This window comes from Sandarakinorhabdus sp., from assembly GCF_987265915.1.
In genome coordinates this window covers 1139800-1249924 of the sequence record NZ_OZ503948.1, presented here as the reverse complement: position 1 = coordinate 1249924, position 110125 = coordinate 1139800, and the positions used below count along the sequence as shown (strand labels likewise).

Annotated in this window: 123 protein-coding genes, 1 tRNA gene, 1 pseudogene and 2 riboswitches (2 of these 127 running past the window's edge); of the genes and pseudogenes, 78 read left to right on the top strand and 47 right to left on the bottom strand. The window is 65.4% G+C overall.

Going from position 1 to position 110125, the window contains the following annotated elements; all coding sequences use genetic code 11:
• The 4 genes from AC6UUM_RS06090 to AC6UUM_RS06075 all read right to left on the bottom strand — a co-directional run.
• Positions 1-203 carry the 5' end (the start) of a Bax inhibitor-1/YccA family protein gene (locus AC6UUM_RS06090; protein WP_500804442.1) on the bottom strand. The gene continues 535 nt to the left of window position 1, outside the view, so only the first 203 of its 738 coding nucleotides appear in the window; the start codon lies at positions 201-203; the stop codon falls past the left edge of the window.
• Between the two features lie 97 nt (positions 204-300).
• Positions 301-2814, bottom strand: coding sequence for an ABC transporter permease (locus tag AC6UUM_RS06085; protein WP_500804441.1), 2514 nt, complete (start codon positions 2812-2814; stop codon positions 301-303).
• Positions 2775-3476, bottom strand: a complete 702-nt coding sequence (locus AC6UUM_RS06080) for a dienelactone hydrolase family protein (protein ID WP_500804440.1) — start codon at positions 3474-3476, stop codon at positions 2775-2777. Before AC6UUM_RS06080 ends, AC6UUM_RS06085 begins: the two co-directional genes overlap by 40 nt.
• Positions 3477-3489: 13 nt before the next feature.
• On the bottom strand, positions 3490-4194 hold the full coding sequence (locus AC6UUM_RS06075) for an ABC transporter ATP-binding protein (protein ID WP_500804439.1): 705 nt from the start codon (positions 4192-4194) through the stop codon (positions 3490-3492).
• A 65-nt stretch (positions 4195-4259) separates the two neighbouring features.
• On the opposite strand from AC6UUM_RS06075, the gene AC6UUM_RS06070 reads away from it, so the two are divergent.
• The 4 genes from AC6UUM_RS06070 to AC6UUM_RS06055 all read left to right on the top strand — a co-directional run bounded on the left by AC6UUM_RS06070 (position 4260) and on the right by AC6UUM_RS06055 (position 7535).
• Positions 4260-4889 carry an arylesterase gene (locus AC6UUM_RS06070; RefSeq protein ID WP_500804438.1) on the top strand — a complete coding sequence of 210 codons (630 nt, stop codon included), beginning with the start codon at positions 4260-4262 and terminating at the stop codon, positions 4887-4889.
• On the top strand, positions 4886-5404 hold the full coding sequence (thpR, locus tag AC6UUM_RS06065) for an RNA 2',3'-cyclic phosphodiesterase (RefSeq protein ID WP_500804437.1): 519 nt from the start codon (positions 4886-4888) through the stop codon (positions 5402-5404). Before AC6UUM_RS06070 ends, thpR begins: the two co-directional genes overlap by 4 nt.
• A gap of 178 nt (positions 5405-5582) precedes the next feature.
• Positions 5583-6368, top strand: a complete 786-nt coding sequence (locus tag AC6UUM_RS06060; protein WP_500804436.1) for an Npun_F0296 family exosortase-dependent surface protein — start codon at positions 5583-5585, stop codon at positions 6366-6368.
• 378 nt (positions 6369-6746) lie between these two features.
• Positions 6747-7535 (top strand): Npun_F0296 family exosortase-dependent surface protein, encoded by a 789-nt coding sequence (locus AC6UUM_RS06055; protein ID WP_500804435.1) that lies wholly within the window; start codon positions 6747-6749, stop codon positions 7533-7535.
• A gap of 135 nt (positions 7536-7670) precedes the next feature.
• On the opposite strand, the gene gcvPB is transcribed toward AC6UUM_RS06055, so the two are convergent.
• From gcvPB to gcvT, 5 genes are read right to left on the bottom strand one after another with little or no spacing between them, the layout of a single operon-like run.
• Positions 7671-9230 carry an aminomethyl-transferring glycine dehydrogenase subunit GcvPB gene (gene gcvPB, locus AC6UUM_RS06050; protein WP_500804434.1) on the bottom strand — a complete coding sequence of 520 codons (1560 nt, stop codon included), beginning with the start codon at positions 9228-9230 and terminating at the stop codon, positions 7671-7673.
• 20 nt (positions 9231-9250) lie between these two features.
• Positions 9251-10618, bottom strand: a complete 1368-nt coding sequence (gene gcvPA, locus AC6UUM_RS06045; RefSeq protein WP_500804918.1) for an aminomethyl-transferring glycine dehydrogenase subunit GcvPA — start codon at positions 10616-10618, stop codon at positions 9251-9253.
• A gap of 5 nt (positions 10619-10623) precedes the next feature.
• Positions 10624-11394: a class I SAM-dependent methyltransferase gene (locus AC6UUM_RS06040; RefSeq protein WP_500804433.1), complete on the bottom strand. Its 771-nt coding sequence runs from the start codon at positions 11392-11394 to the stop codon at positions 10624-10626.
• Positions 11395-11766: a glycine cleavage system protein GcvH gene (gcvH, locus tag AC6UUM_RS06035; RefSeq protein ID WP_500804432.1), complete on the bottom strand. Its 372-nt coding sequence runs from the start codon at positions 11764-11766 to the stop codon at positions 11395-11397.
• Positions 11763-12899, bottom strand: coding sequence for a glycine cleavage system aminomethyltransferase GcvT (gcvT, locus tag AC6UUM_RS06030; protein ID WP_500804431.1), 1137 nt, complete (start codon positions 12897-12899; stop codon positions 11763-11765). Before gcvT ends, gcvH begins: the two co-directional genes overlap by 4 nt.
• Before the next feature lie 46 nt (positions 12900-12945).
• Positions 12946-13061: riboswitch (glycine riboswitch) on the bottom strand.
• 1 nt (position 13062) lies between these two features.
• Positions 13063-13167, bottom strand: a riboswitch (glycine riboswitch).
• Positions 13168-13284: 117 nt separating this feature from the next.
• Here gcvT and AC6UUM_RS06025 point away from each other — a divergent pair.
• Complete coding sequence (locus AC6UUM_RS06025; protein WP_500804430.1) at positions 13285-13485, top strand: hypothetical protein; 201 nt, start codon at positions 13285-13287, stop codon at positions 13483-13485.
• A gap of 132 nt (positions 13486-13617) precedes the next feature.
• Here the strand turns inward: AC6UUM_RS06025 and AC6UUM_RS06020 are convergent, their stop codons facing one another.
• Entirely contained in the window at positions 13618-14262 is a 645-nt protein-coding gene (locus AC6UUM_RS06020) for a hypothetical protein (protein WP_500804429.1), read from the bottom strand.
• 86 nt (positions 14263-14348) lie between these two features.
• On the opposite strand from AC6UUM_RS06020, the gene ispH reads away from it, so the two are divergent.
• The 6 genes from ispH (at position 14349) to AC6UUM_RS05990 (ending at position 20613) form a co-directional block, all read left to right on the top strand.
• Positions 14349-15329: a 4-hydroxy-3-methylbut-2-enyl diphosphate reductase gene (ispH, locus tag AC6UUM_RS06015; protein ID WP_500804428.1), complete on the top strand. Its 981-nt coding sequence runs from the start codon at positions 14349-14351 to the stop codon at positions 15327-15329.
• 13 nt (positions 15330-15342) lie between these two features.
• Positions 15343-16299 carry a homoserine kinase gene (thrB, locus tag AC6UUM_RS06010; RefSeq protein ID WP_500804427.1) on the top strand — a complete coding sequence of 319 codons (957 nt, stop codon included), beginning with the start codon at positions 15343-15345 and terminating at the stop codon, positions 16297-16299.
• On the top strand, positions 16292-16747 hold the full coding sequence (gene rnhA / locus AC6UUM_RS06005; RefSeq protein WP_500804426.1) for a ribonuclease HI: 456 nt from the start codon (positions 16292-16294) through the stop codon (positions 16745-16747). The genes thrB and rnhA overlap by 8 nt, the downstream gene beginning before the upstream one ends.
• Positions 16748-16830: 83 nt before the next feature.
• Entirely contained in the window at positions 16831-18090 is a 1260-nt protein-coding gene (kbl, locus tag AC6UUM_RS06000) for a glycine C-acetyltransferase (protein ID WP_500804425.1), read from the top strand.
• Positions 18087-19136, top strand: coding sequence for an L-threonine 3-dehydrogenase (tdh, locus tag AC6UUM_RS05995; RefSeq protein ID WP_500804424.1), 1050 nt, complete (start codon positions 18087-18089; stop codon positions 19134-19136). The genes kbl and tdh overlap by 4 nt, the downstream gene beginning before the upstream one ends.
• Positions 19137-19200: 64 nt before the next feature.
• A complete protein-coding gene (locus AC6UUM_RS05990; RefSeq protein ID WP_500804423.1) occupies positions 19201-20613 on the top strand; it encodes a BCD family MFS transporter in 1413 nt (470 codons plus the stop codon).
• 121 nt (positions 20614-20734) lie between these two features.
• Here the strand turns inward: AC6UUM_RS05990 and AC6UUM_RS05985 are convergent, their stop codons facing one another.
• Together AC6UUM_RS05985 and AC6UUM_RS05980 are read right to left on the bottom strand one after the other, a co-directional pair.
• Positions 20735-20989: a light-harvesting protein gene (locus AC6UUM_RS05985; RefSeq protein WP_500804422.1), complete on the bottom strand. Its 255-nt coding sequence runs from the start codon at positions 20987-20989 to the stop codon at positions 20735-20737.
• Between the two features lie 14 nt (positions 20990-21003).
• Positions 21004-21156, bottom strand: coding sequence for a light-harvesting protein (locus AC6UUM_RS05980; RefSeq protein ID WP_500804421.1), 153 nt, complete (start codon positions 21154-21156; stop codon positions 21004-21006).
• A 412-nt stretch (positions 21157-21568) separates the two neighbouring features.
• Here AC6UUM_RS05980 and AC6UUM_RS05975 point away from each other — a divergent pair, with 412 nt between their 5' ends.
• The 5 genes from AC6UUM_RS05975 to AC6UUM_RS05955 all read left to right on the top strand — a co-directional run bounded on the left by AC6UUM_RS05975 (position 21569) and on the right by AC6UUM_RS05955 (position 26818).
• Positions 21569-23086, top strand: a complete 1518-nt coding sequence (locus tag AC6UUM_RS05975) for a M20/M25/M40 family metallo-hydrolase (RefSeq protein ID WP_500804420.1) — start codon at positions 21569-21571, stop codon at positions 23084-23086.
• 112 nt (positions 23087-23198) lie between these two features.
• Positions 23199-23711 (top strand): response regulator, encoded by a 513-nt coding sequence (locus AC6UUM_RS05970; protein ID WP_500804419.1) that lies wholly within the window; start codon positions 23199-23201, stop codon positions 23709-23711.
• Positions 23712-23752: 41 nt separating this feature from the next.
• Positions 23753-25726 (top strand): hybrid sensor histidine kinase/response regulator, encoded by a 1974-nt coding sequence (locus AC6UUM_RS05965; protein ID WP_500804418.1) that lies wholly within the window; start codon positions 23753-23755, stop codon positions 25724-25726.
• A 61-nt stretch (positions 25727-25787) separates the two neighbouring features.
• Positions 25788-26060, top strand: coding sequence for a CopG family ribbon-helix-helix protein (locus tag AC6UUM_RS05960; protein WP_500804417.1), 273 nt, complete (start codon positions 25788-25790; stop codon positions 26058-26060).
• A 140-nt stretch (positions 26061-26200) separates the two neighbouring features.
• Complete coding sequence (locus tag AC6UUM_RS05955; RefSeq protein WP_500804416.1) at positions 26201-26818, top strand: PEPxxWA-CTERM sorting domain-containing protein; 618 nt, start codon at positions 26201-26203, stop codon at positions 26816-26818.
• Between the two features lie 42 nt (positions 26819-26860).
• On the opposite strand, the gene AC6UUM_RS05950 is transcribed toward AC6UUM_RS05955, so the two are convergent.
• Positions 26861-27952 carry an MBL fold metallo-hydrolase gene (locus AC6UUM_RS05950; RefSeq protein WP_500804415.1) on the bottom strand — a complete coding sequence of 364 codons (1092 nt, stop codon included), beginning with the start codon at positions 27950-27952 and terminating at the stop codon, positions 26861-26863.
• A gap of 52 nt (positions 27953-28004) precedes the next feature.
• On the opposite strand from AC6UUM_RS05950, the gene AC6UUM_RS05945 reads away from it, so the two are divergent.
• The 5 genes from AC6UUM_RS05945 to AC6UUM_RS05925 are packed head-to-tail and all read left to right on the top strand — an operon-like array spanning position 28005 to position 30417.
• Entirely contained in the window at positions 28005-28625 is a 621-nt protein-coding gene (locus AC6UUM_RS05945; protein WP_500804414.1) for an FMN-binding negative transcriptional regulator, read from the top strand.
• Complete coding sequence (locus tag AC6UUM_RS05940; RefSeq protein ID WP_500804413.1) at positions 28622-29275, top strand: HAD-IA family hydrolase; 654 nt, start codon at positions 28622-28624, stop codon at positions 29273-29275. Before AC6UUM_RS05945 ends, AC6UUM_RS05940 begins: the two co-directional genes overlap by 4 nt.
• Positions 29268-29525: a hypothetical protein gene (locus AC6UUM_RS05935; protein ID WP_500804412.1), complete on the top strand. Its 258-nt coding sequence runs from the start codon at positions 29268-29270 to the stop codon at positions 29523-29525. The genes AC6UUM_RS05940 and AC6UUM_RS05935 overlap by 8 nt, the downstream gene beginning before the upstream one ends.
• Positions 29522-29731, top strand: a complete 210-nt coding sequence (locus AC6UUM_RS05930; RefSeq protein WP_500804411.1) for a hypothetical protein — start codon at positions 29522-29524, stop codon at positions 29729-29731. The genes AC6UUM_RS05935 and AC6UUM_RS05930 overlap by 4 nt, the downstream gene beginning before the upstream one ends.
• A complete protein-coding gene (locus AC6UUM_RS05925) occupies positions 29728-30417 on the top strand; it encodes an ATP12 family chaperone protein (protein ID WP_500804410.1) in 690 nt (229 codons plus the stop codon). The genes AC6UUM_RS05930 and AC6UUM_RS05925 overlap by 4 nt, the downstream gene beginning before the upstream one ends.
• Here AC6UUM_RS05925 and AC6UUM_RS05920 read toward each other — a convergent pair.
• A complete protein-coding gene (locus AC6UUM_RS05920) occupies positions 30414-31202 on the bottom strand; it encodes a PEPxxWA-CTERM sorting domain-containing protein (protein ID WP_500804409.1) in 789 nt (262 codons plus the stop codon). The genes AC6UUM_RS05925 and AC6UUM_RS05920 overlap by 4 nt on opposite strands.
• Positions 31203-31204: 2 nt before the next feature.
• On the opposite strand from AC6UUM_RS05920, the gene AC6UUM_RS05915 reads away from it, so the two are divergent.
• The 4 genes from AC6UUM_RS05915 (at position 31205) to AC6UUM_RS05900 (ending at position 33860) form a co-directional block, all read left to right on the top strand.
• Positions 31205-31423: a hypothetical protein gene (locus AC6UUM_RS05915; RefSeq protein ID WP_500804408.1), complete on the top strand. Its 219-nt coding sequence runs from the start codon at positions 31205-31207 to the stop codon at positions 31421-31423.
• Positions 31424-31425: 2 nt separating this feature from the next.
• Entirely contained in the window at positions 31426-32958 is a 1533-nt protein-coding gene (locus AC6UUM_RS05910; protein WP_500804917.1) for an acyl-CoA carboxylase subunit beta, read from the top strand.
• Positions 32959-32961: 3 nt separating this feature from the next.
• Positions 32962-33432, top strand: a complete 471-nt coding sequence (locus AC6UUM_RS05905) for a DUF2269 family protein (protein ID WP_500804407.1) — start codon at positions 32962-32964, stop codon at positions 33430-33432.
• Positions 33433-33551: 119 nt separating this feature from the next.
• The gene (locus AC6UUM_RS05900) at positions 33552-33860 is read left to right on the top strand and encodes a UrcA family protein (protein WP_500804406.1); all 309 of its coding nucleotides are present in this window, start codon (positions 33552-33554) and stop codon (positions 33858-33860) included.
• A gap of 381 nt (positions 33861-34241) precedes the next feature.
• Here AC6UUM_RS05900 and AC6UUM_RS05895 read toward each other — a convergent pair whose 3' ends face one another.
• Both AC6UUM_RS05895 and AC6UUM_RS05890 read right to left on the bottom strand, forming a co-directional pair.
• Positions 34242-34382, bottom strand: coding sequence for a hypothetical protein (locus AC6UUM_RS05895; protein WP_500804405.1), 141 nt, complete (start codon positions 34380-34382; stop codon positions 34242-34244).
• Between the two features lie 97 nt (positions 34383-34479).
• On the bottom strand, positions 34480-35247 hold the full coding sequence (locus AC6UUM_RS05890) for a PEPxxWA-CTERM sorting domain-containing protein (RefSeq protein ID WP_500804404.1): 768 nt from the start codon (positions 35245-35247) through the stop codon (positions 34480-34482).
• Between the two features lie 532 nt (positions 35248-35779).
• Here AC6UUM_RS05890 and AC6UUM_RS05885 point away from each other — a divergent pair.
• Positions 35780-37786: an acetyl-CoA carboxylase biotin carboxylase subunit gene (locus AC6UUM_RS05885; RefSeq protein ID WP_500804403.1), complete on the top strand. Its 2007-nt coding sequence runs from the start codon at positions 35780-35782 to the stop codon at positions 37784-37786.
• A 283-nt stretch (positions 37787-38069) separates the two neighbouring features.
• Complete coding sequence (locus tag AC6UUM_RS05880; RefSeq protein ID WP_500804402.1) at positions 38070-38702, top strand: PEPxxWA-CTERM sorting domain-containing protein; 633 nt, start codon at positions 38070-38072, stop codon at positions 38700-38702.
• Between the two features lie 145 nt (positions 38703-38847).
• On the opposite strand, the gene AC6UUM_RS05875 is transcribed toward AC6UUM_RS05880, so the two are convergent.
• From AC6UUM_RS05875 to AC6UUM_RS05860, 4 genes are all read right to left on the bottom strand, one after another.
• Complete coding sequence (locus AC6UUM_RS05875) at positions 38848-39474, bottom strand: hypothetical protein (protein ID WP_500804401.1); 627 nt, start codon at positions 39472-39474, stop codon at positions 38848-38850.
• A 169-nt stretch (positions 39475-39643) separates the two neighbouring features.
• Entirely contained in the window at positions 39644-39949 is a 306-nt protein-coding gene (locus AC6UUM_RS05870) for a hypothetical protein (protein ID WP_500804400.1), read from the bottom strand.
• Between the two features lie 366 nt (positions 39950-40315).
• A complete protein-coding gene (locus tag AC6UUM_RS05865) occupies positions 40316-40894 on the bottom strand; it encodes a methylated-DNA--[protein]-cysteine S-methyltransferase (RefSeq protein WP_500804399.1) in 579 nt (192 codons plus the stop codon).
• Between the two features lie 103 nt (positions 40895-40997).
• Positions 40998-42467 (bottom strand): Do family serine endopeptidase, encoded by a 1470-nt coding sequence (locus tag AC6UUM_RS05860; protein ID WP_500804398.1) that lies wholly within the window; start codon positions 42465-42467, stop codon positions 40998-41000.
• Positions 42468-42565: 98 nt separating this feature from the next.
• Here AC6UUM_RS05860 and AC6UUM_RS05855 point away from each other — a divergent pair, with 98 nt between their 5' ends.
• On the top strand, positions 42566-43177 hold the full coding sequence (locus AC6UUM_RS05855) for a glutathione S-transferase family protein (protein WP_500804397.1): 612 nt from the start codon (positions 42566-42568) through the stop codon (positions 43175-43177).
• Between the two features lie 116 nt (positions 43178-43293).
• On the opposite strand, the gene AC6UUM_RS05850 is transcribed toward AC6UUM_RS05855, so the two are convergent.
• Genes AC6UUM_RS05850 through AC6UUM_RS05830 form a run of 5 tightly spaced genes read right to left on the bottom strand, consistent with a single transcriptional unit; the run spans position 43294 to position 46496 of the window.
• A complete protein-coding gene (locus tag AC6UUM_RS05850) occupies positions 43294-43593 on the bottom strand; it encodes a DUF952 domain-containing protein (RefSeq protein WP_500804396.1) in 300 nt (99 codons plus the stop codon).
• Positions 43590-44501 (bottom strand): peptidylprolyl isomerase, encoded by a 912-nt coding sequence (locus tag AC6UUM_RS05845; RefSeq protein WP_500804395.1) that lies wholly within the window; start codon positions 44499-44501, stop codon positions 43590-43592. The genes AC6UUM_RS05850 and AC6UUM_RS05845 overlap by 4 nt, the downstream gene beginning before the upstream one ends.
• Positions 44498-44860: a peptide-methionine (R)-S-oxide reductase MsrB gene (msrB, locus tag AC6UUM_RS05840; RefSeq protein WP_500804394.1), complete on the bottom strand. Its 363-nt coding sequence runs from the start codon at positions 44858-44860 to the stop codon at positions 44498-44500. The genes AC6UUM_RS05845 and msrB overlap by 4 nt, the downstream gene beginning before the upstream one ends.
• Positions 44857-45372 carry a Holliday junction resolvase RuvX gene (gene ruvX / locus AC6UUM_RS05835; RefSeq protein ID WP_500804916.1) on the bottom strand — a complete coding sequence of 172 codons (516 nt, stop codon included), beginning with the start codon at positions 45370-45372 and terminating at the stop codon, positions 44857-44859. Before ruvX ends, msrB begins: the two co-directional genes overlap by 4 nt.
• Positions 45369-46496 carry a DUF3089 domain-containing protein gene (locus AC6UUM_RS05830; RefSeq protein WP_500804393.1) on the bottom strand — a complete coding sequence of 376 codons (1128 nt, stop codon included), beginning with the start codon at positions 46494-46496 and terminating at the stop codon, positions 45369-45371. Before AC6UUM_RS05830 ends, ruvX begins: the two co-directional genes overlap by 4 nt.
• 101 nt (positions 46497-46597) lie before the next feature.
• Between AC6UUM_RS05830 and AC6UUM_RS05825 the strand changes: the two genes are divergently transcribed.
• Both AC6UUM_RS05825 and AC6UUM_RS05820 read left to right on the top strand, forming a co-directional pair.
• A complete protein-coding gene (locus AC6UUM_RS05825) occupies positions 46598-47293 on the top strand; it encodes a response regulator transcription factor (protein ID WP_500804392.1) in 696 nt (231 codons plus the stop codon).
• Positions 47294-47306: 13 nt separating this feature from the next.
• Positions 47307-48743 (top strand): sensor histidine kinase, encoded by a 1437-nt coding sequence (locus AC6UUM_RS05820; RefSeq protein ID WP_500804391.1) that lies wholly within the window; start codon positions 47307-47309, stop codon positions 48741-48743.
• Here the strand turns inward: AC6UUM_RS05820 and tyrS are convergent.
• From tyrS to relB, 4 genes are all read right to left on the bottom strand, one after another.
• On the bottom strand, positions 48733-49947 hold the full coding sequence (gene tyrS, locus AC6UUM_RS05815; RefSeq protein WP_500804390.1) for a tyrosine--tRNA ligase: 1215 nt from the start codon (positions 49945-49947) through the stop codon (positions 48733-48735). The genes AC6UUM_RS05820 and tyrS overlap by 11 nt on opposite strands.
• A 419-nt stretch (positions 49948-50366) precedes the next feature.
• Complete coding sequence (locus AC6UUM_RS05810; RefSeq protein ID WP_500804389.1) at positions 50367-51428, bottom strand: hypothetical protein; 1062 nt, start codon at positions 51426-51428, stop codon at positions 50367-50369.
• 272 nt (positions 51429-51700) lie between these two features.
• Complete coding sequence (locus AC6UUM_RS05805) at positions 51701-51973, bottom strand: type II toxin-antitoxin system RelE family toxin (RefSeq protein ID WP_500804388.1); 273 nt, start codon at positions 51971-51973, stop codon at positions 51701-51703.
• Positions 51957-52184 (bottom strand): type II toxin-antitoxin system RelB family antitoxin, encoded by a 228-nt coding sequence (gene relB, locus AC6UUM_RS05800; protein WP_500804387.1) that lies wholly within the window; start codon positions 52182-52184, stop codon positions 51957-51959. Before relB ends, AC6UUM_RS05805 begins: the two co-directional genes overlap by 17 nt.
• Before the next feature lie 107 nt (positions 52185-52291).
• Here relB and AC6UUM_RS05795 point away from each other — a divergent pair, with 107 nt between their 5' ends.
• On the top strand, positions 52292-53062 hold the full coding sequence (locus AC6UUM_RS05795) for a cytochrome b (protein ID WP_500804386.1): 771 nt from the start codon (positions 52292-52294) through the stop codon (positions 53060-53062).
• 33 nt (positions 53063-53095) lie between these two features.
• Positions 53096-55300 (top strand): excinuclease ABC subunit UvrB, encoded by a 2205-nt coding sequence (uvrB, locus tag AC6UUM_RS05790; RefSeq protein WP_500804385.1) that lies wholly within the window; start codon positions 53096-53098, stop codon positions 55298-55300.
• Between the two features lie 448 nt (positions 55301-55748).
• On the opposite strand, the gene AC6UUM_RS05785 is transcribed toward uvrB, so the two are convergent.
• On the bottom strand, positions 55749-56624 hold the full coding sequence (locus AC6UUM_RS05785; protein ID WP_500804384.1) for a lysophospholipid acyltransferase family protein: 876 nt from the start codon (positions 56622-56624) through the stop codon (positions 55749-55751).
• A 48-nt stretch (positions 56625-56672) separates the two neighbouring features.
• Here AC6UUM_RS05785 and murI point away from each other — a divergent pair, with 48 nt between their 5' ends.
• Genes murI through AC6UUM_RS05770 form a run of 3 tightly spaced genes read left to right on the top strand, consistent with a single transcriptional unit; the run spans position 56673 to position 58957 of the window.
• Complete coding sequence (gene murI, locus AC6UUM_RS05780; RefSeq protein WP_500804383.1) at positions 56673-57464, top strand: glutamate racemase; 792 nt, start codon at positions 56673-56675, stop codon at positions 57462-57464.
• 9 nt (positions 57465-57473) lie between these two features.
• Positions 57474-57926 (top strand): PaaI family thioesterase, encoded by a 453-nt coding sequence (locus AC6UUM_RS05775; protein WP_500804382.1) that lies wholly within the window; start codon positions 57474-57476, stop codon positions 57924-57926.
• Positions 57923-58957: an enoyl-CoA hydratase/isomerase family protein gene (locus AC6UUM_RS05770; RefSeq protein WP_500804381.1), complete on the top strand. Its 1035-nt coding sequence runs from the start codon at positions 57923-57925 to the stop codon at positions 58955-58957. The genes AC6UUM_RS05775 and AC6UUM_RS05770 overlap by 4 nt, the downstream gene beginning before the upstream one ends.
• 3 nt (positions 58958-58960) lie before the next feature.
• Here AC6UUM_RS05770 and AC6UUM_RS05765 read toward each other — a convergent pair whose 3' ends face one another.
• Together AC6UUM_RS05765 and AC6UUM_RS05760 are read right to left on the bottom strand one after the other, a co-directional pair.
• Positions 58961-59326: a nuclear transport factor 2 family protein gene (locus AC6UUM_RS05765; RefSeq protein WP_500804380.1), complete on the bottom strand. Its 366-nt coding sequence runs from the start codon at positions 59324-59326 to the stop codon at positions 58961-58963.
• Positions 59327-59430: 104 nt separating this feature from the next.
• Complete coding sequence (locus AC6UUM_RS05760; protein ID WP_500804379.1) at positions 59431-59994, bottom strand: PEPxxWA-CTERM sorting domain-containing protein; 564 nt, start codon at positions 59992-59994, stop codon at positions 59431-59433.
• Positions 59995-60341: 347 nt separating this feature from the next.
• On the opposite strand from AC6UUM_RS05760, the gene AC6UUM_RS05755 reads away from it, so the two are divergent.
• The 8 genes from AC6UUM_RS05755 (at position 60342) to AC6UUM_RS05720 (ending at position 66001) form a co-directional block, all read left to right on the top strand.
• A complete protein-coding gene (locus tag AC6UUM_RS05755; RefSeq protein WP_500804378.1) occupies positions 60342-61106 on the top strand; it encodes a hypothetical protein in 765 nt (254 codons plus the stop codon).
• A complete protein-coding gene (locus tag AC6UUM_RS05750; protein WP_500804377.1) occupies positions 61106-61768 on the top strand; it encodes an RES family NAD+ phosphorylase in 663 nt (220 codons plus the stop codon). Before AC6UUM_RS05755 ends, AC6UUM_RS05750 begins: the two co-directional genes overlap by 1 nt.
• 82 nt (positions 61769-61850) lie before the next feature.
• Positions 61851-62543, top strand: a complete 693-nt coding sequence (locus AC6UUM_RS05745; protein ID WP_500804376.1) for a VIT1/CCC1 transporter family protein — start codon at positions 61851-61853, stop codon at positions 62541-62543.
• A 40-nt stretch (positions 62544-62583) separates the two neighbouring features.
• Positions 62584-63012: a ribose 5-phosphate isomerase B gene (rpiB, locus tag AC6UUM_RS05740; protein WP_500804375.1), complete on the top strand. Its 429-nt coding sequence runs from the start codon at positions 62584-62586 to the stop codon at positions 63010-63012.
• 23 nt (positions 63013-63035) lie between these two features.
• A complete protein-coding gene (gene glyA, locus AC6UUM_RS05735) occupies positions 63036-64346 on the top strand; it encodes a serine hydroxymethyltransferase (protein WP_500804374.1) in 1311 nt (436 codons plus the stop codon).
• 21 nt (positions 64347-64367) lie between these two features.
• Positions 64368-64772: a hypothetical protein gene (locus tag AC6UUM_RS05730; protein ID WP_500804373.1), complete on the top strand. Its 405-nt coding sequence runs from the start codon at positions 64368-64370 to the stop codon at positions 64770-64772.
• Complete coding sequence (nrdR, locus tag AC6UUM_RS05725; protein ID WP_500804372.1) at positions 64772-65251, top strand: transcriptional regulator NrdR; 480 nt, start codon at positions 64772-64774, stop codon at positions 65249-65251. The genes AC6UUM_RS05730 and nrdR overlap by 1 nt, the downstream gene beginning before the upstream one ends.
• Positions 65252-66001: an RNA methyltransferase gene (locus AC6UUM_RS05720; RefSeq protein WP_500804371.1), complete on the top strand. Its 750-nt coding sequence runs from the start codon at positions 65252-65254 to the stop codon at positions 65999-66001.
• Between the two features lie 69 nt (positions 66002-66070).
• Here the strand turns inward: AC6UUM_RS05720 and AC6UUM_RS05715 are convergent, their stop codons facing one another.
• Positions 66071-66775 (bottom strand): response regulator transcription factor, encoded by a 705-nt coding sequence (locus tag AC6UUM_RS05715; RefSeq protein WP_500804370.1) that lies wholly within the window; start codon positions 66773-66775, stop codon positions 66071-66073.
• A gap of 135 nt (positions 66776-66910) precedes the next feature.
• A complete protein-coding gene (locus AC6UUM_RS05710) occupies positions 66911-67195 on the bottom strand; it encodes a DUF1153 domain-containing protein (RefSeq protein WP_500804369.1) in 285 nt (94 codons plus the stop codon).
• A gap of 163 nt (positions 67196-67358) precedes the next feature.
• On the opposite strand from AC6UUM_RS05710, the gene mnmA reads away from it, so the two are divergent.
• The 18 genes from mnmA to fliD all read left to right on the top strand — a co-directional run bounded on the left by mnmA (position 67359) and on the right by fliD (position 82880).
• Positions 67359-68465 (top strand): tRNA 2-thiouridine(34) synthase MnmA, encoded by a 1107-nt coding sequence (mnmA, locus tag AC6UUM_RS05705; RefSeq protein ID WP_500804915.1) that lies wholly within the window; start codon positions 67359-67361, stop codon positions 68463-68465.
• A 145-nt stretch (positions 68466-68610) separates the two neighbouring features.
• Entirely contained in the window at positions 68611-69834 is a 1224-nt protein-coding gene (locus tag AC6UUM_RS05700; RefSeq protein WP_500804368.1) for a sigma-54 interaction domain-containing protein, read from the top strand.
• Positions 69831-70202 carry a flagellar hook-basal body complex protein FliE gene (gene fliE / locus AC6UUM_RS05695; protein ID WP_500804367.1) on the top strand — a complete coding sequence of 124 codons (372 nt, stop codon included), beginning with the start codon at positions 69831-69833 and terminating at the stop codon, positions 70200-70202. The genes AC6UUM_RS05700 and fliE overlap by 4 nt, the downstream gene beginning before the upstream one ends.
• Positions 70203-70222: 20 nt before the next feature.
• Positions 70223-71989: a flagellar basal-body MS-ring/collar protein FliF gene (gene fliF, locus AC6UUM_RS05690; RefSeq protein ID WP_500804366.1), complete on the top strand. Its 1767-nt coding sequence runs from the start codon at positions 70223-70225 to the stop codon at positions 71987-71989.
• Positions 71986-73008, top strand: coding sequence for a flagellar motor switch protein FliG (locus AC6UUM_RS05685; RefSeq protein ID WP_500804365.1), 1023 nt, complete (start codon positions 71986-71988; stop codon positions 73006-73008). The genes fliF and AC6UUM_RS05685 overlap by 4 nt, the downstream gene beginning before the upstream one ends.
• The gene (locus AC6UUM_RS05680; RefSeq protein ID WP_500804364.1) at positions 73005-73625 is read left to right on the top strand and encodes a FliH/SctL family protein; all 621 of its coding nucleotides are present in this window, start codon (positions 73005-73007) and stop codon (positions 73623-73625) included. The genes AC6UUM_RS05685 and AC6UUM_RS05680 overlap by 4 nt, the downstream gene beginning before the upstream one ends.
• Positions 73622-74986 (top strand): FliI/YscN family ATPase, encoded by a 1365-nt coding sequence (locus tag AC6UUM_RS05675; RefSeq protein ID WP_500804363.1) that lies wholly within the window; start codon positions 73622-73624, stop codon positions 74984-74986. The genes AC6UUM_RS05680 and AC6UUM_RS05675 overlap by 4 nt, the downstream gene beginning before the upstream one ends.
• Positions 74983-75321, top strand: a complete 339-nt coding sequence (locus AC6UUM_RS05670; RefSeq protein ID WP_500804362.1) for a hypothetical protein — start codon at positions 74983-74985, stop codon at positions 75319-75321. Before AC6UUM_RS05675 ends, AC6UUM_RS05670 begins: the two co-directional genes overlap by 4 nt.
• A complete protein-coding gene (gene fliK / locus AC6UUM_RS05665) occupies positions 75315-76916 on the top strand; it encodes a flagellar hook-length control protein FliK (protein WP_500804361.1) in 1602 nt (533 codons plus the stop codon). Before AC6UUM_RS05670 ends, fliK begins: the two co-directional genes overlap by 7 nt.
• Before the next feature lie 12 nt (positions 76917-76928).
• Entirely contained in the window at positions 76929-77441 is a 513-nt protein-coding gene (locus tag AC6UUM_RS05660; protein ID WP_500804360.1) for a flagellar basal body-associated FliL family protein, read from the top strand.
• Entirely contained in the window at positions 77438-78169 is a 732-nt protein-coding gene (locus AC6UUM_RS05655; protein WP_500804359.1) for a hypothetical protein, read from the top strand. Before AC6UUM_RS05660 ends, AC6UUM_RS05655 begins: the two co-directional genes overlap by 4 nt.
• Positions 78166-78465, top strand: coding sequence for a FliM/FliN family flagellar motor switch protein (locus tag AC6UUM_RS05650; protein WP_500804358.1), 300 nt, complete (start codon positions 78166-78168; stop codon positions 78463-78465). The genes AC6UUM_RS05655 and AC6UUM_RS05650 overlap by 4 nt, the downstream gene beginning before the upstream one ends.
• A complete protein-coding gene (locus tag AC6UUM_RS05645; protein WP_500804357.1) occupies positions 78462-78677 on the top strand; it encodes a flagellar biosynthetic protein FliO in 216 nt (71 codons plus the stop codon). Before AC6UUM_RS05650 ends, AC6UUM_RS05645 begins: the two co-directional genes overlap by 4 nt.
• Positions 78674-79327: a flagellar type III secretion system pore protein FliP gene (gene fliP / locus AC6UUM_RS05640; RefSeq protein ID WP_500804356.1), complete on the top strand. Its 654-nt coding sequence runs from the start codon at positions 78674-78676 to the stop codon at positions 79325-79327. The genes AC6UUM_RS05645 and fliP overlap by 4 nt, the downstream gene beginning before the upstream one ends.
• A 13-nt stretch (positions 79328-79340) precedes the next feature.
• Positions 79341-79628, top strand: coding sequence for a flagellar biosynthetic protein FliQ (locus tag AC6UUM_RS05635; protein WP_500804355.1), 288 nt, complete (start codon positions 79341-79343; stop codon positions 79626-79628).
• Positions 79625-80341 (top strand): flagellar biosynthetic protein FliR, encoded by a 717-nt coding sequence (locus AC6UUM_RS05630; RefSeq protein WP_500804354.1) that lies wholly within the window; start codon positions 79625-79627, stop codon positions 80339-80341. Before AC6UUM_RS05635 ends, AC6UUM_RS05630 begins: the two co-directional genes overlap by 4 nt.
• Positions 80341-81456 carry an EscU/YscU/HrcU family type III secretion system export apparatus switch protein gene (locus tag AC6UUM_RS05625; RefSeq protein WP_500804353.1) on the top strand — a complete coding sequence of 372 codons (1116 nt, stop codon included), beginning with the start codon at positions 80341-80343 and terminating at the stop codon, positions 81454-81456. Before AC6UUM_RS05630 ends, AC6UUM_RS05625 begins: the two co-directional genes overlap by 1 nt.
• Positions 81457-81461: 5 nt before the next feature.
• Positions 81462-82880: a flagellar filament capping protein FliD gene (gene fliD, locus AC6UUM_RS05620; RefSeq protein ID WP_500804352.1), complete on the top strand. Its 1419-nt coding sequence runs from the start codon at positions 81462-81464 to the stop codon at positions 82878-82880.
• A 6-nt stretch (positions 82881-82886) separates the two neighbouring features.
• Here fliD and AC6UUM_RS05615 read toward each other — a convergent pair whose 3' ends face one another.
• The gene (locus AC6UUM_RS05615) at positions 82887-83900 is read right to left on the bottom strand and encodes a sigma-54 interaction domain-containing protein (RefSeq protein WP_500804351.1); all 1014 of its coding nucleotides are present in this window, start codon (positions 83898-83900) and stop codon (positions 82887-82889) included.
• Positions 83901-84170: 270 nt separating this feature from the next.
• On the opposite strand from AC6UUM_RS05615, the gene AC6UUM_RS05610 reads away from it, so the two are divergent.
• Complete coding sequence (locus AC6UUM_RS05610) at positions 84171-84935, top strand: hypothetical protein (RefSeq protein ID WP_500804350.1); 765 nt, start codon at positions 84171-84173, stop codon at positions 84933-84935.
• 200 nt (positions 84936-85135) lie between these two features.
• Here AC6UUM_RS05610 and AC6UUM_RS05605 read toward each other — a convergent pair whose 3' ends face one another.
• Positions 85136-86161, bottom strand: a complete 1026-nt coding sequence (locus tag AC6UUM_RS05605; protein WP_500804349.1) for an alpha/beta fold hydrolase — start codon at positions 86159-86161, stop codon at positions 85136-85138.
• Positions 86161-87552 (bottom strand): cytochrome P450, encoded by a 1392-nt coding sequence (locus AC6UUM_RS05600; RefSeq protein WP_500804348.1) that lies wholly within the window; start codon positions 87550-87552, stop codon positions 86161-86163. The genes AC6UUM_RS05605 and AC6UUM_RS05600 overlap by 1 nt, the downstream gene beginning before the upstream one ends.
• Before the next feature lie 210 nt (positions 87553-87762).
• Here AC6UUM_RS05600 and crtY point away from each other — a divergent pair, with 210 nt between their 5' ends.
• The 4 genes and pseudogenes from crtY (at position 87763) to AC6UUM_RS05580 (ending at position 91947) form a co-directional block, all read left to right on the top strand.
• Positions 87763-88929 (top strand): lycopene beta-cyclase CrtY, encoded by a 1167-nt coding sequence (gene crtY, locus AC6UUM_RS05595; RefSeq protein WP_500804347.1) that lies wholly within the window; start codon positions 87763-87765, stop codon positions 88927-88929.
• Positions 88926-90418: pseudogene (locus tag AC6UUM_RS05590) on the top strand (phytoene desaturase). The gene crtY and the pseudogene AC6UUM_RS05590 overlap by 4 nt, the downstream one beginning before the upstream one ends.
• Before the next feature lie 219 nt (positions 90419-90637).
• Positions 90638-91570 carry a phytoene/squalene synthase family protein gene (locus AC6UUM_RS05585; RefSeq protein ID WP_500804346.1) on the top strand — a complete coding sequence of 311 codons (933 nt, stop codon included), beginning with the start codon at positions 90638-90640 and terminating at the stop codon, positions 91568-91570.
• Entirely contained in the window at positions 91567-91947 is a 381-nt protein-coding gene (locus AC6UUM_RS05580; RefSeq protein ID WP_500804345.1) for an ASCH domain-containing protein, read from the top strand. The genes AC6UUM_RS05585 and AC6UUM_RS05580 overlap by 4 nt, the downstream gene beginning before the upstream one ends.
• 6 nt (positions 91948-91953) lie before the next feature.
• Here AC6UUM_RS05580 and AC6UUM_RS05575 read toward each other — a convergent pair whose 3' ends face one another.
• A complete protein-coding gene (locus AC6UUM_RS05575) occupies positions 91954-92547 on the bottom strand; it encodes a sterol desaturase family protein (protein WP_500804344.1) in 594 nt (197 codons plus the stop codon).
• A 77-nt stretch (positions 92548-92624) separates the two neighbouring features.
• Here AC6UUM_RS05575 and AC6UUM_RS05570 point away from each other — a divergent pair, with 77 nt between their 5' ends.
• The 3 genes from AC6UUM_RS05570 (at position 92625) to AC6UUM_RS05560 (ending at position 94264) form a co-directional block, all read left to right on the top strand.
• Entirely contained in the window at positions 92625-92927 is a 303-nt protein-coding gene (locus tag AC6UUM_RS05570) for a hypothetical protein (RefSeq protein ID WP_500804343.1), read from the top strand.
• The gene (locus AC6UUM_RS05565) at positions 92917-93279 is read left to right on the top strand and encodes an excalibur calcium-binding domain-containing protein (protein ID WP_500804342.1); all 363 of its coding nucleotides are present in this window, start codon (positions 92917-92919) and stop codon (positions 93277-93279) included. The genes AC6UUM_RS05570 and AC6UUM_RS05565 overlap by 11 nt, the downstream gene beginning before the upstream one ends.
• 163 nt (positions 93280-93442) lie before the next feature.
• The gene (locus tag AC6UUM_RS05560; protein ID WP_500804341.1) at positions 93443-94264 is read left to right on the top strand and encodes a PEPxxWA-CTERM sorting domain-containing protein; all 822 of its coding nucleotides are present in this window, start codon (positions 93443-93445) and stop codon (positions 94262-94264) included.
• Here the strand turns inward: AC6UUM_RS05560 and AC6UUM_RS05555 are convergent.
• From AC6UUM_RS05555 to AC6UUM_RS05545, 3 genes are all read right to left on the bottom strand, one after another.
• Complete coding sequence (locus tag AC6UUM_RS05555; protein ID WP_500804340.1) at positions 94248-94373, bottom strand: hypothetical protein; 126 nt, start codon at positions 94371-94373, stop codon at positions 94248-94250. The two genes, AC6UUM_RS05560 and AC6UUM_RS05555, sit on opposite strands and share 17 nt — an antisense overlap.
• Before the next feature lie 606 nt (positions 94374-94979).
• Positions 94980-95903: a 5'-methylthioadenosine/S-adenosylhomocysteine nucleosidase gene (locus AC6UUM_RS05550; RefSeq protein ID WP_500804339.1), complete on the bottom strand. Its 924-nt coding sequence runs from the start codon at positions 95901-95903 to the stop codon at positions 94980-94982.
• On the bottom strand, positions 95900-97237 hold the full coding sequence (locus AC6UUM_RS05545; RefSeq protein ID WP_500804338.1) for an NCS2 family permease: 1338 nt from the start codon (positions 97235-97237) through the stop codon (positions 95900-95902). The genes AC6UUM_RS05550 and AC6UUM_RS05545 overlap by 4 nt, the downstream gene beginning before the upstream one ends.
• A 123-nt stretch (positions 97238-97360) precedes the next feature.
• On the opposite strand from AC6UUM_RS05545, the gene hemB reads away from it, so the two are divergent.
• Genes hemB through AC6UUM_RS05520 form a run of 5 tightly spaced genes read left to right on the top strand, consistent with a single transcriptional unit; the run spans position 97361 to position 101293 of the window.
• Positions 97361-98350, top strand: coding sequence for a porphobilinogen synthase (hemB, locus tag AC6UUM_RS05540; RefSeq protein ID WP_500804337.1), 990 nt, complete (start codon positions 97361-97363; stop codon positions 98348-98350).
• A gap of 41 nt (positions 98351-98391) precedes the next feature.
• Complete coding sequence (locus AC6UUM_RS05535) at positions 98392-99150, top strand: hypothetical protein (protein ID WP_500804336.1); 759 nt, start codon at positions 98392-98394, stop codon at positions 99148-99150.
• 57 nt (positions 99151-99207) lie between these two features.
• The gene (gene argC, locus AC6UUM_RS05530) at positions 99208-100245 is read left to right on the top strand and encodes an N-acetyl-gamma-glutamyl-phosphate reductase (protein WP_500804335.1); all 1038 of its coding nucleotides are present in this window, start codon (positions 99208-99210) and stop codon (positions 100243-100245) included.
• A complete protein-coding gene (locus AC6UUM_RS05525; RefSeq protein WP_500804334.1) occupies positions 100242-100784 on the top strand; it encodes a GNAT family N-acetyltransferase in 543 nt (180 codons plus the stop codon). Before argC ends, AC6UUM_RS05525 begins: the two co-directional genes overlap by 4 nt.
• Complete coding sequence (locus AC6UUM_RS05520) at positions 100781-101293, top strand: gamma carbonic anhydrase family protein (protein WP_500804333.1); 513 nt, start codon at positions 100781-100783, stop codon at positions 101291-101293. The genes AC6UUM_RS05525 and AC6UUM_RS05520 overlap by 4 nt, the downstream gene beginning before the upstream one ends.
• Positions 101294-101444: 151 nt before the next feature.
• Here AC6UUM_RS05520 and AC6UUM_RS05515 read toward each other — a convergent pair whose 3' ends face one another.
• The 4 genes from AC6UUM_RS05515 to prsK form a co-directional block, all read right to left on the bottom strand.
• Positions 101445-101858, bottom strand: coding sequence for a holin family protein (locus tag AC6UUM_RS05515; RefSeq protein WP_353199651.1), 414 nt, complete (start codon positions 101856-101858; stop codon positions 101445-101447).
• Between the two features lie 175 nt (positions 101859-102033).
• Positions 102034-102110, bottom strand: a tRNA-Pro gene (locus tag AC6UUM_RS05510).
• Between the two features lie 60 nt (positions 102111-102170).
• A complete protein-coding gene (prsR, locus tag AC6UUM_RS05505) occupies positions 102171-103526 on the bottom strand; it encodes a PEP-CTERM-box response regulator transcription factor (protein ID WP_500804914.1) in 1356 nt (451 codons plus the stop codon).
• A 14-nt stretch (positions 103527-103540) separates the two neighbouring features.
• The gene (gene prsK / locus AC6UUM_RS05500; protein ID WP_500804332.1) at positions 103541-105682 is read right to left on the bottom strand and encodes an XrtA/PEP-CTERM system histidine kinase PrsK; all 2142 of its coding nucleotides are present in this window, start codon (positions 105680-105682) and stop codon (positions 103541-103543) included.
• Positions 105683-105893: 211 nt separating this feature from the next.
• Here prsK and AC6UUM_RS05495 point away from each other — a divergent pair, with 211 nt between their 5' ends.
• Genes AC6UUM_RS05495 through AC6UUM_RS05485 form a run of 3 tightly spaced genes read left to right on the top strand, consistent with a single transcriptional unit; the run spans position 105894 to position 108996 of the window.
• The gene (locus AC6UUM_RS05495) at positions 105894-106397 is read left to right on the top strand and encodes a MarR family winged helix-turn-helix transcriptional regulator (RefSeq protein ID WP_500804331.1); all 504 of its coding nucleotides are present in this window, start codon (positions 105894-105896) and stop codon (positions 106395-106397) included.
• 8 nt (positions 106398-106405) lie between these two features.
• Positions 106406-107449 (top strand): HlyD family secretion protein, encoded by a 1044-nt coding sequence (locus tag AC6UUM_RS05490; protein WP_500804330.1) that lies wholly within the window; start codon positions 106406-106408, stop codon positions 107447-107449.
• Positions 107446-108996 carry an MDR family MFS transporter gene (locus AC6UUM_RS05485; RefSeq protein ID WP_500804329.1) on the top strand — a complete coding sequence of 517 codons (1551 nt, stop codon included), beginning with the start codon at positions 107446-107448 and terminating at the stop codon, positions 108994-108996. Before AC6UUM_RS05490 ends, AC6UUM_RS05485 begins: the two co-directional genes overlap by 4 nt.
• A 3-nt stretch (positions 108997-108999) precedes the next feature.
• Here AC6UUM_RS05485 and AC6UUM_RS05480 read toward each other — a convergent pair whose 3' ends face one another.
• Positions 109000-109365: a hypothetical protein gene (locus AC6UUM_RS05480; protein ID WP_500804328.1), complete on the bottom strand. Its 366-nt coding sequence runs from the start codon at positions 109363-109365 to the stop codon at positions 109000-109002.
• Between the two features lie 77 nt (positions 109366-109442).
• Here AC6UUM_RS05480 and mce point away from each other — a divergent pair, with 77 nt between their 5' ends.
• Complete coding sequence (gene mce, locus AC6UUM_RS05475) at positions 109443-109886, top strand: methylmalonyl-CoA epimerase (RefSeq protein WP_500804327.1); 444 nt, start codon at positions 109443-109445, stop codon at positions 109884-109886.
• A gap of 44 nt (positions 109887-109930) precedes the next feature.
• Here mce and AC6UUM_RS05470 read toward each other — a convergent pair whose 3' ends face one another.
• On the bottom strand, positions 109931-110125 hold the 3' portion of the coding sequence (locus tag AC6UUM_RS05470) for an ElaB/YgaM/YqjD family protein (protein ID WP_500804326.1). It continues 192 nt past the right edge of the window; only the last 195 of its 387 coding nucleotides appear in the window; its start codon lies beyond the right edge, outside the window; its stop codon occupies positions 109931-109933.

The following is a 110125-nucleotide window of genomic DNA, read 5'->3' as shown; positions in this document are numbered from 1 at the left end:
GGGCGACCAATTTCGTTGAAGAACACCGCGAACAGCGCCGGGGTGGAATATACCAGCAGGGCGACGATGCCGGTCAGCAGCACGCCCGATGCCATGTAGTTGTAGATGCTGAGCATGTAGCTGCGCAGGCCGGCGTCATAGCCGGCACCTGCACTGGCCTGGGCCCGCATGGCTGCGAGCCGTGGGTCCATCTGATTGGCCATTGGTCTTTCCTCCAAGATGCCGGCAACGGGCCGGCGACCCGATCAATATCGGGCATATCGCGGCGTTTTTCAATGGCCGCGCATTACCGCCAAGTCATCAGAGTTGTCGCAGCACTGCTGATGGCCGTGCTGAGAGCGCCTGCCAGTTGCCGAGCAGCCCCAATACCACCGTCACCACCGCGCCGACCGCGACCGTGGCGATCACGCCGCCCCAATCCGGCGTCCATTCCAGGCTGAACACCTGGGTGACGACGAACCAGCCGGCCGCGCTGCCCAGCAGCAGCGCCAGCCCCGACACGATCAGTGCCAGCAGGCCATATTCGGCCAGTGTCGCCGCCGCCACCTGCCCGCGCGTCGCGCCGAGCAGTTTCAGCAGCACCGCATCATAGGTGCGCGCCCGCGCGCCGGCCGCCAGCGCGCCGACCAGCACGGCGATGCCGGCGGCGACGGTAACGCTGGCGGCGGCGCGGATCGCCGCCGAAAGTTGCCCCAGCAGCGCCTGCACCTGGCCGATCACATCTTTCACCCGAATGATCGAGGCCGTGGGGAAGGCGCCGGCAACGCTGCGCGACACACCGGTTTCCTGATCCGGCTTCACCTGCACCGTCGCCATCCAGCCGTGCGGCGCCGCCTCCAGCGTTCCGGGCGAGAATAATATCGCGAAGTTGAAGCCCATCGACTGCCAATTGATCTTGCGCGTGCTGGCGATGGTCGCGGTCACTTCGACGCCCAGCACCGATACGGTCATCGTGTCGCCGATCTTCAGGCCGAGCGCCCGCGCTGCATCGTCATCGATGGAGATCAACGGCGGGCCGGCATAATCGCGCGGCCACCATTTGCCCTGCACCAGCGTGTTGCCCGGTGGAAAATCGGCGGCGTACGACAAGCCGCGATCGCCGCGCAGGATCCAGGCTTCGGGCGCAACGATCTTTTCCGACGGCACATTGTTCACCGCCGTGATCGGCCCGCGCATGCTGGGCACGGTGACGATGTTGGCACCCGGTGCCGCCTTGTTAACGCTGGCCAGAAAGGCGGCGCGGTCTTCACCCGGGATATCGAGCACGAAAAAGCTGGGCGCGCGCGCCGGGATGCTGCGGTTGATCTGGCCGGCCAGATTGCCTTCGATGGTGGCGAGCGTGGCGAACAGCGTCAAACCCAGCCCCAATGCCACCACCAGATTGCGTGTCGGCGCGCCGGGCGCATGCAGATTGGCCAGCGCCAGCCGGGCCAACGTGCTGCGCGGGCGCGGCACCCGCGCGGCGCCCCAGGTGATGGCGCCGGCCAGCAACCAGAGCAGCAAGAGCAACCCGAGCGCGCCGCCGAGAAAGCCAATGACGAAAATGCGCTGTTCCGCCAACAGCACCAGCAGGCCGAGCACGGCCACGGCGCTGCCGGCGATGAAGGCAATGGTGGTGGCATCGGGCCGGGCGCGGGCCTCGGTCAGGCTGCGCAGCAGGCGTGCGGCCGGCATGCGCGCGCCCTGCGCCAGGGGCCACAAGGCAAAGGCCAGTGCGATGGCGAGACCATAAAAAGCCGCCTGCGCCAGTGCCGCCCATTGCAGGCCGGTGGCTGGCGGCACCGGCAGGCTGGCCGCGGCCAAGCCGGCGACAACGGCGGGCGTGGCGGCACCGATGGCCAGGCCCAGCAGCACGGCAGCGACCGCGACGATCGACAATTGCCACAGATAGATGGCGCGCACGGTGGCGCTGTCAGCGCCCAGGGTTTTCAGCGTGGCAATGGTGCGGGTGCGCGCCGCCAGATAGGCCGATACGCCGCCAGCCACGCCGACCCCGGCCACCACCAGCGCGGTCAGGCCGACCAAAGTGAGGAATTGGCCCAACTGGCTGACGAAATTGCGGGTGCCGGGCGCGCCGTTGCTGCGATCGCGGATGCGGGCGCCGGCCGCGACAGCCTCAAGCTGTGTCTTGGCAGATTCAAGGCTGATTCCGGGCTTCAGCCGGATGCGCAATTCGCTGGTGTAGAGGCTGCCGATGGTGATCAGCCCGGCCTTGGCCAGATCATCGCCATGGACGACCAGGCCGGGGCCAAAGCCGAAGCCATCGCCAGCACGGTCTGGTTCCTCAAGCAAGGTGCCGGCATAGATCAGGCTGGTCTGGCCGAGCGTGAGCTGGTCACCGGGCTGCAGGCCCAGTTTGTCGGCCAGCGCCGGCTGCGCGGCGGCATAGCCGGGGCGGACGCGGCCACCGCCGGCCAGCACGGTGCGGCCATAGAGCGGCCAGTTGCCATCGACCGCCTTGATCTCGGCCAGCACCGCATCCGTCCCCGGCTTGGCGCCCGAAACCATGCCGCGCAGCTTGGTAACGACGCCGACGGTGCCGAGATCGGCCGCAGCCTGGCGCTGCGCCGCGCCCGGCATCGCGCCCGACAGGCGCAGCGCCACATCGCCGCCGAGCAGCAGCTGGCCGCGTTCGGACAAGCCGGCGTTGATGGCGCTGGCGAGGCTGCCGACACCAGCCAGCGCCGCGACGCCGAGCACCAGGCACACGGCCAGGATGCGCAGGCCGGCCAGCCCGCCGCGCAGTTCCCGCAGCGCCAGGCGAAATGCGAGACTCAGAGGATTTCGGCCAGGAAGTTGGTCAACGCCTGCCACGAGCGGCGATCGGCGTCGGCGCTGTATTGAATGCCGCCGGCCGGGTTGGCGGCTTGCGGCGCCGTGAAGGCGTGCATGGTGTGGCCATAGGCATGCAACTGCCAATCAGCGCCCTTGGCATTCAGCTCATGGCCCAGCGCCACCGTGGCATCGGGCGGGGTGAGCGGATCATTCCAGCCGTGCAGCACCAGCACCTTGGCGCTGATCGGCTGATCGGGCAGGCCATTGGGCGCATAGACGCCATGGAAACTGACCGCGCCCTTGACGCGGGCATCGCCGGAACGTGCCACATCGAGCGCGCACAGCCCGCCAAAGCAATAACCGATGATGGCGATGCGATCCGAATCGATCGCCGGATTGGCAACTGCCGCATCGACCGCTGCCAGCAACCGGCGCTGCAGACCGGCGCGATCCCCCATCCACGGGTTCATCAGATGGCCATTGTCGCCGGCCGGGTCACCGCGCACGCCCTTGCCATAGACATCGATGGCAAAGCCGGCATAGCCCATGGCAGCCAGCTTGCGCGCCACGCCATTGTCCGCCTCTGACTGGCCGGCCCAATTGTGCACGATCAGCACGCACGGATGCGGGCCGGGGCCGTCGGGCAGGGCCACAAAGCCTTCCAGTTCGTCGGTATCGTCGAAATAGCTGAACAAAGTCACGCGTCTTGCCTCCTCATGCGGCCGCCTCGGCCCCAGATCTTGTGTCGTCAACGATGCGGCCATCGCGCATGGTGATGATGCGATCGCAGCGCGCCGCCAAATCGGCATCATGGGTGATCAGCACCAAGGTGGCGCCGGTTTCGGCCAATCGGCCATAGAGCAGCTCGACGATGGTCTCGCCGGTGGTGGCATCGAGATTGCCGGTTGGTTCATCGGCGAAGATCAGCGCCGGGCGGCCGACCAGGGCGCGGGCGATGGCGACGCGCTGCTGTTCGCCGCCCGACAATTGCGTGGGATAATGGCTGAGGCGGTGGCCAAGGCCGACCGATTCGAGTTCAGCCTTGGCGCGCGCTGCGGCATCAGCTTCGCCGGCCAGTTCCAGCGGCACGGCAACATTTTCCAGTGCGGTCATGGTCGGGATCAGGTGGAAGGCCTGCAGCACGATGCCGATGCGGCCGCGGCGTGCCCGGGCCAGCGCATCCTCGTTCATGGCGGTGAAATCGGCGCCGGCGATTAGCACCCGGCCAGACGTGGCCTGCTCCATGCCCGACAACACCGCCATGGCGGAGGATTTGCCGGAGCCGGAGGGGCCCAGGATGGCGAGACGCTGCCCCGCCGGTACGGCCAGGGTAAGGCCGCGCAGCACATCGACTGCGGCATCGCCGCTGCCGAGCCGGAGGGTGACATCGCGGGCGTCAATGACGATATGGGTATTCATCAGTTCCCGCTGGATCGGAAGAGGATCGGATTTTGCAGTTAGGGCTTCGTCGCGCGCTTTACCAGATGATGCTGGGAATCGGCGCGCTGTTCATGTCGCAGGCAGCGGTGGCGGCAAAGCCCGCCATCGTGCTGGCCTATGGCGATTCGCTGATGGCCGGATACCAGCTGCCGCCCGGGACCGGCTTTGCCCCGCAACTGGAAAAGGCGCTGAAGGGAAGCCGCAGCCTTGGGGGCCGCGCCGTCACCGTGGTGGGCGCCGGCGTGTCGGGCGACACCAGCACGCAGGGGCGCGCACGGCTGAACTGGGTGCTGGCCGGGATGAAGCACAAGCCCGATCTGGTGATCCTGGAGCTGGGCGCCAACGACATGCTGCGCGGCCAATCGCCGGCGACGGCCCGCGCCAACATCGATGCGATGGTCAAGGCGTTCAAGGCCAAAGGCGTGCGAGTGATGCTTGCCGGCATGCGCGCCAGCCCCAATCTGGGCGCGACCTACGTACGGGAATTCGAAGCGCTGTATCCGGCCGTGGCCAAGGCCAATGGCGTCGCGCTCTATCCCTTCTTTCTGGATGGCGTGGCGGCACAGCCCAAATTGCAACTGGCCGATGGCATGCACCCCAATCCCAAGGGCGTCGGCGTGATGGTGCAACGCATCCTGCCGGCGGTGGAGCGGGAGCTGAACGCGATTCGATGATCAGACTTTTTGTCGCGCTGGAATTGCCGGCCGATGTGAAGGCCGCGCTGATCGCCAGCATGGGCGGAGTGGCCGGCGCACGCTGGCAACGTGACGAGCAACTGCACCTGACGTTGCGCTATATCGGCGACGTCGATCGCCACGCCGCGCAGGACATCACCGCGGCGCTGGGCCGGGTGAATGTGAAGCCGTTCATGGCGGAACTGGGCGAACCCGGCCTGTTCGACCATCGCGGCCGGGTGGACAGCCTGTGGGTGGGCGTTCGCCCGGCCGATCGGCTTGCGGCGTTGGCCAAGGCGGTGAATGCCGCGCTGGCCGGGGTGGGCATTCCGCCCGAATCACGGGCATTCGTGCCGCACATCACCGTGGCGCGCGGCCGCACCATGCTGGGTGTGGGCGGCTGGCCGCAGGCGCCGATCCCGCGCCTTGCATGGCCGGTCAGCGGTTTCGCGCTGTGGGACAGCCAACTCGGCCCCGACGGCAGCGATTATACCGTGCTGGCGCACTGGCCCTGACCTGCCGGCGGTGACGCTGGGCGCGCCCCCCGCATGATCAAAAGTATAGTCAATGATCTTAAGGATAACGGGCCCACGCCGCGCATTGCCAACGCAGCACGACCAACCTACCTGCATCGCTGCCTGAAAGCAGTAACGCTTTCGAAATAAATATGAACCGCAAGCGAGATGTAGGAACATGATCAAGTTTTCAACCAGTGCGGCAATTGCCGCTCTGCTGATGGCCGGCAGCGCCAAGGCCATAATCCCGTTCACGGTCAGCCTGGAATCAGAAAAGGCCGGCATCCAGAAAAGCACGTCGGGCTTCGACGCGGTGGGTGTCGAAACGTTCGACGCCATCGCCACTGGCACCGGCAAGGCCTTCACCAGCGATTTCGGCGGCTCGATCTTCACTGGGCGCTACACTGGCGTACAGGTGAACAAGGCTGATCAATATGGCGGCGCCGGTGGCAACGGCCGCTATGCCGTCACCTTCACCAATGCAGGCTACAGCGTGGATCTGTCGTCCTCCGAACCGGGCGGCGTCACCTATTTCGGTTTCTGGCTGTCGGCGCTGGATGCCGGCAACAATGTCAGCTTCTATCAGGGCAGCAAATTGCTGTTCACCTTCAGTGCGCAGGCCGCCCGCACGTTCATCAACGCGCTGCCGGGTTCAAAAAGCTATTATGGCAATCCCAACGCCGCCTTTGCTGGCCGGAACAGCGGCGAGCCGTACAGTTTCCTGAACTTCTATGCGCGCGGCGGCACCAGCTTCGATCGGATCGTCTTTTCTGAAAAGCCGACCGGTGGCGGCTATGAAAGCGACAACCACACGGTCGGCCGCTGGAACCGTGTTTCGGGCACCATCGTGCCAGTGACGGGCGCGATCAACGCCGTGCCGGAACCGGCAACATGGCTGATGCTGGTGTTCGGCTTTTTCCTGGTCGGCGTCGGCACGCGAACGCGCGCGGTGGTTGCGGCCTGAACATTGCGCGCCGTGTGAATAGACGCCCGGCCGTCGAAAGGCTGCCGGGCGCATCTTCAGCGCCTTTCCACTGGCGTGCGTGAGCGAGGTCCGGCGCTACGGGCCAGGGCTGAAGGGTTGATTTGGGGCTGGTCGCGCTTGTGCCGCGCCCGCTTGGAACGGTTTTTCATTTTAATACAGATACTTGAGCTACGATGGCAGCGCGGGCACGAAACGGGCACGCTGGCTCCGATCTGCATTTTTTCTGTTCATAAATATTATCAAAAAATAAACTTGCGTCCCGAAACGGGTCGCTTTAAAGGCCTGTTTCAACGGGGTTGTAAATCCTTCGTTAATTCACATGAACCGTTTTAGCCAAAATCAGCCAAGGGGTACGAGATGAAAATCGTTTACGCATTCGGCGTTGCCGCCGGCCTGATGGCCGCGAGCAGCGCCCAAGCGCTGGTTCCATTCACGGTCACTCTGGAATCCGAAATGCCGGGTGCGCAGAGCAGCACGTCCGGTTTTGACACCGTTGGCGTAGAGACCTTTGACGGGCAGGGATTTGGAACTGGCATCAACTTCACCAGCAACTTCGGTGGCTTGGACTTCACTGGCCAGTATTCCAACGTTGAAATCCGCAATGCCGACCAATATGGCGGCGCTGGCGGGACCGGCCCTTATGCCGTCAACTTCAGCAAGAATGGCAGCTACAGCGTTGATCTTGCGACGACCGTGCCGGGCGGGGTGACGTATTTCGGTTTCTGGCTGTCTGCGCTGGATGGCGGCAACAATGTCAGCTTCTATAGCGGCGGAAACCTGTTGTTCATGTTCTCTGCACAAAATGCTGCCGATTTCATCGGTGGCTTGCAGAACAGTCCGGCCTACAAGGGCAATCCCACCACCAACTTCAAGAACCAGAACGGCAGCGAGCCCTACTCGTTCCTGAACTTCTATGCCCGCGGTGGTACGACCTTTGATCGGGTGGTGTTCTCCCAGGTCGGCGGCGGCGGCTATGAAAGCGACAACCACACGGTCGGTCGCTGGAACCGCATTTCGGGCACGGTCGTTCCGGTGACGGGTGCCATCAACGCCGTGCCGGAACCGGCAACCTGGCTTATGTTGGTGACCGGCTTTGGCCTGGTGGGTGCCGGCATGCGCCGCCGCGCCCAGGTTGTGGCTTCCTGAATACCGGTGCCTGCTGAAGGGTGAGGGGTGCAGGAATGGCCGCGGTTGGCCACCCTCCACCCCACTCGGTTTCGCCGGGTCACCCTCTCCCCCAAGTTCACCCCTGAACAGACTTGGAGAGAGAAGGAAACGCGGTCACGCTGCCTCATCCTTCCAGTTCAGCACCGGTCGCCGCGCCGCCAGAGTCTCATCGAGACGGCGGCGCGGCGCGAAATGCGGGGCGCTGCGCCATGCATCGGGATCGGCCAGCATCTGCGTGGCCACATGGCGCATCGCCCCGATGAGTTGATCAAGATTGGCCTTGCTTTCGGTTTCGGTCGGCTCCACCAGCATGGCACCGTGGACGACCAGCGGGAAATACATGGTCATCGGATGAAAGCCTTCATCAATCAGCGCCTTGGCCAGATCGAGCGTGGTCAGGCCCGTCCCGTCGAGGAAATCATCGGAAAACAGTGCTTCGTGCATGCACGGGCCACCATCCGCAAACGGCGCGGTATAGATGTCCTTCAGGCTGGCCAGCAGATAATTGGCATTGAGCACGGCATCTTCCGACACTTGGCGCAAGCCATCGGCACCGTGGCTCATCATGTACGACAGCGCACGCACGAACATGCCCATCTGGCCATGGAAGGCGACCATGCGCCCGAAACTGTCGGGCGCATGGGTGTTGGCGGTGTCTTCCTCCACCAGTTCCAGGCCCGTCGCCGTGCGGCGCACGAATGGGATTGGCGCGAACGGTGCCAGCGCAGCGGACAGTACCACCGGGCCTGAACCCGGCCCGCCGCCACCGTGGGGCGTGCTGAACGTCTTGTGCAGATTGATGTGCATGGCATCCACACCCAGATCGCCGGGGCGCACGCGGCCGACGATGGCGTTGAAATTGGCACCGTCGCAATAGACATAGCCGCCGGCCGCATGGACGGCATCGGCAATGGTCTTCAGATCGGGTTCGAATAGCCCGCAGGTGTTGGGATTGGTGATCATCACCGCCGCCACATCCGGGCCGAGCCGGGCCAGCATGGCATCGAGATCAACCCGGCCGCGCGCATTGGCCGGGATATTCTCCACGGTGAAGCCGCAGAAGGCTGCCGTGGCCGGATTGGTGCCGTGTGCCGATTCGGGCACCAGCACGACGCGGCGCGGATCATTCTTGGCATCCAGCGCGGCGCGGATCGCCAGCATGCCGCACAATTCACCATGCGCACCGGCCTTGGGGCTCATGGCGACCGCCGGCATGCCGGTCAGCTTCATCAGCCAATCGGCGAGCACGTCGATCAGTTCGAGCGCGCCTTGCACGCTGGCCTGCGGCTGCAACGGATGGATATCGGCAAAGCCGGGCAGCCGCGCCATTTTCTCGTTGAGGCGCGGGTTATGCTTCATCGTGCAGCTGCCCAACGGGAAAATGCCGAGATCGATGGCATAATTCTGCCGCGACAGGCGGGTGTAGTGGCGCACGGCCTCCGGCTCCGAAAAGCCCGGCAGGCCGATCGGCGCGCTGCGGGCAAGGCCGCCCAGCCGATCCGGCACGGGCGGCACCGGCGCGAAATCGACCCCCGAACCATCGGCAGCGCCGCGTTCGAACAGCAACGGTTCTTCCAGCATCAGCGCGCGATTGCCCGTGAAGGTTTCCACAACCGCGCCGGTGCCAGCCACCAGCCCCAGATCGAGTCGGCTGGGGCGGCCCACGTTGTTCATCCCAGAGCTATGGTCGGTCATTATGCCAGCACCTCATCCAGCGCGTCTTCGAACGCGTCAAAATCCTCATCCGTGGCGGTTTCGGTGACCGCGACGATCATCGCATTGTGCAGCGACGCCTCGCCCGGCCACAGCCGGCCCAGCGACACGCCGCCCAGCACGCCCTTGTCAGCGAGTTTACGCACGACAGGACGCGCTTCGCGGCCGACATCCAGGGTGAATTCGTTGAAGAACGGCCCGTTCAGCAACGTGACGCCCGGCACCCGGCCCAGCCGATCCGCCAATTGCACGGCGCGGGCGTGGTTCAATGCCGCCAGGTGGCGCAGACCCTTTTCGCCGAGCAGCGTCAGATGCACGCTGAACGCCAGCGCGATCAAGCCGCTGTTGGTGCAGATGTTGCTGGTCGCCTTCTCGCGGCGGATATGCTGCTCGCGGGTGGACAGCGTCAGCACGAAGCCGCGCTTGCCGGCGGCATCCACCGTTTCCCCGCACAGGCGCCCCGGCATCTGGCGCACATGCTTTTCGCGGCAGGCAAACAGGCCGAGGTAAGGCCCGCCAAACAGCAGGCCCGCGCCCAGCGACTGGCCTTCACCGACCACGATATCGGCGCCCATTTCGCCCGGCGATTTGATCGCGCCCAGCGAGACGACTTCGGTCACAACGACAATCAGCAGCGCGCCAGCGGCATGGCACGCATCGGCCAGCGGGGTCAGATCAGCGATATGGCCGAACAGATTGGGATTCTGCACGATGACGCAGCTGGTATCCTTGTCGATCTGCGCCACCAGGCTGGCCAGATCATCGCCCGGCGCACCAACGCTGAGGCTGGGCGTGCCCGCCACCACGACATCACCGGTGAAGCGGGTGAGCGTGTTGAGCACCGAGGTATAATGCGGGTGGACGCCGGCCGACACCAGGCACTTGGCCCGCCGCGTGATGCGCCGTGCCATGAACACCGCTTCGGTCATTGCGGTCGAGCCATCATACATCGAGGCATTGGCCACCTCCATACCGGTCAGCCGCGCCACCTGGCTCTGGAATTCGAACAACACTTGCAGCGTGCCCTGGGCGATTTCCGGCTGGTAAGGCGTGTAGGCGGTGAGGAACTCGCCGCGCTGGATCACCATGTCCACAGTGGCTGGCACATGATGCTTGTAGGCGCCGCAGCCCACGAAGAAGGGCGCGGTGCTGGCGGTGGTGTTCTTCGCCGCCATCTTCATCAGCGCGCGTTCTACCGCCATTTCGCTGGCATGGTTCGGCAGGCCGGCGATCGGGCCATCCAGCCGGGCATCCAGCGGCACATCGCTGAACAGCGCATCGATATCGGCGGCTCCGATCGTGGCCAGCATGGCCTGACGGTCGGTGGGAGAAAGCGGCAGGTAACGCAAGCGAGTCACTCCGGAAGATGCGCGGCAAAGCGCAGGCGAACATAATCGGCGATCCAGGCGCCATCGGCAGCCTGCAGCGCGTGCACGAGCAGCGCGGCGGTTTCCGCGATGATCTGATCCTTCAGGCCATCGGGCACGCCGGCGGCATCGATGAAGCCGCCGCGGAACGTTTCCAGCCAGCCGACCATGCCGCTGGCGGGCAGTGGTGTCGGGCGCGGAATCAGGGCGCAGGCATCGACGGCAAAGCCGCCGCGTTCCAGCACGGCGCGAAAGGCCGAATCGGTGGGGTAATAGCTGGTTTCGGCGCCAGCGGCCGGGAAGCCGTGATTGGCCAGCACCGCCTTCAGCGCGGTGCGGATGGCGGCGATGTTGGCGTGGCCGCCGAATTCGCCGACATAGCGCCCGCCGGGCTTCAAGGCGCGCTTGACGCCCGCGGTCACCACATCAGGCTGGCCGACCCAGTGCAATGCGGCGTTGGTGAACACCGCATCAAATTCGCCGGCAAAATCCAGCGCGCGCGCGTCCCCGACGCGGGCATCGAGGCCCTTGGCGCGCGCCGCGGCGACCATGGCGGGATCGGCATCCACGCCCACCACTTCGCAGCCGGCCTCGACCAACTTCATCGTCAACACGCCGTCGCCGCAGCCCAGATCGAGGATACGCTCCCCTGGCCGGGGCCCCAGCAGATCAAGCACGGCAATGCCATAGGCCGGCACGAAGCCGGCGTTGGCGGCATAGAGCGCCGGATCCCAGCGGGAGGCGGTTCCGGTGGTCACTTACAGTCCGGCGACGAACGCGTCGTAAGCCGCCTTGTCCAACAAGCCGTCCAGTTCGGACGCATCGGCCAGGGTCAGCTTGAAGAACCAGCCTTCGGCTTCGGGCGCGGTGTTGACCAGCGCCGGATCGTCAGTCAGCGCCGGATTGGCTTCGGTGACCGTGCCCGACACCGGTGCATAGACATCCGATGCCGCCTTGACCGATTCGACCACGGCGGCTTCCCCGCCTTTGGTGACGTCACGGCCGGCTTCGGGCAGCTCGACGAACACGACATCGCCCAACTGGCCTTGCGCGTAATCAGTGATGCCGACGGTGGCGGTATCGCCATCGACATCGATCCACTCATGATCCTGCGTGTAGAGGCGGCTCATGCTTTGGTCCCTTCCCTGACATAATTCTTCTGCTTGAACGGCATCGGCACGACGCGCGCGCCGATGCGCTTGCCCCGCACGTCAATTTGCAGCGCCGTGCCATCGGCGGCATGCGCGGTTTCCACCATCGCCATGGCGATCGGCACATTCAGGCTGGGCGCAAAGCCGCCGGAGGTCACCATGCCGATATAGGCATCCCCGGCCCACACGGTGGCGCCTTCGCGCGCTGGCAGCCGGCCTTCCACGCTGAGCCCCACCCGCTTGCGCGGCGCGCCGTTCAGCAACTGATCGAGAATGAGCGCGGCGCCCGGAAAACCACCTTCGGTCTTGCGGCGCTTGGAAATGGCGAAGGCCAGATCAGCCTCGATCGGCGTGACCGTGGTATCGATATCGTGGCCATAGAGCGGCAACCCCGCCTCCAGCCGCAGCGAATCGCGCGCGCCCAGCCCGATGGACTTGACCTCCCGGTGCGCCAGCAAGGCTTCGGCCAGCGCCTCGGCATTGGCGGCCGGCACCGAGATTTCATAGCCATCCTCGCCGGTGTAGCCTGACCGGGTGATGCCCAGCAGAACCCCGTTCCACACGAAGCGCGCGCCGGCCATGAACTTCAGATCGGCAAAGCCTGGCTGGTCAGCCTCGGCCGGGGTCAACGCCAGCCGGCCCATCACGGTGACTGCCTGCGGCCCCTGCAAGGCCAGCAGCGCGTGATCTTCCATATGGGTCAACGTGATCCCGGACGGCAGGCGTGCCTGCATGTGCGCGATGTCGCCAGCCTTGGTGGCGCCGTTGACCACCAGATAATAGCTCTTGCCGGTGTTGGTGACCATCAGATCGTCGATGATGCCGCCATCGTCGGTGAGCAGCAGCGAATAACGGGTGCGGTGGGGTTGCAGCGCCAGGAAATCGCCGGGCGCCAGCGTTTCCAGCCATTCGCCCGCCCCTTCGCCTTCCACCAGCAGCTGCCCCATGTGCGAAACATCAAACAGGCCGGCCGATTCGCGCGTCCAGACATGTTCGGCGATGATGCCGTCAAACTGGATCGGCATGGCATAACCGGCAAAGCCCACCATGCGCGCGCCCAGGCGGCGGTGCAGCGCATCGAGCGGCAGCGATTTCAGATCGGCTTCGGCCATAGGTTCCCCGGCAACAACAGTTGCGCCCGGCATGGTTGCCGACCGCCTGTCCCCCACTGTCGCCAGACCTGAGAGCTTTGACCGGGCCCCTTTCGAGGACGCAGCTTACCCCTTCGGTGGGGCACAGCCGTTCGGCCCTGCCCGCTTTCCAGAGTGTCGCTGATACGCCGGCGCGGTCCTTGGGCCTGAGAGATTCCGGGGGCGGCTTGCTCCTTCGGCGGTGGGCATCGGCCTTGCGGCCCCACCCACACTCTCCCGCGCGCGGCGCCGGAGTTGCCCCCGGCGACACGCCAGCGATTGGGCGATGCCTGCGCCCCTGTCAATGGCAGGATTGCCACCCCGTTCAAACAAGCCCGGAGCCGGCCGTTGCTGCGCTTTGGAGGGCGTGACGATGGGCAAATATGGTTCGATCCTGGCGCTGGTGATCGGCCTTGTGCTGGCAGTGGCGATCCACGGCACAACCCGCGTCGAAGCGCCGCGTGCCGGGCCGGCGTTGCCCGAACTAGCGCGCGGCGCGGCCACCTCCGGGGTCACCGTGGGAGATGCGTCGTCTGCCGCGGCCGATCTGGCCGGTGCGCCAGAATAGCGGCCCGCGCGTGCCTTACCTGAGCGATTGCCCATGGCTGGAATCCGACCCTGCCCCGGAACCGGAACGCTGGGCGACGTTCATGACCGGCATGTTGATGGTCGGCCGCCAGTTGCGGCGGCAAAAAACGGCTTATTTGGCGACGTTGTAAGCCAGGGCGCGATCGTCAAGCTGGAAACCGAGCAACACTTCGAAGCTGGCGGCACGCAGCGCGGCGCGGACTTCGGGATCGGCCATCGGATCGGTGGCAGCGTCAATCTCGCCGGGCTTGCGGTTGCGGTTGATCTTGCCGAGGATTTCGGCCGAAACCGCCGCCGCCCGGCGCGACACGCTGACATCGGCGGTGCCGCTGGCCAGGGCGCGTTCCTGCCCGGCGGCGAAATTCACCTTCACCTGGGCAATCTGTTTGGCATTCACCACATTTCCGGCCTGCACCATCGCAACGAACAACGGCAGAGTGACGCTGCGCGCGGCCGCAGTATCGGTGCGGCGCGCCACCACATCATAGCTGACCCGCGACTGGAAAAACTCCGGCGTTTCCACGCAGGCATCGCGCACATTGGTGATGGAGGCGACGACATCGAGATTGGCGACATCGGGCGGGCCGGGGCGGAACAGGCTGATATCGCCAGCATAGGCCGCCACCGCCACCGCCGGGCAGGACGAGCGATTGACCACCAGCGGATTTCGATCACAGCCGGCCAACGCCAGCACGGCAAGCGCCGGCAAGCCCAAGCGGACACAGGTGCGAAGCGCGGGCGAAATCATGGGGGCCATGCCCCTCTCCTATGGGGCAAACGCCGCGGGGGCAAGCCACTGCTGGGGGGTGGCGCGGCATTGGCAGTTGGCGTAAAGCGCCGAATATGAGCAGCGCCGCACCCGCCCTTGATGATGTCTCCACTGTCGCCCGCCCGGCCCTGAATGTGCTGGTCGCCGCGCCGCGCGGCTTTTGCGCCGGCGTCGATCGCGCCATCCATATCGTCGAGCTGGCGCTGGAGCGCTGGGGCGCGCCGGTCTATGTCCGCCATGAAATCGTGCACAACAAGTTCGTGGTGGACAGCCTGAAGGCCAAGGGCGCGATCTTTGTCGAGGAGCTTGATGAAGTGCCTGATGGCGTGCCGGTGGTGTTTTCCGCCCATGGCGTGCCCAAGGCCGTGCCGGCCAAGGCCGAAGAGCGTGGCCTGACCTATGTCGACGCCACCTGCCCGTTGGTATCGAAAGTGCATCGCCAGGCCGAACGGCTGGTCGCCGCCGGGCGCCACATCCTGTTCATCGGCCACCATGGCCACCCGGAGGTGATCGGCACGTTCGGCCAGGTGCCCGATGGCGCCATGACGCTGATCGAGACCGTCGAGGACGCGCAGCGCATCCAGCCGACCGACCCGACCAATCTCGGCTTCCTGACGCAGACCACGTTGAGTGTGGACGACACCTCGGACATGGTGGCCGAGCTCAAGCGCCGCTTCCCGGCGATCGAAGGCCCGCGCGGCGATGATATCTGTTACGCCACCTCGAACCGCCAGGCCGCGGTGAAGGCGATGGCGCCGCGCTGCGATCTGGTGCTGGTGATCGGCGCGCAGAACAGCAGCAACAGCCAGCGCCTGCGCGAAGTCGCTGAACGCGAAGGCGCCCAAAGCTGGCTGATCCAGCGCGCGGTCGATATCGATTGGCGCTGGTTCGATGGCATCAGCACCGTCGGCATCACCGCCGGCGCTTCGGCCCCCGAATTGCTGGTGCAGGAAGTGTTGACCGCGCTGGGCGAACGCTTCGTGGTGACATCGGAGAATATCACCACCGCGGTGGAAGAGGTGGTGTTCAAGCTGCCGCGTTCGCTGACCGCCTGAGAGCCGGGCAGAAGTGGCGGTTTTCACGCCCGTCAGTGCCGATGAATTGGCCGGTTTTCTGGCCGGTTATGATGTCGGCGAGGCCGTCAGCTTCAAGGGCATTGCCGAGGGCGTGCAGAACAGCAATTTTCTGGTCGAAACGACACGCGGGCGGTTTTTCCTCACCCTGTATGAAGCGCGCGTCGCCGAGGCTGATCTGCCCTGGTATCTGTCGTTCATGGCGCATCTGGCGGCGCGCGGCTTGCCGGTGCCCGGCCCGATTCCGGATCGCAATGGCAACAGCCTGACCCGGCTGAACGGCCGACCGGCGTGCCTGATCGAATTTCTGACCGGCGTTTCGGTGAGCGAGGCCAGCCCGGCCGAGGCGCATCAGGTTGGCCGTGCGCTGGCGCAACTGCATGTGGCGGCAGCGGATTTTCCGCTTGTCCTCGCCAATGCGCTCGGTCCGGAATCGTGGGCGCCACTGGCCGCCCGCTGCGATGGCCGCATGGGGGAGATCGACCCGGCGCTGCCGGAAGCAGTGGCGGCCGGGCTGGAGGCCACGGCGCACTGGCCGTCCGGGTTGCCGATTGCGACCGTCCACGCCGATCTGTTTCCGGACAATGTGCTGCTGCTCGATGGCGCGGTCACCGGGCTGATCGATTTCTATTTCGCCTGCACCGACGCGCGGGCCTATGACGTGGCGGTCACCCACGGTGCCTGGTGTTTTTCCGCCGATGGCCGGCAATATTTCCCCGAACGCGCCGCTGCCTTGATGGCCGGCTATGCCAGCGTCATCACGCTGACCCCGGCCGAACGCGCTGCGCTGCCACTGCTGGCGGCCGGGGCCGCGCTGCGCTTCACGCTGACCCGCGCCTATGACTGGATCAACACCCCGGCCGATGCGTTGGTGACCCGCAAGGATCCGATGGCGTTCGCGCGGCGCATGGCCTGGTATCTTAAGGCCACACCGGAGCTGATGGGTGGCTGACCCACTGCCACAGGTTGCGATCTTCACCGACGGCGCCTGCAAGGGCAATCCCGGCCCCGGCGGCTGGGGGGCGATCCTGCGCTTTGGCGGGCAGGAAAAGGAGCTGAACGGCGCGGAGACGCTCACCACCAACAACCGCATGGAATTGCAGGCAGCAATAAGTGCGTTGGCGGCGCTGACCCGGCCGTGCAGCGTCGATCTGACCACCGACAGCGTCTATGTGCGCGACGGCATCACCAAATGGGTGATTGGCTGGCAGAAGAACGGCTGGAAAACCGCCGACAAGAAGCCGGTGAAGAATGACGATCTGTGGCAGGCGCTGCTCAGCGCCGCCCGACCGCACCAGGTGCGCTGGCATTGGGTGAAGGGCCACGCCGGCCATGCCGAGAATGAACGCGCCGACGCGCTGGCCAACGCCGCAATTGCTGCGATGCAGCGCGCAGATTAGGCTGGCGGGCCGACGCGACCGCGACGTTCCGCCGCTTGACAGATGGCCGCACCGATGGCCGTCTGCCATGGACTGCCAAAAACATGAGGTCCGAAACGGGCCTGAACCACAAGGCAGCAACATTGGGGGAGGATGGATTGCGCCAGCAATTCTATAGCCGCGTGTCTGCGACACTGGACGAGATCCGTGCCGCCGGCCTTGAAAAGCCGGAGCGCGTACTGGCCGGCCCGCAGGGCACCCATGTGCAGGTGGCGGGCCGCGACGCGCCGGTGCTGAATTTCTGCGCCAACAATTATCTCGGCCTGGCCAATGATCCGCGCGTCGTCGCCGCCGCCAACAGCGCCAGCGATATATGGGGTGCCGGCCTCGCATCGGTGCGCTTCATCTGCGGCAGCCAGGCGATCCACAAGCAATTGGAAGCCGAAATCGCGGCCTATGTGGGCCAGGAGGATGCGATCCTGTTCGCCGCCGCCTTCGATGCCAATGGCGGCGTGTTCGAGCCCCTGTTGGGCGAGAATGACGCCATCATTTCGGATGCGCTCAACCATGCCTCGATCATCGATGGCGTGCGGCTGTGCAAGGCGCGACGCTATCGTTTCGACAATGGCGACATGGCGGCCCTGGATGCAGCTCTGGCCCAGGCGCGGGCCGAGGGCGCACAGACGCTGATGATCGCCACCGATGGCGCGTTTTCGATGGACGGGTCCGTGGCCGACATGGCCGGCATCGCCGCGCTGGCCGACAAGCACGACGCGCTGGTGCTGGTCGATGATTGCCATGCCACCGGCTTTCTGGGCAGCGGCGGGCGCGGATCGGCCTTTGTCAGCGATCCGCCGGCGCGGGTCGATATCGTCACCGGCACCTTCGGCAAGGCGCTGGGGGGCGCCATGGGCGGCTTCATTGCAGCGCGCGCCGAAGTCGTGGCCCTGCTGCGCCAGCGCGCGCGGCCCTATCTCTTCTCCAATGCGCTGGCGCCATCGGTGTGCGGCGCCAGCCTGGCGGCGCTGGCCATTGCCCGGTCGGACGAAGGCGATGCCTTGCGTGCGCAACTGGTGGCCAATGCCGCCCGCTTCCGCGCCGGCATGGCCGCGGCCGGGTTCACGCTGTTGCCCGGCCACCATCCGATCATCCCGGTGATGCTGGGCGATGCCCGCGTGGCGCAGGCGATGGCCGCGGAACTGCTGGACGAAGGCATTTATGTCATCGGCTTTTCCTATCCGGTGGTGCCACATGGCAAGGCGCGCATCCGCACCCAGATTTCAGCCGCGCACACCAGCACCGACATCGATACCGCCATCGCCGCCTTCACCCGGGTCGGCCGCCGCTTGGGAGTTGTCGCATGACCGCCGCCAACAACATGATGCACGCGCTCGCCAAGACGCACGCCGCCCCCGGCATCTGGGCGATCGAAGCGCCGGTGCCCGAATGCGGGCCCGACGATGTGCTGATCCGCATCAAGCGCACCGCCATCTGCGGCACCGACATGCATATCTGGAGCTGGGATGATTGGGCGGCGAAGATCATCCCGGTGCCGATGATCATCGGCCATGAATTTTCCGGCGAGATCGTCGAGATCGGCGGCGCCGTGACGCGGAAACTTCGCCTGGGCCAGCGCGTGTCGGGCGAAGGCCATATCATCAATCCGCACAGCGCCGCGGCGCGGGCCGGGCGCTTCCATCTCGATCCCGACACGCAGGGTGTCGGTGTCAACCGCACCGGGGCCTTCGCCGAATATCTGGCGATCCCGGCGTTCAACGTGGTGCCGTTGCCCGATGCCGTCAGCGATGATGTCGGCGCCCTGCTCGATCCGTTCGGCAATGCCGTGCACACCGCGCAGCAGTTCGATCTGCTCGGCGAGGATGTGCTGGTCGCCGGCGCCGGCCCGATCGGCATCATGGCGGCCGCCGTGGCGCGCAAGGCCGGCGCGCGCCGGGTGATCATCACCGATATCAATCCATATCGCCTGGCGCTGGCGGCGCGGTTCACCGATTGCCGGCCGGTCAATGTGCTGCACGAAGACATACACGACGTGATGGCTGCCGAAGGCATCCACGATGGCTTTGGCGTGGCGCTGGAGATCAGCGGCGCACCAGCGGCCTTCGACATGGCGGTCGATGTGCTGAAAATGGGTGGCAAATTGTCGATGCTCGGCATCCCGTCCGGACCGGTGCATGTCAACTGGTCAACCATCATCCTGAAGGCGATCACCATCCAGGGCGTCTATGGCCGGGAAATGTTCGAAACCTGGCGCAAGATGCTCGGCCTGATCGAATCCGGCCTCGATCTGGAGCCGCTGATCACCCACCGGCTGCGGCGCGAACAGTTCGCCACCGGCTTTGAAACCATGGCCAGCGGTCAATCCGGCAAGGTCGTGCTCGATTGGGCCTGACAAGCTTCCGGCACCTCTCCTCACCCCATTGCCAAGCGTCCTGCAATCGGCTTTGAGGCTATCCATGTCTGCAGAACCCGTTCCCGCGCCCAAGGGCGTCAACGCCCAAATGATCCGCGTCTGGATGACCTGGGGCACGCGGCTGCTGCCGTTTGCCGATGTTGCCAACCCGGAACTGCCGCTGTCGAAGTTGCTGCGCCTTTCGCTGATCCAGGTCAGCGTGGGGATCAGCCTGGTGCTGCTGGTCGGCACGCTCAACCGGGTGATGATCGTGGAGCTGCGGGTGCCGGCGACGCTGGTCGGGTTGATGCTGGCGCTGCCGTTGCTGGCGGCGCCGTTCCGCACCCTGATCGGCCACAAGAGCGATACCCACAAATCGGCACTGGGCTGGCGGCGCGTGCCTTATATCTATCTTGGCACCATGGTGCAGTTCGGCGGACTGGCGATCATGCCGTTCGCGCTGCTTGTGCTGGCCGGCGCCCAGGAAGCCTATGACGAGCGCATCTGGCTGGGCCAGCCTGCCGCCGCGCTTGCGTTCCTGTTGGTGGGGGCCGGCATCCACACCACGCAAACCGTTGGCCTGGCGCTGGCCACCGATCTGACCAAGCCCGAACAACAGCCCAATGTCGTCGGCCTGATGTATGTCATGCTGCTGATCGGATCGATCGGGGCGGCGCTGTTTTTCGGCTGGGTGCTGGCGGATTTCAACCAGGGCAAGCTGATCCAGGTGGTGCAGGGCTGCGCCGTCGTCACCATCGCGCTGAACTTCACCGCACTGTGGAAACAGGAAGCGCGCATTCCGCATTATCGCCGCACCGAACCGGAAGCCCCGGCGCCGACCTTCAAGGAAAGCTGGGCTCTGTTTGTCGCCCGGGAAAAGACGCTGCTGCGGCTGGTCGCGGTCGGGCTGGGCACGCTGGCCTTTTCGATGTCGGATATCGTGCTGGAACCCTATGGCGGCGAAGTGCTGAAGCTGGGGGTGGGCACTACCACGATGCTGAGCGCGATCATGGCGTTCGGCAGCCTGCTCGGCTTTGCCTACGCCTCCTATGTGCTCAGCCTGGGCGCTGATCCGTTCCGCATGGCCAGCCTGGGCGCCGCCATCGGCATCCCGGCCTATGCGCTGATCATCTTTGCCGCCGGGTCCGACACGCCGTCGATCTTCACGCTGGGCGTGCTGCTCGCCGGGATCGGCACCGGCCTGTTCGGGCACGGAACGCTCACCGCGACGATGCTGCTGGCACCCACCGGGCAGATCGGCATCGCAATGGGCGCCTGGGGCGCGGTGCAGGCGACCTCACAAGGCGTCGGCGCGACCATCGGCGGCGTGATTCGCGATGTGGCGCAAGGCGTAGACATCGGCCTGGCGCTGCCCGGCAATGCCAGCGGCTATGTGCTGATCTTCGCGCTGGAACTGGCGCTGATGCTGGCCACGCTGGTGGCGATGTGGCCGCTGATGGGCCGCAGCGAGGACTGAGTTCCAGCCCGGTCGAGCTGCTGACAGTCCATCCAGCAATACAAGAACAAAAAGAAAGGCCGGCGCCCCACTTGGGGACGCCGGCCGATCTGTTTGGGGCCCGGCGAACCGGGCGTTTGGCTTACTTGGCTTCTGCCGGAGCAGCGGCCGGTGCCATCGCGTCGGCAGCCGGAGCGGCTTCCATCGGCGCAGCTTCAGCAGCCGGCGCGGCCGGAGCCGCAGCAACAGCAGCAGCACCCTGCCAATAGGCACCGAACCAGGTTGTGTTGATCAGAATCGACGCATGCACCAGCAGCGCGACGGAAGCCACCGCGATGAAGAACAGCGAGATGCCGACGGTGGGGCTGACATAGAGCCAGATACGACCTTCATTCATGTGTCAGTCTCCCCTTATTTCAGCCACGGCGTCAAAGCGAACGCCAGGATGTGCGCCAGAATGGCAATTGCACCGAAAATCCGCGTGCCCCACTTGAGGCCTTCGTTGATTTCGATCGCTTCCTTTTCGGTCAGCCCGGTCGGGTAGACCTTGGTATCATCAGCCATAAGATACTCCTCTCCCATTCGGAAAATTCGCCGGCCCGGTAATGGGCATCGGCAACCCCGCCTGTTTGCCGGAATGGGCAACGAACCCGTGCGACCCAATCCTTGCTGCAGCCCATTCGCCGGCGGCGGCCTCCGAGGAGAGACGCGGCTAGGTGTCGCAGCGTATTAATCCTTAGCCATTCTGCCGCATGTGTCAATCTGTCGCCGCAGCACGATGTGCGATTGCATTGACGTTTTTCAGCGTGCCGGATTGTTGCATTGCAACAAAGGCATGGCGGAAATGTTGCCGGGCTTGGCGGGCGGCGGCTGCCCTGCCAAGATGGCACAAATGCCGGCCGGAAGAGCGCAATGCGTTTGCCCGCGACCAACAAATTTCCGGCTGCACCTGCATCCGGTCTGGGGAGACAAGCGTATGACCATGTTCGACCGCCGCACCATGCTGGCCGGCTCCGCCGCGGCACTGGCGCTGCCGGGTGCCGCCCGTGCTGCGACCGCACCCGCTGCGGCCGCGCAGAAAGACATTCGCGCCGCCATCGATCGCCAGCTGCCGGAGAATATCGCCCGTATCCAGGCCTGGATTCGCAGCCCCGGCATTGCGGCGGAAAATTATCGGATGGAAGAAGCCTGCGCCTTCACCATGGACCTGATCCGCGATGCCGGCTTCCAGATGGTGAAACGCATGCCCACCACGGGTCAGCCCGGCATTTTTGCCACGCTCGATGCGGGCGCCAAGCGCACGGTCGGCATTTATTTCATGTATGACGTCAAGCAGGTGAACCCGGCAGAATGGTCCAGCCCGCCGTTCGAAGCGCGCATCATCGACAAGCCGGGCTGGGGCAAGGCCATCGTCGGCCGCGGCGCCATCAACCAGAAAGGCCCGGAAGCCGCCTTCCTCGCGGCGTTGCATGCGTTTCGCGCTGCCGGGCAGACGTTACCGGTCAATCTGGTGCTGGTCGCCGAAGGCGAGGAAGAGATCGCCTCGCCGCATTTCCACGAGATCGTGCAGGCGCCCGAAGTGTTGGCGGCCCTGAAAAAGTGCGATGGCATCATCATCCCCACAGCCTGGCAGAGCGCCAACGGCAGCACCTCCATCAATCTGGGATCAAAAGGCCCGATCGAATTCCAGCTGATCGCCAGCGGCGAACGCTGGGGCAAGGGGCCAAGGGGCGACATCCACAGCAGTCAGCACGCACATGTCGATTCGCCGGTGTGGCATCTGGTGCAGGCGCTGAACACGCTGGTGAAGGACGATGGCTTCACCCCGGCCATCGATGGCTGGTTCGACAATGTGCGCGGCCTCACGCCACGCGAAAAGGAATTGATCGCGATGACGGCGGCCAGCCAGAGCGAGGCGCAGGCCAAGGCGGCGATGGGCGTGAAGATGTGGATCAACAACGAGCCGTGGCAACAAAGCCTCGAACGGCTCGCCAGCCAGCCTACGGTGAACATCCAGGGGCTGGTCGCCGGCTATATGGGCCCGGGCGGCAAGACCATCCTGCCCGGCCGCGCCGAAGCCAAGCTGGAATGCCGGCTGGTGCCCAACCAGACCTTCCGCGAAGCCGAAGCCAAATTGAAGGCGCATCTGGCCAAGCGCGGTTTTGGCGATATCGAAGTGGTGGTGTCGGGCGGCTATGACCCCACCGAAACCGCCGAAGACGCGCGCGTCGTGCGGGCGCAGCAGGCGGTGTATGCGCGGTTCGGTGCGGCCGCCACGCTCTATCCGCGCAACGCCGGGTCGTGGCCGGGCAGCGTCTTCACGCAGCCGCCAGTGTCCCTGCCCGCTGGCCAGTTCGGCCTGGGCCACGGCAGCGGCGCCCACGCGCCTGACGAATATTTCGTGATCGTCAGCAGCAACCCGGCGGTGCAAGGGCTTGCCGGCTGCACCGCCGGCTTTGTCGATTTCCTGTATGAAATGGCGGTGGCCCGATAGGCTGGTTCAACGGCGCAGCGGATTGCTGTCCCCGACAGCCGGAACCGATCAGCTTGCCTCGCCGTTGGCATGGATGGATGATGATCGGTGCATGTGGGCCAGGAGACGGCACATGGGCCAGGAGACGGCACATGGGCCAGCCCATCGGTTTCTGTTCATCACAGGATCGCCACCCTGCCCGCATGTATGCACCAAGATTGTGGCCAAAGCGCCCCAATCGGTGCATGCGTGGGGGATGAAGTTGAACGGATCACAGACTATCCTGCTGGTTGAGGACGAAGCCTTTGTGGCGATGATGCTGCAAGACGTGCTCGAAACGGCTGGATTTACGGTCGTTACCGTTCACAACAGCAGCCTGGCCCGATCTGTTCTGGAAACCCGGCCAGCCGATATCGCCTCGGTGATCACCGATATTCGCCTGGGTGGCCGTGTGGATGGTTGGGAACTGGCCCAATATGCCAGGTCGCAAATTCCGGATGTACCGATCGTCTATCTGTCGGGCGGCAGCGAGCATGAACATCGCAGCATGGGCGTCACGCACAGCATTTTGATGAAAAAACCCTTCACGTCCGCCCAATTGCTGGCGGCGGTCAGGCCGTTGCTGGCCACGAACCCGGCGCGTTAGCCGCGCACGCACATGGTTGATGGCTGACAAAGGACGCTGGCTTGGCAGATCGAAACAACGATGCGCTGGCATTCCTGCAAGGCGGCGGCGAAATGGGGGCGCACATGCGCGCCCATGATTGGTCGCAAACCCCGCTCGGCCGCCCGGAAGGCTGGTCCCTGTCGCTGCGCACCGCGATCAACATCATGATCAGTGCCAAGCATCCGATGTTCCTGGTGTGGGGGCCGGACCTGCGCCTGCTGTACAACGATTCCTACATCCCGCTGCTGGGCTTTCGGCATCCGGCCAGCCTTGGCCAGCCATTTCAGGCCGTATGGCGCGACATCTGGTCCGAGATCGCGCCGATGGTGGAACTGGCCCTGGCCGGCGAAGCCACCTGGAAGGAAAATCTGCATCTGGTGATCGACCGCAATGGCGCGCCCGAAGATTGCTGGTTCACCTTTTCCTATTCGCCGCTGCGCGACGACGACGGCCGCATTGTCGGGATGTTCTGCGCCTGCAACGAAACCACCCAATATGTGCGGGCGCAACAGCGCAGCAATGCCGAGCGTGAGCGCCTGTATGAACTCACCCGCGATCTGTTCGCCGTGGCATCCTATGATGGCTATCTCACGTCGATCAATCCGGCGTGGGCGCGGGTCCTGGGCCGGCCGGAACCGGAAATCCTGGCCAAGCCCTATTTCGACATCATTCATCCCGACGATGCCGCCATTGCCGCCGACGTGATCAGCGTGCTGCGCGCCGGGGATCCGGTGCACCAGTTCCAGATCCGCCTGCTCAAGGCCGATGGCGAGCCGGTGGCCTTCGCCTGGTCCGTGGTGCCCGACGCCACGCCGGGCAGCGGCATCTTCTATGCCGTCGGCCGCGACATCACCGATGAACTGGAGCGCAACGAACAGCGCCGGCAAAGCCAGAAGCTCGAAGCCGTTGGCCAGTTGACCGGCGGGATCGCCCATGATTTCAACAATCTGCTGCAGGCGGTGCAGGGCTGTTTCGATCTGATTCACGCCAAGCCCCATGAGGCGGAACGCGTGCGCCGGCTGGCCGAACATGGGCTGTCTGCCACGATGCGCGGCACCCGCCTGACCACGCAACTGCTGGCCTTTTCCCGCGCCCAGAAACTCGAACTGCGCGCCATCAATGTCTCCGCGCTGATTTCGGCGGTGAGCGATCTGCTGCAACGCTCGATCGGCCCGCACATTGCGATTCGATTCGATCTGGCAGACGGCGATCTGGGGGTGATGTGCGACCCGACCCAGCTGGAAATGGCGCTGCTCAACCTGGTGATCAACGCGCGCGATGTGATGCCCGATGGTGGCGAACTGACAATTGGCACGTCGGCCCGAACGATCAGCGATGATCTTGAACTGGTGCCCGGGCGCTATGTGCAGATCTGCGTGACCGATACCGGGCCGGGCATGACGCAAGACGTGGCGGCGCGCGCCTTCGATCCCTTCTTCACCACCAAGGGCATCGGCAAGGGCACCGGCCTGGGCCTCAGCCAGGTCTATGGCATGGCCCGGCAGGCCGGCGGCGCCGCGCGCATTGCCCGTTCGGGGCCGGATGGCACCAGCATTGCCATGCTGCTGCACCATGCCGATCCGGCCTGCGATCAGTCGCTCGAGATCGTGCCCGCCGATTGGATCCGGGTCGATCATCCGCGCCGATCGATCCTGGTGATCGACGATGATTTCGACGTCCGGCGCTTCCTGACCGATTCGCTCGAAGCGCTGGGCTTTCAGGTGGAATTTGCCGAAGATGGCGAAAGCGGCCTTGTCGCGCTGGATCGCCTATATCCCGATCTGCTGCTGCTGGATTTCGCCATGCCGGGCCTGAACGGTGCCGAAGTGGCCCACCAAGCCCGCCGCAAACGCCCCGATCTGCCGATCCTGTTTGCCACCGGCTATGCCGAAACCGCCGCGATCGAGGCGGTGATCGGTTCCAGCGCCATGATCCTGAAAAAACCGTTCCGGGTGGCGGAACTGTCCAGCGTCCTGCAGGCGATGCTGGGCTGAGTGCAGCTTGCATCGCGACCAATCATGATTAGAATATAATCAATGTGATTGGAGATGCCGCATGGCAGGCGATACCAGGGTCATCACGGCGCACGTGCCGATCGGGCTTGCCGACCAGGTCGAGGCGATGGCGGCGCGGCTCGATCCCTCACGCGGCTGGGTGATGAAGCAGGCGCTGGCCGCATGGGTTGATCAGGAGGAAGAATGCCACCGCCTGACGCTGCTGGCGCTGGACGATGTGGACGCCGGGCGGGTCATCGATGCGGCGGCGATTCAGGCCTGGGCCGACAGCCTCTCCAGCGACAATCCGCTGCATGAGCGCCCTTTGGCATAGCCAGCAAGTGAATCATGATTGGCCTAACTGAGAGAGCCGTTAGGCGGATCTGCAGGCCAATTTGTGAAAATTACTTTTTAGCGTATTGCAGACTCAACACTCTTTGGCGATACTAACGATATAGCTGAAGGGATATTGACATGCTCAATCGAGTGATCGCTGTTTGTTTGCTTGTCCAATGTTCGGTCGCATCGGCAAATATTTTATGGGATGAAGATGTAAACGGGGATTTGAGCGGTGTTTTCGGTAGCGGCCCTTCATTCAATCTCGTGTCGGGAGATAATTTTTTGCTTGGCAGAACTCCAAGCGGCTCGAGTGTGAATGACTTGTCTGTTTTGGATTTTGATGGTTTTTCTATCAGAATGCCATCTGGAACTGTGCTCAATTCTATCTCATTCATTCCAAGTTATGTTTCAACAAGCCAAGCCGTTACATTGAACTGGCGCGTACGCGAAGGTGATCAAACCGGGGGGCCTTTCACGAACACTGTCAGGGTAGGACCCACAACTAATCTTGGCACGATTGCAGCAGAGGTTGCTGGCATCCCGCTCGACAAGACAGCACTCACTTTCAATCGTTCATTCAGTTTCACCGCTACGAGTTGGAATTTTCCCAGTCATTCCTATACTTGGGTCTTCAATGCGAGCGTTGCGTCGGCGGCCGTCCCCGAACCAGATAGCTGGATCATGATGCTGGTTGGATTTGGTCTGGCCGGATGGCTTGCACGGTATAACAGGACGGCAAACATCGCAGCATGAAGTAGGCCAACTCTTCGCTTTCCGTTGCGAAGTGAACTGGCATTATTGGCGCACGAACCGGTCCACCCCGCCCGCGTCCGTCACCCGCTTTACCCGGCCGCGTTCTTCCAGCCAGTGCAGGTGCGCCACCGTCTCGCCGGTGGCCAGGCCATAATCCGCCTCTCCGATCGGCCGGCGGAACAGCGCGGCGAAGCAATCGACCGCGGTGCGCGGCGTTTCGCAAAACGCTTCCAGCTTCTCCAATTTGCCGTGGTGATCGGTGGCGAGTTGGTCGAGGCGGGTGTGCAGGCCATAAAACGGCTCGTTGTGGGCGGGCAGCACCAGCACGTCGGCCGGAATGGCGCGCAGGCGATCGATGCTTTCCAGCCAGTCGGCCAGCGGATCGGCGTACGGTTCGGTCGGATAGACCGACACATTGCTGGTGATGCGCGGCAGCACCTGATCGCCGCTGATCATCAGGCCGTCACTCACCAGGCAGGCATGTTCGGGGGCGTGGCCGCGGCCGACCACCACCTGCCATTGGCGCGCACCGATGGTCAGCACATCGCCGTCCTTCAGCCGTTTGAAGCCGGCCGGCATCTTGGAGATGATCTTGCCGAAATTGCCCCAGGCCTTGGCCTTCATCGCCGCCACCTGCTCCTCGCTCCAGCCGGCGCGGATGGAGAAGGCGACGGCCTCATCCGGCGGCGCGTCGCGCACATCGAGCGTCAGCGTGCGCGCCAGCAGATATTCGGTGCGGGTGATTTCCAGCGGCACATTGAACTTGCGGCACAGCCAGCCGGCCATGCCGAGATGATCGGGGTGATAATGGGTGACGATTACCCGCGTCACCGGCTTGGCCTTGAACGGCCCGCTCAGCAGCGCTTCCCAATTGGCCTTGCTGTTGGGCAGGCCGACGCCGGTATCGACGATGGCCCAACCATCCCCGGCATCGAGCACCCACAGGTTGATATGATCCAGCCCGAATGGCAGGCCCATGCGCACCCAGTGCACGCCGGGCGCCACTTCATGGGCTTCGCCGGGGCCGGGCACCCAGCGGCCACAGGGATAATCGAGGCCGCGCATATGGTCTGGCGTGCGCGCTTCGGTGCTGGCCTGGCCGGCGGGAATGGGCAAGAGCGGCGGCGGTTCCATGCCCAAGCGCTAGGCCGAAGCGGGCGCGGCGTCGACTCTCCTTGCCGACAGGATGGGCGTGAGGCAGGAAGCGCGGGCCATGCATCCCAACCCGGCCTTTCGCAGCGATGATGATCCGCTGGCCTTTGTCGCCGCGCAGGCCTTCGCGCATATCTTTGGCCAGACGCCGGCCGGCCCGCGCGTCGCGCATGCGCCGGTGCTGGTGACAGCACAGGGCAGCCTGATGTTCCACCTCGCCAATGGCAATGCGCTGGCGCAGGCGCTCGATGGCCTGATGGCCATGGCCAGCATCGGCGGGCCCGGCCATTATGTCTCGCCAAACTGGTATGCCGAACCGGCCAACAATGTGCCGACCTGGAATTACCAGGCCGTTGAAGTGGAAGGCCCGGTGCGGGCGCTGGATGCCGCCGAGCTGGAGGCGCTACTCAATCTGTCGTCGGCCACGTTCGAACCGCGCGTCGGCCAGGATTGGACGATGGCCAAGATGCAGCGACCCCGCGCCGAGGCGATGATGCGCGCCATCACCGGTTTCGAGCTGACCCCCACCGCCATCCGCACCACGTTGAAGGCCAGCCAGAACCGCAGCGCCGCCGATGCGGCCGGCGTGATTGCGGCGCTGGAAAAGCTGGGCGAAACCGCCGGCGCCGCCGCCATCCGAAAGGCAAGATTGTGAAATTGGCCGTCTTCGATTGCGACGGCACGTTGATCGACAGCCAGATCAACATCATCCGGGCGATGGCCAGCAGCTTTGCCCGCCATGGCCTGGCCGCGCCCGATGATCATGCGACCCGGCGGGTGGTGGGCCTGTCGCTGCTCGAAGCCATGCAGGCGCTGCTGCCGGATGCCGATCCGGACCTGCAACAATCGCTGGCCGATGATTACAAGACGGCGTTCCAGCGCCTGCGGGCTGACTCGGCGCTTGATCCGGAACCGCTCTATCCCGGCATCCGCCGCCTGCTCGATGCGCTGCATGGCGATGGCTGGCAGCTGGCGGTGGCGACCGGCAAATCGGATCGCGGGCTGCGGCTGGCGCTGGAACATCACGGCATCCACCATCTGTTCGTCAGCTTGCAGACCGCCGATCGCCATCCATCGAAACCACACCCGTCGATGCTGCGCGCCGCGCTGACCGAGGCCGGGGCGCAGGCGGGCCAGGCGGTGATGATCGGCGATACGATCTTCGATATTGCCATGGGCCAGGCCGCCGGGGTGCGCAGCATCGGCGTGGATTGGGGCTATCACGAGGCCGAAGAACTGATCGAGGCTGGGGCCGTCGCCGTGGCGATGGATGCCGGCCATTTGCGGGACTTGCTGCATGGCTGATCCAGGGAAGCCGGAAGGCCAGGCACAATCCGTCGTCGTGGCCCGCGTACGCATGATCGGCTGGTCGCGGGTGATCCCGTCCTTGATCGCCGGGTGCATCTTTGCGTGGCTGGCGTGGCGGGCACCGGTCACCATGCCAGGGGCCGGGCCGGTGCTGCGATACTTGTTCGGCGCTGCGTCCGTGCTGCAATTGGCGGCTGCAGCAATGATGGTCTGGCGGCTGCGTCAACGCCCGGAAGCCGATTCATGACCAACGACAACGCGCCTCTGCCGCTCGCCGAAGCCCGCAAACGCTATCTGATCTATGTCGGCGTGCGCTTTGCCGGGCTGGCGGTGATGGTCACCGGCCTGTGGCTCAGCCAGACGGTCGGGCAGGCGCCCGGCCTCGCCGTGGTGCTGATCGGCGGGCTCACCTTGTTCGTGCGGCCCAAGCATCTGGGGCTGACAAAACGGTGAAGCGGTTCTGGACGGCAGCGACGGTCACGCAAGCGGCATCGGGTTGGGGCGTGGCGCTGGACGGCAAGCCGCTGCGCACCCCGGCGCGCGCGGCTTTGCTCGTGCCGACCGAAACACTGGCCCACGCAATCGCGGCGGAATGGAATGCGCAAGGCGACGTGGTCGACCCGCGCGCCATGCCGCTGACCGGGCTGGCCAATGCCGCGATCGATCGCGTGGCGCCTGATGCCGCGGCCTTTGCCGACGGGCTGGCCGTGTTCGCCGAAAATGAGCTGCTCGCCTATCGCGCCGATTATCCGGCGCCGCTGGTGGCGCACCAGGCCGCGCAATGGGACCCTTGGCTGGCGTGGGCGCAAGCGCGTTATGTCATCATGTTCACGATCGTCACCGGCATCATCCACCGCCCGCAGCCACCCGAAACGCTGGCGCGGATCACGTCGGCCTATCGCGCCTTCGACGCCTTCCGGCTGGCGGCGCTCAATCCGGTGGTGACGATTTCGGGGTCGGCGCTGATCGGCCTGGCCGTCGCCGATGGCGCCATGGATGCCGCCACGGCGTGGACGATCGGGCATCTCGATGAACTGTGGCAGGCCGAACAATGGGGCAAGGACCCGTTGGCCGAGGCCGGCCATGCCGAGCGGCAGGCCGACCTCAATGCCGCGGTGTCGATGCTGCGCCTGCTTTAGACGGCAATTGCAGCGCGGCGGCGGCGCAGCGCAGCGCCGGTGAGGCCGAAACCGGCGATCAGCATGGCCCAGCTTGCCGGCTCGGGCACCGTCGGTGTGGTGGGGGTGCCGCCACCAAATTCCGCCATCGCCACGATTGTCTTCCCTGAATAGCTGAACATCGGCGTGCCGCCAGTGACGTTAGAGCCGTACAAGAAGCTTACGCTGGGCACACCGGCAACCAACGGCCCGGATCCAACTGTCAGTGCGGAACTGAACTGGAAGGGGGAGAGAGAATCGTCAACAATCCGAATGTCACTGCCAATGCCGATCAAGAGCGAATTCACAAACCCGTTGTTTGCCGAGAAAAACGGTGCGAATTCACCGCTCACCAGATATTTGCCACCGCCTTGCAGAAAATTGGAAATCGCTGTCACTTCGCTCGGCGTATAGGCTTGAGCCGGCACCAAATCGATATACAGGCGGGTCGATGCCAGGTCTGAAGCGGCAATCGGCGCGTTTTTGTCGATAAGCGTGGTCGCCACGCCGTTGTCGGCATAAAATTGGGCGATCCCGGCGGAGCTTCCAAAACCAATCAAGCTGTTTCGGATTACGGCCTTGGTCGTGCCGTTCAGCAAATTTCTGAAGAGTTGTTGATTCCCCGGGTCTGGCGCAACGTAGGTGCCGAACGGTGGCAGGTTGGCCCCGATCAGCGCCGTAATGATGTTGCCATCGCCCGACACCACCAGCGTGGCATGCGCCGGCACCGCAGCGGCAACCGCCAGTCCGAAGACTAGTTTTTTCACTGATGCAAACCCCTTGGTTGAAACGAACGTTTGGGGAATATCCCAAAATTATTAACTATTTGCAAATCCCTGTTCCGGCCGGCGGGGCGAAGAAAAATTTTTCGGCGCACCCAACCGTGGCAGGTCAGGCCGGCATTTGCCGCACTGGCGCATCAGCCTTGCAGTGCAAGCTTTACCTTGCCGGTGCCGCTGCTAAACAATGGCCAACCAAACGGGAATGACGATGCTGAAGACGCTGGAAGAACTCGAACGTCGCCGCGATGCTGCCAGACAGGGCGGCGGCACCAAGCGCATCGCTGCGCAGCACGCCAAGGGCAGGCTGACCGCGCGCGAGCGGCTGGATATCCTGCTCGATCCCGGCTCGTTCGAAGAGCTCGACATGTATGTCGAGCATAACTGCACCGATTTCGGCATGCAGGAAACCATCATTCCCGGCGACGGCGTGGTCACCGGCAGCGGCACCATCAATGGCCGGCTGGTGTTCGTGTTCTCCCAGGATTTCACCGTGTTCGGCGGATCGCTTTCGGAACGCCATGCGCAGAAAATCTGCAAGATCATGGACATGGCGATGAAGGTCGGCGCACCGGTGATCGGCCTCAATGACAGCGGCGGCGCGCGCATCCAGGAAGGCGTGGCGTCCTTGGGCGGCTATGCCGAGGTATTCCAACGCAATGTGCTGGCATCGGGCGTGGTGCCGCAGATCAGCCTCATCATGGGGCCCTGTGCCGGCGGTGCGGTCTATTCCCCGGCGATGACCGACTTCATCTTCATGGTGAAGGATTCAAGCTACATGTTCGTCACTGGGCCTGACGTGGTGAAGACCGTGACCAACGAAGTGGTCACGCAGGAAGAACTCGGCGGGGCGATCACCCACAGCACCAAATCCGGCGTGGCCGATCTGGCGCTGGAAGATGATATCGATGCGCTGCTGCGCACCCGTGCCTTCTTCGATTTCCTGCCGCTCAACAACCGCGAGCAGGCGCCGTTCCGCCCGACCAGCGATGATCCGCTGCGCGCCGAGCCCAGCCTGGATACGCTGATTCCAGACAGCGCCAACAAGCCCTATGACATGCACGAGCTGATCCAGAAGGTCGCCGACGATGGCGAGTTCTTCGAACTTCAGCCCGGCCATGCCGGCAACATCATCGTCGGCTTTGCCCGTATCGAAGGCCATACCGTGGGCATTGTCGCCAACCAGCCGATGGTGCTGGCCGGCTGCCTCGACATCAATTCATCGAAGAAGGCCGGGCGCTTCGTGCGCTTCTGCGATGCCTTCAACATTCCGATCGTCACCTTCGTCGATGTGCCCGGCTTCCTGCCCGGCACCGCCCAGGAATATGGCGGCATTATCAAGCACGGCGCGAAATTGCTGTTCGCCTATGCCGAAGCCACCGTACCCAAGATCACCGTGATCACCCGCAAGGCCTATGGCGGCGCCTATGACGTGATGGCGTCGAAGCATCTGCGCGGCGATCTCAATTATGCCTGGCCCACCGCCGAAATCGCCGTGATGGGGGCCAAGGGCGCGGTGGAAATCATCTTCCGCCAGGACATCGGCGACAAGGACAAGATCGCCGCGCGCACCGCCGAATATGAAGCGCGCTTTGCCAACCCGTTCGTGGCAGCCAGCATGGGCTTCATCGATGAAGTGATCATGCCGCACGCGACACGCAAGCGGATCGTGCTGGGCCTGCGCAAGCTGCGCACCAAGCAGCTGAGCAACCCGTGGAAGAAGCACGACAATATTCCGCTGTGATGCGTGCCTGAGACCTATCTCGTCTGGAAATTCCTGCACCTCACCGGCGTGGTGATGTTGATGGGCAACATCACCGTTACCGCGATCTGGAAGTATTTCGCTGACCGCGATGGCCGCCCGCAAGTGCTTGGCTTTGCGCAGAAACTCATCACCTACACCGATTGGTCGATGACGGTGTGGGGCGTGGTGCTCACCATGGCCGGTGGCTATGGCCTGGCCATCATCGGCCATTTCCCGTTGCTGGAAGGCTGGATGCTGTGGGCGCAGCTGTGTTTTGTGACGGCGGGGCTGATCTGGATGGGGCTGATCGTGCCGATCCAGATCAAGGCGGCGCGGCTGGCGCGGCAGTTTGCCAGCAGCGGAACCGTGCCCGATGCCTACAAGGCCTTGTCTAAGCGGTGGATTTTCTGGGGCCTGATCTCCACCGTGCCGCTGCTTGCGGCGCTGTGGCTGATGATCGCGCAGCCCGGATGACAGTGATGTTGCGGATAAATGACGTATCAATGACAGTTTGATGACATTCTTGTTGCATTGATGTGACGAGGCGCGCATTCTCCCTGCATCGGAGTGGGAGAGAGACTATGCGTATCCTGATGGCATTGATCGTTGCAGCCGGCACCGCCGGCTTGGCCGCACCGGCACTGGCCGCCGAACCGGGTTATGAAGAGGCGCGGATCGTCGTGAAGATCGCCGATCTGGATCTGTCGGCACAGGCCGGGCAGCGCGCGCTGGACAAGCGCGTGCGCATCGCCGTCGCCCGCCTGTGCGGTTACCCGATCACCTTCAGCCGTGAAGAAGGCGAAGCGCTCGCCGCGTGCGAGGCTGATGCGATGCAGGCTGTGACGCCGCAGATCAACGCGGTGCGCCAGCGGCTGGCGATGACGGTGGCTGCCAACCGCTGAACAGACGGAAAAAACTCGAGAAAACGGCCGGCCGGGGGAACCCGCGCCGGCCGATTTCGATTCAGCGGGCGCTTGGCGGGATCAGGCCCTGGAACGCCAGTGGCTCGCCGTTCAACGCGGCCAGGGCCGCAGCAACAGTCTGCAGGAAAAGTTTCAAGCAACGCGACCTTTACATGGGGTGGCCGGCGCTGTTCGGGGGAAACAGCGCCGGCCGGAGCCAGGGCCACTGGGGGAAGAGCGGCTCTGGCAAGGTGGGATGAAGATCATCACCAGCACCTGCGGGGGGAACAGGGCTGGGACGATTGAGTTCCACCGCCACCTGCGGTGCCATCTGTTTGCCAGCCGCGGCGGCGCGTGTGAAACGCAGCCTCTTGGTCGCCATCATCGCCAAAATCGATTGGCGCCGGCCATGTCAGCCCCACGGCCCGCGCCATGGGCGTCGCCGCCATCGGCAGTATGATCGAAGCGCCGCGCCAAGGCCACCGGCGTCAGCATCGTGTCGGGATTTGCCGGCGCAATCACCGGTACCGCTCATGCGGTCAAGATTGCGGCAGGGATCGGCAACCCGGTCATGTAAAATGGCCCGGCCCGTCCACAGAGGACGGGCCGGGCCGCAGCATCAGGCCGTGCGCAGCGCGCGGCGGCGGGCCATGGCGCCCACCAGACCGAAGCCGACGATCAGCATTGCCCAGCTGGCCGGTTCCGGGACAGCGGGCGGCGGCGGCGGCGGCACGATCTGGGTCAGGCTCACACCATCAAGCAGGCCGAAGGGCGGCAGGCCGGAAGGCCCACCAACGGCCAGGAAGCTGAGCAGCTGGCTGGCCGAGGAGGCGGTGAAGGTGAACGTGGAGTTCGCCCAGGGCAGGAACCCCTTGGAGGCCACAGCCTGCGTGCCGGTGGACACGCTGTCGTTGCCGAAGTTGATATTGAAGCCGATCGTGTAATCACCCGTGGCGTCGGTGAACTGGGCACCGGCCCATTCGAACTTCAATTCATACTGCTGGCCGACGACCAGACCGTTGATGGTCTGCTGCAACGGCGCGGCGGCATAATCGCCATCGCCACCAAAGAATTTGCCGCCATTGTTGCTGCCGGTGAAGCCGTTGTTGACCCCGGTGCCCGGGCCCCACACCTTGATGTTGGGCGGCGAGAACACGGACGGCCAACCCGTATCATCGGCAGCGTCATCAACCACAAAGCCGAACGGATGCGGCGCGCCGTCAACTGTGGCACCCAGGGTCCAGCTGGCCAATGTGGTGGTATAGCCAGGCTGGCCGACGCCGCCATTCTGTTCGAAATCGCCATTTTGCACCAGATTGGTCGCTGCGGCCGGCGCGACCACAGCAAAGCCCATGGCCAACGTGGCCATGATCAGCTTAATTTTCATCTAACTTCCCCTAACGTTGAGTTAAAGACGGCCAGCTATTGGCAACCGACCCTTGCCAATTCAGCCAAACATCACGGATTGACTGACCGCTGTCCCCTGCCGACCACTTCGGCAACATCGTTAGTATCGGCCAAAATGGGTTTTGCAAGTGCGAATTGGTATAGTCGCAGTCCGCTGCGTCGCGACACCCGTTGACCCTTGCAGGCTGGTCCAGCGCCCACCAACGCGTTACATTTTCATGAACACACCACGCTATTGCCGAACCCCACGAAGATACTGCCTGCAAGGCGCAAGTGCTGCAATTGGCTGCGCCGCAAATTGCTGTCGCCAAAACCCGGCAAGCCACGGCCATCGTCTCGCGCTGAGCGCTGAGGGGCTTTGCCAATCGCGGCGGCGCATGTGAAACGCAGCGCCTTGGTCGCCATGACCGCGAAAATCGATTGATGCCGGCTCCACACGCCAAAATCGACCGGTTGCGCGGCGCGGCGCGAACGCTATGGAATTGCCGCGTAGCGCCAGGGAGGCCCGTGCCTTGTTCAAGAAGATATTGATCGCCAATCGCGGTGAAATTGCTTGCCGTGTGATCCGCTCGGCCCGCGCCATGGGCATTGCCACTGTCGCGGTCTATTCCGATGCCGATGCGCAGGCGCTGCATGTGTCCCTGGCCGATGAAGCCGTGCATATCGGGCCATCGCCGGCCGCCGAATCCTATCTGATCGCGGACAAGATCATCGCCGCCTGCCTGGCCACCGGCGCCGAGGCTGTCCACCCCGGCTATGGCTTCCTGTCGGAGCGCGCCGGCTTTGTCGAGGCGCTTGACCAGGCCGGCATCGCGTTCATCGGCCCGCCGGCGCCGGCCATCGCCGCCATGGGCGACAAGATCGAATCGAAGCGCCGCGCCAAGGCCGCCGGCGTCAGCGTCGTGCCGGGCTTTGTCGGCGAGATCACCGGCACCGATCATGCCGTGGAGATCGCCGGCGGCATCGGTTATCCGGTGATGATGAAGGCATCGGCCGGCGGCGGCGGCAAAGGCATGCGGCTGGCGTGGAGCGAAGCCGATGTGCGTGAAGGCTTCGACAGCGTCCGCCGCGAGGCGCTGGCCAGTTTCGGCGACGACCGTGTGTTCATCGAAAAATTCGTCGAACAACCGCGTCACATCGAAATCCAGCTGATCGGCGATCAACAGGGCAACATCATCTATCTGAACGAGCGCGATTGTTCGATCCAGCGCCGCCACCAGAAGGTGGTGGAGGAAGCCCCCTCCCCGTTCGTCACGCCCGACATGCGCCGCGAGATGGGTGAGCAGGCGGTGGCCCTGGCCCGCAACGTCGGTTATTTCAGCGCCGGCACCGTGGAGTTCATCGCCGGCGCTGATCGCAGTTTCTATTTCCTCGAAATGAACACCCGCCTGCAGGTCGAACATCCGGTCACCGAATGCATCACCGGCCTCGATCTGGTGGAATTGATGATCCGCGTGGCGGCTGGCGAGGCCCTGCCCTTCACCCAGGCCGATGTGCAGTTGAACGGCCACGCCATCGAAACCCGCGTCTATGCCGAGGATCCCTATCGCGGCTTTCTGCCCTCCATCGGCCGCCTGTCGCGCTGCCAGCCGCCGGAGGCTGGCCCGGACGATGCCGGCCGGCTGGTGCGCATCGATACCGGCGTGATCGAAGGCGCCGAAATCAGCATGTTCTATGATCCGATGATCGCCAAGCTGATCACCTGGGGCCCCACCCGCGCCGACGCCATCGCCGCGCAGGCCGAAGCGCTGGATCGCTATCAGATCAAGGGCATCAACCATAATATCGATTTCCTCGCTGCCATCATGCAACACCCGCGCTTCCAGGCCGGCGCGAATGTCACCACCGGCTTCATTGCCGAGGAATATCCGGACGGCTTCCACGGCGCGCCGATGTCCGCCGAAACCCGCGATGCGCTGGTCGCCGCCGCGGCCATCATCCACACCGAAACCGTGGCGCGCGAACAGTTGATCGATGGCCAATTGTCCGGCGACGGCGCCGAATATGGCATCAACTGGGTGGTCGAACTTGACGGCGAGCAGATCCCGGTGGAAGTCAACGGCGAAGGCGGCAGCCACGAAGTGCTGATCGAAGGCCGCGACCTGGTCGTGCAATCCGGCTGGCGCGTGGGCGATGCGATCTTCACCGGCACGGTCGATGGCGTGGCCGTGGCGATCGGCGTGGCACGCAAGGGCAGCAGCCTCACCCTCACCACCCGCGGCGGCGCCCACAAGGCCCGCACCCTCACCCCGCGCGCCGCCGAACTGGCGCGCTTCATGATCGCCAAGGTGCCGCCGGACATGAGCAAATATCTGCTCTGCCCGATGCCCGGCCTGGTTGTTTCCATCGCGGTGGCCGAAGGCGACAAGGTGGAGGCGGGCCAGCAACTGGCCACCGTGGAAGCCATGAAGATGGAAAATATCCTGCGCGCCGAAAAATCCGGCGTGGTGGCGAAACTGCTGGCCAAGGCCGGCGATTCGCTGGCGGTGGACGCGGTGATCATGGAATTCGAAGGCTGAGCCTCCCGCGGGCACGGGCGAGGCCCCTGCCCGCGGTTCGGTTTCAGGCGCGCCGTCGATCCCGGCCTGGGCATGTACAGGATGGCGGGACATGGCGCCCCATTCACGATCGTTTTATCCAAACGAAAATATGGATTTAGCCGTAAAGTGTAAAATAATAATACAGTTTTGCTGGGGAACTTTTTACGTTTTCCGTATCCTTCACGGTCACAAGACGCCTCCGCGCACTTGGCACGATATGTGCAGGTCATGTGGTGCGGGGAGCTACCTTGTAAGCGTAAGGATGACCAACACCATGAAGATTTCACGCATTTCCCTGCCCCTCGTCGCACTCGCCATTGCGCTTGGTGCCACGGGCGCCAATGCGCTCACCCTCACCAAGGCGGCCGTTACGGGCTCGGGTGGTTCGACGATCTGGACCACGGGGCAAACCGGCAACTACACGCTGTTCGTCGCGACCCCGAATGCGGGCGACTATCTGAACCCGAACGACCAGCCGATCAGCCTTGGCATCGCGCCCAACGCCATCACGCGCGCCCTGCTGTCCGGCGAAGGCTATTTGCCAGGCACGACGGTCGATTCGGATCCGCTCTACAACCTGACGCTCAACTTCGACACCGGTCAGACGTTGACGGGCATGTACACGCCGCTGACCAACACGTTCAACAGCGGCAGCTCGTTCAATTCAGGCGGCCAGAAATATTCGTTGATCGAGTTCTCGTTCCGCCGCGATCTCGGCGACTCGGTCCAGGCCAATGTCGCGTCGTTCGGCGGCGACGGCAACGATTACAACGGCAACTTCCGCCTCGAATCCGGTGCGGTTCCCGAACCCGCCATGTGGGCCATGATGCTCACCGGCTTCGGCCTGGTCGGCGCCTCCATGCGTCGCCGTTCGCGCACCACAATCGCGGCCTGACACGGCAACCAAGCTGCCAATCGGACGGGGCGTCGTGGCAACACGGCGCCCCACTTTTTTTTGAACGCTTTCCGGCCAAAACAGCCAAGTGATTGATATATTTGCGTGTTGGAAAGCGCTGGGCCGCTTATTGCAATTTACAAGGTTACAAAGGTTCCGCTTTTCCCGTTTTTCTGGCGCGCGGCCTGCCGATATAATCGGGGAAGGGCGATTGGCGTGCGGGCAGGCGCGGCACCTCCGGCACGCGCTCCAGTTCGCGGAAATGCAGCGGGTCCAGCCGTTCGCCCACCCAGGCTTCGCGATCGGGCAGATCGTCGATCAGGTCCCGCAATTGCGACAACTCGCGAAACTGGCGCTCGTCGCCGCCGGTCATCCGCTGCGCCCGATCCAGCATGTTGATCAACAAGCGCGGATCGCAGGGCTTGCGCTGCACGGTGACCACCACGCCTTCGCGGACGATCTCCACCTCCTCCCCGTTCAACACGCGGTTCAGCGCCGTCTGCTTGATGTGCAGCCAGGCCTGATCGACCGCCATATCCCAGGCGGCCCGAAAATCCGCCGCATCCGGGTGACGGCGCAGGCGATAGGCACTCTGCGCCGTCATCCCCACCCGCCGCGCCGCCGTGCGCACACAGGCGCTATCCGCCAACACCTCGATGAACTCCTGCTGCCGCGCCGGCGTCCAGCCGTCATGGCGGGTCTTGGGCGGCAACAGGGCCTCGATATCGGCGGCCGTGATGGGGGCGGTGATGGGGGCGGGTTCATGGCTCATGGATGGGATTATGCCATGATGTGAGGTGTGTAGGACAGAGCCCGAACAAAGCGAGCGGGGCCCCGGGTCAGGCCCGGGGCGACGGGTGAATAATGACGGAAAAGCCGACAGCGGCGTTCCACCCAAAAAGAGCCACGTCGCCCCGGACTTGATCCGGGGTGGGGCCCCGCTATTTCGGCAACCGATTTCGCGGAAACCAAAAATCCCGCCACCCGTCAGCAAGGCGTGCGAAGCCCTGCACCACGGCGCCCAGCGCCATCAGCACAAGCACGCCGGTGCCGAGCCAGCCCAAGGCCGGGGCCAGAAACCCGGTGCCAAGCCAGCCATCCAATGCAGAGCCCAGCAACCAGGGCAGGCCGGGAACGGCCGCCAACGCCATCATGCTGGCCATTTCCGCGAATCCGCCCAGCCACCCGCCCGGATAGCCTTGCGCAAGACAGATGATGACGATGCAGACAATGACGGTGGCAACCATGCCGGCAATCTAATCGCGCAGCGCCAAGCCAGCAACTGCGCGAGCGATTTCGAAATGATGGCGCTGGCGGTGCGCACCCACCCCCGGCCCCTCCCTTGAATGGGAGAGGAGAAGAAAGGGCGGGGTAGATCACCTCTCCCCTTGGGGGAGAGGTCGACTCGCGCAGAGCGCAGCCTGCCCCGGACTTGATCCGGGGGGCGGGAGAGGGGTCGCGTGTGGCCACTGGCGGTGCATAGCCCCTCTCCCGGGCCGGCTTGGCCGTCACTCGACCTCTCCCCCAAGGGGAGAGGTTACGGGGTGAAGGGCCGCCCCAAAATTGATGGGTCAAGGGTCTGCGACCCTTGCCGCCGGAGGCTTTCCCCTTCCCTACAGCATCGCCCCTTCGTGGCGCAGCAGCCAGGCCTTGCGCTCCACGCCGCCGGCATAGCCGGTGAGGGCGCCGTTCGCGCCGATGACGCGGTGGCAGGGGACGACGATGCCGATGGGGTTGGCGCCATTGGCCAGGCCGATGGCGCGGGCCGCGCTGGGCTGGCGAATCGCGGCGGCGAGCGCGCCATAGCTGCTGGTCTGCCCGGCGGGGATGGCGCGCAGGGCGGCCCAGACACGTTGCTGGAAGGGGCTGCCGATGCGGGCGACGGTGAGGCCATCCAGCGCAGCGGCATCGCCGGCGAAATAGGCGGCCAGCGCCGATACCAGAGCGTCGGGCGCTGGGCCTTCCTGCAGCGCGGCGCCGGGATGGTGGCGGGCGAACAGGCGGTGCAGGCGCGCGGCGTAATCGGCGAAGTCCAGCGCGTGCAGCCTGCCATCGGGGGCAGTGACGGCGAGCAGGTCGCCCAGCGGGCTGGGGATGCGGGAGAGGGTGAAGATCATCGTGCAGTTCTGCCAGAGGTCACCCAGCGTGTCTGGCGGAAAAGCGCCATGGGATTCGGCGTTATGGCCGGGCATTCCCACCCCCAGCCCCTCCCGCAAGCGGGAGTGGCGTTGCCCTCCTGCTCCCCTCCCGCTTGCGGGAGGGGCTGGGGGTGGGCGTGTGGTGCGGCTACCACCCTCAGCTGCGGCAGCTCAGCCCGCCGACATTGTTGACCCCGCATTCGGCGCGTTGTTCGCCCACGGCAAAGCGCACGATCAGCGCGCCGGTGCCGGCCAGGCGCGTCACGTCTGCCACCGTCTTCACCGGTTGCCCGCCCAGGGTTTCGAGCAGCGCACCGGGGCGCAGGAAGCGCGCGGCCGGCGCATTGGCTTCGATGGCGACCACCACCACGCCGGCTTCGGGCAGGCCGGCGCCGAGTTCCTGGGCATAGGCCGGCGACAGATTGGCGACGGTGACGCCGGCCAGGATCGAGCGGGCGGTGATGCGGGTGATGCTGCGCGGCGGGTTTTCCGGCGGCGGCGCCAGCGTGACCGGCACCGCCACGGCGGCGCGATCGCGCCACAATTGCACATTCAGCGTTTTGCCGACGCCTTCGGTGGCGAGGCTGTAGCGCAACTGGCCGCCATTGGCGACTTCCTTGCCATCGACACTGCGCAGCACATCGCCGGCCCTTATGCCGGCGCGCGCGCCGGGGCTGCCGGGCACCACCGCCGTCACCAGCAGGCCGCCGGGGCGATCGAGGCCGAGTTGCTTGGCGGTGTCGGCGGTCAGCGGCTCGCCCTCCACGCCGATCCAGCCGGAAACCAGCTTGCCCTTGTCTGCCGCGGTGAGGAACACGCGCACCATCTTGGACGGGATGGCAAAGCCGATGCCGTTCGACGCGCCGGTGCGGCTGTAGATGGCGGTGGGGATGCCGATCAGGCGGCCCTGCGCATCGAGCAGGGCGCCGCCGCTGTTGCCGGGGTTGATGGCCGCATCGGTCTGGATGAAGAATTGCCAATCGGATACGCCGATGCCGGTGCGCGCCAGGCCCGAAACAATGCCGGTGGTGACGGTTTGCCCGACGCCAAACGGATTGCCGATGGCAACGGTGACATCGCCGACCTCCAGCCGATCACTGTCGGCCATGCGGATGACCGGCAGCGCGGCACCTTCGGTATCGACCTTGAGCAGCGCCAAATCGAGGCGGGGATCGGCAAACAGGATGCGCGCCTTGAATTCGCGGCGATCGGCCAGCGCCACCAGGATCTGATCGGCGCCTTCGACGACATGATTGTTGGTGACGATCAGGCCATCGGCGCCGACGATGACGCCCGAACCCAGCGATTGCTGCACGCGCGGCTGCACCGGCGCGCCGCCGAAGAAGCGCTGCATGAAGTCCTCGTTCATGTTGCGCGGCCGGCGATCGAGCGTGGCGGTGTAGATATTGACCACCGCTGGCGCTGCGGATTTGACCACCGGCGCGAAGCTGAGTGCGACCTGGCCGCCACCGGCCGGCACGGTGCGCGGCACTTCGCTGGTATCCATCGGCGGGATTTGCGCCGCCACCCGCCCGGTGTCGGACATGTTGGCGACGCCCACGGCGATTCCCGCGCCGGCCGCCACCCCCAGCGCGACGCCGCCCAGCAGCTTCAGCTTTTTAACCATGGTTCGGATCATCCTGTGCATGGCGCCGTGATTGCGGAGCCAAGTTTAAGCCGGCATGAATATGGGGCGCGCGGGGCGTTGATGAAGGGGCGAAATCCATGAAACTTTGGCACTGCCGGGATGCGCGGAGCTTTCGGGCGTTATGGGCGCTGGAAGAACTGGGCCTGCCGTATGAACTGGTGCTGCTGCCCTTCCCGCCGCGCTGGCTGGAACCTTCGTTCCTGGAGCTGAACCCGCTGGGCACGATTCCCTTCTTCACCGATGGTGCGGTGCGCATGACCGAAAGCGCCGCGATCTGCCAATATCTGGCCGATAAGGTAGGCGCGCTGCGCGTGCTGCCCGGCGATCCGCGTTACGGCGATTATCTGAATTTCCTGCACCAGTCCGACGCGACGCTCACCTTCCCGCAGACATTGGTGCTGCGTTACACGCGGCTGGAAAAGCCGGAGAACCGCAACCCGAAGGTGGCGAGCGATTACAAGCGTTGGTTCGTTGCGCGCACCATCTGGGCCGAACAGGCGCTGGCCGATGGGCGGGAATGGCTGTGCGGCGATTTCACCGTCGCCGATATCGCGGTCGCCTATGCGTTGCTGCTCGCCGAGACGCTGGGGCATCTGGGCGAACTGGGGCCGCAGTGCCAGGCCTATTGGGCGCGGGCCCAAGCGCGGGACGGGTTCAAGCGAGCCAAGGCCGCGCAGGCAGTGGGTTGACCCCTCCGCTTCGCTGCGCTCAGCACCTCCCCTGAAAGGGGAGGATCAAGAAGGGCAGGACCGATCTGATCCTCCCCTCTCAGGGGAGGTGGCGCCCGAAGGGCGACGGAGGGGTCTCACAAGCGCCGAACGTCCAACACCTCGTCCAGCCGCAGCGGCCGGTAAAGATGCGGGAACAGTGCTCCGCCGCGGCTGGGTTCCCAGCGCAGAGCATCGCCCAGCGTATCGGCATCGAGCGTCAGCGCCACGGCGTCCACTTCACCGGCGAAATATTTGGCCAGCGTGCCGGGCACCTGTTCGGGGGTGGACAGGTGAATGTAACCGTCGCGCAGATCGTCCGGTGAACCGGCGGACACCCCGTCAGCCTGGAACTGCGCCCATTCGGCGGCGCGCAACAGCTTGATCACCGGAGTCATGGCACCGGCCGCACCGGCACCTTCAATGTGCACAGATCGGCGGCGCCGGCCGGGCGGATGAAGAATCCGGTGCGATTGGCCCGCGCCTTGTTCACCGCGGCAAAGCTGCTGGAAGCGGTATCCATCATCTGCCAGCGCGGAAAGCCGGCGATCTGGCTGGCCAGGCGTACCTGATTGATCTTCGTGCGCTGGCTGTCGTCCTTGTAGAAGCCCAGCGCCTCCGTGCCGCGCGGCAGGGCCGCATGTGGTTCGATGCCGGCGAGCACGCGGCCGACATTGGCGATGTTGCGATCGAGGTGGCGCGGGCCGTGGCCGATCACCGTGTACAGTTCCGCCCCGTCGCCGGTATCCGGCGGCATGTCACGCCCCACGCCGACCGTGCCATAGCAATGCGCCAACCACACCGAACCGGCCTTTGGGTCACGTGCCGCTTGCCAGCCGCTGACAAATCCGGCCAGCGCATAAGTGTCGGCATAGGGCGACGGCGTGAATTTCAGGCCCGCCAGCGGCCGTTCATATTCGGCGGGCAGATGTTCGGGCCGCACGCGCTGTTCGCGCACATCGGGCGGCTGGCTCACCGGCTCGGCGCCGCCCAGCGGTTTGGCGGCCCATTGCACGACATAATTGTCCTGCACGCGCACGATGCGGCCATCGTCGAACCGCCCGGCGCGCACCAGCGCCTTGATGGCGGCCACATGCGCCGGTGCGAACTGCGGCGCCAATTGCACCACCATGCGGCCGGCGGCAGTGTCCATCACCATGATGTCATCGGGATCGATCGCCAACCAGTGCGCGGCTGGGGCCTTGGCGATGATCTCATCGGCCGACGTGGCGGTCAGCGAGGCTGGCGGCGGCGCTTGCGCCAGCAGCAGCGGCGCGGCGGCGAGGGCGAGCAAGTGGCGCATCATTCACCTTCCGCCACGAAATCCAGCGCCAGGCCGTTGATGCAGTGGCGCATGCCGGTGGGCGGCGGCCCATCGGGGAAGATATGGCCCAGATGCCCGTTGCAGCCGGCGCAATGCACTTCGGTGCGCACCATGCCGTGGCTGGTATCGGTGGTGGTGCCGACCGCGCCGTCTTCGGCGGCCCAGAAGCTCGGCCAGCCGGAGCCGGAGTCGTATTTGGCGTCCGACCGGTAGAGCAGCGCCCCGCAGCCGGCGCAGTGAAATTCGCCGGCGCGCTTTTCATCGTTCAGCGGCGACGTGAACGGCCGTTCGGTGGCATGATCATAAAGCACGGCGCGGGCGGCGGGGGACAGGCAGCTCATGGTTCTTCACTCCCGATTACAGGGTTCTGGCGCGCGAGCGCGTCGTTCAGGTTTGGCCGCGTCAGCGCATCGATGGCGCCTTGCAGGATATAGGCCGCTGCCAGCCTGTCCACCCGTTCCGCACGCCGGGCGCGCGACAGATCCTCCGCGATCATGGCGCGTTCGACGGCGGCAGTGGACCAGCGTTCGTCCCACAGCAGCAACGGCAGGCCCAGCGGCGCCAGATTGCGCGCGAAGGCCCGCACCGATTGGGTGCGCGAACTGTCGGTGCCGTCCATGTTGAGCGGCAGGCCAACGACCAGCCCCGCCAGCCGCGCCTGCGCCGCCCACGCCTTCAGCGCGGCGAAATCGGCGCTGAACTTGCCCTTGGCCAGCGTGTGGGCCGGGCTGGCGAAGCTCCAGCTGGCATCACAAGTGGCAAGGCCGATGGTCTTGGTGCCGACATCCAGCCCGCCCAGCCGGCCGCCGCCCGGCAAGGCGGCCGCAAATTCCGCAGGCTGCGACGTGATCAGCGTGCGGCTTTCCACACCTGCACCCGGGTTGCCGCATCCTTCCGGACCGCAGCCCAGAACAGCGGATAATCGAACACATGGAAATTATTGCCCGGCAACACATAGGCCGGATAGCCCGACGGCGGTTCGCCGATCAGCAGCAGCCCGTGCGCATCGCAGCGCGCCGGCACGCCGGGCGCGATCAACTCGCCGCTGGCAAGGGTTGCGGTTGGCACCAGGCTGCCGGGATTGGCGCTGGCCGGGGCAGAGCCGCCTGCCCCGCCGGTCAGCGGATTGGTGCACAGCATCGCCGTACCGCGCCGCGCGATGCCATTCAGGCCGGGGCCGGCATAATAGACCGCCAGCACCGCATCCGGATCGGCCGGTTCGGCAAAGCTTTGCCAACTGAGGATGCACCCCGATTGCGCTGCAGCCGTGCACGCCGGCAGGCCCAGCGCCGGCAGATCGGCCGTCACAGATACCGGCCAGCCGACCAGATAGGCCGCCACAACCCGCGCCTGCAGCGGTGTGCCGGCGACCTGTTCCTTCAGCAGACGCAGCAGGTGCAGCGCGCCCTGGCTGTGGCCGGCCAGGATGATCGGCGTGTCCTTGGGCTGGGCCGCCACAAACACCGCAAAGGCCGCCGCCACATCAGCATAGGCCAGCGCCTGCGCCGCCTGGGCCTTGCGGCGCGTTTCGGGCGCATCGGCCAGGAAGCTGCCGATCACCGCCTGGCGATAATGCGGCGCCCACAGCGGCCCGGCATCGGCCAGCGCGCTGGTTTCGGTGCGCAGAAAGCCGGCGAGCCGATTGGCGGTTTGGCCAACATCGCTGCGTTCATTCCACTGCATGGTGCTGAAGGCGGCGGTGGGCGGCACGAAGAACACCGCGGCATCGGTTTTTGCCATCACTGGCGCGCCGGGCGGGCGCCACGCGGTGGGGTCGTTCGCCATGCCGGGCCGCGCCGCCCACGCCGCGGGCACGGCATAATCATAGGGCGCACCGGCCGCCGCCGCATCAAATTCGCCGCCCGGCACCAGCGCTGCCGACAACAAGCGGTTGCCGGCCAGCCGCCAGGCCAGTGCCAATGCAATCACGATAAAGATGGCGATGGCCACCACCCACAGGAAACGACGCGCCAACATCGCGGCCGCATAGCAGGGGCCGCCGGCAGGAGCGAAGAAAAATGCCCCCTATCGCCCCCCGCCACTTGAGTTTTCTTACCCAAGCGTCATAAAGTCGCGGGATGGCCAACATTTTGTGTATCGAAGATGACGCCACCATGGCCGCCCATGTCGCACAAGGGTTGCAGGGTGCCGGTTATCACGTCGATATTGCCGGCGATGGCCAATCCGGTCTGGATCAGGCGCTGAACGGCCACCATGCCGCCATCATCCTCGATCGCATGTTGCCCGAACTGGATGGCCTCGCCGTGCTGACCCAGCTGCGCGCGGCCGGCAACAACACGCCGGTGGTGATGCTGTCGGCGTTGGCCAGCCTGGATGAACGGGTGCGGGGCTTGCGCGCCGGTTCCGATGATTATGTCACCAAGCCATTCGAGCTGCCGGAATTGCTGGCCCGACTGGAAGCGGTGCAGCGCCGCGCCAGTGCCGCCACCGGCGCCGAATTGACGCGCCTGGTGGAAGGCGAACTGGAGCTCGATCTGCTGGGCCGCCGGGTCACCTGGGCCGGCAAGCGCATCGAATTGCAACCGCGCGAATTTCGCCTGCTGGAATATCTGGTGCGCCACCGCGGCCAGGTCGTGACGCGATCGATGCTGCTGGAAGGCGTGTGGGATTATCATTTCGATCCCGGCACCAACGTGATCGACGTGCATGTCAGCCGGCTGCGCAAGAAACTGGATGAAGGCGGCGCCGGCGGCATCGTCGAAACCGTGCGCGGCGCCGGCTATCGTGTGGGCGGTGAGCCGGTGTCCGCCTGAGCGCGGGCCGGCAATGACCGATTCCACGCCCGCGGGTTTCTGGCGCGACTGGTTTGCCGGCATCGCGCCGCGCACCACCACGGCGCGGATCAGCCTGTTGCTGTTCGTGATGCTGGTATCGGGCAGCGCCTTGCTGCTGATCCTGCTGGAACGCGCCACGCAAAGCCAGTTGGACAGCGAAGCCCAAGGGCGCATCGCCGCCATCGCCGATGCCGCCGGCACGGCCTGGCAGCGGGGCGGCATCACGGCGGCCCGGGTGATCCTGGAGGGCGAACTGGCCGTGCCTGGCCCGCTGGTGATCCATCTGGCAGCGCCGGGCGGCCGGCGCTTGCTTGGCAATCTGCCGCAATGGCCGGCCGGGGTGGCAGCCGATGGCCAATTCTACCGCGTGCCGGCAATGCATTATCATCAGGGCATTGCCGAACCCTTCATGGTGGTGGCGCGGCCGATGCCGCAGGGGCATCGCCTGCTGGTCGGCCGCAGCCTGGCCGCCGAAGTGCAGTTGCAGAACAAGCTGACCACCACCTTGCTGCTCGCCTTGCCGGTGGCGATGATATTGGCGTTCCTCACCAGCCGGATGATCACCCGTATCATCACCGATCGCGTCCATGATCTGGCCGACGTCGTCGGCGACGTCACCGCCGGCAAGCTGGAGGCGCGGGTGGCGCTGCCGCCGGGACCGCCGGCCGATGCCTTTGATTCCATGGGCCAGGCCTTCAATGTCATGTTGGCACGCGTGGAAGGGTTGATCGATGAACTGCGCGCCGTCACCGACGGGCTGGCGCATGATCTGCGCTCGCCGCTCACCCGGTTGAAGGCCCGGATCGAGCGGCTTTCGCACGGGCATGTGGTCACCGGCGATGATCTGGCCGCCGTATCGGCCGAAGCCGAATCGCTGCTCGCCATGCTGGACAACAGCCTGGAAATCAGCCGCGCCGAAGCCGGCATCGGCCGCGACAGCTTCGCCGAGATTGATCTGGCCGCCATGATCGCCGATCTGGCCGACATGTATGACCCGCTGGCGGAAGACGCCGGGGTGACGATGGTGGTGGCGGCGACCGGCGCGGTGCCGGCGCGCGCCCACCGCCAGTTGCTGGGCCGCGCGTTGGCCAATCTGATCGACAATGCGCTGCGCTATGGCGCCAGCGGCGGCCGCATCGAGCTGGGCGCGCAGATGACCGCAAAGGGAAGCCGGCTGTGGGTGGCCGACAGCGGCCCCGGCATCCCGGCCGATCGCCGCGCGGAAGCACTGCGCCGCTTCGGCCGGCTGGATGCGGCGCGCGGGCCCAAGCAGGGCGGCATGCAGGGCATCGTTCAGGGAGCGGGGTTGGGCCTGTCGCTGGCCGGCGCAGTGGCGCGCCTGCACGGCGGCAGCATCAGCCTGGCAGACAATCAACCAGGATTGCGGGTGACGATCGATTTGCCGGCCGAACAGGCGGTCAGGCGCTGACCACCAGCCCGTGGCGTTTCTTGCCGGCGCTCACCTTCTGGCCCGGCGCAACCAACGCGGCATCGCCCGCCGCAGCCATGCCATCGATGCGCGCGCCGCCCTGGGCGACCAGCTTGCGCGCTTCGTTCTTCGATGCGGCAAAGCCCAGGCCGATCAGCGCATCGATGATGGAGACCGGTGCAGCCGTGGCGAACTGCGGCAGATCCTCTCCCGCGCCGCCATCGGCAAAGGTGGTGCGCGCGGTGGCCGCGGCGGCTTCGGCGGCGTCGCGCCCCCGGCACAGCGCGGTGGCTTCGGTCGCCAGCACGTCCTTGGCGGTGTTGATCTCGGCGCCTTGCAGCGCTTCCAGCCGGGCGATTTCATCCAGCGGCAGATCGGTGAACAGCCGCAGGAACTTGCCCACATCGGCATCATGGGTGTTGCGCCAGAACTGCCAGTAATCGAACGTCGCCAACTGGTCCTCGTGCAACCACACCGCGCCTTGCGCGGTCTTGCCCATCTTGGCGCCATCGGCCCGCGTGATCAGCGGGGTGGTGAGGCCCCAGGCGTCACGCGCCTCGATGCGGCGGATCAGATCGGTGCCGTTGACAATATTGCCCCACTGGTCGCTGCCGCCCATTTGCAGCGTGCAGCCAAAGCGGCGGTTCAGTTCCAGATAATCATAGGCCTGGAAAATCATGTAGTTGAATTCAAGGAAGCTGAGCGGCTGTTCCCGGTCCAGCCGCAGCTTCACGCTGTCAAAGCTCAGCATGCGGTTGATCGAAAAATGCCGGCCGACATCGCGCAGGAACGGGATGTACTGAAGGCCCGACAGCCAATCATCATTGTTGACCATCACCGCATCGGTCGGCCCGTCGCCAAACGTCAGGAAGCGTTCGAAGATGCGGCGGATGCTGGCCATGTTGGCGTTGATCTGATCGTCGCCGAGCAATTGCCGCGCATCATCCTTGCCCGACGGATCGCCGATCTTGGTGGTCCCACCACCCATCACCACGATCGGCCGGTGGCCGGATTGCTGCAGATGGCGCAGCATCATGATCGAGACGAGATTGCCGATGTGCAGGGACGGCGCGGTGCAATCGAAGCCCACATAAGCGGTTACAATGCCCTTCGCTGCGGCCTCATCCAGCGCGGCCGGATCGGTCACCTGATGGATGAAACCGCGCGTGTCGAGGCGGGTGAGGAATTCGCTGCTGTAGGTCATGGCGGGTTGGCTTTTAAGGGGTGTGGGGGCGCTTGTCATGCCCCCGGCTGACACTCGGACGCCCAGTCTCTGGCCCGCCCAGTTTTGCCGGTTTTGACGTTTCGTACGGGATTCCAGATTTTTCTGCTCACCTATTCTGCCGCCGCAAACAAGCTGGTTGCTGATCGATGCTGCCCACGATCGCCAGTGTAACCCATTGGCCGGGATGTAGGACAGAGCTGGCGAAGAACAAGAAAGGCCTCCGGCGGCCAGGGTCGCAGACCCTGGACCCGTTTGTTTTCGGGCGGCCCTCCTTATCCGTCACCCCAGACTTGATCCGGGGTTCGGCTGTTCTAAAAAAGCCAATGCATGTACTTCCCAGGGATCGAATTGAATTGAGATCAACTTTGAAATATTTTCACTTTTGCGTGAAACTATGTTCAGTCGTCCCTGTGCCATCCCGCGTGCCCTTCGCAGAATTCGCATCCGGTATAATAGCTGAATTCAAGATCTCCACCACCGATCTGCATTTCGTTGCACCACCCACACATTGCGATTTCCTCCTCGAAGCTAAGACATTCTGTGCAGACATAGCTATCGCCGTGTTGAACAACCGAACCCAGCGAGCAACAAAATGCGCAGTTCATCTGCACAAAATCCTCGGGAGCGACGTACTCAGTACTCAGCGCATCCATCAGTTCCTCTTGCGAAACTACATGGCCGCACTCTTTGCATTGCCGGTCACTACCATGGTCAGCCTCGATCGCAATGTCACGGCCGCATCCAGACGGACAGGGCATCTGGAGATAACCGCCCGTAAGGCCGCATACGTGGCAAGAAAGACTGTGAAGCAATTCTGAAACATCATTCACCTCGGCGGCTGCAAATCCACAACCGGCACAGTCGTGGAAAACAACGCCCTTTGCGACGTCAGCATCGATCTTGGGCTTTAATTGCTCAAAATTCACCGCCAGAAACTGCCTATTGCGCTTCATTGCCCAGGCGATGCGGGTGATGTCTTCATCCATATCGGCAAACTGGTCAGACCATAGTCTAAGCAGTCGTTCCAAATGAAACCAGCAAAGGCACTGTTCCCGTGCAATTCCTTCCAAAAGCTCGGCGGAAGCCTCATTCCCGCCCGCCTCATGGAAGAAATGAACCATGCGGTTGCGATGCGTAGCGAGGCGATTGAATAGCGTAACTGCATCGGCCGGGATGGACTGACTCGCGATTTTCGATAGACGGCGGATCGCCTCTGCCGCGCTGACGGTCCTGCAATCGCCCGACAGAAATCGCTCCACATCTGCATCTGATGTTTTTTCGACCACCAGCGCCCAATGTTCATGCATCAGTCGAGCTTTCAGGATCAGCTCGACTGCCGTTGCAAAATGGATGACGGAATATTTCGGGTGCTTTTCAATTTCATCGACTGCGTGCTTCAGAAAGTCCATCGCACTTTCGGCAATGCTTACGGTTGCTAGGGCAATGCGCTCCTTGATCATAGCAGTAAATCACTCCACCAACAAATTCCGAGGACTCAAAAATTTCCGGACGAACGACACTTAATACTCATTTGGCAATCGAACGCCGCTGTAGCACCTCCAGTCACCGCGCCATCCAAGATGCAGAAAACTGCCCCCCGATCAAGTCACGGGTGATGGGGTGGGGTGGGATGGCCGGATTGACGCTGAAAGTGCGTTAACCCGAAACAAAGTTGGTGCAGGGCTTGAGGCCCTGCCCGCCGTAGGCCTCCTCCTCCTTAGCATAACACGTCTCACCGCCGATAAATCTCCCGCCGGTTGCCCAGCCGGATCACCGTGATCAGCATCACGCCATCATCGAGATCGGCGATGATGCGCCAGTCGCCGACGCGATATTTCCAGAAATCGCCGAGTAACTTGCCGCGCAGCGCCTCGCCGATGCTGCGGGGGTCGTCCAACGTCGCCACACGGTCGCGCAGGAACGTCAGGATGCGCCGGGCAATTTGCGGATCGAGTTTGCGAAGCTGCTTGGCGGCGCTGTCGGCGAATTCAACCCACCAGGCCATGTTCGGCCAGCAGATCGGTCAGGGAAGTGCGCGCTTCGGTGCCGGCGCGGACGCGGGCGCGGATTTCGGCGGACAGATGGGCGTCTTCCAGATCGTCGATATGCTCGACAATGGCTTCGATGGCGTAAAAGCTCTTGGAGCGGCCGGTCAGCGTGGACAGGGCTGACAAGCGGGCTTCGACATCGGTGGGAAGGCGGAGCGAAATGGGCATGTCGCAAGACTAACATTGCGATACATGTAGTGCAAATCTGATCAGCACGGGTGGGGGCGACATCTGCGGCGCTTGCACGGCGGGGCCGCCTGCGCCACGCAGCGCTGATGACTCTCTCGTACCTGATCCTCGCGCTCGGCATCGCGGTGCTGCTCAATCTCGGCAACCGGTGGCTGCGCATCATCGGCCAGCTGCTCGCCGCCATCGCGTTGTTTTTCAACGTCTGGTCGATCTGGCTGGCGGTGGAGGATGGCACATTTGCGGCCGCCACGGCGCAGGGTGGGCAGGTGCTGGCGTTGCAGGCGATGGGCCTGGTGGGCACGGCGGCGCTGCTGGCGCTGGTGCTGCTGCTGCCCGGCCAGTGGCGCGTTGCGGCACCCGCGCCCGGGCACAACACGCGCCACGCCTGGGGGCAGCCCAGCCGCATCCTGCATTGGGCCAGTGCCGTGCTGATGCTGTGTGCGCTGCCGATGGGCCTGTTTGTCGTGGTGTTGCCGGCCGGCGCCATCCGCGCTGAATTTCTGGATGGGCATCAGGGGGTCGGGCTGGCCGTGCTGCTGCTGCTGGCGCTGCGGCTGGGCTGGCAGGCGGTGACCAAGGGGCCGGATAGCCCCAACGCCATGGCACGGCTGAACAAATCGGCGCTGTATGGGTTGCTGGCGGCGCTGCCGGTTTCGGGGCTGCTGCTGTCGGGCGCGATGCAGGTGCCAGTGCTGGGGCTATCCCTGCCCGCGCTGCTCAGTCTGGATACGGCACGCGGTCTGCATCAGATCTTGTCGACCCTGTTCGTCACGGCCTTCGCGGCGCATGCTGGCGCCGTCGTCTGGCACCATTTCGGCCTGCGCGATCGCAAACTGATCCGCCGCATGCTGCGCTAGAACAAATCACGCACATCGGGCATAGTCCCCGCCATGGCCATCCAGATTCGCACCAGTCTCTCCGACACTGAGCTGACCACGTTCACGCCGCACCGCCCGGCGCGGCCGGAGAAATCCGAAGGCGGGCGGCCGTTCGTGCTGAAAACCGATTATACCCCGGCTGGCGACCAGCCCGCGGCCATCGCCGAACTGGTCGCCGAGGCCAATGCCGGCAATCGCGATCAGGTGCTGTTGGGCGTCACCGGTTCGGGCAAGACCTTCACCATGGCCAAGGTGATCGAAGCGGTGCAGCGCCCGGCGCTTATCCTGGCGCCCAACAAGATTTTGGCGGCGCAATTATACGGCGAATTCAAGAGCTTCTTCCCCGACAATGCCGTCGAATATTTCGTATCCTATTATGATTATTACCAGCCCGAAGCCTATGTGGCGCGCACCGACACCTATATCGAAAAAGAATCGAGCGTGAACGAGGCCATCGACCGGATGCGCCACAGCGCCACCCGCGCGCTGCTCGAACGCGATGATGTGATCATCGTGGCATCAGTGTCGTGCATCTATGGCATCGGATCGGTTGAAACCTATTCGGCGATGACCTTTTCGCTCAAAAAGGGCGGCAGCGCCGATCTGAAGGAGGTCGTGCGCAAGCTGGTCGCCATGCAGTACAAGCGCGGCGACCTGAGCTTCACCCGCGGCAATTTCCGGGTGCGCGGCGACAGCCTGGAAATTTTCCCGTCGCATTATGAAGACTCAGCCTGGCGCATCAGTTTCTTCGGCGACGAGATCGAGGCGATCAGCGAGTTCGATCCCTTGACCGGCGAAACCGTGGCCAAGCTGGAAAGCATCAAGATCTACGCCAACAGCCATTATGTAACGCCGGGCCCCACCCTTAAACAGGCCGCCGAGGCCATCCGCCACGAGATGAACGAGCGGCTGAAGGAGCTGAACGCCGAAGGCAAGTTGCTGGAATCGCAGCGATTGGAACAGCGCACCAATTTCGATCTGGAAATGATCGCCGCCACCGGTGCCTGCGCGGGGATCGAGAATTACAGCCGCTTCCTCACCGGCCGCCTGCCCGGCGAGCCGCCACCCACCCTGTTCGAATATCTGCCGGAAAACGCCTTGCTGATCATCGATGAAAGCCATGTGACGGTGCCGCAGATCGGCGCCATGGCCAAGGGCGATCACCGCCGCAAGGTGACGCTGGCCGAATATGGGTTCCGCCTGCCGAGCTGCATCGACAATCGGCCGCTGCGCTTTGCCGAATGGGAAGCGATGCGGCCGCAGACCTTTTTCGTGTCCGCCACCCCCGGCCCCTGGGAAATGGACAAGACCGGCGGTGTCTTCGTCGAGCAGGTGATCCGCCCCACCGGCCTGATCGACCCGCCGGTGGCGATCAAGCCGGTGGAGGACCAGGTCGAGGATCTGATCCAGGAGGCCAAGAAGGTCGCCGCCATGGGCTATCGCACGCTCGTCACCACGCTGACCAAACGCATGGCCGAAGACCTGACCGAGTTCCTGCACGAGGCCGGCTTGCGCGTGCGCTATATGCACTCGGACGTCGAAACGCTGGAGCGCATCGAGCTGATCCGCGATCTGCGCCTGGGCGTCTATGATGTGCTGGTCGGCATCAACCTGCTGCGCGAAGGCCTGGATATCCCGGAATGTGGCCTGGTGGCGATCCTGGATGCCGACAAGGAAGGTTTCTTGCGGTCTGAAACCAGTCTGATCCAGACGATCGGGCGCGCGGCGCGCAATGTTGATGGCCGGGTGATCCTCTATGCCGATCGCATCACCGGCAGCATGGAACGTGCACTCGCCGAAACCGATCGCCGCCGCACCAAGCAGGAGGCGTACAACATCGAACACGACATCACGCCGACCACCATCAAGCGCAACATCGGCGACGTGCTGGCCGATGTTTCGATGAAGGATGGGCTGGTGGTTGAGACCGGTGACGAGGAGACGCCGCACCTGGTGGGCCACAACCTCAAGGCCTATATCGCCGATCTGGAACAGCAGATGCAGGCTGCGGCATCCGATTTGGAATTCGAAAAGGCCGCCGCCATCCGCGATCAGATCCGGCGGCTGGAAATGGACGAACTCGGCATCCCCGCCGACCAGCGCGCGGCGCCGGTGAAAGGCCGCGCGACGGGCGGCGCAGCCGGCACGCGGACGACCCGCTTTTCCAAGATGCAGAAGAAGGGGCTGAGCGGGAAGCGACGCGGGGCGGGGCGGTAGGCCGCCTGCCCGAACCGCCCCGCCACCCAGGCGTTCGCCGGGGTTACTGGAGCGCTTTGGTCACCCGTTGCCTGACATTTGAAGAGCGCGGTGCGAACCGGTTCGCAAATCGCACCCCCTCCCCACGATTATGGCGCTGTATGTGGTTGGCGTCTTTAGAGCGCTTTCCGACCAACTTGGATCAACGTCATCGCCGTTCCGGCGACCCCTCCGGGGCGGGGCGCTTTCGGTCCAAGGCTGCGTCGCTCGTCGGTTACGATGCACAAGGCATCGCGCCCTCCTCACTTCTTGCCTTGAACCAAAATCGGCACCGTGCCGATGACCCAAGTTGATCGGAAAGCGCTCCAACGACGGAGCACGCCCAATGTTTCGCAGTTTTGCTGTCAAAGACACGGAAGCCCTGTTCAAAGGCCAGCGCGTCCGCCGGAGGCATTCTTGCTTCAAAACCTCACACCACCGGCCGGCCGGCCAGCGTTTCGGACAATTTCGCCGCGATTGCCGTGCGCGCCTGGGCCGATAGTGCCTTGCGGTCGGGCAGGTCGGCGGGGCTGAAGGGGGTGAGGAAGTGGACGCGGACTTCCCAGGTGCCGGGGCGAGACAGCAGCCGCCAGGCGTTTTGCGCGCCGGTTTCCATGCCGATCCAGGCGAGGTTGCGCCCGGCTTCGTCGCAATCGATCACCACCGGTTGCAGGGTGGCGCCGGAAGGGGGCGGGATGAGCATGGCGAACAGCGGCGCCTTGAACGGCAGCAGGCGGCGGCCATCGCTGCAAGTGGCTTCGGGGAACATGGCGATGCGGCTGTGGCGGGTGAACTGCGTGCGCATGGCGGCGATCTGGGCGGGCACGCCCATGCGGTCGCTGCGGTTGACGAAGATGGTGTCGTTCACGCGGCAGATGAAGCCGATGCCGGGCCAGATGGCGATGCCATCCTGTGCCACGAACACGGTGCCGGTTTGTCCGCCCAGGATCAGCGCGTCGGTCCAGCTGAGATGGTTGGCGATATAAAACACGTCGCGGCTGACCGGCTGGCCGATGCTGCGCACACGGATGCCGCAGGCGCGCGCGTTCCAGGCCAGAAAGCGCCGGGCCCAGGGCGATGGCCAGCCCAACCGCTGATGCAGCAGCATATGCATCGGCACGCAGATGGCGGCGATGCCCAGCAACCACAGGCTGCGCACCACCACGCGCACCGCGCCGGCCGGATCGCGGCGGCAGGCCCGGGCAAAGCGCGCCAGCGCGGCCCCAAGCCCCGGCACCGGCGGCGCGACAAAGCCGCTGGCGTCCGGCATCGGGGGCGGCCATTGATCGGTAGGGTGAGCATCCATCGCGGCGCTTCTTGCCGCAACTGCGCCCGCGCCGCTATGGGCCAAATCATGGCACAGATCGTGATGCTCGATTCAGGGGTTGGGGGCTTGTCGGTCCTCGATGATGTGCGGGCGTTGTTGCCGGCGATCGACATCACCTATGTCGCCGACAATGCCGGCTTCCCCTATGGCACCAAGACCGAGATGGAGGTGGCGACGCGGGTGTGCGCGCTGCTCGGCCGGCTGACGGAGCGGCTGAAGCCCGATCTGCTGGTGATCGCCTGCAACACAGCATCGACGATTGCGCTGGCGCATGCCCGCGCCGTGCTGGATGTGCCGGTGGTCGGCACGGTGCCGGCGATCAAGCCGGCGGCGGAACAATCGAAAAGCCGGGTGATCGGCGTGCTCGGCACCCAGGCGACGGTGCGCCAGCCCTATGTGGACCGGTTGTCGGCCGATCATGCCGGCGATTGCACGGTGCTGCGCCATGGTTCGGCGCGGCTGGTGGAGCTGGCGGAGGCGCAGTTGCGTGAGGGGACGGTGACGGCGGCGGACGTGGCGCCGGAACTGGCTGGGCTGCTCGATCAGCCGGGCGGCGACCGCATCGATCAAATCGTGCTGGCCTGCACGCATTTCCCATTGCTGGAAGATCAGCTGCGCGCGGCGGCGCCGGCGGGCGTTGGTGGCCCTCGGGGCTTTGTGGATGGCGGCGCCGGCATCGCGCGGCGGGTGGCCTATCTGCTGGGTGCGCGGGGGATGGAAGGAACCGGGCAGGGCCGAGCGCTGTTTACCGGCAAGGATGATGGGCTTGACCTGCTCGCCCCGGCGCTGCACCGCTATGGTCTCAGCATGCAGCAATGAAGGCGAGCCATGGCCCTGAACGATGAGGATTTGAAGGCGCGCATGAACCGGTTCGTGCCGCCCACCGCCGAAATACTGGGCCAGGAAATATTGGAAATCGACAGTGCGGCCGGCCTCGTGAAGATGAAGTTTCAGCCCGTCGCCGCCTGCCGCAACCCGATGGGCAATATCCAGGGTGGCATCGTGGTGGCCATGCTCGATGATGCGGCGGCGTTTGCGGCCATCATCAAGAGCGGAAAGCGCATCGGCATCCCGACCATCGAATTGAAAACCAGTTTCTTCGCCCCCGCCAAGTTTGGCGTGCCGCTGTTCGCCACCGGGCGCTGCCTGAAACTCGGCAAGCGCGTTGCCTTCATGGAGGCCGATCTGTTCGACGAGGCCGGCACGCTGCTGGCCCGGCTGACCACCTCGGCCATCCCCGTCGAACTGCCGGAACCCGGCCAACTGGTGGACCGCACATGAGCGATGAAGTGCTGTTTGAAACGCGCGGGGCTGCGCTGTGGGTGACGCTCAATCGCCCGGCAGCGCTGAATGCGCTGAACCATCCGATGGCGGTGAGCATCCACCGCGCCATCATCGCGGCCATGGGCGATGCGGCGGTGGCGCATATCGTCATCACCGGCGCCGGCGATCGGGCCTTCTGCGCCGGCGGCGATGTGGCGCTGCTGGGCCGCGAAGGCCGGCAGAACCGGGCGCTGTGGGAGAATTTCTTCCACGACGAATATCGCATGAACCAGGCGATTGCGCGTTGCGGCAAGCCGTGGGTGGCGTTGATCGATGGCATCACCATGGGCGGCGGCGTGGGCCTTTCGATCCACGGGCGGTATCGCGTCGCCACCGAACGCACCTTGTTTGCCATGCCCGAAACCGGCATCGGCCTGATCCCCGATGTGGGCGGCACCCATGCGCTGGCCGCCTTGCCGGGTGAAATCGGTGCGTGGCTGGCGCTGACCGGTGCGCGGTTGAAGGCGGCGGATTTGCGTTATTGCAGCATCGCCACCCACTATGTGCCGTCACAGCATCTGCCGGCCTTGAGCGATCTGCTCAGCATCAGCCATGAGCCGTTGCCCGAAGTGCTGGCGGTGTTCGACGAAGACCCCGGCGAAGCGCCGCTGGCGCAGGTGCGCGACGCCATCGATTATCATTTCGGCCATGATCGGGTGGAAGATATCGTCGCCAGCCTGGGTGCCGGCGATGAATGGGCGCAGGCGCAGGCCGCCACTATCGCGCGCATGTCGCCCACCTCGTGCAAGCTGTCCCTTGCCGGCCTGCGGCTGGCGCGCGGCGTGGCGATCGAGGATGCGCTGGTGAATGAATATCGGATGGTCTGCGAAATAAGGAACGGCCATGATTTCTTCGAAGGCATCCGCGCGCAATTGATCGACAAGGATCGCAACCCGAAATGGCAGCCAGCGACGCTGGAGGCTGTGAGCGACGATGACGTGGCGCGGCACCTGGAGGTGCCGGAGACGGGGGATTTGACGTTCGAGTAGGGTTCAAAAGCACGCCTGCCACTGCACGGTATCGACAAACCAGCGCTCTTCGCTGATCTTGTCGCCCACGAAGCGGAACAGCACGGCGAGCTGGCTGCCGGCGCACTTGGCGCTCTTCCAGTTCAGGATCGACACGACCTCATCGCCATCGGAAATCTGCCGCAGGGCGGTGATCTCAAACCCCGGCGGCAGCGCCGCACCGAGATTTTCGAGCGCGCCGCGAAACGCCGCGGTGCCGTGGAGTTCATCCGCCTGCCCCGGCATCACGAACAGCATGTCGGGGATATAATCGGCGAGCAGCGTGTCCCAATCACCGCGTCCCACCGCGTCCCACCCTCGTTGCACGATGTCGGCATGGCTGATGGTCATGATCGGGTCCCCAATATTCGGCAAAACGCCGCGTTGTCACTGATAGTGACGGGCCAGGGCGGCTGTGCCCAGGGCTGGCCCACATATTGACAAGGATTTTGCCGTCAGGCGGCGCGCAAGGTCCGCGCCCGCCGCCGTGCCGCGCCCACCAGACCGAAGCCGGCGATCAGCATCGCCCAACTTGCCGGTTCCGGTACGGCGCTGCTGACGGTCACTTCAAACGCACCACCATTGTTCAGCGCGAACGTATCGTTCACCAGCGCATAAATCGAACCGGGCGCAGCGAGATTGACCGTGGTGCCGTAACCGATCGCGAAAAAATCCCCCGGGCCCGGGTTGGCCACAAGGCTGCCCACGAGGGAACCGATCTTGAACCCTGGCGCGACGCCGGGATTGCCGTCGGCAATGATCGAACCGTTGGGATTGAAATAGCCATAAGACGGCGTGGTGACGGGTGTATCCGGGATGCCATCGGGGCGCATGGTGAAGCCATTGCCAATTGAGCCCGTGAGATCGACCAGGCCCGTGGCCGTGATATTGTAGCTGCCAGCGGCGAAACTGCCCAGGCTGAGCGGTGTGGATTGCGAACCGGATACGGTTGTTGCAGCCATCGCAGCCGAAGTTGACGCCATGGCGACTGCCGCCGCAAGAACCATCTGGATTTTCATCGGAACCTCCTGAACACGTTTCAGCACCAACGTCAGTATCAATTGATTAAGGATAAATCGGCGAACTTCAAACACAATATTGCGCAGGACAAGTGCGGCCAGCCGCGATCCGTGCGACAGCCGGGATGCCCTCCCCGGACATGACATCACGCCCGGCGCCCTACGTCCGAATCCTGTCTTGTCACCCGCATCGGCTGGCTGTGGTGCTGGGCGCCAATGATGGCATCGTGTCCGCCGCCAGCCTGATCCTGGCATCGCCGGCAACGGGTCGGCGCAAAGGGTCTGGACAGTTCTTGCTACAATCGCTATTTGATTGATCCCGTATAGTTGTTGTAGGCAATTATCTCATGGCATTGGCCTCCCAACGTGCCGCCCGGCCGGCACGTGACAAATCGCAGCCAGCGCATCCAGATCATTATGTCTCGCTGCCCGCACGCGCAGCCTCTGCCAGTTTTGCCGATGCCGCGCATGTCTCGGTGGCGCTGTCTCTGGGCGTTGCACAGCAAAGTGCCGCCGTGATCGACAGGATGTTCGATGCCGCACGGGCCGATACGCGCGCGCGCGCGGGGGGATTGGCCAAGTATCTGGCCCGACACTTCCACGCTGCAGCCACCACCTATCTGGAGGAGGCCTTCGGCCGCGAATTGCAGACTGTGCTGAATGGTTATCGGCTGATGCTGCGCGAAAGCCTGGCGCGCGGCGACGACGAAGCCCTGAAGGCGGCCCTGAACCGGGCGCGCCTGCAGGAAAAGATTCTGGCCGGCGTGCCGATGGCCGATCAGGCGCAAGCCTGTGTGTTGCTCGGCCTGTCCGGAGCCAACCCGTCCGCCACCATGAAACGCAAGGAAATGGCCGGCCAGCTGCTGCGTTTCACCATCGATGGCCGCGCCGCCTATCCGTTGCTGCAATTCGATGTGGAGGGCCGGCGCATCTTTCCGGCCATGGCACGGATGATCGCCATGGCGCCGGCGTGGAGTCATTTCCGCATCCTGCACTGGTTGACCCGGCCGCATCTGGATTTCGATGGCACCCCGGCCGAAGCACTGGCTGGCGCGGCAGATGCCGTGCTGGCGGCGTTCGCGCGGGAGATCGAGCCGGTGGCGCACGGCTGATGCGCTTCAGCCTGGCGATTCCGCCCGCATCCGCGCTGCGCCGCGGCCGGCAGCACATGGTCACCATCCCCGCCGGCACCGAACTGCACCGCATTCACCCTTCGAAATATGAATCGGCGCAGTTCAACGATACGGACAAGGGCAATGCGCGCTTTTCGCCGATCCGCGACGCGGGTGGCGCCATCATCCCGACGATCTATGCCGCCCAGAACTTTGAATGTGCAGCCTGCGAGATCATCCTGCGCTGCCCGGATGCACCGCCGCCGTCCCCGGCCTCGCTGACCATCGTCAGCCCCAGCGATTTTGCCGCGTACAGCCACAGCGTGTTGCACCTGACCGCCGATGTGGACCTGCTTGATCTGACCGCCGCCGGCCAGCGGCGGATTGGCGTTGACCAGAACGCGTTGCTGGCCGGGCCGCGCAGCAGCTATCCGGCCACCAGGGCATGGGCCGAGGCGATCCATGCCCATATGCCCGCGGCACAGGGCCTTTATTATTCTTCGTTCCAATATGGCCCGCAATTTGCTCTGCTGCTGTTCGATGATCGGGTGCCGGAAGGGGTGCTGAAGCCGATGTCGAAGCGCGCGATTAACGATCCGGCCTGCCACAGCGAAATCGACGCGCTCGCCCATGGCCTTTGGATCGATTACGCCGACATCTGACCGGTCGAACGCCGCACAAGCTGCGTGCGGCCAACCCCGATCCGTGCGACAGCAGCGTACCCCCCGACCGGATATCATCGCCATGCGCACCCATCGTGAATCCCATCTTGTCACCCGCATCGGCTGGCTGCGCGCCGCCGTGCTGGGGGCCAATGATGGCATCGTCTCCACCGCCAGCCTGATTTTGGGCGTGGCGGCGTCTGGCGCGGCGCGGCCGGCGCTGCTGATTGCCGGTGTGGCTGGTCTGGTCGCGGGGGCCATGTCGATGGCGGCGGGCGAATATGTCTCCGTCTCCTCGCAATCCGATACCGAAAATGCCGATCTGGCCAAGGAACGCGCCGAACTGGCTGCCGATCCGGCGCATGAGCAGGCCGAACTCGCTGCCATCTATGAGGGGCGCGGCCTGGATGCACAGACGGCCGCCAGTGTTGCCGCGCAAATGATGGCGCACGATGCATTGGGCGCCCACGCCCGCGACGAGCTGCATATCACCGATACCACCGCGGCGCAGCCGGTGCTGGCGGCGCTCACGTCGGCTGCCACGTTCACGGTCGGTGCGGCGCTGCCGCTGCTGCTGGCGGCCGTGCTGCCGTTGGCGTGGATGGCGGCCGGCATGGGCGCAGGCTCCATCGCCTTCCTCGCCCTGCTGGGCGCGGTGGGCGCGCGGGCCGGCGGCGCGCCGTTGGTTCGCCCCGTTGTGCGCGTGGTGTTCTGGGGCGCGCTGGCCATGGCGCTCACCGCTGGTATCGGGCGGCTGTTCGGTACGCTGGTCTGATGCTAGGGGCAGGTCTCCAATGCATCCGGAGTCGTGCAACGTGGCCAAAATCGCTCTTGCTTCTGATCACGCCGGATATGCGCTGAAGGCCATGCTGGTGGCGGATCTGCGCGCCGCCGGGCATGATGTGCTGGATCTGGGGACGGATGGCGAAGCCAGTGTCGATTATCCCGATTTCGGCCGCGCGCTGGGCGAAGCGATTGCCGCTGGCCGGGCGACCCACGGTATTGCGGTGTGCGGCAGCGGCATCGGCATTTCGATCGCCGCCAACCGCATTGCCGGGGTGCGCTGTGCGCTGGTGACCAGCGGCTTGATGGCGCGGCTGGCGCGGCAACATAATGATGCCAATTGCATCGCGCTCGGCAGCCGGATAATCGGCACCGAAGTGGCCCGCGATTGCGTGGCTGAATTTCTGGCCACCGCCTTCGAAGGTGGCCGCCATGCTGGCCGCGTTGCCAAGCTGGGTTGAAAACCGGGTTGAGGAGAAAACGAATGAGCACCCGCCCTGCCGTGGCCCAGCCGGCCGATACCGGTTTTTTCGCAACGCCCGTGGCGCACAGCGACCCGGCGGTGGCCGCCGCCATCGCCATGGAGCTCGATCGGCAACAGAATCAGATCGAACTCATCGCATCGGAAAATATCGTCAGCCGCGCCGTGCTGGAGGCGCAGGGATCGGTGTTCACCAACAAATATGCCGAAGGCTATCCCGGCAAGCGTTATTACCAGGGCTGCCATCCGTCGGACGTGGTTGAACAATTGGCCATTGATCGCGCCAAGCAGTTGTTTGATGCCGCCTATGCCAATGTGCAGCCGCATTCGGGCGCGCAGGCCAATGGTGCGGTGATGCTGGCGCTCACCAAGCCCGGCGATACCATCCTGGGCATGAGCCTGGATGCCGGCGGCCACCTGACGCACGGCGCGAAGGCGGCGCAGAGCGGCAAATGGTTCAACGCCGTGCAATATGGCGTGCGCCGCGAAGATCATCTGATTGATTATGACGAGGTCGAACGCCTCGCCGTCGAGCACAAGCCGGTGCTGATCATCGCCGGTGGTTCGGCCTATCCGCGCATCATCGATTTCGCCAAGTTTCGTGCCATTGCCGACAAGGTCGGCGCGCGGCTGCTGGTGGATATGGCGCATTTCGCCGGGCTGGTTGCCGCTGGAATCCACCCCAGCCCGATCCCGCACGCCGATGTGGTGACCACCACCACCCACAAGACGTTGCGGGGCCCGCGTGGCGGCATGATCCTGTCGCGCGATGCGGACCTGGGCAAGAAATTCAACAGCGCGGTGTTCCCCGGCCTGCAGGGCGGGCCGTTGATGCATGTGATCGCCGCCAAGGCGGTGGCCTTTGGCGAGGCGTTGCAGCCGGAATTCAAGGATTATGCCCGCGCCGTTGTCAGCAATGCGCAGGCCTTGGCGGCGCGGCTGGTGGCCCGCGGCTGCGCCGTGGTCGCCGGCGGCACCGACACGCATCTGGCGCTGATCGATCTCAGCCCCAAAAGCCTTACGGGCAAAGACGCCGATGAAGCGCTGGAACGCGCCGGCATCACCTGCAACAAGAATGGCGTGCCGTTCGATCCGTTGCCGCCCACCAAGACCAGCGGCATCCGCGTCGGCTCGCCGGCCGGCACCACGCGCGGCTTTGGCATCGCCGAGTTTCAGGCCATTGGGGACATGATCGCCGATGTGCTGGACGGGCTGGCGGCGAACGGGCATGATGGCAATGCCGGGGTCGAACAGGCGGTCAACCAGCGGGTGCGGGCGCTGTGCGCGCGTTTCCCGATCTATCCAGGCGGCTGATCCGCCGACGAGGAGCGGACCATGAGCGACGAACAGCCGAAAGACTTCAACCAGAAGATCGATGATCTGGCCGCAGACGCGCTGGAGGCCGGCAAGAAGTTCGTCGCCACCGATACCGGCCGCAAGGTTGCCGGCGCCACCGACACGGCCTTCACCAAAGCCGAGGAACTGGCCCGCCAGGCCGCCGACAGCGAATATGGCCGCAAGGCGCTGGAAAGCACGGCCGGCAAACAGGCGACGGAGCTGGTCAGCCGAGCGGATAGCTGGACCAAGTCCAACATTCCCAACACGCTTGCCCGCAATGTCGCCATCGGTGCGGCGGCCGGTGCGGTGGTGGCCATCCCCATTCCGATCATCGGTTCGATCACCGGCGCGTTGATCGGCGGGGCATTGGGCTTCTTGCGAACCGTGAACAAGCAACGCTGATGCGCTGTCCGTTTTGCGGCAATGATGACACCCAGGTGAAGGACAGCCGGCCGACCGAAGACGGGTCGGCGATCCGGCGCCGGCGGCAGTGCCCGGCCTGTGGTGGCCGTTTCACCACTTTTGAACGCGTGCAGTTGCGCGAACTGGTCATCGTCAAGAAAAGCGGCAAGCGCGAGCCGTTCGAGCGGGACAAGCTGGCGCGCAGCATCGAGATTGCCTGCCGCAAGCGCCCGGTCGCACCCGAACGCATCGAACGGCTGGTCAACGGCGTGGTGCGCCAGCTGGAATCACTGGGCGAAGCCGAGATTGAGGTCAGCCAGGTCGGCGAACTGGTGATGGCGGCGTTGCAGGCGCTCGATCCGGTCGCCTATATCCGCTTTGCATCCGTGTATCGGGATTTCCGCGAGGCCCGGGATTTCGAGACGTTCGTGGGCGGCCTGTCGGACGCGGTGAACGGCGCCAAGGGCGGAACCGAATAAGTGGACGCAGCGCAGGTGCCGATCAATCCGCCCGCAATCGTGCTCGTGCGCCCGCAGCTTGGCCAGAATATCGGCGCGGCGGCGCGCGCCATGCTGAATTTCGGTTTCACCGATCTGCGGCTGGTTTGCCCACGTGATGGCTGGCCCAATGCCGATGCCGGGCCTTCGGCGGCGGGCGCCGATGCGGTGATCGAGGCCGCGCGCGTGTATGATTCGCTGGGCGATGCCGTGGCCGATTGCCACCTGACCATCGGCACCGCGATGACCATGCGCACGCATGTCGGCCGCGTCACGTCGCCGGCCGGCGCGGTGGCGGAAATGCAGGCGCTGCCCAGCCGCAGTGCCCTGGTGTTCGGGCCGGAACGCACCGGGCTGACCCGCGATGATCTGCTGGCCTGCCACGCCATCTGCACCATCCCCAGCAATCCCGATTTCGGCAGCCTCAATCTGGCGCAAGCGGTGGCGGTGCTGGGCTATGCCTGGGTGGTCGGACACACGACTCCGCCGGCATCGGCGCTGGTCAACCACGACGGCCCTGCCGCCGGGGCCGAGCTTGCCGGCCTGATCGCGGCGCTGGAGGCGCGGCTGACGGAGACCGGCTGGTTCAACCCCGCCCCTGGCCTCGCCGAAACGTCCCGGCGCATGCTGATCAATGTCTTTACCCGCCCCGGCTTTACCGGCGCCGAAGTGCAGTTCCTGCGCGGCGTGGTGCGCAATCTGGCCGGGCGACCTGGCGGCAAGCCCGGCTGAACATGAAAAAGGTCGCCGGCGGGCCCATGCGCCGGCGACCTTTTCGGTCCATTCGTTGCTTTGGTCAGATCACGCCACGGCGGGATATTCCGTCGGTTCGGGATCACGCAGCGAATAACCACGGCCCCACACGGTTTCGATGCAGCCCGATGCCGGCGCGCCAGCAGTGTGCAGTTTCTTGCGCAGCTTGCAGACGAACACGTCGATGATCTTCAGTTCCGGCTCGTCGCGGCCACCATAAAGATGGGTGAGGAACATTTCCTTGGTCAAGGTCATGCCCTTGCGCAGCGACAGCATTTCCAGAATGGCATATTCCTTGCCGGTGAGCGCCACGCGCTTGCCATCGACCGTGACGCTGCGCGCGGCCAGATCGACCGCCACCGGCCCGGTGATGATCATCGATTGGCCATGGCCCTGGCTGCGCCGGACCAGCGCGTGCAGCCGCGCCATCAATTCACTGCGGTCGAACGGCTTGGTGACATAATCATCCGCACCGGCGCCAAACCCGGTCACCTTGCTGTCGGTTTCGGCATCGCCCGACAGGATCAGCACCGGCGTGTTGATGCGCAATTGGCGCAAATGGCGCAGCACTTCATGACCATTCATGTCGGGCAGGGTGAGATCCAGCAGGATCACATCGAATTCATAGGTGCGGGCATATTCAAGCGCCAGCTCACCCGTGCTGGCCGTTTCGTGCTCGACGCTCGCATCGTCGAGCATGCGCTCGACGCTGCGGGCCATCGCACGGTCGTCTTCGATCAAAAGGACGCGCATGCAATCTTCTCCGGACTCGGTTTGACCCTTACCAAGCGCAACACGCTTAGCACCGACCCCACAAAATGTGTAATCAGTAATGCGGCCATCCGTAAATACCCCTGCGCCATCCCTGTCATAAATATTGCAGTAAGTTCAACTCCCCTTAAGCTTGGTTTCCAAGGCGTCGAAAAGCGGCCGGTAGATTTGCACCCGTGTCACGCGCAGGCCCGGCGTGCCAACCCGGTCCACAGCGCGCTGCCACAGCTGAATCTCTTCCAGGCTCAGGCGCCAGCGCTGGCAGGCCTCATCCAGGCTGATTCGGCCGTCGTTGATCGCTTTCAGCACCGCGGCCTTGCGGCTCGGCACCCAGCGCGCCGTATCATCCGGGGGCAGTTCATCATTGCCAAAGCCGGGCGGTGGCGGCGACATGAACGACATGCGTGCTCCTCCTTCCGGCCCGAGTTACGGGGCGGATTGGTGATGGGTTGCGTGGTGCCTGTTTCACGGCCCGTGCGCCGAAGCCTTTACTTGACGCCGGGCCGGCGCATCCGCATTCCCAAATCCGATGAATGCACCTGCTGCCTTGCTGAATCCGGCTGCCATGCCAGCCGCCGTGCGCCCCGTGCTGGCACCGCTGGCCGGGCGGCGCGTTGCCGTCGCCATGTCGGGCGGTGTGGACAGCAGCGTGGTGGCGGCGCTGGCCCATGCCGCCGGCTGCGATGTGGTCGGTATCACGCTGCAACTTTATGATCAGGGCGCTGCGGCCCGGCGGCCGGGGGCCTGCTGCGCCGGGGCCGACATCCGCGATGCCCGCGCCGTCGCCGATCGGCTGGGCATCACGCATTTCGTCGTCGATATGGAAAGCCGCTTTCGCGACAGCGTGATCGATGCGTTCGTCGATGCCTATGCCGCCGGGCGCACGCCGGTGCCGTGCGTGGAGTGCAACCGTACTGTCAAGTTCACCGAGCTGCTCAGCCTGTCGCGCGATCTGGGGGCCGAAGCGCTGCTGACCGGCCATTATGTGCAGCGGATCGTTGGTGAAGGCGGTGGCGCCGAACTGCATCGCGGCGGCGATCACGGCAAAGACCAGAGCTATTTCCTGTGGACCACCACCCAGGCCCAGCTCGATTATCTGCGCTTTCCGTTGGGCGCACTGGCCAAGGCGGAAACCCGCGCACTGGCCGAAGCCTTTGGCCTTGGCGTTGCGGCCAAGCCGGACAGCCAGGATATTTGTTTCGTGCCGGGCGGCGATTATGCCGCCGTGGTCGAACGCATCCGCCCCGAACTGGCGCAGCCGGGCGACATCGTCGATGCCGGCGGCACGGTGATCGGCCGCCACGGCGGCATCCATCGCTTCACCGTGGGGCAGCGGCGCGGGCTGGAACTGGGCGGGCAGGCCGAACCGCTTTATGTGATCGGCATCGATGCCGCCGCGCGCCGCGTGATTGCCGGCCCGCGCCGGGCGCTGGCGGTGGCAGCGGTGCAGCTGGATGGCATAAACCGTTTAGGGCCGACTGATGGCCCGGTGATGGTGAAGGTGCGATCGATGGCGCCGCTGGCGCCGGCGCGGCTGGTGGGGGATGTCGTGCAATTCGATGCGCCGCAATATGGCGTTGCGCCCGGCCAGGCCGCGGTGGCCTATGTCTGCGATCGGCTGGTGGCCGGCGGCACTATCGCTGCCACGCAAAGGGCGGCGCTGTCGGCCTGACGGCGCACAGTCACGCCACCGACGCTGTGGCGGCCTGTTGACGGTCTGGCCGTCACTTATTTGACATTAAACATGCTGTTAATGCGTGCAGTCACGGCAGCCGTTCAGCTTCGTAACTGGCATGCAAATTGCGTTGGGAAGGGGCATGAGCACCCCCATCCCCGCCCTGCCCCCCCCCTCGCTGCCGACGCCTGCCCCGCACTGGCTTCCCGGCCTCGACCGCCTCGATCCCGGCGATCTGCTGGTCATCATTGGCGATCAACGGCCGCACACGCCGCGGCTTGAATCACAGCGCTGCCTGCACCTGGCTCCGGCCCGGCGCGGGCAGGCGCGGCTGCACGCCCGCAGCCTGCACATCGATGTGGCGCCGGGCGATGAAGATTGGGCGCTGGCGCTGGCGGCGGCGTTCGCTGCCCCCGATGCGCCGGCCGCCGCTGATGCCGCCAGCCGGTCGCTGCTCGATCTGGCCCGCCGCGTCGGCGCCACCCCCACCGGCGTGCTGATCGAAGGGCCGACCGGCACCGGCAAGGAAGGCCTGGCCCGGCTGGTTCACGCCGCCTCGCCGCGCCGTGCCCAGCCGCTGGTGGCGATCAACTGCGCGGCGCTGGCCGATCAGATGGTGGAAGCCACGCTGTTCGGCCATGAACGCGGTGCCTTCACCGGGGCGGTGCAGGCCGCGCCCGGCCTGGTGCGCAGTGCCGACGGCGGCAGCCTGTTCCTCGATGAAGTCGCCGAATTGCCACTGCCGGCGCAGGCCAAATTGCTGCGCGTGTTGCAGGAACGCGAAGTGCTCAGCGTGGGGGCCACCCGGCCGGTTGCGGTGGATGTGCGGATCATCGCGGCCGGCAACCGCGATCTGGCCGCCGACGTGGCGGCCGGGCGGTTTCGCGCCGATCTTTACTGGCGGCTGGCGGTGTTTCCGCTGCGCACCCTGCCGCTGGCGGCGCGGCCGGCAGACATATTGGCGATCGCCGCCCACTGGCTGCTGCGCCGTGTGGATGGCAGTGCAGGCCTGGTGCCGTGGCTGGCGCCGTCGGCGCGGGCAGTGCTGTTGGCGCACAGCTGGCCGGGCAATGTCCGCGAGCTTGGCAATGTGCTCGATCGGGCGCTGGTGCTGTGCGACGGGCCGGAGATCGGCGCGAGCGATCTGATGATCGATGCCCGTGACGCCGTTCTGCCGGGTGAGGCTGTGAGCCTGGCCCTGCCCGGTGCGGTGCGGGTGGCCGAACAGGGTGCCATTGCGCGCGCCCTCGCCGGCAATGCCAACCGTCGCGATGCGGCCCGCTCGCTGGGCATTTCCGAACGCACCTTGCGCTACAAGCTGGCCGGGCTGCGCCGGCCTGATGGCGCGACGGCGATGGTGCAATGATGCTGCCGCCGGTTGACAGCAGCGCCATATTGAAACTTCGCCAGCAGATCCTGGCGCAAAATGATGCCCTGCGCGCGCCAGCGCGAAACGATGCACTACGCGTGCCGATGGATCAGGCTGCGGCGCTGCCCGGTGGTGCCAGCGAACAACCGCGCTTCGGCGCGGCGCTCGATACGGCGCTGCGCCAGGTCAGCGCCCTTCAGGATCAGGCCGGCGCGGCCGTTACCGCCTATGAAACCGGTCAGAGCCACGATCTCGCCAGTGTGATGATCGCCCGTCAGAAAGCCTCACTTGCCTTTGAAGCCACGTTGCAGGCGCGCAATCGCCTGATCGGGGCCTACAAGGATGTGATGAACATGCCGTTGTGAATGGCGGGATATCCTGAACCATGAGCGACGTTGCCGTCCTCTCTGATGTCGCCGAGCCACCGGTGCCGGCATCCGGCGCAGCCTCGGATCGTCTGCGCGCGCTGGCCGGCAGCCCGGCGCTGGTGCAGGCCCGCCCGGCGCTGATCGTCATCGCGGTGCTGGCGGCGCTGGCGCTGGCGGTGATGGCGCTGCGCACGCCGGATTGGCGGCCGTTGTGGCCCGGCCTGTCCGATGCCGATGCCGCTGCCGTCACGCAAGCGCTGGCGGCCGCCAATTTCGATCACCGGGTGAACGCTGACACCGGCACCGTCGAGGTTGCCGCCGGCGATCTGGCCCGCGCCCGCATCCTGCTCGCCGGCCAGGGCCTGCCCAAATCCAGCGCGGCCAGCGCCGGGCTGGACAATATGCCCTTGGGCGCATCGCGATCGGTGGAGGCGGCACGGTTGAAGGCGGCGCTGGAACGCGAACTGGCGCTGAGTGTCGAGGCCATCGACGGCGTCAAGGCCGTGCGCGTGCATGTCGCCACGCCGGAACCATCGGTGTTCATCCGCGATCGCGCCGCGCCGTCGGCCAGCGTGTTCATCACGCTGGCGCCGGGCCGCAGCCTGTCCGAAGCGCAGGTGCGTGCGGTGATCTGGCTGGTCGCCACCTCGGTGCCGGGCCTGGCCGGTGATCGGGTGAGTGTCGTCGATCAATCCGGCACCCTGTTGTCAGCCGGCGTGTCGGGCGATGGCCAGCAACTGGCCTATCAGCAGCGGCTGGAAGCGCTGGTGCGCGAACGCCTGATGAAACTGCTCACGCCGATGCTGGGGCCGGGGCGTTTCACCGCCGAAGTCGCGGCAGACGTGGATTTTTCGCAGAACGAAGCGGCGAGCGAGCGCTATCAACCGCAAGGCACGGTGAAGACCGAACAGACCAGCCGCAACATGGAAGGCGCACCGACGCCGGCCGCCGGCATTCCCGGCGCGCTGACCAACACCGTGCCGCAAGCCGCGCAAGTCACCGGCAATCCGCCGGCGCCCGCTGCTGCTGCCGTGCCGCCGCCCACGGTGACCGCCGAAACCGCGGCGCGGCAATGGGAAATTGGCAAGGATGTTTCGGTCACGCGGGCCGATGCGCCGCGCGTGAAGCGGCTTAGCGTGGCGGTGCTGGTGGACAGTGCCGCACTGGGCAAGACCGCCGCCAAGGATATCGCCAACATCCAGCGGCTGGTGCGCGGCGCCATGGGCTTTGATGCGGCGCGCGGCGACCTGGTGGAGGTGCAGATGCGCGCCTTCGCGCCGGAGGAGGCCGCGCCAAAGGCCTGGTATCAGGCGCCGGTGGTGCAGGATTATGGCCAGTGGGTGGCCTTGGGCGGCGGTGTGCTGCTGCTGCTCACCATCGGGTTGCTGATGTGGCGGGGCCGGCGCAAGGCCAAGGCGGCCGCCCTTGCTGCCGCGGTGGCGGCTGGCGATGCCGGGGCAGCCGCCGCTGCGGCCAGCAGCACGCTGGGCAATATGCTGGGTGCCATCGGCTTGGGCGCGTTGGCGGAATCCGTCGGCTTGGGCCCGATACCGGTGCCTGCCAGCACGGATAGCGATCCGCTGGATGGCGGCGAGCTGAAGCGGGTGGCCCCGCAGGCGCTGGATTATCAGGAAAAACTGGGCCAGGCGCGCGATCTGGTGAGTGGCGACCGCGACCGGGCGATGGCGGTGGCCCGGCAGATGCTGCTGGCCGACAATCGCGTCGTGGAACCGGCAGCGCCAGCCGCCCCCGAGCCCGATGAATCGGAGGCCGAAGCCGCATGAGCGCGCTGCCCGCCCCCAAAGCTGATCCCGCCGCTGGCCTGAGCGGCGCGCAGAAATGCGCCATCCTGCTGCTGGTGCTGGAAGAGGTGCAGGCCGCCGAAATGCTGGCGGGCATGACCCCGGCCGAAGTGCAGCAGGTCGGTGAGGCGATGCTGACCGTCGCCGAAATCGCGCCGGAAGCCATTGATGCGGTGCTCGATGAATTTCTGGCGCGCACCGCGCAGGTGACGGCGCTCGACAGCCAGGGGCGGCAGGTGCGCCAGCGGCTGGGCAAGGCGCTGGGCACACCGCGCGCCGAAACCATCATCGAACGCATCGGGCCACCAGCCGCCGGGCGGCGTTTTGCGGTGCTGGATTGGGTGGATGGGCCGGCGCTGGCCAGCCTGATCGCCGATGAACATCCCCAGGCCATCGCCGTGGTGCTGGCGCATCTGCCCGAAGATCGCGCCGCCACCACGCTGGATGGCTTGCCGGATGCCTTGCAGCCCGACGTGGCGGCGCGGCTGGCGACGCTGCAACCGGTGAATATCCAGGATCTGGCCGCGCTGGAGGCCGATCTGGAGGCCAAGTTGCGCGGGGTCGGCACCAATCGCGATTCGGCGAAGCTGGCCGGCACGGATTTCACCGCAGCGGTCATCAAGAAGGCGCGTGGCCGTGGTGCGCTGCTCGATGCGCTGATGAGCGTCAACGCCGATCTCGCCGCCGAACTGGAAAGCCAGCAGTTCATCTTCGAAGATCTGCTCGGCCTGTCGCAGAAGGACATGCAGCTGGTGCTGCGTGAGGTCGATCCGGCGCTGCTCGCGGTCGCCATGAAGGGCGCCAGCGCCAGCCTGAAGGAATTGATCTTCGGCGCCATGTCGAAGCGCGCCGCGTCGCAATTGCAGGATGAACTGGCCGAACGCGGGCCGATGAAGCGCAGCGAAGTCGAAACGGCGCAGCGCGATCTGTGCCGCACCGTGCGCCGGCTGGGGGATAGTGGCGCGCTGACCCTGCCGACCGCCGGGGAGGCGATGCTGTGAGCGTGCATGATCCCAAACTCGCGGCCTTGCTCGGCAAGCCTGCGCCCGCCGCCGGGTTGGCGCGGCTGCTCGCCAGCCTCAATCCGCCGCCCGAACCGGAACCGGAACCGCTGCCGGCCATCGATATCAGCGCCTTGCTGGCAGAGGCCCGGGCGGAAGGCGCAGCGGCGGGCTACGCGGCGGGCGAAGCGCAGGGCCGCGCGGCGGCCGACGCCGCGCTCGCCCCGCTGCGCGCCGCGCTGACCGCTGCGGCCGATGCCGCCCGCGCCGCCTGCGCCATTGATGAATCCGCGTTGCAGCCACTGCTCGCCGGCCTGGTCAAGGCGGTGGCGGAGTCCGTGCTGATGGCCGAATTGACCGCCGGCCGCCGCGTGCTGGCGCCGCTGGTCGCCGCCGCGCTCGCCGAAGTCGCCGAAGCGGCCTTGCCGACCGTGTCGGCGCATCCCGAAACCCTGGCGCTGATCCTGGCCGATTTGCCACCCGGCCTGTCCACCCGCGCCGATCCGGCGTTGCCGCCCGGCCATGTCGCGGTGGCCGGCCCGGATTATCGCATCGATGCCGGCCTGGGCGAGCGGCTGGCGCGCATGATGCCAAGTCTTTGGGGGGTGCTGCCATGACCGCGCGGCGCGCCCGCCCAAGCCCGGCCACCGCGCGCCTGGCCACGCTGATCGGCGCCATGCGTCTGCCCGATCTGCCCGTGCGGCGCGGCGGTGTGGTGGTCGCCGCCGATGGCGCCATCGTCGAAGCCCTGGGCTTGCACGGTGCGATTGGCGACCGCGTGGCCATTGGCGCGGCGGGCGCGGCGGGCGCGGCGGCGGAGATCATCGGCTTTCGCGATGGCCGCGCGTTGTTGATGGGGCTGGCGCCGCTGCCCGGCATCACGCCGGGCACGCTGGCGCTTGCCGACGATCACGGCAGCGCGATTGCGGTGGGGGATGCACTGCGCGGCCGGGTCATCGATGGGTTGGGCCAACCGCTCGATGGGCGGGGGCCGATTGCCGCCACGGCGCTGGTGCCGGCCAGCCCGCCGCCATTGCCGCCGCACGCGCGGGCGCGCGTCACCCGCCCGCTGGCCACCGGCGTGCGCGCCCTCGATGCGCTGCTCAGCCTGGGCCAGGGCCAGCGCATCGGCATCATGGCCGGGACGGGTGTGGGCAAATCGGTGCTGCTCGGCCAGATCACCCGCTGGGCGCAGGCCGATGTGGTGGTGGTGGCGCTGATCGGGGAGCGCAGCCGCGAGATCAGCGACTTCATCGAGACCGAGTTGGCCGGGCCGGCGCGGCATCGCACCGTCACCATCGCCGTGCCGGCCTCTGATGCGATGCTGTGCCGGGTGCGCGGCGCGCAACGCGCCTTTGCCATTGCCGAATGGTTCCGCGCGCAGGGAAGGCAGGTGTTGCTGATCCTCGACAGCCTGTCGCGGGTGGTCCACGGCGGGCGCGAAGTGGGAACCGCACGCGGCGAGCCGGCCGGCGCGCGCGGCTTTCCGCCTTCGTCGCTGCAACTGATTGCCGATCTGGCCGAGCGTGCCGGCGGCGATCGCGCCAGTGGCGGTGCGATCACACTGGTGGCGACCGTGCTGGCCGAAAGCGACGACCGCGCCGATCCGGTGGTCGATGCCGCGCGCGGCGTGATGGATGGCCATGTGCTGCTGTCGCGCCGGCTGGCCGGGCGCGGGCAGTTCCCGGCCATCGATCTGGTCAACAGCGCCAGTCGGGTGATGATCGATATCGCCAGCCCTGCCCACGAAGCCGCCGCGCGCGCCTTCCGCCGCATGGTGGCACTGGCCGAGGAAAATCGCGATCTGGTGCTGATGGGCGCCTATGCCCCCGGCGCTGATCCGGAGCTTGATCTGGCGCTGGCGCTGCAACCGGCGCTGGCGGCGTTCATGATGCAGGCCCGCGACGTGGCGACCGATCCGGCCGACAGCGTCGCCACGCTGATCGAATTGATGGCCCCCCTTGGAACTTACGCATGAGCGCGATCGACCGCCTGATCCGCGTGCGCCGCATCCGGGAACGGCTGGCGCTGGCCGATCTGGCCCGTGCGCAAGGCCAGGCGGCGGCCGATGCCGCGCTGCTGGCCCGCGTGCGCGGCCTGGTCGGCGGGCAGGCGGATGGCGTGCTCAGCGCGGCCGCGCGATCGGCGCGCGCCCGCATCGATGGCCAGTTGCAGGATATTGCCGCCGATGTGGCGCTGCGCGGCGAGCGATCCGCAGCGCTGCGCGATGACGCCGGCCGGCAACTGGCCGCCGCCCGCGCCGCCGTGGATGCCGCCATCGCCCGCCGCGCCGAACAGGAGGGATCATGCTGACCGTTGGAGCCCCGTTACCGGGCCTGCCACCCGCCGTCTTGATTGTGCAGGCAGCGGAGCCTGCATTGCCGCTGGAGGGGCCGGCCCTGCCCGCCGCCGCACGGCCGGATTTGCCGATCCTGCCGCCCGATGCGCCGCCCATGCCGCGGCCATGGGCCGGCCATCTGGCCGAGGCGCTGGCCGCCGGCACCATCCCGGCCCGCACCCCGCCGCCGCAGGGCGGGCCTGAACCGCTTGAGGTGGCTGCCGAGGCGGATGCTGCGGCGCTGCTGGTGCAGCCATGGGCGCTGTCGCTGGTGCCGGAACTGGCGCAGCTGCCAGCCACAGCCGAAGCCTTGCCAGCGCCCATATCCGGCGCGCGTGCTGCGGTCATGCCAACGACCAGCGACGCTGCCATGCTGTGGCCGCGGCTCCCGCCGCCAAATGGCGTGCCGGCAGCGCCCCCGCCCTCCCCCGCGCGCGCTGCGGCATTGCCGGAACCATTGGCCAGCCCGGCCGCAGCATCGGCGCTCGCATCGGGTGTGCTGCGCCCCCGCAATTGGCAGGCCAGCCTGCCTTCGGTGTCGCCCCCCGCCGCTGCGGCGCCGCCAATTTCGATCGCGGCCAGCGGGTTTGACACGATCATGCTGCCGGTCCCCCCTGGCGTTGCGCCGTTTTTCGGGGCTCCGGCAACGCCGGTGGTACCTGCCGCGCCGGGGTTGCTGCCGCCAGCCAACCCTGCCCCCGTCGCCGGCGTCGCGGCGCCTGGTGCAGCGTCTGCGCCCGTGCTTGCGCCGTTGCCGCTGTCGGCCGTGCCGGACGTGCCGGCGCTCGCAGCCGCGCGCGCGCTGCCCAGCCGCATGGCCTGGCTGCGCGCCGGATCATTGCCGGTGGCCGTGCCGCCGGCCGGGGCGGTGCCACCGCCCCGGTTGACGCTGCCACCCGAACCCCCTGCCGCCAATCCGGCCATGGCGGCCCAGTTGCTGGAAGGGCTGCAGGATGGGCCGCAGCCCGAAGCGGGGTCGATCCCGGTGCTGCGCAGCCAGGGTGATGTCGGCGCCAGTGAGGCGTTCGCATCGCCGCCTGTCACCACAGGGGCCCTGCCGCTGGCACCGATGTTGCTGACGGCTGCGCCGGCGGCATTGCCCGCGGCCCCGCCTGCCGCGCCGCTGCCGGAACCGGCGCCGGCCCCAACGCTGGCCCCAACGCTGGCAATCGCTTCCGATCGGCTTGGCGCCGTGCAGGTGGACGTGTCCGGCAGCCTGGATCGGCTGGCGGTCAGCCTGTCGGCAACGCCGGCCGCCGCGCCGATCCTGGCCGGCGAAGCGCCGCGACTGGCGCAGGAGCTGGCGGCGGCCGGCGTGGCGCTGGCCAGCTATGCCGTCAACGGCCAGCGCGCCGATCTTGCCGCCGACACGGCCAACACGGCGGCAAACACGGCGGCGAACACGGCGGGCAGCAGCGCCGGCAGCAGCGCCGGTAATCTGGGCACGGCGGCCGGCAACAGCCAGCACCAGCAGCCATCCCCATCAGCGCCCGAACCGTCCCGCCGGGGCCGCGCCGCGCTGCGCCCAACCGCTGCGCGCCAATATCCATCCTCCGATCGTTTTGCCTGAAGGATCTGACCCATGGCCGATGCCAAGCCTGACAAGCCCGCCAAGCCCAAGCGCAAGCTGATGGGCCTATTGGTCCCGATGCTGGCCTTTGTTGCCGGTGCTGGGGCCGGCGGGGCCGGTGCTGCCATTGCCGTGCTGCAATTTGCTGGCGGTGGCGGCGGCGATCATGCCCCCAAGGGCCATGCCGAAGCCGCGCCGGCCCCGGCCGGTCCGCTGGAATATGTCGAGGTTGAAAACGCCTTCACCAGCAATCTCGCTGATTCCGGGCGCTATCTGCAATTGAAGCTGTCGATCTCCACCTTCGGCGGCGAAGAGGCCACGGCAGCGATCGAAAAGCACAAGCCTGCCATCGTGTCGGCGGTGCTCGCCGCGCTGGGCGAAGTGCGCGATGCCGATATCGAAACTGCCGGTGCCAAGGATGCGCTGCGCGGCCGCCTGAAAGACGTGATCAACGCCGCGCTGAAAACCAAAGGCGAACCCGGCATTGTCGAAGAAGTGTTCTTCACCTCGCTGGTCGTGCAATGAGCAATTTGCTGATCCGCACCGAAGCGCCGCCGCCCGACCAGTTCGTCGATGATTGGCGGCCGCGATCGGCACAGGCGCCGCGCGACGATGGCGATGATACGCCGTTCCTGCCGGTCCTGCTGGCGCTGGAGGCGGAACTGACCAGCCTGCTCGCGCTGGACGTCGCCGTGCACCCCGGCCGCGGACTCCCGCCGGGCGCGCCGGATGTGGCGCTGGCGCTGGGCGGATTGCTGGCCACCACAAGGCTGGGCGGCGATCCGGCGCGCGCCCTGCCGCAGCTGTCGGGCCTCACCACCGCCCGCCACGCTCGCCAGATCGGCGAAGCGCTGGCGCCGGTGGCCCACCGCATGTGGCCGGCCGGCAGCCGCCGCCCGGCGCTGGTGGTGGATGTGATCGTCACGCTGGCCGGCGGCGAGCCAGTGGTGGGCAGCATCAAGTTGCCGGCGCCGACCGAACCGGCGCCGCTGGTGCCGCCGCGTGCCCTCGGGCTGGCGGCGCTCGATCTGCCAATGCGCCTCGCGGTGCGGCTGGCCGATGAGGAGGTGCCGCTGGCCCGGCTGCTGCCGCTGCAACCCGGCCTGGTGATCGGCTTCAACATTTGCCCGGAGATGCCGGTGCTGCTGGGCGATCACCGCCTGGCGCTGGCGACTCTGGCCCCCCTGCCCGACGGCCGCCAGCAGGCCAGCATCACCGCCCTTGATCTGAAACCCGAAGGAGAACGCACATGAGCATCGAACCCGGCAGCCTGCACGGCCAACCCGTGGAGGCCCCCGCCGATGTCGCGCGTTTGGGGGCGTTTGGCGCCATCAGCGTGCGGCTGGCCATCGAAGTCGGCGGCATCCGCCTGAAACTTGCCGATGTGCTGGGTATGGCGCCCGGCCAGGTGCATGTGCTGGATCGGCGGGTGGATCAGCCGGTGGACGTGTTGATTTCCGATCGGCTGGTGGCGCGCGGCGAGATTGTTTCGGTAGGCGACAAATTCGGTGTGCGGCTGACCGAGGTGCTGCCGGGCAGCGGGCTGTGACGGCTTTTGCGGTTGCCGCATCGGGCTGGCTGGATGGCTTGAAGCGCCGCGCCGTCAGCCTGTCGTTGCCGGCCCGCCATGTGCAGCTGGTGCAGGCGCTGCCGATCGGTCCGGGCGCGCGGCTGCTGGTGGTGGAGTTTGGCGGCCGGCGTTTGCTGATCGGCCAGTCGCGGGCCGGCCTCGCCACGCTGGCGGACGCGCCGAGCCCGTGAACGAGGTGCTGAACCTGCCGCCCTTGTCGGCGAGCTTGCAGATCTTGCTGCTGATGTCGGCGCTGACGCTGCTGCCGGCGGCGTTGCTGATGATGACGGCCTTCACCCGCATCGCCATCGTGCTGGCGATTTTGCGGCAGGCGCTGGGGCTGGGGCAAAGCCCGCCCAACCAGTTGCTGGTCGGCACCGCGCTGCTGTTGACCTTGTTCGTGATGAAGCCGCAGTTGGACCGGATCCAGACGCACGCCTGGGCGCCGATGGTGGCGGGCACGCTGCCGGCCGAACAGGCGCTGGCCCGCGCCGGGGCAGAATTGAAGGGCTTCATGCTCACCCAGACCCGGAAGAAGGACCTGACGCGCTTTGCCGAAATCGCTGGCGGCGGGCCGTATGCGCAGGCTGGCGATGTGCCGTTGGTGGTGGTGATGCCGGCGTTCGTCGCCAGCGAATTGAAGACGGCGCTGGAAATCGGGCTGGTCATCTATCTGCCGTTCTTGGTCATCGATCTGATCGTCGCCTCGATCCTGCTGGCGATGGGCATGATGATGGTGTCGCCGGCCACCGTGTCGCTGCCGGTGAAGATCGCGCTGTTCGTGATGGTCGATGGCTGGACCCTGGTGCTGGGCGCACTGGCCAAGAGTTTCGGCACATGAACGCGAATTTCAAGTGAATGGGGGCGCGCAGCCCGATGATGTCATGCTCGCCGATCTGGCGCGCGAGGCCGTGTTGCTGTTCGCCGGCAGCGCTGCGCTGTTCCTGGTGCCTTTGCTGGTGATGGCGGTGCTGATCGGCCTCATTCAGACGATCTTTTCGGTGCAGGAAGCCAGCATCAGCTTCCTGCCCAAGCTGGCGGTGCTCGTGCTGGTGATCATCGTCGCCGGCGAAGCCACCATGCTGGCGCTGGGCGATTTTCTGGAGCGCGGCCTGATCGACATGATCGGGGCGATAACATGAACTTCACCCTGCCGGCCTTTGATGCGGTGCCGTGGTTCGTGCAGTTCACGCTGGCCGCCGTGCGCCCGCTGGCTGCCTTCGCGCTGCTGCCGCCGCTGGCTGGCGCGACGCTGCCGTGGCGGGCGCGGCTGGCGCTGGTGGCGGCCTGCGCGCTGTTCGGCGGGTTCCGGCCCGGTGCGCCATTGCTGTCGGGGCTGATGATTCCCGGCGAATTGCTGGCCGGGCTGGTGGCCGGGCTGGGGCTGGTGCTGGCGTTCGGCGCGGCGACGCTGGCCGGCGAGATGCTGGCGCAGATGGTGGGCCTTGGCTTTGCCAATCTGGGGCCGGCGGGCGGCAATGCCGGCGCGCTGTCCGGCCTGTTCACCACGCTCACCTGGGTGGCGCTGCTGGTGGGGGATCTGCATCTGGAACTGCTGGTGGCGCTGGCCAGCGGGGTGGGCCAGCCGGTGGCCGATCTCGGCCTGGGCGGGGTGGCGGCGCACGGCGGTCTCATGTTCCTGTGGGGGCTGAAGGTGGCGCTGCCGCTGCTGGCGGTGATGCTGCTGGCGCAGGCGGTGGTGGCGATTGCCAGCCGCGCCGCGCCGCAGCTTTCGGCAATGGCGGTGGGGCCGGCGGCGCTGCTGGTGGCATTTGTGGCGTTGCTGCCATTCCTGTTCGAGCATCTGTTCGGCCGGCTCTCGCAGGCACTTACCAGCGGTCTGGGCCTCAGCTGATGGCCGGCGACAAGACCGAAAAGCCGACACCGCGCCGCCGCGAAAAGGCACTGGCGGACGGCAATGTCTTTGCGCCGAAGGAACTGGGCGCCGCCGCCAGCATGGGCATCGCCTGCCTGTTTCTGGCGCTTGCCGGCCCGGCGCTGTGGGCCGATCTGCGCGGCTTTCTGGCCGACAGCCTGGGCGGCGCGGCCATCGGCCCCGACACTACTAACGCCCGGGCGCTGCTGCATCGGCTGCCGCTCTTATGGCCGCTGGTCTTGTTTGCGGCGGTGGCGGTGACCGGGTTCGGCATCGCGCTGGCGACCACCCGTCATGTGTCGGGCGGTCTTGCGGCCCCCAAATTCTCGCGGCTGTCGCCCATGCAGGGCTTCAAGCGGATCTTTGGCTGGCAGGGTCTGCAGGGCGCAGCGACGGCGCTGCTCAAACTGGGCGGCATGGCGGCGCTGGCGTGGACGGTGCTGGGGCCGCAACTGCCGATGCTGGTCGGAATCGATGAGGGCGGTTTGCCGGCGGTGGGCGCGGCGCTGCTGCGGCTGGCGCTGGCGGCGGCGCTGCTGATGGCGGTGGTGGCCGTGGTCGATGCCGGCTTTGCCTGGTGGCGGCGTGAACAGCAATTGATGATGACCCGCGAGGAGGTGAAGCGCGAAAGCCGTGAGAATGATGGCGCGCCGGAATTGAAGGCGGCGGTGCGCCGCGCGCAGATGGCGGCGGCACAGGCGCGCATGCAGAAGGGTGTGGCGGAGGCGGCGGTGGTGGTGGTCAACCCCGTGCACTTTGCCGTGGCGCTGCGCTATCGCGCCGGCAGCGACGCGGCCCCCGTGGTGGTGGAAAAGGGCCGCCTTGATATGGCGCAGGCGCTGATTGCGGCGGCGCGTGCTGCGGGCGTGCCGATCATCCGCACGCCGCGGCTGGCACGCGCGCTGTTCTGGTCGGCCAAGCGCGGCCAGATGGTGCGCGCCGAGCTGTTCCCGGCGGTGGCGACCATCCTGGCCTTCGTGATGCGGTTCGATGATCCCGAAACGGAATCCGCCCCCGATGTGTTCGTGCCGCCGGCGCTGGATTTCGATGAACATGGCCAGCCGCGCAAGGCCGGCGCGCCGTTGCCGTTATAGCGGAAGTGGCCACCAATGCTCTCACCGCGCTCAACGCCGGCTCCGGGCTGGACAGCCGCGCGCTGATCGATGGGCTGGTCGGCATCGAACGCACGACACGCACCGAACCCATCACCCGCAAGCTGGATACGTTGAATGCGCGCATCTCGGCGCTCGGGCAGTTGCGGTCGGCGCTTACCGGCATCGCCACCTCGCTTGATACGCGGGTGCGATCGGGCGAACTTGGCCTGCAACTGGCGAGCAGCGACAGCGCCATCAGCGTGGAGCGCATCGGCAACGGCCCCGGCGGCGCAGTGGCGTCGGGCGTGACGGTCAATCGGCTGGCCAGCAGCCAGCGGCTGACCAGCGCCGCGCTGGGCAGTGCGAGTGCGCAGGTGGGGCAGGGCACGCTGACCATCATCACCGGGCGGCGCACGCCTGATGGCAATGGAAGTTTCAGCTTTGCCGCTGGGGCGAAACCATCGGTGAACATCAGCATCACGGCCGCCAACAACAGCCTGTCGGGCCTGGCCGCGGCGATCAACGCCAGCGATGCCGGCATCACCGCCAGCATCATCGCCGGCAACAGTTCAAACGGGGGCAGTGCGACGCTGGTGCTGCGCGGGGCGGAAGGCGCCGACAATGCCTTCATCATCAGCGCCGCGCCTACCGGTGGTCCACCGGGCCTGGAACGCTTCAACCACACGCCCGGCGCCGAAACCCTGGTCCACGGCGAAACCGCGCAAAATGCCGAGCTGGTGGTCGATGGCGTTGCCGTCACCCGCAGTACGAATCGCATCGATGACCTGATCCCAGGCGCGCGGCTGGGCCTGCGGCGCACGGTGAGCGGCGTCGCCATCACAGCAGCGCGCGATGGCGCGGCCTTGTCGGGTGCGTTGGCGGATTTTGTCGGCACGTTGCAGGCAATGCGGCTGTTGATCGGCGATTTTCGCCGGCCGGCCCGCGATGGCGAAACGGGTGGTGCGCTGGCCACCGATCCCACCGCGCTCCTGCTCGATCAGCGCATCACCCGGTTGGTGACTTCGGTGGTGCCGGAAGCCAATGGCCTCCGACTGGCCGATCTGGGCGTGTCGGTGGCGCGCGATGGCGGCATCACGGTGGATGCGGCGCGGCTGGCGAATCTGGCGCCGGCGCGGCTGGGCGATGCCGAAGCGCTGCTGCGCGAGCTGACCGGCGCGGCGCGCGAAGACCGGCCGAACCGGCTGCAAAGCATCGCGCAGATTGCCGGCACCGCCGGTGACAGCCTGGTACGCCAGCGCGACGCCGCCAACCGCGATCTGGCCAAGGTGGATGCGAAGGTGGCGACGCTGCGCACGGTGCTGACCCGCCAATTCGCCGCGATGGATACGGCGGTCGCGCAATCCCGCGCTGTGGGTGCGCAACTGGATCAGCTGGTGGACAGCTGGTTCCGGCCGCAGAATTGATGCGGCTCAGCCCGCCCGGGCCTCGATATGCAGGCGCCGCATCTTTTCGATCAGCGTCGTCCGTTGCAGCCCGAGCAGGCGGGCGGTGCGAGCGATGGTGCCGCCGCTGATCGCCAGCGCTTCGCGGATATAGGCGCATTCCAGATCGGCCAGCACCTGCCGCAGATCGATACCATCCGGGCCGAGCCCAGCCGGGGCGCAGACATGCGGCGGCGCTTCGCTGGCGGGCGCCGGTTTCGGTTCGAGGCGCGCTTCGGGGCGCGATTCGGGCAAGCGGCGCGACGAGCTGAGCAGGCGGGCCAGATCCTCGCGGCCGATGATGCCGCCGCCATGATGGATGCTGGCGCGTTCGATGAAGTTGCGCAGTTCGCGCACATTGCCCGGCCATGGCCAGGCGCTGAGCGCCGCCATTGCTGCCGGCGTGAAGCGCAGCTGCTGATTTTGCTGCATCAGGAAATGTTCGACCAGCGCCGGCACATCTTCGGGGCGCTGGCACAGCGGCGGCATGTGGATGTGGATCACGTCCAGCCGATACAAGAGGTCGGCGCGAAACCGGCCATCGGCGATGGCGGCCTGCAGATCGACGCTGGTGGCGGCCACCACCCGCACATCCACGCTCAGCGGCAGCATGCCGCCCACACGCTCGATCACGCGGGTTTCCAGCGTGCGCAGCAATTTGGCCTGCATGGCCGCCGGCATGTCGCCCACTTCATCCAGGAACAGGGTGCCGCCATGCGCCGTTTCGAACCGGCCGGCGCGGGCTTTCACCGCGCCGGTGAACGCGCCCTGTTCATGGCCGAACAGTTCGGATTCGATCAAGTCAGCCGGGATGGCGGCACAGTTGATGGCCACAAATGGCTTTGCGGCGCGCCGGCTTTTCTGATGAAGCTTCTGTGCAACCACCTCCTTGCCGCTGCCCGATGGCCCGGTGATCAGCACGGATGCACTGGCATCGGCGATCTTGGTGATTTCCTCGCGAATGGCGGTGATGGCAGGACTGACGCCGATCAATTGCGCCATTTGTGTTTCGTCGGGTTGCAACACCCGATCAGCAGCAGTTCTGCCAGAGGTTGATCTGGCCGAAGTTGATCTGGCCAAAGTTGATCTGGATTGACCTTTCATTGGTAATCCTTAACGCAAAGACAAGATATTGACCGGTTTGGACACAAACTGGCGGCAACAACCCAATCCTCTTGTAATCGTTATCGGCTTTTCTTCCAGAACGGATGCGACCAGTATGATTGCCGGCGCACACGCCATTTTGGCAGACCGCGCCGGAACGGATTGGGAATGGATGATATCCGCATCTTGATGCTGGAACCGGCGCCGCCGGCGGGGTTGCCGCTGTCCGGGCCCGGCTGGCGGCTGATGGCCGGCGATCCACTGGCGGTGGTCGCCGATCTGGCGCTGCTGGCGGCCGACAGCGACCGGACGGACGACGAACTGGATCGGCTGGCGTTGCCGCTGCTGATCGATGTCCGCGACAAGGGCGTGCCGCGCCTGCTCGATCAGGCGGCCGGCTGGCTGCTGCCCGGCGACGGCGCCGATGCGCTCGATCGGCTGGTGGCCGCTCATCGCCAGCGTCGGCAGCCCGGTGTGGCCGACAGTTCGCTCACCGCGCAGCATATGGTGGCGCTGTCGGCTGACGCCCGCCGCATCGCCGAAGCGCTGGAACGTTTGGCGCAGGCCACGGATGCCGATCCCGCCGTGCCGGTCAGCCCGCAACTGGTGCGGCGACTGATCCGCCTGCGCCGCGATCGCGATCGGCATTTTCCCGCCGAGCTCTTCGCCGATCCGGCGTGGGACATGCTGCTCGATCTGACCGCGGCGCGCATGGAAGGCGTCGATGTGGCCGTCTCCAGCCTGTGCGTGGCTGCCGCCGTGCCCACCACCACGGCGCTGCGCTGGATCCGCACCCTCACCGAAGCCGGGCTGCTCGAACGGCGCATCGATGCCGGCGATGCGCGGCGCAGCTTCGTTGTCCTCTCTGATACCGCGCACCTGGCGATGCAGGCGTGGATCAGGCGCTTTGCGACGCTATTTGCGCTGCGCTGACGCCAAACTCGAATAGGTTCGAATTGAGTCCACAAGGCTCCCTCCCTTCAAGGGAGGGCGAGAGACGAGCCGCAGGCGAGGCCACGGGGTGGGTGTTGTTTGTTGCCACAGGCAGGATCACCCACCCCGCTCGGCTGGCGCCGAGTCGCCCTCCCTTGAAGGGAGGGCGCAAAAGGACTGCACCCTCGATGCAATCGGCCCTACGCGGCCGGCATTTCCGCTGCGGGAACGGGCGGCGGCGCGACCTTGGCCAGCAAGTCCAGCACCGGCGCCAGGCTGCGATCGGGGGCTTCTTCCATCGGAATATGGCCGATGCCATCCAGCACGCTGATGCGCGAGCCGGGGATGGTCTGGTTGAACCATTCGCCCACCGACAGCGGGATGAAATGGTCTTCGCGGCCCCAGATGATCAGGGTGGGCCCTTTCAGCTTCGGCAGCACGTCGGCGGCATTATTCTCGCCCTGATATTGGCCAAAGCGCTGCACGGTGGCGCGGCGGTTGCCCGGATAGAGCAACAATTCCCAATAGCGGTCGATCATCGCCGGGGTGGCGATGGCCTGATTGCCGATCGACTGTTTGAAGCTGGCCTCGATCAGCGCACGCGGGGTGACGGTGGCCATGATCTCCCGAATCACCGGGATGCGGGCGAGGTTGAAGCCGATCGGCGGGCGGGCGGTTTTGGGCTGCGGCTTGCCGCTGGCATCGACCAGGATCAGCGCGGCGACCCGGTCAGGATGCTTGACGGCGTAGCGCCACGACACACCGCCCCCCATCGAATTGCCGCCCAGCGCGAAGCGGGACAGACCGAGCCTGTCCACCAGCTTTTCCACGACGCCGACATAGGCGGCGTTGGTGTAAAGGCCCTCGCTGGTGGCGCCGGTCAGGCCGTGCGCCGGCAAATCCATGGTGATGACGCGATAACCGCGCGCCGTCAGCCGCTGCACCCACGGCTCCCAGGTGTGCAACGAGGCGTTGGAGCCATGCACCAGCACCACCGGAAAGCCGGTGCGCGGGCCTTCGTCACGCATGTGGATGGTGGTGCCCGGCGCCAGCTCGACGAACTGGCTGGCCGCATTGGCATATTTCGCCCGCAGCGTGGCGACCGGAATGTCGGGCGTGGCAAACACCGCCCACAACAGGGCGATCAGGCCGGCCAGCGCCAGCACGATGATGCCCAGCGTGCGCCCCCAGCGGCGCTTGCGGCGTACGGTTGCCGTCAGGGCCATCAGATCGCCTCGATGCGGACGGGCAAGCCATCCTTGGGCTTGGGGATGGGGAACATGGTGAAATCGCTCTCCACGCTGCCCAGCGGCTTGTCGGCCACCACGCGGTGCTTTTCCAGCAGCGCGAAGAAGAACATCTTCACCTGCATATAGGCGAAATGCTGGCCCAGGCACATGTGGGCGCCACCGCCGAACGGCACCCAGGCATATTTGTGGCGGCCACGGCTGTTTTCGGCACTGAATCGCGTCGGATCGAAGGTTTCCGGGTCTGGCCAATGTTCCGGCATGCGGTGGCTGATCATCTGGTTGACGCCGATGTGGGTGCCGGCCGGGATGACGTGATTCTGGAAGGTGAAGCTGCGCAGCGCCCGGCGCGGCATCGACGGCACCGGCGGGATCAGCCGCAACGCTTCTTTGAACACCTGTTCGGTCAGTTCCATCTCGCCGATATTGTCATAGGTCAGGCGGCCGTGGCGGGCGCGGATGCCGGCGATTTCCTCACGCAACTTGTCCTGCCATTCCGAATGCTTGGCCAGGCACCACAGCATGGAACTGATCGACGAGGTGGTGGTGTCGTGCGCCGCCATCATCAGGAAATTCATGTGATCGATGATGTCCTGATTGCCCAGCAGCTCGCCATCCTCGTTGGTGGCATTGCACACCTGGCTGAAGATATCATCGCCCTGTTTCCCGCGCCGCTTGGGGATTTCCCGGCCGAAATAGTCGCACATGAAGGCGCGGCCATCGACGCCGCGCTTCATGGCAGTGAACGGCAACGGCTTGCGGATCACCGCCACCGATGCGGCCACCATGTCGCAAAACGCCTTGTTGATGCGCTGCGCTTCCGGCCCCCATGGCACGCCCAGAAAGCTGGTGGCGGCCAGATCGAGCGTGAGCGCCTTGATCGCCGGGTAGAATTTGAAGCTGGCGCCCTTCTGCCATTTTTCCAGCCCGCGGGTGATGCCATCATCCAGTTGCGCGAAATAATGGCGCATCGGTTCGGTCTTGAAGGCGACGGTCAAGGTCTTGCGGTGGATGCGATGCTCTTCGAAATCCATCAGCATGAGGCCGCGCGGGAACAGCAATTCCAAGATCGGTGTCCAGCCCAGATCGTTGGAGAAGAGTTTGTCGCGGTTGAACAGCACCAGTTCGTTGGCGTCGGCACCGATCAGGCTGACGCCCCAGCGGCCGATATCCTGGCGGCGAAACACACTGCCATGCGATTCGACCAGATCGCGGCTGGCGCCCAGCGGGTTGGCGAGGAATTTCAGCGTGCGAAACAGCGTGGACGGGAAGCGCAGGCGTTCCATGCCGGGGATGTGTTTCAGCGCGTCATAGCCCGGTTCGGGCAGGTCGGCGGGGATGAACTCGCTGTTTGGAACGGGGGCATTCATGGGGCTTCACTCGCGCTGGCTGCGGAGTTTGGATACGCATTATTGCCGGTGGGGGCAATGCTGCGGGTGTCGCGGGGTTTGGCGCTCCTGGGCCGCCCCACCCCCAGCCCCTCCCGCAAGCGGGAGGGGCTGGGGGTGGGCGCCACAAGAACTTCAAGCGACATTCATGCCCCTTCCCCCCACGTCCCCACGAGTCTAACAGCACATGTTGTGAAGCCCGAGTTTGATCTTGTGCTGGCCGGCGGTGGCCTGGCCAACGGCCTGATCGCGTTGCGCCTGGCGCAGCTGCGCCCCGATGTGCGCGTGGCCATCGTCGAATCGGGGCCGTCCATCGGCGGCGATCACACCTGGTCGTCGTTCGGCCTGGACATCAACGAGGAACAGCGCCGCTGGACGCATCCGCTGTTTGCGCACCGCTGGGATTGTTATTCGGTGCGTTTTCCGCAGCATGCCCGCACCCTGGCGGTGGGTTATGGCACCACCAATTCGGATCGGCTGGCGGCTGCGGTCGCCGCGGCGCTGCCGCCGGACTGCATCCTGACCGACATGCCGGTGGTGGCGATCAGCCCGACCAGCGTCACGCTGGCAAATCAACGCGTGCTGACCGCAGCGGGCGTCATCGATGGCCGCGGCCAGAAAAAGACCGACGCGCTCGATCTCAGATGGCAGAAGTTCCTGGGGCAAGAGGTGGAGCTGGCCGCCGATCATGGCCTGAAGGGCCCGATCATCATGGATGCCACCGTGCCGCAGCAGGATGGCTATCGCTTTGTCTATACGCTGCCCTATGGCCCGCGCCATGTGTTGATCGAGGACACATATTTTTCCGACGGTCGCGATCTGGCGCCCGAGATGCTGCGGGGGCACATCGCCGATTATGCCGTGCAACAGGGCTGGGAGATCGTGCGGGTGCTGCGCGAGGAAGCCGGCATCCTGCCGCTGGCCATCGGCGGCGACATCACCAAGTTCCTGGATGAAGGCACGCCCGGTGTGGCCCGCGTCGGCCTTGCCGCCGGGCTGTTTCACCCGGTGACGGGTTACAGTTTCCCCGATGCCGTGCGCATGGCCGACATGATCGCCGCGCTGCCCGATTTTTCATCCGCGACCATCCACCGCGCAGCCCGTGACCACGCGACACGTGTGTGGAACAGCCGGGGCATGTATCGCATCCTCAATCGCATGTTGTTCCTCGCCGCGCAGGATGAGGAACGGCGCACGATCCTGGAACGTTTCTATGAACATCCGGATGATCTGGTCGGACGGCTTTATGCCGCCGACAATCGGCTGAGGGATTGGCCGAAGGTGTTTTCGGGACGTCCGCCCATCCCGCCGCTGCGGGCGCTGGGCACTTTGCTACGGTATGAATTGGGGTACAAATGACGACAGCAGCAGTGATCGGTTCTGGTTTCGGTGGCCTGGCCTTGGCCATCCGCCTGCAATCCGCCGGCATCCAGACCACCCTCATCGAAGCGCGCGACAAACCGGGCGGCCGTGCCTATGTGTTTGAAGACGATGGCTTCAAATTCGATGCCGGGCCGACGGTGATCACCGATCCCACCTGCCTCGAAGAATTGTTCGCGCTGTCGGGCCGCAAATTGTCGGATTATGTCGAGCTGATCTCGGTGGCGCCCTTCTATCGCCTGCTGTGGGAAGACGGCACCGTGTTCGATTATTCGAACGACGAAGAGGCGCTGTTTGCCGAGATCCACAAGCTGAATCCCAAGGATGTCGAAGGCTACAAGAAGTTCCTGGAGTTTTCGGACAATGTGTTCCGCGAAGGCTATCAGAAGCTCGGCCACGAAGCCTTTCTCGATTTCAAATCGATGCTGAAGGCCGCGCCGCAGCTGATGCGCTATGAAGCCTTCCGCTCGGTCTATTCGATGGTGTCGCGCCATATCGAGGATGATCGCCTGCGCCAGGCCTTCAGCTTCCACACATTGCTGGTCGGCGGCAACCCTTCAAGACGAGCAGCGTCTATGCGCTGATCCACGCGCTCGAAAAGAAATGGGGCGTGTGGTTCCCGCGTGGCGGCACCCATGCGCTGATCCGCGGCATGGTGAAATTGTTCGAAGATATCGGCGGCACCGTGCGCATGGGCAGCAAGGTGGAAGCCATCATGGCCGACAGCGGCCGGGTGACCGGCGTGCGCTGCGCCGATGGCTGGTCCGGTCGCTTTGATGCGGTGGCGTCGAACGGCGATGTCGTCACCACCTACAAGGATCTGCTCAGCGCCCATCCGCGCGGGCAGGAGATGGCGACGAAAATGATGCGCCGCAGCTTCTCGCCGTCGCTGTTCGTCACCTATTTTGGCCTGAAGGGCGAACGCCCGGATGTGAAGCATCACACCATCCTGTTCGGCCACCGCTACAAGGGCCTGCTCGATGAAATCTACAAGGGCGGCGCGCTGCCCGACGATTTCTCGCTCTATCTGCACCACCCGACCGCGACCGATCCCGAAATGGCGCCGGCCGGGCACAGCGCCTTCTATGTGCTGTCGCCGGTGCCGCACCTGGGCAAGCTCAACATCGATTGGGAGAAGGAAGCCCCGCGCTATGCCAACTCCATCCTCGATGCGCTGGAGCGCCGCTGCATCCCCAATCTGCGCCGCGATCTGGTGACGATGCGCACCTGGACGCCGAAGGATTTCGAAACCGTGCTGGGCGCCCACCACGGCAGCGCCTTCAGCCTGGAGCCGGTGTTGTGGCAATCGGCCTATTTCCGCACCCACAACCGCGATGACGTGCTGGCCAATCTCTATTTCGTCGGGGCCGGCACCCACCCCGGCGCCGGCATCCCCGGCGTGGTCGGCAGCGCCAAGGCGACCGGCAAATTGATGGTCGAGGACCTGATCGCCCGGAAGGCGGCCTGACCCACCCCCAGCCCCTCCCGCAAGCGGGAGGGGAGCAGTTTGGCGCTGATGGGCCGTTTGTCCCACCTGGACACACGGCTCCCCTCCCGCTTGCGGGAGGGGTTGGGGGTGGGAAAGTCGAGTGCTTTGCGGCACAACCCCACCCCCTGCCCCTCCCCTAAAGGGGAGGGGAGTTTGCCCCGCTTGCGCGTCGCCCCCCATCCGGGCAGGAAGCATCCCGTGTCCGACGTTCTTGCCAATGCCCGCGATGCCATCGCCCGCGGATCGAAAAGCTTTGCACTGGCCAGCCGCCTGTTCGATGCGCCAACGCGCGACCGGGCCATGCTGCTCTATGCCTGGTGCCGCCACACCGATGATGTGATCGACGGCCAGGTGCTCGGCGAAGGCCGCAACGATGATCGCCGCCCGCCGGCCGAACGGCTTGCCGAAGTGCATTGGCAAACCGAACGCGCGCTCGCCGGCAATCCGGCGCCGGGCACGCCCTATGAAGCGCTGGCGCGGGTGGTGCAGGAAACGCAAATGCCGGCGCGCTACCCGCGCGATCTGATCCAGGGTTTCCGCATCGACATGGAGGCGCGTCCGTTCCTCAGCTTCGATGACACGCTCACCTATTGCTATCATGTCGCGGGCTGTGTCGGCGTGATGATGGCGATCGTGATGGGCGTGAAGCCCGATGAGCGCGCCGTGCTGGTGCGCGCCTGCGATCTCGGCATGGCGTTCCAGCTCAACAACATTGCCCGCGATGTGGTGGAAGACGCGATGAACGGTCGCCGCTACATCCCCGATGATTGGCTGGCCAGCGTGCGGCTGGAGCCGGACAGTTTCGCCTATGAACGCAACCGCCGGCAATTGTCGCGGCTGGTCGCCCGGCTGGTGTTCAAGGCCGAGGAGTATGAGGAATCGGCGCGCTTCGGCACGTCGGCGCTGGGCAATCGGGCCGCCTGGGCGGTGCTGGCCGCCGCGCGCATCTATGGCGGCATCGGCCGCAAGGTGCGCATGCTGGAAATCGCCGGGCTGGAAAATCGCGTGTCCACCACCAGGGGCGAAAAGGCCCGCGCCGTGGCGGCGGCCTTCGGCGAAATGCTGGTACGCGGCCGCCGCTGGCCGATGCCGGGGCCGGAGCGCGAGGGGCTGTGGACCATGCCGGAGTGACCAAGCTGCCGGACGACCTGCCGCGCTGGTCCTTTGGCGACAGCCCCGAACTGGCCGATGAACTGCTGGCGCTGGTGCTTCTGGGCCGCAAGACGGCAACCTGTTGGGCAACGGCGCAGATGGGGCCGACCACAGTGGGTGAGCAGTCCATTGTCCTGAACGGCGCTGGTCAGCCCGCCGCGCGGGTGGAAACCATGTCCTGCGAAGCGGTGCGGTTTTGCGACATGGGCGCAGATTTTGCCGCTGCCGAAGGCGAGGGCGATCTGTCGATCGAGCACTGGCGCGAAGCCCACCGGCGCTATTTCACGCGAGCGGGCGTGTTTGCCGAGGATATGGATTTGTGGTGCGAGACGTTCCGGGTGGTGGAGCGATATTGAGGCGCGTTACCGCGCCCAATGCTCCGCATTGTCGATCATGCCCATTTCCGCCTTCATCTTGGCCGAGGCGCGAATCCGCCCGCGGCCATCGGCTTCCAGTTGCGCCTTGAGCTGGCGGATCGGCGGCGCCCAGATGAAGCCGAAGCTGACCGTGCCATGCTTGGTTTCCACCACATGGTGCAGCCGGTGCGCCTGCACCACGCGCTTCATGTAACCCCATTGCGGGTTCCAGCGGTGCTTCACCCGGCGATGGACGAGGATATCGTGCAGGAAGAAATAGATGGCGCCATACATGGTGATGCCCGCCCCGATCGCGGTGATCATGTGCAGGCCATAATGCGTGCCGATCATCAGCAGGATCATCGACGGGATGGCGCCGGCGACACCGAACCAGTCGTTGCGCTCGAACTTGCCGACGCGCGGTTCATGATGGGATTTGTGCAGCACCCACAGGAAACCGTGCATGACATATTTGTGGGAGACGATGGCCACCACCTCCATGATCGCCACGACGATCAGCGCGATGAGGATGCCCTGCCACCAATTCACATCGGCAAGCACGGGGTAACGGGTGGAGAGCGAAGCGAGATACGCGAGCATGGTTCAGCCTATAGCCAGCCTGAAAGCTTTATGCATTAGGGGTGTTGCCGCACCCTGATCGGAGAATGGGTTTTTCCATGCGCCACCTCGCCCTCCTCACTGTTCCGCTGCTGCTCACCGCCTGCTCGACCCCGGCGCAGCGCATCACCACCCAGTTGACCGAACTGGGCGTGCCACCGCGCCAGGCACAGTGCATGGGCGACCGGCTCGGCCAGCGCCTGAGCATCGGCCAATTGCGCCGCCTGCAAGAATTGAGCGGCATCCGCGCCGAGCGATTGCAACGCATGAGCATCCGCGAGATCGCGAACAAATTGACCGACGAGAAAGACCCCGGCCTGGTGCTGGAAGTGATCCGCGCCGGCATCGGTTGTGCGATCTGATCGCAGCCCCGGACGGGGTCGCGCGCTGCTGTTGGCCGGCGGCATCGGCGCCGGGGCGTTGCTGGGTGCGCTGTGGCCAGAATCGGATGTGCCGGCCACCGCGCCGATACCAGCCAATCTGTCGGATGCGCCGGCCTTTGCCGATCTGAACAACGGCCCGGCCGATTCGGCGCCGTTGCCGTTTGCTGATGTTCCGCAACCAGCACCGGCCAGTGACGCGCCCACCTACCGCTCTTGCAGCGACGCCCGCGCCGCCGGCGTTGCCCCGCTGTATCGCGATGACCCCGGCTATGCCCCGCATCTGGATGCCGACGGCGACGGCGTCGCCTGTGAGCCCTATCGCGGGCGCTGAGACTCGATTTGTGAACGACCCAGCGTGGCTGCCACGGGCGGCCCTGCGCAAATCGCGTATGCGCTGCTGATTTTGCTTGGTCGTTTACCAAAAATAAGTAATAGCGAAAGCATAGGCGGTCGTTTGATGGGCAGACGCCGGCCAGCGAAGAGATTGGGGAATCATGCGCGGGATCAAGATGGCGGCAGCAATGCCGGTTGCGGCGGCCTTGGCCTTTGCCGCGCCCGCGGCGGCCACGACCAGCGTCACCGCCACGGTCACCGGCTTTGAAAGCAATACGCAGATCCGCTTGATCGCCGTGAACCCGTCGCCGCCCAACACCCAGCGGACCGCGGTTGGCGGGCGCATGACCGTCACCAGCAGCGGGAGCACCACGCCCTACACATTTCTGGGCGGCAGCCTGGCGGGCCAGTTTGTCGCCTTCTGCATCGAACCGATGGTCACGCTGCAGCAGAGCGCTACGACCTATACGGTGGTGCCGCTGAGCGAAGCGGCCAGCAGCCTGGGCGGCATCGGCGACACCAGGGCCAATCGTATCCGCGAGCTGTTTGCCCGGGAGGCGCCCAATGGCGGCTTTGCGGCCATGACGAGCGCGCAGGGCGTCGCGCTCCAGCTGGCAGTCTGGGAAATTGTCATGGAAAAAACCAGTTCGCTCGCGGTCAGCCTCAGTAACGCCAACAGGGGCAGTTTCTATGCCAACCCCAACTTCGTCAGCTCCACCAGCGCCGCCGCATCAACTGCCATAACTGCGGCCAATGCCATGCTCGGCCGCCTCAATGGCACCAGTCCGCTGGCCGATGGCCTGTTCGCGCTGCGCAACGGTGCGGTGGGCGAGCCCGGCACGCAGGATCTGCTGGTGTTCGCCACCGTCGCCGCGCCGCCGACCGTGCCAGAACCGGCAAGCTGGGCCATGCTGATCGCCGGCTTCGGCCTGGTGGGCGCTGCCGCGCGCCGCCGCCGGGTCGCCGTCAGCCGCGCGGCGTGATGGCATCGAGCGCAGCGCCAGAGGCGCGGCGGCCGCTGTCCAGTTCGAATTGAGGTTGCAGGCCAAGGCATAGGCCTTCGGATACACTGAAATAGCGGGCGAGGCGCAAATCGGTGGCGCCATCGCTATCGCGCGCTCGGCCAAGAGGTCGGCAAGATGATGCGCGTCCACACCCATGGGGGCGCCAACGACCACAGAAGCGAAATGGCCAGGCGCGGGGCCGCAGGCGGGGCTCTGCCCCCCGCCAAGGTCAAGCATCGATGCCGTTTTGCTTCTGCGGGCAACCCGAAGGGCGGCCCGGAGCCTGGAATTCATGTGTTCACGGCCCAAATGAGATCAAGCCTGGTGATTATTTGCGGGTTGGATCATCGACTCCGGAGGCGATTACAAACAGAAGGCTGTTGGTGGGTCAGGCAGCATGTTTGACATTGGGACCGGCGTGGCGATTGGCCATTGGGTAAAGAGAAAGGACCGGAGGAATATTCGCCGCTCAAAGGCTGCCGCTCCGCATGTCCTACACTGCCACTTGCTGTCATCATGGCGATCCCCGGCGAGCAGGCATGGGCAGGGCGCAGGCGGAGCGAAAAATGGTGAAAATCAAGGATTTCAACGCCGAATCCCGCCGGATTGGTCAATTGCGTCAAAACTGGGCGGGGAGAAATGGCTTGGGTGATTCGGGGGGCTTCATGCCCGCACCGGCAAGGCGGGGATGGCCTCAATCCGGCAGGGCGGCGACATAGGCCGCCACCACGTGCGCCGAATTGACCGAGGCGACGCGCGCAAACGTCTGGATCATGTTTTTGTGGGCGTCGCCGCCGGCAAGGTCGGACAGGCTGCGGAACACGATGGCCGGCACCATGTTGCTGTAGGCGACCTGCATAACCGCGGCGCTTTCCATGTCGAGCAGGCGCGCGCCCCAGGCCTTGTGCAGATAGCGGCGGAATTCGGCGTTGTCGGCAAACACGCCGGCCGTCACGCCGGTGCCGCCGATTTCGATGCGGGGGCCGCGCGGCAGGCAGAGCTGCGAGCCTTCGCGCATGGTGCTGGCGGCCGGCACGCAGCGTTCCAGCGTGATGCCGGGCAATATCTTGCGGGCCAGCGCCAGCAGATCGGGATCGACGGGCACGCGATAGATGCGTTTGGGCGGGGTGGCGGCATTGCCCATCACCGTGCCGCGCGGGAAGATGAAATACCAGTTGGCCGGGCTGTCGGCATCACCAGCCGATGGCGGCGCCCAACCGGACTTGGTGCGGCGGGCAAAGGCCGATTCCAGATACTGGCCCCAGTTTTCCGCCACCACGACATCGCCGATGGCAAGGCCGGGATCGATTCCGCCGGCGATGCCGGAAAACACGATGCGTTTGACGGTGAAGCGATCGATCACGACTTGCGTGTTCATGGCCGCATTGACGATGCTGACGCCGCTTTGCATCAGGATCACCGGTTTGCCGGCCAACGTGCCGGTGAGAAACAGGCGGCCGTTGATCCGGTGTTCCTGCGGCTGCGCGATGGTGCCGACCAGCGCATCCCATTCCGGCTGAAACGCCGTCATCACCACGGTGCGCGGCGTTTCATCCAGCTTTTGCGCGCACGCCGGCCCGGCGAGCAGCAGGCCAATCAGGAACAGCAGGCGGATCATGCAGCAGACATCCAGGCAAAGCGCGCCACGAACAAGGCGCCCAGGGTGAACAGGAACCAATCCTTGCGCGTCGCCTGCCCCTTGACCAGTTTCAGCACGGCATGGGCGGTGAGGCCGAAGGCCAGCCCATTGGCGATGGAGAAGGTGAGCGGGATCATGGTGACGGTAAGGAAGGCCGGGATGGCGATTTGGGGATCGTTCCAGTCCACTTCGGCCAGCGGCAGCAGCATCAGGCCGCCCACCACGATCAACGCCGGTGCGGCCGCCGCCAGCGGCACCATCTGGGCATAGGGGGCGGCAAACATCGCGACCAGGAACAGCAGCCCGGTGACCACCGAAGTCAGCCCGGTGCGCCCGCCGGCCTGCACGCCGGCTGCGCTTTCGACATAGGAGGTGACCGTGCTGGTGCCGGCCACCGCACCGACCATTGCGGCAATGGCATCGACGGTGAGGATGCGGTTGAGGCCGGGAATATGACCGGCAGCATCCATCAGCTTGGCGCGTTTGGTGACGGCGACCAACGTGCCGATATTGTCGAACAGATCGACGAACAGGAACACGAACAATATTTCGAGAAGGCCGAGGCCCTGTTTGCCCGACAGGCCGAATACCCCGGCGAGATCAAGCTTGAACGCCGTTTCCGTGAGCGCGGCGAGGCTGTAAGCTTGCGTCGGCAGGGTTACCATCCCGGCAAAGGCGGCAGCGATGCTGGTGAGGACGATGCCGATCAAGATCGCGGCGCGCACGTTCCACACGCTGAGCGCTGCGATCACCACCAGGCCGAACAGCGCCAGCAGCGGGCCGGGATCGCTGAGCTTGCCAAGGGCCACGAACGTCGCCGGGTTTGCCACCACGAGCCCGGCATCCTTCAGCCCCAGAAAGCCGATGAACAGGCCGATGCCGCCCGCCACCGCCGCCAGCAGGTGCGGCGGCATCACCGCGATGATCAACTGCCGCGCGCCCGTGAGCGTTAGCAACAAGAAGGCGACGCCCGACACGAACACGCAACCCAGCGCCACCGGCCACGGCACGCCCATCTGGCCGACCACGGTGAAGGCGAAATAGGCGTTGATGCCCATGCCCGGCGCCAGCGCGATCGGCACATTGGCCACCACGCCCATCAGGATGGAGGCAAAGGCCGCCGCAAAGCAGGTGGCCGCCGCCACCGCCGCGATCGGCATGCCGGCCTGGCCCAGGATGGCCGGGTTGACCAGCACGATATAGGCCATGGTGAGGAAGGTGGTGACGCCGGCCAGGATTTCGGTTTGCGTGCTGGTGCCGCGCTCGGCCAGTTTGAAATGGCGGGCGATCAGGCCGGGCCCGGTCTGTGCCATGATGCTGCTCCCCATTCCTCGATCGCAGCTTCACTGCACGAATATGCCGCGGCGGCAAAGGTGCAGGATGGCGTATCACGCAGCGATGGTGACAGCGCCGGTGCTGCGGCGTAAATGCCGAGCATGACTCACGCTGCCTACCCCGCCGCGCGGCTGCGCCGCACCCGCATGACCGCCTGGAGCCGCGATCTGCATCGCGAAACCAGCCTGTCGCCGGCCAATCTGATCTGGCCACTGTTCCCGACCGAGGGGCACGACCAGGAGGTGCCCGTTGGCACCATGCCCGGCGTGTCGCGGCTGAGCGTCGATCGGCTGGCCAAGGCGGCGAAGGAGGCGGCTTCGCTGGGCATTCCGGCGGTCGCGCTGTTCCCGCACACCAGCCCGGACAAGCGCAGCGAGGATGCCGCCGAGGCGCTGAACCCGGACAATCTGATCTGCCGCGCCATCCGCGCCATCAAGGATGCCGCGCCGGACATCGGCGTGCTCACCGATGTGGCGCTCGATCTCTATACCAGCCACGGCCATGATGGCCTGCTGAGCGAAGCCGGCGAGATCTTGAATGACGCGACGGTGGAGATGCTGGTCGGCCAGTCGCTGAACCAGGCGCGCGCCGGCTGCGATATCATTGCGCCGTCGGACATGATGGATGGCCGCGTGGCGGCAATCCGCGCCGGGCTGGAGGCGGACGGGTTCCACAGCACCCAGATCATGGCCTATTCGGCGAAATATGCCTCGGCCTTTTATGGCCCCTACCGCGATGCGGTGGGCAGCGGCGGCGTGCTGAAGGGCGACAAGAAAACCTATCAGATGGACCCGGCCAATGCGCGCGAAGCGATCCGCGAAGTGGCGCTGGACATCGCCGAGGGCGCCGATTCGGTGATGGTGAAGCCGGGCATGCCCTATCTGGACATCATCCGCGCCATCCGCGACGCCTTCGACGTGCCGGTGTTCGCCTACCAGGTGAGCGGCGAATATGCGATGATCGAGGCGGCGATTGCCGCCGGCGTGCTGGACCGCAACCGCGGCGTACTGGAAGCGTTGATGAGCTTCCGCCGCGCGGGTTGTTCTGGCGTGCTGACCTACCATGCGCCTCTTGCAGCCCGCTTACTTTAGTGCCAGTGTAACCTCAGGGAGATTGTTTCCGAGGGGGCGACGTGTATTCCATTTTGCTTGACAGCGCTGTTGTTGTCATAACGTCCTTCATATTTGTTTTTGTTACTCTCGGAATTATTGGAAAATCTATCGCAGGGAAGTTTTTGTGGGTACTAATCCCATCAATACTTTGCATTGTAGATGTTTATTATATTGTAAACCGAGGATTTGGCTTGAAAGAAGCGGTTATATGTCAATTCTTCCCATCAGGGGTATCGTGCAACGAAATAAATAAAGATCGACCCGAAGCAGGCAACGTAACTAATTTTTCTCCTCATGCCCAGGAGACTTCAGTTTCGCCTAGCCCTAAGCTTGACTGGTTTAATGGGTCATTTTTCCATCCTTCAGGTGTATATAGGTTCACCGGCGACGAAAAAGAACTGCTTGAAGATTATAGTTCAAATAATGTAATATTTTCGAAAATTGACAATGGCAATAAATTAGTTGTCGGCTCAGATAACTTAGTCAATATATTTGGCATTCAGCCTCGATTCCAGACAAAATTATATTTGAGCCAACTGATGGCCAATATTTCAGTAAAAAACGTTACTTGGGTAAACGATAGAGTTTTTTATTTTTTAGTCGAAACGAGTAGACAGGCGTTCTATATAAACGATACTTGGGTTGTGTACGATCAAAGATCTGAGAATTTTTTCTTCAATTCATTTAAAAGAGTTGGACTACAGAATATGACCCAACCGATATTCGTTGAGATTGATGATTTTGGTGGAATAAAATCGATAAGATCAACACCAACTTGAACCACTTCCATAAACGGGCGGCTTGCACTCCCCCGCCCCGTACCGTAACCCGACACCATGATTGATCGGTTGCGCATCGCTGTGCTGGGGGCTTCGGGCTATACCGGGGCCGATCTCGTGCGCCTGGCCATCACCCATCCGCGCATCGAGATTGCCGCGCTGGCCGCCAATGCCAATGCCGGGCAGGCGATGGCGGATATCTGGCCGCATTTTGCGCCCTATCCGGCGCTGCCGCGCCTGATCAAGGCCGATGCCATTGATTACAGCAGCATCGATGCCGTATTCGGCTGTTTGCCGCATGCAGCCTCGGCGCAATTGCTTGGCACGTTGGTGGACAAGCGCATCATCGATCTGTCAGCGGATTTCCGCCTGAAGGATGCGGGCACCTATGCCGAATGGTATGGCGGCGCCCATCCGGCGCCGGCCTTGCTGCCCGAAGCCGTCTATGGCCTGACCGAATTTGCGCGCGCCGCCCTGCCCGCCGCGCGGCTGGTGGCCTGCCCCGGCTGCTATCCAACGGCCGTGTTGCTGGCGCTGCTGCCACTGATCGCCGCCCACGCCATTTCGGCGGAGAAGATCACGGTCAATGCGCTGTCCGGTGTGTCGGGCGCCGGGCGCAGCCTGAAACAGGCCAATCTGTTCCCGGAAGTGGCCGAAGCCGTGCACCCCTATGCCATCGGCGCGCATCGCCACATGCCGGAAATGGAACAGGAATTGAGCCTGCGCGCCGGGCGGGAGGTGACGATCAGCTTCACGCCGCATCTGGTGCCGATGAACCGCGGCGAATTGGTGACGTGCATCGTCGAAACCCCGCACGGCCCGGATTATCTGCGCGAAGTGCTGGCCGATGCCTACAGCGATGAGCCCTTCGTGCATCTGCTGCCCGGTGCGCAAGCGCCGGCCACGCGCATGGTGCGCGGTTCCAACCACGTTGTGATGAACGTCTTCGCCGATCGCGTGCCCGGACGTGCCATCGTGATCGCAGCGATCGACAATCTGGTGAAGGGCTCTTCCGGCCAGGCCATCCAGAATTTCAACCTGATGTTCGGCCTGCCCGAAACCATGGGCCTCGAACAAGCGCCACTGTTTCCATGACAGCCAAGCCGGCGATCGACACGCCGCGGCTGTGGTTGCGGCAGTGGATCGAGGCCGATCTGGCGCCCTATGCCGAAATGGGCCGCGATCCGCGGGTGATGGCGCATTTTCCCGGCCTGCTGTTTCCGGCCGAGTCGCGCGATCAGGCCATCGGCATCATGAACCATATCGGTGAACACGGCTTTGGCCTGTGGGCCATCGAGCGCAAATCGGACCGGAAGTTCCTGGGCTTCTGCGGCTTGCAGCGGGTGCGATTCCCCTGCCCGGTGGAAGGCGAAGTCGAAATCGGCTGGCGGCTGGCGCATGCGCATTGGGGCCAGGGCTATGCCGTCGAAGCCGCGCAAGCCTGCCTGGCCTTTGGGTTCATCACGCTGGCGCTGCCGCGCATCGTCAGTTTCACGGTGGCGGCCAATGTGCGCAGCTGGGGCCTGATGGAGCGGCTGGGCATGGCGCGGCGCGAAGATCTGGATTTCGATCACCCGGCGCTGGTGCCAGGCCACCCTTTGCGACCGCACATCGTTTACGAGCAGACAGCATGACCACTCACCCATTTGGTTCACACAGGCCGCAACTGGCCGACGATGTGTTCGTGGCACCGGGCGCGCAGATCATTGGGCGGGTGACCATCGGTGCCGGCAGCTCGGTGTGGTTCAACTGCGTGCTGCGCGGCGATGTCGGCGCAATCACGGTGGGCGCGCGCAGCAACATCCAAGATGGATCGATCGTGCATGTGACCGGCGGGCGGTTCGATACGGTGATCGGCGATGATGTGCTGATCGGGCATGGCTGCATCATCCACGGCTGCACGATCATGGATCATGGCTTTGTCGGCATGGGTGCGGTGGTGCTGGATGGTGCGGTGGTGGAAACGGACGCCATGCTGGCCGCCGGCGCGTTGTTGACGCCTGGCAAGCGCGTGGCCAGCGGCGAATTATGGGCCGGGCGGCCGGCGAAATTGCTGCGGATGTTGAGCGCTGCGGAGATTGCCGGCAACCGTGCAGGGGCAGCGGGTTATGCGCGGCTTGCAGGGGTTTATCGGGGGGCGTGAGGGGGGCGTTTCGCTCGCTCTTCGCCCACCCCCAGCCCCTCCCGCAAGCGGGAGGGGAGTCGTGTGTGCTCGGCCCTTCTGCTCCCCTCCCGCTTGCGGGAGGGGCTGGGGGTGGGGGTGCTGGGCCCCCAACTTCCCAAAAATGTGCAGGTCACTTGTCCGTCCCCTTGGTCTTCCCCCACTGGCGGGCGGCGGTGTAGCCGAGGTAGCCGGTGCCGAAGAGCGCATAGAGCGGTTCGGGCAGGCCATTCAGATAGCGCGTCATGCCGGTTGCGATATCGTGGGCCATCTGCGGCTGCACGGCGGCGATCAGGCCCATCGGGATCGACCACAGCAGCAGCGCATACATGACATAAAGGAAGCTGGGCCGCGCCCGGCTGGTCCAGGGATCGTTGCTGCCGGCCTCTGCGACAATCGCCGACAATTGGGTGTTCAACAATTCCAGTTCCTGGCTGTTCTGCAACTTCAACAGTTCGAGCTTGGCGGCATCGCGGGCCTTGGGATCGGGGATGATCTTGTCGATCAGGCCAGCGACGGGAGCGATCAGAGCGTTGAGGATGGACATGGCGCGCCTTTCCGGTTGGAGGAGGTCGCCAGCATTAACCAATTTGGTTCGTGTAGGACAGGGTGAGTGCTGGTTTCAGCGCGCGCAACTCCTCACCCCGCTCGCCTTTGGCGAGTCGCCCTCTCCCGCCCAGAAAGCCTTGGGGGGAGAGGGAAGAATCAGGGGGAAATGAAAATGGTCGGAGCGACAGGATTCGAACCTGCGACCTCCAGACCCCCAGTCTGATGCGCTACCAGGCTGCGCTACGCTCCGAGCCAGCGCGGGGGTTACAGGCTGGCAGGCCCGGATGCAACAGGCTTGATGCAGTTGGGTTCAATCGGCGGCCTCGATGCCATAGGCCTTCATCATGTCGTAAAGCGTCGGGCGGCTGATGCCGAGCAGCTTGGCGGTCATGCTGATGTTGCCGTCGCTGCGGGCGATGGCGCGGCGGATGGCGATCCTGTCGGCGGCGTCGCGGGCCGCCTTCAGGGTGAGCGCGGCTTCGTCGCCCTTGGCCACCAGATCGAGATCGGCGGCCGACAGGCGATTGCCTTCGGCCATGATCACCGCCCGCTTCATGCGGTTTTCCAGTTCGCGCACATTGCCCGGCCAGTGCCAATCGGCCATGGCGGCGATGGCATCCTGGGTGAAACCCTTGAACTCGCGGCCATTTTCGCGCGCATATTTGGCAAGGAAATATTGCCCCAGCAAGGCGGCATCGCCGGGGCGCTCCTTCAGGCCGGGGATGTGCACGACGATTTCAGCCAGGCGGTAATAAAGATCTTCGCGGAACCGCGCCTGGCCAATCATCTGGTCGAGATTCTGGTGGGTGGCGCACACGATGCGCACATCCACCGGGATCGATTTGCGCCCGCCGATGCGTTCGATCACGCGTTCCTGCAGGAATCGCAGCAGTTTCACCTGCAAGGGCAGCGGAATATCGCCGACTTCATCCAGAAACAGCGTGCCGCCCTCGGCAAGCTCGATCTTGCCTTCCTGCATTTTCACCGCACCGGTGAAGGCCCCGCGTTCATGGCCGAACAATTCGGATTCGAGCAGATTTTCCGGAATGGCAGCGCAGTTGATCGCCACAAACGGGCCCTTGGCGCGCGCCGAGGCATTGTGCAGGCCGCGCGCCAGCAATTCCTTGCCAGTGCCCGATGCCCCCAGCAGCATCACCGAGACATTGGCGGAGGCAACACGTTCCACCATGCGGGCCACCTTGATCATCTCCGGCGCGCCGGTGACGATGGTGCCCAGCACCTTGTCCGTACCGGCGGCGCTTTCGGCCAGGCGGCGGTTTTCGGCTTCCAGCTCCGCGACATGATAGGCCCGGCGCACGATCAGGCCGAGTTCGTCGATATCGACCGGCTTGTGATAGAAATCGAAGGCGCCAAGGGCAATTGCGCGCCGGGCGCTTTCGCGGGCACCATGGCCGGATGCCACAATCACCTTGGTGGCCGGGCGGGCCTGCAGAATCGCCTCCAGCGTGGCAAAGCCTTCGCTGACCCCATCGGGATCGGGCGGCAGGCCGAGATCGAGCGTCACCACCGCCGGATGATGCGTTCGCAACGCCTCCAGGGCGGCATCGCGGTCGCCGGCGATGATCACCTCCTGATCATCATAGGACCATTTCAACTGGCGCTGCAGGCCGGGATCATCCTCCACGACAAGAAGTTTGGGCAGCATCTTCGGCTTGTCGTTCACGCCTGTTCCCCTCCCGCCAACACGGCGGGCGTCATCGTTTCGGTCGCCGCCGCCCCCGAAGGCCCCGAGCCCGGATAGGCGAGTGGCAGCGTGATGGTGAAGCTGGTGCCTTCGCCTTCGCGGCTGGCCACGTCAAGCCGGCCACTATGGGCGCGGGCAATCTCGCGCGCTTCATAGGCGCCGATACCAAAGCCACCGGCCTTGGTGCTGTGGAACGGCTGAAACAACTCCTGGCGGATGAAGCGTGCCGACATGCCTTGACCGCGATCGGCCAGCGTGACCACAAGATCGGGGCCGGCGACGGCCAGATCGATGCGGATCGGCGCCCCATCGGGCGACGCATCCATGGCGTTTTGCAGCAGATGGGCAAACATCTGTTCGAGCCGGCCGCCATCACCGCGCACAATCTGCGGCAACGCAGCCGGCAAGACCAGGCTGAGCGATGGCCAGGCCGCCTGCCGCGATTTGACCAGCTGGCGCAGCAGGCCATCAACCGCCACATCCTGATCCTGCCCACCGCCGCTGCCGGCGCGCTGCGACAGCCAGGCGAGCAGGGCGTTCATTTTTTCCACCGACACCTTCAGGGTGGCGATCATGTCGGCGCGGAATTCGGGGTTGTCGGCATGGCGTTCGGCGTTGCGCGACAGCAAGGACAGTTGGCTGACCAGATTCTTGATGTCGTGCAGGATGAAGGCAAAGCGCCGGTTGAAATCCTCGAAGCGCTGCGCCTCTTCCAGCGCGGCCTGGCCACTGCTTTCGGCGATATAGCTGCCGGCCTGGCGGCCCAGCGTCTTCAACAATTCCTCATCTTCCCAGCCCAGTGGCCGCGGCACCAGGCTGCGCCCGATCAGCAGCACGCCGGCCAGCTTGTCCCGATTGAACGCCGGCACCGCCAGCCAGAAGCTGCGATCATCGACCAGCCAATCGGGCAACTTGGGCGGGGCCAGCGCTTCGCCCGAACGCACCTGATCCAGATCAAGCACCCGATCCTGGCTGGACAGCCACAGGACCAGCGAACTGTCGAGCGCGATGGGATCGGGCTGGCGATCCGCCATCTGCCAATTGGCCATCGGATGCAGGCGATCATCATCTTCGGGGACCAGCAGCCAGCCGCCGCGCGCATCGAGCACGGTGGCCACCGCCTGCACCACGCGCACCGGCAAACCGGCCGCTTCGCCCGGCGCCGATACCGTGGCGATGAAGCGCAACCATTCATTGCGATAATCATATTGGTAGCGGTAGAAATTCCGGGCGATGGACACGCGGATCCGAGCCCGCACCCGATCCGACACCAGCACAACAACGCCCAGCCCGGCCGTGGTGAACAGGAACGTGACCTGCAGCAGCACGCCCCAATCACCGCCAACCAGCTTGAGCGTATAAGCCAGCAGCGACATGACGATCAGGTAGAAACCGACTCCTGAGAAGGCCACCGTCTGAAAGGCGACCGTGCGCGATACGCGCGCGCCTTTCACCCAGGCCGCGCGGGTGGCAAACAGCAGCAACAGCACCACCAGCGCATCGACTGCGCCGCGGATATTGTACAAATCTGGTGAGGCCGGTGGCAGCAGGAAGGCCAGAGTGTAGAAATTGAGATCATATAAAAACAGGCCGGCAAGCCCGATCGCCATCAGCCGGAAACCGGAGCGATCCGCTTCCCGGCTGCTGAGGAACAGATTGTGGCTGAGCACGACGCCGGTGACCGATACGGCGATCCGCACCACCAGGAAGAAACTGGCGGCAATATTGCTTTCACCGATCAGGGCGCCCTGCCCGGCCCCCGACAGATCGACGACCAGTTGCAGGGCCAGCACAAAGCCAAGGATGCCACCCACCCAAAACGCGCCGCGATCGCGGCCTTCGCCGCCCAACCAGGCCGGGCGCAGCAGATAGAGCAGCAGCCCGATCCACGCCCCGATCTTCACGGTTTGAAAGCGTGAAATCCACGGCTGCAAACCGGGATCGATCAGCAGGGTGGCGACAAAGCTGGCGGCCCAGCCCGCGGTGGCCAAGGCCGCAGCCGCCAGCCACAGGTTCAGCGGGCCACGCTGGCGCGACAACGACGCCACCGCCAGCCCGAGATAGGCAATCAGCGCCATCACGTGGCTGAACAAGCCAACCTCGGTCAAGGCGATCATCGCGTCCATCCCAAACAGTGCACTCTTGCTGCCTTACCCACCCGCCGCCCACCGCGACCTGCCGGCAGATTAACCACAGCGGCGCGCCGGATGCCAGTGCCCCGGGCTTGAGCGCCGCATCGGCCCGATCGGCGCTCCCGGTTTTGGCAGGAACTGAGTGCCGAGCTGATCATCATCTGGCTGGTGATAAGCATGTATGCTATTTTTTGTCATGCCATCCACCCGCACCGATTCGCCGCCCGCCGGGGCGTTGCCCATGGCGGCGGCGCCGGGCCCCGGCGCGGCGTTTCCGGTGCCGGATACAATCGGCGTGCTCGTCACCGATGCGGCGCGGCTGCTGCGTCGGCGGTTCGATGCGCGGGCGCGCTGCATCGGCGTGTCACGGGCGCAGTGGCAGGTGCTGATCGCGCTGGCGCGCGCGCAGGGCATCAACCAGGCCGCGCTCGCCGAACGGCTGGAGGTGGAAACCATCACGGTGGGTCGCATGGTCGATCGGCTGGCCGATGCCGGGCTGGTGGAGCGCCGCGCCGATCCGGCCGATCGCCGCGCCTGGCAATTGTTCCTGACCCCGCATGCCGGCACGATGCTCGCCGATCTGGCGCCGGTCGCTGCCGAACTGCGCGCCGAGATGCTGGATGACTTTGATACAGCCGAACAGGCGATGCTGCACGCGCTGCTGGTCAAGCTGCGCGCCAATCTGGTCCGCGAAGGATGAATGCGCCGATGAATTCCGCTGCACAGGCCGGCGCCACCGCAGTGGTGGCAAAGTCGCGTTGGCGCACGCGGGCGATCATGGTGTCGGTGCCACTGCTGGTGCTGGCCGCTGGCGCATATCTGTGGTGGTCTGGTCAAGGCCAGGTTTCCACCGACAACGCCTATGTGCGGATCGACAAGGTGGCGATTTCCAGCGACGTGACCAGCCGGGTGCGCCGCGTGCTGGTGGCCGAGAACATGCCAGTCAAACGCGGTCAGTTGCTCATCGAACTGGCCGATGATCCGTTCCGCATCGCGCTGGCCCAGGCCGAAGCCCGGCTGGCCGATGCCCGCCTGCAAGTGCGCCAGCTGCAATCGGGCACCGGTGGCAGCGCCGCCGATGTCAGCGAAAAGCGCGAGGCGCTGGCCTTTGCGCTGACGGAACTCGATCGGCAACAAACGTTGATCGACCGCGGCTTTGCCACCCGCGCGCGATTGCAGCAGGCGCAATATGCTGTGGCCAAGGCCCGAGCGGAATTAAATGGCGCGTTGGCCGATGATCGCCGCGCTCGCCAGGCCGCTGGCATCGCCATCACCGAGACCAATCATCCGCTGGTGCTGGCCGCGGCCGCGGCGCGCGACAAGGCGGCGTTCGATCTGTCGCGCACCCGCATCCGCAGCCCGGCGGACGGCATCGCCACCCAGACCAGCCGGCTGCTGCCCGGCCAGGTGATGATACAGGGCGTCGCCAGCCTGTCGGTGATGGTGGCGAACAGCGAATTTGTGGAAGCGAATTTCAAGGAAACCGAACTGGCCGACATGCGCATCGGGCAGCGCGCCGAAGTGCGGCTGGATGCGTTCCCCACGGCCGTGCTGACCGGCCGGGTGGACAGTATCGGCGTGGGCACGGGCAGCGAATTTTCGGTGCTGCCGGCGCAGAATGCCACCGGCAACTGGGTGAAGGTGGTGCAGCGTGTGCCGGTGCGCATCAAGCTGGATGAACGGGCGAAGATGCCACTCCCCATGCCGCTGATCGCCGGCCTATCGGCCGAGGTGAAGGTGATCACCAAGTGAGCAGTGCCGCACCGGCGGTGCCAGAAGCGGTAGGCGTCGGCGCGTCACCGGTCGTCGTCACGATGGTGGTGATGCTGGGCAGCTTCATGACGGTGCTGGATTCCACCATCGCCAATGTCGCGCTGCCGCACATGCAGCCCAGCCTGAATGCCGCGGCCGACAGCATCACCTGGGTGCTGACCAGCTATATCGTCGCCACCGCCATCGCCACGCCAATCACCGGCTGGCTGGCGGCGCGCATCGGCCGGCGCAAATTGTTCCTGTGGAGCGTCGCCATCTTCACCATCGCTTCGCTGGCCTGCGGGCTGGCGGGCAGCCTGTCGGAAATGGTGCTGTACCGCATCATCCAGGGCGCTTCCGGGGCGTTTCTGGCACCGTTGGGCCAAGCCTATGTGCTCGATGCCTGGCCGCCCGCCAAACATGGGCCGGCCATGGCCTGGTGGGGGGTGGGCGTGATGGTCGGGCCGATCCTTGGCCCAGTGGTCGGCGGCTGGCTCACCGACAATTTCGATTGGCGCTGGGTATTCCTGATCAACCTGCCGTTCGGGCTGATCTGCTTCACCACCGCGGCGGCGTGCTTGCCCGAACCCAGGTTGCCGGCGCGGCGCTTCGACATGCTGGGCTTTGCGCTGCTGGCGCTGGGCATGGCGGCGCTGCAACTGGCACTTGATCGTGGCCAGCAACTCGCATGGCTGGAAAGCTGGGAAGTGCGGCTGGAGGCCGGGCTGGCCCTCGCCGCGCTGTGGGCGTTTGGCGTGCACGCGCTGTCGCGCCCCGGTGCCATTGTCGATCGCGAACTGCTCACCAATCGCAACGCGTTGACCGGCATGCTGTTCATCACATTGGTCGGCTTTCTGCTGGTGGCGACCACGGCCCTGCTGCCGACCATGGTGCAGACGCTCTATGGCTATCCGGTGGTGGCGGCCGGCGAGCTGATGATGCCGCGCGGCATCGGCATGATGATCGCCATGATGTCGGCCGGGCAATTGCTGGGGCGCGGTGTCGATCCGCGCGGCATGCTGGCGGTGGGGTTCGTCTCCACCGGCGCGGCGCTGTGGGGGATGAGCCTGTTCTCACCCGACCAGGGCGCCTGGCCGTTCATTGTCACCGGGTTTTTCCAGGGCGCCGGGCTGGGGATGATCTTCGTGCCGCTGAACACCGTGTCCTTTGCCAATATGGCCCCGGCGCTGCGCACCGATGCTGCTGCCATCTTCATGCTGCTGCGAAACATTGGCGGATCGATCGGCATCAGCGTGGCAGTGGCGATGCTGCAACGCCAAACGCAGATTTCGCACGCCGATCTGGGCAGCGGCATCACGCCGTTTTCCCTGCCCTGGGCCGATCCGGCCACATTGGCGGCGGCGGGTGCGGGCGCTGTTGTATCGGTGCTGGATGGCGCAGTGAACCGTCAGGCGCTGATGATCGCCTATCTCGATGTGTTCCGGGCGATGGCGATCATGTCGGTTTCGGTGCTGCCGCTGCTGCTGATCCTGCGGAGCAGCAAGCAATCGGGGAAGCCGTCACCACCGGTGCATCTGGCGGATTGAGGGTCACGGTGGCGTCAGCCCGATCAGGCGCATCACCACGGCTTGGCACAGCATCACCACCAGCCACCACAGCGTGGCATTGCCGACCCGCCCCCAGCGCTGCCCGGCCATCAGCAGCGAGGTGGCCAGCACGGGCGCGACAAATCCCGCCCAGATCACCACCGCCGATCCGATGGTCATCACCCAGATCGGCGCCTTGGGCGGCGCGAGGATCAGCGCGCCGGCCAGAATCGCCCCCAGCCACAGCGCCGCCAGCAGCGCTACGGCCCAAGTGCCGATGCTGCGCGGCCGATCGACGAACTGCGCCAGCAACAGCGCCAGCAATGTCGCGATGCCGATCGGAACGGCGTTGAGCACGATGTAGATCATGGGCGGCAGCTTGCCGGCTTTTGCGCGCCATGCAAGGGGGCCTTTCGCGGGAAGCGCCAAGCCAAGGAGACACGATCATGACCGACCTGCCACCGCTGTTGCTGGGCCGCCTCAACCATGTCGGCATCGCTTGCCCGTCGATCGACGCGGCGGTGGCGATGTATGAGCGGTTGTTCGGGGCCACCCTGTCCACCCCGGCCTTCGATCTGCCGGCGCAGGGCGTGCGGGTGGCGTTCATCGATGTCGCCAACAGCCAGCTGGAGCTGATCGAACCGCTGGGCGATGATTCACCGATCCACGGCTTTCTGAAGAAGAGCCCCAATGGTGGCCAGCATCATGTGTGTTTCGAAGTGGCCGATATCATTGCGGCGCGCGATGCGATGCGGGCGCGGGGAGCCACCGTGCTGGGCACCGGGGAGCCGCGGATGGGCGCGCACGGCGTGCCGGTGATCTTCGTGCACCCGCGCGACACGGGCGGCGTGCTGGTGGAATTGATGCAGGAACCGGATGGCCATCATTGATGCCGTCGCTGCCCCTGCCAAGCGTGGCAGGGGCAGCCCAATCCTCAATCGCGGCGGCTGATCAGCCAGCCGACAACAAAGCCCAGCGCGATGCCGGCGCCGAGCGCGGCAAGCGGCTGCTCCTGCACGGTGGCGCGCACCTTGGCGGTGCCATCTTCGGCGATCTTCTGGGCCTGTTCCTTGACTTCACGCGCCTTTTCCGGGGCGGCATCGGCCAGTTCGCGAGCCTTGGCCGCGGC

Excerpts from the sequence above, each read along its gene's own strand:
- fliF (WP_500804366.1), top strand. The coding sequence starts at position 70,223 with ATGAGCGACGTTGCCGTCCTCTCTGATGTCGCCGAGCCACCGGTGCCG.
- AC6UUM_RS05785 (WP_500804384.1), bottom strand. The coding sequence starts at position 56,624 with ATGGATGCTCACCCTACCGATCAATGGCCGCCCCCGATGCCGGACGCC.
- AC6UUM_RS05900 (WP_500804406.1), top strand. The coding sequence starts at position 33,552 with ATGGCATTGATCGTTGCAGCCGGCACCGCCGGCTTGGCCGCACCGGCA.
- kbl (WP_500804425.1), top strand. The coding sequence starts at position 16,831 with ATGAGGTCCGAAACGGGCCTGAACCACAAGGCAGCAACATTGGGGGAG.
- AC6UUM_RS05545 (WP_500804338.1), bottom strand. The coding sequence starts at position 97,237 with ATGGCACAGACCGGGCCCGGCCTGATCGCCCGCCATTTCAAACTGGCC.
- AC6UUM_RS05975 (WP_500804420.1), top strand. The coding sequence starts at position 21,569 with ATGACCATGTTCGACCGCCGCACCATGCTGGCCGGCTCCGCCGCGGCA.
- AC6UUM_RS05710 (WP_500804369.1), bottom strand. The coding sequence starts at position 67,195 with ATGTCGTTCATGTCGCCGCCACCGCCCGGCTTTGGCAATGATGAACTG.
- AC6UUM_RS06075 (WP_500804439.1), bottom strand. The coding sequence starts at position 4,194 with ATGAATACCCATATCGTCATTGACGCCCGCGATGTCACCCTCCGGCTC.
- prsK (WP_500804332.1), bottom strand. The coding sequence starts at position 105,682 with ATGATCGCCTTGACCGAGGTTGGCTTGTTCAGCCACGTGATGGCGCTG.
- glyA (WP_500804374.1), top strand. The coding sequence starts at position 63,036 with ATGAGCACCCGCCCTGCCGTGGCCCAGCCGGCCGATACCGGTTTTTTC.
- argC (WP_500804335.1), top strand. The coding sequence starts at position 99,208 with ATGATTGATCGGTTGCGCATCGCTGTGCTGGGGGCTTCGGGCTATACC.
- AC6UUM_RS05950 (WP_500804415.1), bottom strand. The coding sequence starts at position 27,952 with ATGGAACCGCCGCCGCTCTTGCCCATTCCCGCCGGCCAGGCCAGCACC.
- AC6UUM_RS05805 (WP_500804388.1), bottom strand. The coding sequence starts at position 51,973 with ATGGCCTGGTGGGTTGAATTCGCCGACAGCGCCGCCAAGCAGCTTCGC.
- AC6UUM_RS05825 (WP_500804392.1), top strand. The coding sequence starts at position 46,598 with ATGGCCAACATTTTGTGTATCGAAGATGACGCCACCATGGCCGCCCAT.
- AC6UUM_RS05915 (WP_500804408.1), top strand. The coding sequence starts at position 31,205 with ATGCAAACCCCTTGGTTGAAACGAACGTTTGGGGAATATCCCAAAATT.
- uvrB (WP_500804385.1), top strand. The coding sequence starts at position 53,096 with ATGGCCATCCAGATTCGCACCAGTCTCTCCGACACTGAGCTGACCACG.
- relB (WP_500804387.1), bottom strand. The coding sequence starts at position 52,184 with ATGCCCATTTCGCTCCGCCTTCCCACCGATGTCGAAGCCCGCTTGTCA.
- AC6UUM_RS05605 (WP_500804349.1), bottom strand. The coding sequence starts at position 86,161 with ATGGCCCTGACGGCAACCGTACGCCGCAAGCGCCGCTGGGGGCGCACG.
- AC6UUM_RS06020 (WP_500804429.1), bottom strand. The coding sequence starts at position 14,262 with ATGGCCCCCATGATTTCGCCCGCGCTTCGCACCTGTGTCCGCTTGGGC.
- AC6UUM_RS05775 (WP_500804382.1), top strand. The coding sequence starts at position 57,474 with ATGGCCCTGAACGATGAGGATTTGAAGGCGCGCATGAACCGGTTCGTG.
- AC6UUM_RS05955 (WP_500804416.1), top strand. The coding sequence starts at position 26,201 with ATGCTCAATCGAGTGATCGCTGTTTGTTTGCTTGTCCAATGTTCGGTC.
- AC6UUM_RS05600 (WP_500804348.1), bottom strand. The coding sequence starts at position 87,552 with ATGAATGCCCCCGTTCCAAACAGCGAGTTCATCCCCGCCGACCTGCCC.
- AC6UUM_RS05860 (WP_500804398.1), bottom strand. The coding sequence starts at position 42,467 with ATGGTTAAAAAGCTGAAGCTGCTGGGCGGCGTCGCGCTGGGGGTGGCG.
- tdh (WP_500804424.1), top strand. The coding sequence starts at position 18,087 with ATGACCGCCGCCAACAACATGATGCACGCGCTCGCCAAGACGCACGCC.
- AC6UUM_RS05675 (WP_500804363.1), top strand. The coding sequence starts at position 73,622 with ATGACCGCGCGGCGCGCCCGCCCAAGCCCGGCCACCGCGCGCCTGGCC.
- AC6UUM_RS05575 (WP_500804344.1), bottom strand. The coding sequence starts at position 92,547 with ATGCTCGCGTATCTCGCTTCGCTCTCCACCCGTTACCCCGTGCTTGCC.
- AC6UUM_RS05820 (WP_500804391.1), top strand. The coding sequence starts at position 47,307 with ATGACCGATTCCACGCCCGCGGGTTTCTGGCGCGACTGGTTTGCCGGC.
- AC6UUM_RS05985 (WP_500804422.1), bottom strand. The coding sequence starts at position 20,989 with ATGAATGAAGGTCGTATCTGGCTCTATGTCAGCCCCACCGTCGGCATC.
- msrB (WP_500804394.1), bottom strand. The coding sequence starts at position 44,860 with ATGAGCTGCCTGTCCCCCGCCGCCCGCGCCGTGCTTTATGATCATGCC.
- AC6UUM_RS05670 (WP_500804362.1), top strand. The coding sequence starts at position 74,983 with ATGAGCGCGATCGACCGCCTGATCCGCGTGCGCCGCATCCGGGAACGG.
- AC6UUM_RS05550 (WP_500804339.1), bottom strand. The coding sequence starts at position 95,903 with ATGATCCGCCTGCTGTTCCTGATTGGCCTGCTGCTCGCCGGGCCGGCG.
- AC6UUM_RS05935 (WP_500804412.1), top strand. The coding sequence starts at position 29,268 with ATGGCTGATCCAGGGAAGCCGGAAGGCCAGGCACAATCCGTCGTCGTG.
- AC6UUM_RS05890 (WP_500804404.1), bottom strand. The coding sequence starts at position 35,247 with ATGAAAATTAAGCTGATCATGGCCACGTTGGCCATGGGCTTTGCTGTG.
- AC6UUM_RS05615 (WP_500804351.1), bottom strand. The coding sequence starts at position 83,900 with ATGGCGCAATTGATCGGCGTCAGTCCTGCCATCACCGCCATTCGCGAG.
- AC6UUM_RS05685 (WP_500804365.1), top strand. The coding sequence starts at position 71,986 with ATGAGCGCGCTGCCCGCCCCCAAAGCTGATCCCGCCGCTGGCCTGAGC.
- AC6UUM_RS05830 (WP_500804393.1), bottom strand. The coding sequence starts at position 46,496 with ATGTTGGCGCGTCGTTTCCTGTGGGTGGTGGCCATCGCCATCTTTATC.
- AC6UUM_RS05570 (WP_500804343.1), top strand. The coding sequence starts at position 92,625 with ATGCGCCACCTCGCCCTCCTCACTGTTCCGCTGCTGCTCACCGCCTGC.
- AC6UUM_RS05760 (WP_500804379.1), bottom strand. The coding sequence starts at position 59,994 with ATGAAAATCCAGATGGTTCTTGCGGCGGCAGTCGCCATGGCGTCAACT.
- AC6UUM_RS05795 (WP_500804386.1), top strand. The coding sequence starts at position 52,292 with ATGACTCTCTCGTACCTGATCCTCGCGCTCGGCATCGCGGTGCTGCTC.
- murI (WP_500804383.1), top strand. The coding sequence starts at position 56,673 with ATGGCACAGATCGTGATGCTCGATTCAGGGGTTGGGGGCTTGTCGGTC.
- hemB (WP_500804337.1), top strand. The coding sequence starts at position 97,361 with ATGACTCACGCTGCCTACCCCGCCGCGCGGCTGCGCCGCACCCGCATG.
- prsR (WP_500804914.1), bottom strand. The coding sequence starts at position 103,526 with ATGCTGCCCAAACTTCTTGTCGTGGAGGATGATCCCGGCCTGCAGCGC.
- fliK (WP_500804361.1), top strand. The coding sequence starts at position 75,315 with ATGCTGACCGTTGGAGCCCCGTTACCGGGCCTGCCACCCGCCGTCTTG.
- AC6UUM_RS05880 (WP_500804402.1), top strand. The coding sequence starts at position 38,070 with ATGACCAACACCATGAAGATTTCACGCATTTCCCTGCCCCTCGTCGCA.
- AC6UUM_RS05730 (WP_500804373.1), top strand. The coding sequence starts at position 64,368 with ATGAGCGACGAACAGCCGAAAGACTTCAACCAGAAGATCGATGATCTG.
- fliE (WP_500804367.1), top strand. The coding sequence starts at position 69,831 with ATGATGCTGCCGCCGGTTGACAGCAGCGCCATATTGAAACTTCGCCAG.
- nrdR (WP_500804372.1), top strand. The coding sequence starts at position 64,772 with ATGCGCTGTCCGTTTTGCGGCAATGATGACACCCAGGTGAAGGACAGC.
- AC6UUM_RS05960 (WP_500804417.1), top strand. The coding sequence starts at position 25,788 with ATGGCAGGCGATACCAGGGTCATCACGGCGCACGTGCCGATCGGGCTT.
- AC6UUM_RS06055 (WP_500804435.1), top strand. The coding sequence starts at position 6,747 with ATGAAAATCGTTTACGCATTCGGCGTTGCCGCCGGCCTGATGGCCGCG.
- AC6UUM_RS05745 (WP_500804376.1), top strand. The coding sequence starts at position 61,851 with ATGCGCACCCATCGTGAATCCCATCTTGTCACCCGCATCGGCTGGCTG.
- AC6UUM_RS05655 (WP_500804359.1), top strand. The coding sequence starts at position 77,438 with ATGAGCAATTTGCTGATCCGCACCGAAGCGCCGCCGCCCGACCAGTTC.
- AC6UUM_RS05625 (WP_500804353.1), top strand. The coding sequence starts at position 80,341 with ATGGCCGGCGACAAGACCGAAAAGCCGACACCGCGCCGCCGCGAAAAG.
- AC6UUM_RS05970 (WP_500804419.1), top strand. The coding sequence starts at position 23,199 with ATGGGCCAGGAGACGGCACATGGGCCAGCCCATCGGTTTCTGTTCATC.
- AC6UUM_RS05700 (WP_500804368.1), top strand. The coding sequence starts at position 68,611 with ATGAGCACCCCCATCCCCGCCCTGCCCCCCCCCTCGCTGCCGACGCCT.
- AC6UUM_RS05980 (WP_500804421.1), bottom strand. The coding sequence starts at position 21,156 with ATGGCTGATGATACCAAGGTCTACCCGACCGGGCTGACCGAAAAGGAA.
- ispH (WP_500804428.1), top strand. The coding sequence starts at position 14,349 with ATGAGCAGCGCCGCACCCGCCCTTGATGATGTCTCCACTGTCGCCCGC.
- AC6UUM_RS05910 (WP_500804917.1), top strand. The coding sequence starts at position 31,426 with ATGCTGAAGACGCTGGAAGAACTCGAACGTCGCCGCGATGCTGCCAGA.
- gcvH (WP_500804432.1), bottom strand. The coding sequence starts at position 11,766 with ATGAGCCGCCTCTACACGCAGGATCATGAGTGGATCGATGTCGATGGC.
- AC6UUM_RS05990 (WP_500804423.1), top strand. The coding sequence starts at position 19,201 with ATGTCTGCAGAACCCGTTCCCGCGCCCAAGGGCGTCAACGCCCAAATG.
- AC6UUM_RS05490 (WP_500804330.1), top strand. The coding sequence starts at position 106,406 with ATGAATTCCGCTGCACAGGCCGGCGCCACCGCAGTGGTGGCAAAGTCG.
- mce (WP_500804327.1), top strand. The coding sequence starts at position 109,443 with ATGACCGACCTGCCACCGCTGTTGCTGGGCCGCCTCAACCATGTCGGC.
- AC6UUM_RS05650 (WP_500804358.1), top strand. The coding sequence starts at position 78,166 with ATGAGCATCGAACCCGGCAGCCTGCACGGCCAACCCGTGGAGGCCCCC.
- AC6UUM_RS05845 (WP_500804395.1), bottom strand. The coding sequence starts at position 44,501 with ATGATGCGCCACTTGCTCGCCCTCGCCGCCGCGCCGCTGCTGCTGGCG.
- AC6UUM_RS05525 (WP_500804334.1), top strand. The coding sequence starts at position 100,242 with ATGACAGCCAAGCCGGCGATCGACACGCCGCGGCTGTGGTTGCGGCAG.
- AC6UUM_RS05660 (WP_500804360.1), top strand. The coding sequence starts at position 76,929 with ATGGCCGATGCCAAGCCTGACAAGCCCGCCAAGCCCAAGCGCAAGCTG.
- AC6UUM_RS05610 (WP_500804350.1), top strand. The coding sequence starts at position 84,171 with ATGGATGATATCCGCATCTTGATGCTGGAACCGGCGCCGCCGGCGGGG.
- AC6UUM_RS05875 (WP_500804401.1), bottom strand. The coding sequence starts at position 39,474 with ATGAGCCATGAACCCGCCCCCATCACCGCCCCCATCACGGCCGCCGAT.
- gcvT (WP_500804431.1), bottom strand. The coding sequence starts at position 12,899 with ATGGCCGAAGCCGATCTGAAATCGCTGCCGCTCGATGCGCTGCACCGC.
- AC6UUM_RS05755 (WP_500804378.1), top strand. The coding sequence starts at position 60,342 with ATGGCATTGGCCTCCCAACGTGCCGCCCGGCCGGCACGTGACAAATCG.
- AC6UUM_RS05715 (WP_500804370.1), bottom strand. The coding sequence starts at position 66,775 with ATGCGCGTCCTTTTGATCGAAGACGACCGTGCGATGGCCCGCAGCGTC.
- AC6UUM_RS05495 (WP_500804331.1), top strand. The coding sequence starts at position 105,894 with ATGCCATCCACCCGCACCGATTCGCCGCCCGCCGGGGCGTTGCCCATG.
- tyrS (WP_500804390.1), bottom strand. The coding sequence starts at position 49,947 with ATGACCTACAGCAGCGAATTCCTCACCCGCCTCGACACGCGCGGTTTC.
- AC6UUM_RS05930 (WP_500804411.1), top strand. The coding sequence starts at position 29,522 with ATGACCAACGACAACGCGCCTCTGCCGCTCGCCGAAGCCCGCAAACGC.
- AC6UUM_RS05765 (WP_500804380.1), bottom strand. The coding sequence starts at position 59,326 with ATGACCATCAGCCATGCCGACATCGTGCAACGAGGGTGGGACGCGGTG.
- AC6UUM_RS05520 (WP_500804333.1), top strand. The coding sequence starts at position 100,781 with ATGACCACTCACCCATTTGGTTCACACAGGCCGCAACTGGCCGACGAT.
- thpR (WP_500804437.1), top strand. The coding sequence starts at position 4,886 with ATGATCAGACTTTTTGTCGCGCTGGAATTGCCGGCCGATGTGAAGGCC.
- AC6UUM_RS05945 (WP_500804414.1), top strand. The coding sequence starts at position 28,005 with ATGGGCGTGAGGCAGGAAGCGCGGGCCATGCATCCCAACCCGGCCTTT.
- AC6UUM_RS05810 (WP_500804389.1), bottom strand. The coding sequence starts at position 51,428 with ATGATCAAGGAGCGCATTGCCCTAGCAACCGTAAGCATTGCCGAAAGT.
- AC6UUM_RS06070 (WP_500804438.1), top strand. The coding sequence starts at position 4,260 with ATGATGCTGGGAATCGGCGCGCTGTTCATGTCGCAGGCAGCGGTGGCG.
- AC6UUM_RS05560 (WP_500804341.1), top strand. The coding sequence starts at position 93,443 with ATGCGCGGGATCAAGATGGCGGCAGCAATGCCGGTTGCGGCGGCCTTG.
- AC6UUM_RS05855 (WP_500804397.1), top strand. The coding sequence starts at position 42,566 with ATGAAACTTTGGCACTGCCGGGATGCGCGGAGCTTTCGGGCGTTATGG.
- AC6UUM_RS05870 (WP_500804400.1), bottom strand. The coding sequence starts at position 39,949 with ATGGTTGCCACCGTCATTGTCTGCATCGTCATCATCTGTCTTGCGCAA.
- AC6UUM_RS05850 (WP_500804396.1), bottom strand. The coding sequence starts at position 43,593 with ATGACTCCGGTGATCAAGCTGTTGCGCGCCGCCGAATGGGCGCAGTTC.
- AC6UUM_RS05630 (WP_500804354.1), top strand. The coding sequence starts at position 79,625 with ATGAACTTCACCCTGCCGGCCTTTGATGCGGTGCCGTGGTTCGTGCAG.
- AC6UUM_RS05865 (WP_500804399.1), bottom strand. The coding sequence starts at position 40,894 with ATGCCCGGCCATAACGCCGAATCCCATGGCGCTTTTCCGCCAGACACG.
- AC6UUM_RS05750 (WP_500804377.1), top strand. The coding sequence starts at position 61,106 with ATGCGCTTCAGCCTGGCGATTCCGCCCGCATCCGCGCTGCGCCGCGGC.
- AC6UUM_RS05480 (WP_500804328.1), bottom strand. The coding sequence starts at position 109,365 with ATGATCTACATCGTGCTCAACGCCGTTCCGATCGGCATCGCGACATTG.
- AC6UUM_RS05515 (WP_353199651.1), bottom strand. The coding sequence starts at position 101,858 with ATGTCCATCCTCAACGCTCTGATCGCTCCCGTCGCTGGCCTGATCGAC.
- AC6UUM_RS06060 (WP_500804436.1), top strand. The coding sequence starts at position 5,583 with ATGATCAAGTTTTCAACCAGTGCGGCAATTGCCGCTCTGCTGATGGCC.
- mnmA (WP_500804915.1), top strand. The coding sequence starts at position 67,359 with ATGCCAGCCGCCGTGCGCCCCGTGCTGGCACCGCTGGCCGGGCGGCGC.
- AC6UUM_RS05770 (WP_500804381.1), top strand. The coding sequence starts at position 57,923 with ATGAGCGATGAAGTGCTGTTTGAAACGCGCGGGGCTGCGCTGTGGGTG.
- gcvPB (WP_500804434.1), bottom strand. The coding sequence starts at position 9,230 with ATGAACAACGTGGGCCGCCCCAGCCGACTCGATCTGGGGCTGGTGGCT.